Consider the following 111,168-nt stretch of genomic DNA (forward strand, 5'->3'; position numbering starts at 1 on the left):
GCGAGACGAAAGAGACCTACCAGCACAATCTCGACTTCCTGCAGCGCGTCTACGACGAGGGCCTGATGGTCCGTCGGGTGAACATCCGGCAAGTGATGGCCTTCGCGGGCACCGAAATGTCGGAGACAGGGTCGGCAATCGCGAAGGACCACAAGAAATTGTTCAAGAAGTACAAAAAGCAGGTGCGCGAGGAGATCGACAACCCGATGCTAAAACGAGTCGCGCCGGCGGGAACTATTCTCCCCCACGTCCACCTCGAATACCACAAGGACGGCAAGACGTTCGGCCGTCAACTCGGAACCTACCCGCTGCTCGTCGCGGTTCCCGGCGAGCGGGAACTCGGGCGGACCGTAGACATCGTCGTGACCGACCACGGCTATCGCTCGATTTCCGGCGTCCCACACCCCCTCGACGTGAACGAGGCGACCATGGACGAACTGATGGCCATTCCCGGCCTCGGTCGAGGGCGGGCGGGAGACATCATCGTCAACCGACCGTACACGACGCCCGACCAGCTCAAATCGCAAGTGGGCGCGGACGTGGGACCGTTCATCGACACCCTTCTTCCCGGGCAGTCGAAATAACAGTTTTTTCGACTGGTCTTCGCAGTGAGAGCAGGCCAGAAGTGCTTTAGGAGTCGGTGGACGAAACTCCGGTAATGAGCCAAGACGTTGAAGTGAGCGTGGTTCTCCCCGCCTACAACGAGGAGAAAACCATCGAGCACACGGTGAAAACCACGCTCGACACGCTCGCGACGTTCCTCCCCCCAGGCTCGTTCGAAGTCATCGTCGCCGAAGACGGGTGTGACGACCGTACCCCTGAAATCGCAGACGAGATGGAAGCGGAGTTCCCCGCCGTCCGCCACTTCCACAGCGATGAACGACTCGGCCGCGGTGGCGCGTTAGAACGGGCATTCGAAGCCTCCCACGGTCGCACGCTGGTCTACTTCGATACGGACCTTGCGACGGACATGAAGCACCTGGAAGAACTCGTAGAGAGCGTTCGCTCCGGCGAGTACGACATCGCGACCGGGTCGCGGTGGATGCCAGGCAAAGAGATAGACCGCCCCGCAAAGCGCGGAATTCCGAGCAAGGGCTTCAACGGCCTCACGCGGTTTTTCCTGCGCTCTGACTTGCTCGACCACCAGTGTGGGTTCAAAGCGTTCGACCGCGAGGCGTTGTTCGACATCATGGACGACGTCGAGGACAACCACTGGTTCTGGGACACGGAGGTTCTCGTTCGCGCCCAGAAGAAGGGCTACCGCATCAACGAGTTCGCCGTCGAATGGACGCCCATGGAGGACACGAAAGTGGACCTCGTCCGCGACGTGTTCGGGATGGGCAGCCAGATTCTGCGGGTCTGGTACGAGTTCTCCGTCAGCCCGAAAATCAACCGCAAGACGACGCTCGGCGCGGGGACGCTGCTGACCATCGTCGCCCTCCTCCTCATGACCCAGTACATCGACTTCAGTCAGGTCATCACGGAGATGCAGGGCGCAGACCCCGTTCTCATCGGCGTCGCCGCGGTCATTTACCTCGTCTCGTGGCCGCTCCGCGGCGCGCGGTACAAGGACATCTTGAACAAACTCGGCTTCCGCGAAAAGACCGGCTTCCTGACCGGTGCCATCTTCATCAGTCAGACCGGGAACCTCGTGTTCCCCGCCCGTGCCGGTGACGCGGTGCGTGCCTACGTGGTGAAGACCCGCCGGAAAGTGCCGTACCCCTCCGGGTTCGCGTCGCTTACCGTCGAGCGTGTCTTCGACCTGCTCACCATCACGGTGCTCGCGGGCGCGGTGTTCATCCTGCTCGCACTGACCGGGTTTACGAGCGTCGAAGGCCTGAGCCAGGCCATCACGCAGATTAGCGGCGAGCGCGGACAGAGCGGCCGGTACGCCCTCTACCTCGCCGGATTCGTCGGCGTGGCCGCCATCTCCGCGACGGCGCTCATCGTCGCCTCCGCGCGGACGGAGAGCAACCACATCCGGAGTTTCGTCACCCGCATCAGCAACGACTCCTACGCCGACTACGTCGCGGGCGTCTTAGAACGGTTCGCCGGAGACGTGCAGGTCGTGGCGAGCGACAAGCGCGCCTTCGCCCGCGTCGGCGCGAGCAGCCTGCTCATCTGGACGCTCGACGTGCTGACCGCAGTCGTCGTGTTCGCCGCCTTCGGCGTGGATCTCCCGTTCACCACGCTGCTCGCCGTTGGGTTCTTCGCAGTGAGCGTCGGGAACCTGGCGAAGGTTCTCCCCCTCTCGCCCGGCGGCGTCGGCCTCTACGAGGGGGCCTTTTCGCTGCTCGTGGTGGCGCTGCTCCCCGTCTCGTGGGAAGTCGCACTCGGCGCGGCCATCGTCGACCACGCCGTGAAGAACATCGTGACGGTGCTCGGCGGCGTCGCCTCGATGCTGCTGCTCAACGTCTCGCTCACGACGGCAGTAAAAGAGAGCCGCGACGTACCTGACGTCGAAGCCGTCGAGAACTAGTACAGGTCGGTGACGAAGGGGCCGAGCGCCCCCGCTACAGCCTGCGTCAATGCCGCTTCGCGGTCCACGATACCGGCCGTGAGCGCCCCTGCTGCACCCTGTTTTTTCGCCACGTTGTTCATATCGAGTACGTCGTCCATCACGGGGCCGAGTTCCTCGCCCACCTCGATTCGTGCGGCGATATCTTCGGGGAGCGCGAGACTCGGTCCCGCGCCGCGCCCGACGCGCTCACCGTCCGTGACGGCCGCCCACATCACGAGGTAGAGACGGTCGTCGACCGTCGCGACGCCACCCTCGATGCCGATACCGAGGTCGAACTCACCCGCGTCGAGCACGGCTCGCGCCCGGTTTTCGGCTCCCGAGATGGTCTCCTGAAGACCGCGCGGCTGTTCTGACACGCCCGATTCGACGGCGACGGGTTCGACCGTCGCGTCCAACACGTTCGCGAGTGCCTGTTCGGTGGCCCTGACTTTGACCGGATTCTGACTGCCGACGCCGACGCGCATGGCAGTGAGAAGCCGCGTCGGTCACTTGGGAATTACCATCCGCGGCTCGACGCATGACAATATATAACATTTGTGCCGGCAGAACCTGAAACGGCCATTTGTTCCTGTTTCGCGGCGATACCGTAGCGTAAACCAAAACCCTTAAATGACTTTCGTCCGAAGCCCGGGCCACGGACAGCCATCCGGGATTTCTCCAGATACGCTTCCCGGATAGCCCCCGCCAGCGCTACACCCATGAGAGAACACACCCGCACGCGAACCCGAGCACAAACAGAAGAGAGCGAGAACGAACAGGAATCGAGCAACAACAAGCTCAACTGCCCAGAATGTGGCTCCGGCAAACTCGTCGGCGACTCCACCCACGGCGAGACGGTCTGTCAGGACTGTGGTCTCGTCGTAGACGAGAAAGAAATCGACCGCGGCCCAGAGTGGCGCGCCTTCGACTCCCGAGAGAAGGATAAAAAATCGCGCGTCGGCGCCCCGACGACCAACACGATGCACGACAAGGGGCTCTCGACCAACATCGACTGGCGCGACAAGGACGCCTACGGGAAGTCCCTCGGCAGCCGCCAGCGCGCGAAGATGCAGCGCCTTCGCAAGTGGAACGAACGATTCCGCACCCGCGACAGCAAAGAGCGCAACCTCAAACAGGCACTTGGGGAAATCGACCGCATGGCCTCGGCCCTCGGCCTCCCGAACAACGTCCGGGAAACCGCCTCGGTCATCTACCGCCGCGCGCTCTCCGAGAACCTCCTTCCCGGCCGCTCCATCGAAGGCGTCGCAACCTCGGCGGTCTACGCCGCCGCCCGCCAGGCGAGCATGCCGCGCAGTCTCGACGAAATTGCGGAGGTCTCCCGTGTCGAGAAGAGCGAGATTGCCCGCACGTACCGCTACGTCGTCCGCGAACTCGGCCTCGAAGTGCGCCCCGCGGACCCAGAGAGCTACGTGCCGCGCTTTGCCTCCTCGCTCGACCTCTCCGAGGAAGCAGAACACCGCGCCCGCCAGCTCCTGCGCAACGCCAAGGAGCAGGGCGTCCACAGCGGCAAGTCGCCGGTCGGCCTCGCCGCCGCCGCCGTCTACGCCGCCGCGCTGCTCACCAACGAGAAGACGACGCAGGCCGCCGTGAGCGAAGTCGCAGACATCAGCGAGGTCACCATCCGCAACCGCTACCACGAACTGCTCGAAGCCGAGCAGGACGTGCCGATGGCGTAACTCCTGCCACCCGTTTTCCGTTTTCCGTTTTCCACCCGCCGACGAGTCATGAGACCGCAAGAAACGTACCCCCGGCCCGCGACTGACCGTCCATGCAGACCGAACACGTCATCTACGCGTCCGACGCCCGCGAGATGACATACGTAGACGACGGGACGGTCGACCTCGTCGTCACATCCCCGCCCTACCCCATGATAGAGATGTGGGACGGTCTCTTCACGTCGCTCGACGCGACCATCGACGAGTACCTCGACTCAGGGGCCGGCGACGCCGCCTTCGAGGCCATGCACGAGGCGCTTGCCCCCTGCTGGGACGAACTCGCCCGCGTGTTGCGCCCCGGCGGCATCGCGTGCATCAACGTCGGCGACGCCACCCGTTCTATCGGCGGCGATTTCCAGTTGTTCCCGAACCACGTCGCCGTCGTCGACGCGATGCGCGACCGCGGCTTTTCGGTGCTCCCGGACATTCTCTGGCGAAAGCCGTCGAACCGCCTGACGAAGTTCATGGGCTCTGGAATGCTCCCGACGAACGCCTACGCGACACTCGAACACGAGTACATCCTCGTGTTTCGCAAGGGTGGCACCCGCGAATTTGACCCCGGCTGTGCGGAACGCTACGAGAGCGCCTTCTTCTGGGAGGAGCGAAACGAGTGGTTCTCAGACCTCTGGACCGACGTGCGCGGAACCGGGCAACTGCTCTCCGATGCGAATCGCGACCGCTCTGGGGCGTTCCCCCTCGAAATCCCACTCCGGCTGATTCGAATGTTCTCCGTCTACGACGACACCGTCTTAGACCCCTTCTGGGGAACCGGAACGACGACGCTCGCGGCGATGCTCGCCGGGCGAAACTCACTCGGCTACGAACTCGACGCGGACCTCGTCGCCCAGTTCGACGAGCGAGTAGAAGGTGCGCCGGAACTCTCTCGCAAGCGCACGAGGGCGCGACTCGACGCTCATCGAGACTTCGTCGCCGCCCGAAAAGCCGACGCAGACCCGCCCGACTACGAAGCCACCCACTACGATTTCCCGGTCGTCACTCGTCAAGAACGCGAAATTCGGTTCTACGTCGTCGCCGGGGTCGAACCGGATGAAGACGGCTATCTGGTTACCCACGAACCCCATTCCTCGTAGGGGTATGCTTTTTTTACAGGGGCGTGTATCCCCTGCCATGGATTTCGACGAGTTCGTCCTCGCCGCGAGTACCGCGGTGCTGGACGACGAGCCGGATGCCCGGCCCCACGCCGACGCCGTCGAATTCCGGATGGACCTCGCCGCCGACCCGCTCGCGGCACTCCGGAACTACGGCGGCACCCTCCCCATCATCGCGACCAACCGCGTGAACTGGGAAGGCGGCCAGGCTGAGGACGACGCCACTCGGCTCGATACGCTCTGTGCGGCCGCCGCCGAAACCGCCGTGGAGGCGGTAGACATCGAACTCGCCGCGATACTGAACGGGGACGGGGCGCGGGTGGTAGACGCCGCCCGCGAGTCGGACACGAAGGTCATCGTCTCGGTCCACGACTTCGAGGAGACCCCTCGCATCGCCGAACTGCGCCACCTGCTCAAGGAGGCGACCGACCACGGCGACGTGGGCAAACTCGCGTGCACGGCGACGAGCGTCGACGACGTCCTCGACCTCCTGTTCGCGACGCGGACGTTTTCGATGAACGGTCGCCCGGTGGCGACGATGGCGATGGGGAAACTCGGCCGTCACTCCCGGGTCGTCGCGCCGCTGTACGGGTCGTGTCTCGGTTTCGCGCCCATCAGACCGGAAGATGCGACGGCTCCGGGCCAGTACGACCTCGGGACGTTACGCCAGCTGCTAACCCAGCTGCAGGGCGATGGCTAAAACGGGGTCGTTCGGAAGTTTAACAAACAGTGACAACCGAGACGGAGGAAGTGATGGGGCAGACTATGCGTAAGCGCCCGTGGCTCGCTGCACTCCTCGCGTTCATCTACCCTGGCCTCGGCCACGTCTACATTCGGGAGTGGCTCAGAGCTCTCCTCTGGTTCGGGTTGATGATTGCGACGGCGTCGTTCGTCATCCCCGAGCAGGCCGTCCAGACGGCGGACCTCTCGCTCTCTGCGCTCTCCCGCGCGAGCGAGCAGTTGCCGCTGGAAGCGGCCCTCTCGGTGCTGTTCATTACGGCATTGAGCATGATCGACGCCTACCGACTCGCAGCGACGAAAAATCAGGAAGTGAAAGCCGTCGTAGAAGGGACGCGCTGTCCGAACTGCGGGCGCGACGTCGACCCCGAACTCGGCTTCTGTCACTGGTGTACGACGGAACTCCCACAGACGACCGCGCCGGAAAACCAGTAAGTCCGCCGGTTACTTCTCGATGATGCTCTCTTCTACAGCCTCGCCGAAGTGGCGAGCCGTGTCCTCATAGTAGATTTTCACCTCGTCGCCGACCGCGAGGTCCGTGACCGCCTTGCGGCCTTCGGCGGTGGCGACCTTGATGGTCTCTGCGTTCTGCAGGAGCGTCTCGATGCGGTCGCCGTTTTCTGTCTCGGCTTCGACCCGGAACATCGGGCGCTTCTCGATTTTCGCCCGGCCGACGATGGCCTCGCGGGTGTGTCCCGCCGTATCGACGACCTGCACCTCGTCGCCGCTTTTGAGTTCCGCGAGGTACTTCGTGCCGCCGTCTGGCGTCCGGACGTAGGCGTGGACCGCCCCAGCGTTCACGCGGAACGGGCGAGAGGCGACGTACGGCGACTCTGCGGTCTCCGCGTGGACGAAAAAGAGGCCGCGGCTCATGCTGCCGACCAACATCCCCTCGTCGTGTTCGAACAGCGACCCCGTGTCGACGCAGACGCGGTCTGCGGACCCCGTCTGTTCGATGGCGGTGACGGTCGCCCACTGGAGGTCGAGCGACTCACGGGCGGCGTCGTCGCGCACTTCGACCGTGCGACGAATCTCGTCGGGGTCGTCGGTGTCGAGCAACACGGCGTCTGCGCCGAGTTCGAGCGTCTCGAAGGCCGTCTTCGCCTCTGCGGCTGTTTGGACGCCCGCGACGAGTTCCGTCTCCTCGCCGATGCGGGCGATGAGGTTTTCGAGCGGGATGATGGTCCAGTCCTCGCCGATGACGATGGTGTAGTCTGCGTCCTGGGCGGCGGCCTCGGCGAACGACTCGTAGTCCTTGTTCAGAATGCGGACGTACGCACCGTGAGCGCGGTCGTCGCTGCGCCGCAGTGTAGAGAGGTCAGCAGACCCGGAGAAGTCGTTTGGCAGGTCGACGGTTCCGTCACCTTCGCCTTCCTTGCCGACGATGGTCGCGTCGGGTAGGTCCTCGATGCCTTCGGGTTCTGCGTCCATGACGTGGACGTCGCCGTTTGTGAACGCCGCGACGTTCACCTGGCCGAGTTCGCGAACCTTCGCGACGTCTTCGCTGTCTACGAGTACCCAGTCGACGCCGGCCTCGAGCCCAGCGGTGATTCGTTTCCGGCGCGCCTCCCAGTCGCCGACGGTGTCGTCGGCTTTGAGCCAAACGGAGCGTGTCATACTCTGACGCTCGCGGCGGGGATTCTTGAACGTGGCGGAAGTGGCCACTGTCTCCCCGCCGGCCGGTTTCGTGGCCGTCGCTGGAGAAGGCTGGAGACGTGATGAAACACCGCTTCGTCAGGCTTTAACGGCGAGGCCGGCGCGTTCGAGCGCGTCCGCGGCGGGTGCGTCGTTGTGTACCACGTCCGCGACGGCGCGGGCGATGGCCTCTGGGTTCTCGTGCTGGAAGATAGACCGACCCATTGAGACGCCGGCCGCGCCGCCGTCCATCGCGCCGCGGACCATCTCGATGGTTTCTAAATCAGTTCCTCTGGAGCCGCCGGCGATGACGACGGGGAGGCGGGTCGATTCGGTGACGTGACGGAAGCTTTCGGGGTCGCCCGAGTAGGCCGTCTTGATGATGTCCGCGCCGAGTTCTTCGCCGAAGCGGACGGCGTGGCCGAGGGCTTCTGCGTCGTGTTCGTCGATGCCGGGGCCGCGTGCGTAGGTCATCGCAAGGACAGGGATGCCGAGTCGGTCAGCCTCGGAGGTGACCCGTGCGAGGTCTTCCATCTGTTTCGGTTCGTGGTCTGACCCGACGTTGATGTGCAACGAGACGGCGTCAGCGCCGGCGCGAACTGCGTCTTCGACGGTGCTCGTCATGCGTTTGTCGTTTTCGTCGGGACCGATTGTCGTAGAAGCGTTGAGGTGGACGACGTAGCCTTTGTCGTTCTTGTTCGCGTGGACGCGGGGGGCGATTCCCTTCTGGGTGAGGACGCAATCTGCGCCGCCGCGTGTCACCGCGTCGATGGTCGATTCGATGTCTTTGAGGCCCTGTACGGCCCCGAGTGTAATGCCGTGGTCCATAGGGACGATGACGTATCGACCCCGTGTGCCGATTCGCTCGAGACGAGCTGTTTTTCCGATACTCATTGGTATGTTAGTGTGTAGCAAGCGTTATTTAAGTGCGTTCCGGTCGCGGCACACGTTGGGAGTATCCCGTCCGTGCGCCCTCGGCCAGTTCTGCCGCCTTCTGTTCCAGTTTCGTCGCCACTTCGTCCCCAGCGGCAATGAGGTCAACGAAGACGCTTCCGGCGACGACGCCGTCCGCGCCCGCGGCGACGATTTCGCGAGCGTGGTGACGCTCGCTCACCCCGAAGCCGACCGCCTTCGGCACGTCGTAGTCCGCGAGGCGGCCGAGACTGTCGTGGGTCTGCGAACTCACGTCCGCCTGCGCCCCGGTGGTCCCGAGGCGCGCCTGGACGTAGACGAATCCGGAGACCTGTTCCATCACCCGGTCGAGTCGGTCGCCCCGGGTCGTCGGCGCGACGATGAAGATGAGGTCGAGGCCGAACTCGTCGCAGGCCGCCCGCAGGACGCCCGACTCCTCGACCGGGAGGTCCGGAACGATGAGGCCAGCGATGCCAGCCGCGGCGGCCGCCTCGACGAACGCGCGGACGGGCTCGTCGCCGAACTGGTAGATGAGGTTGTAGTAGGTCATGCAGACGATGGGCACGTCCACGTCGAGGTCGGCCACCAGGTCGAGGTACGACCGCGGCGTCATCCCCGCATCCAGCGACCGCTGGATAGCGTTTTGAATCGTCGGGCCGTCCGCGATTGGCTCCGAGAAGGGCAGGCCGAGTTCGATGACATCCGCCCCACCGCGGGCGAGCGCGCGGACCTGTTCTTTGGTCGCCGCCGCGTCCGGGTCGCCGGCGGTGATGTACGGCACGAGCCCGGGCCCCTCGCGGAAGGCGTCGCCAATCTCGCTCATTCGAACACCCCCATCTCCGGGGCGTTCGCAAGGTCACGCTGGGCAGTCTCCTCTAACACCGATTCTAAGTCCTTGTCGCCCCGGCCTGAGACGTTCACGATGACCGAGTCACCGAGGTCGTCTGCCGTTTCGAGGTAGGCGATGGCGTGGGCGGTTTCGAGGGCCGGAATGACGCCCTCCTCCTGGGAGAAGCGGTGGAACGCTTCGAGGGCGGCGTCGTCGGGGACCGTCACCGGCGTCACACGCCCGCTGTCGACGAGGTAGGCGAGTTCCGGGCCGACGCCGGCGTAGTCGAGGCCCGAACTGATGCTGTGGGATTCGAGAATCTGGCCGTCGCGCGACTGGAGCAGGCGAGTGCACGCGCCGTGGAGCACGCCGACAGACCCCGTCGAGAGCGACGCGGAGTTCGGGGCGACGCCTGCCTCTTCGTCCACGTCGAGGCTGGAGCCACCGGCTTCGACGGCGTAGAGGGATACGTTCTCGTCGGGGACGAAGTTGTGGAACGCGCCCATCGTGTTCGACCCGCCGCCAGCGCAGGCGACGACGCTGTCGGGCAGGCCACCGGTTTTCTCGCGAATTTGCTCGCGCGCCTCTTCGCTGATGACCGACTGGAAGTCACGGACCATCCGCGGGAAGGGGTGGGGACCGACCACCGAGCCGATGACGTAGTGGGTGTCTTCGACGTTGGTCGCCCAGTCGCGCATCGTTTCGTTGATGGCCTCCTTCAGGGTTCCGCGCCCCACGTCCACGGGGTTGACCGCGGAACCGTTGATTCGCATGCGGAACACGTTCGGCCGCTGGCGGGTGATGTCTCGGCGGCCCATGTAGACTTCACAGTCCATGCCGAGGTGGGCCGCAGCCATCGCCGTCGCCGTGCCGTGCTGGCCGGCCCCAGTTTCGGCGACGATGCGCTCTTTGCCCATGTATTTGGCCAGCAGTACCTGTCCGAGCGCGTTGTTCAGTTTGTGCGCCCCGCCGTGGACGAGGTCCTCGCGTTTGAGGTAGACGTCGGTTCCGTACCGCTCGCTGAGTTGCGCTGCGTGCTGGAGCGGGGTCGGCCGGCCGCCGAAGTCGCGCAATCGGGCACGAAAGTCGTCCATGAAGCCGTCTTCGTTGTCGAGCACGTACCGTTCGTACGCGTCGGTCAGTTCCTCGATGGCGGGCATCAGCACTTCCGGGACGTACTGGCCGCCGTATTCGCCGAATTTTGCGGGTGCGTCACTCATAGCTGAGAGAGTCGTCGGGTGTTTTCGGTCACGTCGCCGTCCATGATGGCGGTTCCGATGAGGAGGCCGTCCGCGCCGGCCTCGCGCATGCGGGCCACGTCTTCGGGCGTCGAAACGCCGCTTTCCGCGATGCAAAGTACGTCGTCTGGAACCTTCGGAGCCAGTCGCTCGAAGGTGCCGAGGTCCACCGACAGTGAGGTCAGGTCGCGGTTGTTGATGCCGATGATGTCGGCTCCCGCATCAAGGGCCGCTTCGAGTTCGGCTTCGGTGTGAACTTCCACGAGCACCTGAAACCCCCGCTCGCGGGCGGCCGTGAGCAGGCCGTCGAGGTCAGAGACGAACCGAACGATGAGCAAGATGACGTCCGCCTCCACCCCGTCGAGTTGCTCCTCGCGGAGGATGAAGTCCTTCCTGAGTACGGGCACGTCGACCGCCTCGCGGACCGCCCGGAGGTTGTCGAGCGACCCGCCGAAGTGGTCCGGTTCCGTGAGCACGGAGATGGCGCTCGCCCCGCCCGCAACCATCTCGCGGGCGAGTTCCGCAGGGTCATCCGCTCGGATTCCCTCGGTGGTCGGGCTCGTCGGTTTCACCTCGGAAAGTATCGGGACCCGTCCCTCGGCCGCCGCGGCGTCGAACGCCGACCTGAGCGACCGCGGTTCGACCGACACCCGCTCTGTTGCCCGTTGCCTGCGGCGGGCGGCGGCGAGGATGGCGGCCACCTCGGGGGCGACCTCGTCTCTAACTACCATTGTTGTTCAATGATGAACTGATTTGTACATAAGGCTTGCGCAGTCGAGAGAGCCGAATGTTGAAGTTCGAGACGGTCCACGTACAGGTATGGACGAGTCTGCTGGTATCTACGCCCGCGAATCCGACTACTTAGACCGGTTCGTACAAATCGGCGTCGCGAGCGGCCGAGTCATCTCGGTTTCGTTCCCCGATAAAGCGCCAGCGGACGCGAACCCCGACCACCCGGTCCTCGACCGTATCTTCGCCTACCTCGAAGGCGTCCAGGAGTCGTTCGACACCGTCGACGTGGCGCTTACGGTCCCTACCGCCCACCGGCGCGTGCTCGACACGGTCCGACAGATTCCCTACGGCCAACAGTACACCGTCGAGCGAATCGCTCGAATGACCCCCAAACTGGACCCACAGGACGACGCCGACCTGACGCTCGTCAGAACCGCCCTCGACGAAAATCCGACACCCATCCTGATTCCGGACCACCGGGTGCGCGACGGGCCGAGTGCTGCACCACCGGAAATCGAGCAGAAGCTTCGCTCGCTCGAAGGGCTGTAGGGGTCAATGGTCAACTACGAAACGATTTTTCTCGGCGTCGAACCCCCAGAGGCAGCAGAACGCATCTCCAACATTGTCAAACACCTGCGCCAGTCACAGTCCGGCAAGGAGTACGAGTACCGGACGAACGCCGGCATTCATCTCGCCACGCTCTCGCCGGTCCGCGACCGGTCCGGAAAACGGAAGTCAAAGCTCCGGTATCGCACTTCCATCATCGGCGCACACCTGTTTCACGCCCACAACAAGGGAAAAGAGATACGCGCGGCTGTCGAGTCGGTGCGGGTACGATAAAAATACTGGGTGGAACTTCAGTCGTCGGCGGGTGCGCTCTTCCGCGTCGGCGTCATCGGCTCGCTCAGTTTCCCGACCGGCGAGGAGCCGCCAGCCAGGATGGACGCGGAGACGAGCAGTGCAGCGGAGAGCACCACGAAATCACCGCTCGCCGCGCGGCCGGCGAGTTCGGCACCCATCGTCACGACGAACACCGTGACGTAGAAGCCGATGATCGCGAGGATAATCATGACGAGGAACGCGACGACGTTCTCGACTAAGTCTCCGAGTGCGTTGGTTACTTTACCCATAGTGTAACACCAGTAACGTGTTGCCACAGCAACTATTTATACTTATGTTAGACACATGTCTGACGCGTAATTTAGTGTGTGGATGATGGAACCGCTTTGCTGGACTCGAATTTCCGGCGGCGATGGGACTATCCAGACACATCACATACCAGTAACCAATCGATCGAAACCATGTCACCACACATCGCCCCGGAAACCCACGTCGGCCGCGTCGCCCTTCGCGTAAACGACCTCGACCGAGTCGTCGAGTTCTACAGCGACGTCGTCGGCCTCGCCGTCCTCACAGAATCCGAAACGGCGGCGACCCTCGGCGCGGGAGGCCGACCGTTCCTCGAACTCACCACAGCCCCGGACCTCCCTGAGCGCGGACGAACCGAAACCGGCCTGTTTCACACAGCGTTTCGTGTGCCGACTCGCGAGGCACTCGGCGACGCACTCCACCGCGTGGAAAACCAGTGGCGACTCTCAGGAGCCTCGGACCACCTCGTGAGCGAAGCACTCTACCTCAACGACCCGGAGGGCAACGGCATCGAAATCTACACCGACCGCCCGCGCGAGACGTGGGAGCGCGACGAGGACGGCGAACTCCTGATGGATACGCTGCCACTCGACCTTGGTGAGTTGCGCGAGCTGGGAGACACCGACAGCACCGTCCCCGACGGTACCGACGTGGGCCACATTCACCTCGAAGTCTCCTCGATTCCGGCGACTCGGGAGTTCTACGAGGACGCGGTCGGACTCGATTCGCCCGTCGCGCTGCCCGCACCCTACGGCGGGTCGTCGCTGTTCGTCTCCGCCGGGGGCTACCACCATCACATCGGCGCGAACACCTGGAACGGGCGCACCGACCCGCCCAGCGGCCGCGGACTCGACTGGTTCGAACTCGTCGTCCCCGACGAGGCGGCGCTCGCGGCGGTTCGCGACCAGTTCGACACCGCAGGCGTGGACGTTGCCGAGGCTGACGGCGAACTTCACGTCCACGACCCGAACGGCATCGAACTCAGAATTCGCACCGAATAATCAGGCGACGCCCTCGTGAATCACGAATTCGAGGGCGTTTACGACGTAGTGGGCGACCACTACCACGACGAGGCTCCCCGTCGCGACGAACGCGGCGGCGAGGACGAGGCCGAGCGCCCACGTGACCACGATGCCAGCGACGCCCTGTGCGCCGTGGCCCAGCGCGAATGCGAGTGACGAGAGCACAGCCAGCACCCACGGTGAGACGCCGTAGCCCGCACTCAGCGCACCGACGAGCGCTGCTCTGAACAGGAGTTCCTCGAAACCCGCGATGATGGGCAAGACGCCCACGAGCAACAGCAGCCAGCCGCGTCGCGTCTTCGGGGCGAGCAGTTCGCGCAACTCGTCGCCGTGGTCGAAGCCGAGCCGACGCATCGACCACGCGCCGAGGCGATTGGTCCCGTAGAGCAACGCCCCGAGCACGAGGCCGATGGCGACGGTGGCGGCCGTCGGCAGGTGAACGCCAAGAGCAGGCCACGGAATCTGTGTGACCCACGCCGCGAGCAACAGAAACACGCCGAGAAAGCCCTGCGAGAACGCGACGTTCGCGAGCAGCATTCCCGTCGTTAGCCCGTGGGGCTGTGCGTGAGCTGGGTCAGGTGGAGCCGCCTCGCTCACGACGGAACGCGAGGCGTAGGAGAGTGAAAGCAAGAGGAGTAAAATGAGGGCGACGAGTCCCGTGAACGTCGCCCACTGGGCCACGGCTTAGTTCGGACTCGGGCTGCCGTGTCCCGTGCGGCTCCCCGACTTCTCGAGGGCCTGCCCGGTGATGCTCTTCAAGCGGTCGACGAGCGAATCCTTCTCGGGTTCGCCCGCGAGCGCGACTTCGAGCACTTCGCTGATGTGGCTGACCGGGATGATCTCGATCTGCTCTTTGTACTCGTCTTCGATCATGACGTCCTGCTCGTTCGCAGCCGGGATGATGACCTTCTTGAGACCGGCCTTCGCGGCCGCCTCGATTTTGTGGGTCACCCCACCGACTGGGAGCACGTCGCCACGGACCGACAGCGAGCCCGTCATCGCGAGGTTCTGTTCGACGGGGATGTCCTCCAGCGCGGAGATGACGGCCGCCGCGACCGTAATCGAAGCAGAGTCACCGTCGACCCCGCCCTGTCCGGTCTGGACGAACTGGATGTGGATGTCCTTCTCGGAGATGTCCTCGTCGGAGAACTTCTTGATGATGGCGCTCACGTTCTGGACGGCCTCCTCTGCGATGTCCTGGAGCTGGCCGGTCGCGATGACCTGCCCCGGCCCCTGGGACGGCGTGACTTCCGCCATCACGGGGAGGACGATACCGGAGTCCTCTCCCATGACCGCAAGCCCGTTGACGCGGCCCGTGACCGCGCCTTCGTTGACAGTGAGGTCGTAGTCCTTGCGGCGCTCGATGTACTGGTCTGCCAGTTGCTGCTCGATGGAGCGCGAGCGCTGCTTTGCCTGCAGGACGTGTTCGCGCGTCGTGTTCGGTGCGTCCTCGGCGCGGGCGATGTCACCCGCGACGCGGACGAGGCCACCGAGGTCACGGAAGCGCAGCGTCAGGTGACCCTTGCGGCCCGCACGGCGGCGGGCTTCGAGGATGACCTCGCTGATGGCTTCGTCCGTGAAGTGTGGCAGGCGGCCGTCTTTCGCGACTTCCTGTGCGACGAACCGGGCGTACCGGCGGCGCATCTCGGGGGAGTCGCGGATGGAGTCGTCCATGTACACCTCGTACCCGTACCCTTTGATACGGGACCGGAGTGCTGGGTGCATGTTCTCCATCGCGTCTAAGTTCCCTGCTGCGACCATGACGAAGTCCGTCGGGACGGGTTCGGTCTGGACCATCGCGCCCGAGGAACGCTCGGACTGGCCCGTAATCGCGAACCGACCCTCCTGAATCGCCGTCATGAGGTGCTGCTGGGAGCGAATGTCGAGGGTGTTGATTTCGTCGATGAACAACACGCCCTTGTTCGCCTTGTGGATGGCACCGGCCTCGACGCGGTCGTGGCTCGGCGTCTCCATCCCACCGGACTGGAACGGGTCGTGGCGCACGTCGCCGAGGAGTGCCCCGGCGTGTGCACCGGTCGCGTCCTCGAACGGCGCGCTCTTCGTGTCGCCGTTGTTGACCAGCAGGTTTGGAATCATCGAATCGCTCGACCGGCTTCCGTACCGGAACGCGAGGTAGACGACACCCGCTGCGAGGATGCCGAGCAGAATCTGCTGGGCGACGAGCAGCGAGTAGCCAATCACGATGGCGATGATGATCCACATGAGGAACGAGCGCATCTGATTGCGCTTTCTCGCTTCCTCTTTGTGTGCTTCGATAATCTGTTCACCTTTGCCCGCGGGGACGGTACGGACCTTTGGCTCGTTGCCGTCGTCCGGGTTGTGGTAGACGAGGACGTCCTGTAATTCCTCTTTGGGCAGGAGTTCACTCATCGCCTTTGCGAGCATCGATTTGCCCGTACCCGGTGAGCCAATCATCATGACGTGACGCCGCTGTTTTGCGGCCTTCATGATGACGTCTCGGGCGTGGTCCTGGCCGATGACCTGGTCGACCAGCCTGTCGGGGATTTCGATATCCTCAGTGGAGGATATCTGCAGGCCACCAAGCAAGCTGTCTTCGTCCGCTTCGACAACTGCTGACTCGGCCCCGACCTCGACATCGCTGCCGAGTTCGTCTTTGGATTCGTCTCGGTCGGCCTCGGGAGAAGCCTCTTCTTCCGCTTCCGACGAGACGTTGTCAGTCTCCATGTCGTTACTCATAGAACTACGGTTTCCGCTATCTGATTTCAGGGGCTATCATTTGATATACTTTCTCCCCGAATGTCTCGCTCAGACACTACCGAAACCCCCGGACATCGGCTGGTTCCGGCGGAATTTGCCGCCCGGCTCGGACGACCCGACGGATTTTATAAACCGGGCCTGTAACTGCGGATATGACTCGCGGGTTCTTCATCGGCCGCTTCCAGCCGTTTCACAACGGGCACTACGCGATGGTCGAACGCATCGCAGAAGAGGTAGACGAACTCGTTCTCGGCATCGGGAGCGCCGGTGACAGCCACACCACCAACGACCCCTTCACCGCGGGCGAGCGCATCATGATGATAACGAAGGCGCTCACCGACATGGACCTCGTCACCTACGCCGTGCCCATCGAGGACTTAGACCGCAACTCCGTCTGGGTGAGCCACGTCCAGAGCATGAGTCCGACCTTCGACGTCGCCTACTCGAACAACCCACTCGTCGTCCGCCTGTTCAAAGAAGCGGGCGTCGAAGTGCGCCAGTCGCCGATGTTCAACCGCGCCGTCTTCGAGGGCACGGAAGTCCGTGCACGGATGATAGAGGGCAAAAACTGGGAGGAACTCGTCCCAGAGGCGGTGACTGAGGTCGTCGAAGAAATCGACGGCATCGACCGCATTCAGCACGTAAGCGACACGGACGCAAACGACGAATGATTACGCTGAGTTCAGACTTCGGTTCGCCGTATCCCGCCGCGATGAAGGGCGTCATCCTCCAGCAGACGGACACCCGGCTGGTAGACGTTTCCCACGAGTTTCCGCGACAGGATGTCCGCGCTGCCGCGTTCTGGTTGCGCGAAGTGCTGCCCTACTTCCCGCCCGCCGTCCACCTCGTCGTCGTCGACCCCGGCGTCGGCACCGACCGGAAGGCCATCGCCGTCCGCGCGGGCGACCACCTCCTCGTCGGCCCCGACAACGGCGTCCTGCTCCCGGTCGCCCGACGACTGGCAGCAGACTTCTCCGTGTTCGAACTCGACGCAGGACGACCGAAGAGTACGACGTTCCACGGTCGAGACGTGTTCGCGCCCTGGGCGGCGAAACTCCACGATGTCGGCGTCGAATCAATCGACGACCTCCCGGGCGTGACGCGAACTGACGCGTACGTCAACGAACGCTTCCCCGAACCGACGATAACCGACGACGGTGCGACGGGCGAAGTACTCGTCGTGGACGACTTTGGCAACGTGATTACGAACATCCCCGGGCACGTCCTCGACGGCCGCAAGATGGTCACGGTGAACGACCAGCCCATCCCGATTGGCGAGACGTTCGCCGCCGTCGGCATGGGCGCGAAGGTCGTCACCGTCGGCAGCCACGAGAACGTCGAACTGGCCGTCAATCAGGGACGTGGCGACGAGGCGTTCGCGCTCGGCCCGGGCGACGACGTAACCCTTTCCTGGTGATGCTCTCTGCGTTCGCGGTGATGAACGTCGTCGGCCTGCTCGCGTTCGCCGTGACCGGGTCGCTCAAAGCAATCGACGAGCAACTGGACGTGCTCGGCGTCTTCGTCCTCGGGACAATGATCGCCCTCGGCGGCGGAATGACCCGCGACGTCCTCGTCGGCGCGGTTCCGAACGCGCTGCAATCGACCGACGACGTGACCATCGCGCTCGCAGGCGTGGTACTCGCAATTTTCCTCTCGCGCACTCGCAGGAACTGGGTTCAACACTCGGCGATTCTCGTCCCCGACGCCATTGGCCTCGCCGCCTTCGCCGCGACGGGGGCACTCGTCGGCGCAGAGGCGGGCGTCTCCGGATTCGGTGTCGTCCTGCTCGCGACGCTCACAGGCGTCGGTGGCGGCCTCATCTCCGACGTGTTGCTCCAGCGCGTTCCTGGCGTCCTCAAAGAGGATTTCTACGCCACCTGCGCCGTCGCCGGCGGCGTCGTGTTCTGGGCCGTCTCGGAAGGTGGGGCCGGCCCCGATGTCGCCGCGGCGGCCTGCGCCGCGACGGTGCTCGCGCTCCGGTTGTTGGCACTCAGGTTCGACTGGTCGCTCCCCCGCGTGAGCGTCTCCTGACGGTTTTGTTCCGATAAGGACGACGGCGAGAAAGAGATGATTCCGCGATTACTTCGCGGCGATGACGTCGTCGATGCGGACGATCATGGTCGCGGCTTCGGTCGCTGATTCGACCGCCCCGTGCTTGACGGCCGCCGGGTCGATAATACCGTAGTCGAGCGGGTCGCCGATGACGCCCGTCTGGCCCTCGGCGATGATGCCGGCGCGGCCGTCGGCCTCGAAGCGCGAGCGGAGGTCGACGATTGCATCGATTGGGTCCATCCCGGTGTTCTCTGCGAGAGTTCGTGGAAGCATGTCGACGGCGTCGGCGAAGGCCATGACCGCGAGTTGCTTGCGACCCTCGATACCCGCGGACTTGGTGCGGATGTAGTCGGCGATGGCGATTTCGGTCGCCCCCGCGCCGGGGACGACGCCACCCTTGTCGAGGGAGGCAGTCACCACGTCCAGGGCGTCCTCTAAGGCGCGTTCGAGTTCGTCGACGACGTGCTCGGTTCCGCCGCGGACGAAGACGGTGACGGACTTCGCGGCCGCGCCACCCTCGATGAAGGTGAGTTCGTCCTCGCCAAAGCGCTGGACGTGAATGAGGTCGGCGTGACCGAAGTCGTCTTTGGAGACGTCTTCGAGCGTGCCGATGCGGGTCGCGCCCGTCGCGCGAGCGATGGCAGTCGCGTCCTTCTTGTTGACGCTCTTGAAGGCGAGAATGCCGGCTTTCGCGAGGTATGAGGCGACGCGGTCGTCGATGCCGTCGGTGACGAAGACGACGTCCACGCCAGCGTCTTTGAGCGCGGCGGCGTAGCCGCGCAGCTCACCCTCTTCTGCGTCGAGCGCGGCGTTCAGCTGCTCGATGGAGGTGATGTTGTACTCGGCGTCGACGTGGCTCTTTCGCACGTCGAGTTCCATGTCGAGGATGGCGATGGTCGCGTCTTCGACCTTCCGAGGCATGTTGTCGTGGACGGGTTCCTTGTCGAGAATGACTCCCTCTACGAGCTCCGTCGCCGAGGAGGACGACCCAACTTTCGTCTGGATGCGGACGTCGTCGCGTTCGACGCGCTTTTCGCCCTGAACGTGGCGGATGGCTTTCACCACGGTCTTTGCGAGGGCGTCTGCGGTGACGCCACCGGTCCCCTTACCGGTCATCGAGGATTCGGCGACTTTCTCTAAGAGTTCGTCGTCGAGTTCGTCGTCCATGACCTGTGCGTCGATGGCCTCGTGAGCGAGGCGAGCGGCCTCGTGGTAGCCCTCGACGATGGTCGTGGGGTGGACGTCGTCTTCGAGCAGGTCCTCTGCCTTCGCGAGGAGTTCGCCCGCGAGAACCGCCGCTGTCGTCGTCCCGTCGCCGACTTCGTCCTCCTGGCTCTGGGAGACCTCGACGATCATCTGGGCCGCCGGGTGCTCGATGTCCATCTTGTTGAGGATGGTCGCACCGTCGTTGGTGATGACGACGTCACCCGACGACGAAACGAGCATCTTGTCCATCCCGCGTGGGCCAAGCGTCGTGCGGACCGCGCCGCTTACCGCTTTCCCCGCGGCGATGTTCGAACCCTGGGCGTCGCGGCCTCGGGTTCGTCGCGTTCCCTCGCTCAGAATGAAAAGGGGCTGACCCCCGGCGTAGAATGCTTGTGCCATAACTGAAACCTCGGTATCTGAATGTTTATAATTCTATATAAATCTTTCTCAAATGACGAGAAAACCGCAAGCAAGCGAAGGCGTGTCGTAGCACAGTTCGCTGAGAGGGTCGTTCAGAAAAGTGATAATTTCACGAGAGAGATGCCTGATTCTGGGACGGTTCGCCGGGTTGCGGGCGGTGGGAGACGACCCACGCTGTCCGCAGAAATTCAGACAATCCGACACGAATCGGTACGACCATATTCCGGCCCGTCGATTCCTTTCGAAATGCTGGAACTGGAACACAGATTCCGCGTCGTAGACGTCCACGCCCGGCTCAGCACGGACGAGGGAGGTGTCAGTACACGAGGCCGAGCCATCGGGCCGGAGAACTTAGAACGGGAACTCCACCAGGCGGGCGTCGTGAAAGCCGTCGTCTACCCGGACGCCGGCGAGGGAGCCTACCTCCGGGCGAACAACGCCGTCGCCCGTATGAGCGTCGAGCGTCCGTTCGTCGCCTTCGCCAGACTCACCGGCACACTCGACGCCGAGGCGAACATCGGCGCGCGATTCCGGAATCTCGCCGCGCGCCGAAAAGACTGGCACACGTCGCCCGAGGACGTCGAACGCTACGCCTACGACGACCGGTTCGAAGGGTTCGTCGTGGACCCGACAGCAGACGGCCTCCTCGACGGTGAGGTTGTTGCCCAACTCGCCGACGTTTCGCTCCCCGTCCTCGTGCGCGGAGGGGTGTCCTTCCCACCCGCTGCCGTCGCAGAAGCGTTCCTCGACTGGGACATCCCGCTCATCCTCGCGCATTTCGGCGGCCACCCGCTCGACCGAGCGTTGATGGACGAGGCGATTTCGCTGCTCGATTCCCACGACACGCTCTACCTCGACACGAGTTTCGTCCGCTATCGCGGGCTGTTAGAACGAGCCATCCGCGAGCACCCGGACCGCGTGCTGTTCGGCAGCGGTGCCCCCGACACGCACCCGAACGTCTCGGTGATGGAGATTCTGACCCTCGACGTTCCAGAAGATGCGATGGCACGAGTGTTCTCGAAAAATCCGTCGCGGGTCGTCCCCGCGCTCGCGCCCTAACGCCAGGTGTACACTTCGACGGCGCGGTCTGCTCGCGACGACATCCCGTTCGGGTTGCGCCGTCCACTCTTGTCCTTTCGCCGCGAGAAAATCCCGTCTGCTGTTCCACGAGCCATGCCGCGGAGGACGTCGCGGCCGCTTCCGACCCAACTAGAGGGCGTCGCGTTGCCACGGGCGACGTCGCGCAGCGTGTCCAGTGCGTCCGCGCCGCCGTGGCTGAGCGTCCGGCGGGCGACGGTCGGGCGAATGCCGTAGTTTTTCACGAGGCGATAAGTGAGCGCGCGATACTTCCACGCCCAGTCGCGCTCGCGGCGGCCGCCGTCGGCTTCGAGGCCGCGGTGGACGCACATCTTGCCCGCCCAGCCCACCTGATAGTCGTTCGACGCGAGGCGGTGGGAGAGGTCGCGTGCGCCCCCGGTCTGGAGGTACTCGTCGAAGCCGTCGAGCGCCTCGAACACGTCGCGGTGAAACGCCGCGTTCGAGCCGTTTACGTAGGTAACCTCACGGCCGGCGATGGACCGCGATTCGAGAACTTCGGAGGCAAGTCCCGTCGTGAGTTCACGGTGGGTCGGCCCCGTGACCGCATCCGCGTCTTCGAGCCCGGCGATGACGGCTTCGAACCAACCGGCTTCGATGGCCCGGTCAGAAGAGATGAAGGCGATGGCGTCGCCGTCGGCACGGACCGCCCCGGCGTTTCGGGCCACGTTCAGGTTCCTGTCGGCGAGTTCGATGAGTCTGGTGACGTCGTCTCGCTCGCGTATCATGCCCGTCGTCCCGTCCGTCGAGGGGCCGTTTACGACGATTCGCTCTGCGTCGGGGGCGTGTTCGCTGAGCGAGTCGAGCGTGCGAGCGAGGCGCTCTCGGTCGTTGAGCGTGGGAATGACCACCGAGAGCTTCATAGTACTCGATAGAAGCACGGATAGGTAAAAATACCCGGTGTTCGCTGTCGGCTACCTGTCAGTTTTTGTGAGCCTTCCAGTAGGAGACGGAGGCGAGATTGCCGAGGGCAGTGTCGCCGAGTGAGGTGTCGAGGCGACGGGCGGTGGAGGCGATGCCGTTCGGAATGCTGCGATAGAAGCCGTAGGGCAGGAGGAAGTCGTGTTCGACGTGCTTGAGCGTCAGATCCGTCTCGTGGAACAGCGAGGACACCTCGTCTTCGGTGTAGAGACGTGACCCCATCGGGAGGAGCCAATTGTAGACCGAGCGCGCACTCGGCGCGTTGAAGGTGTCGAAGAAGACTACGTCGTTCGAGACGCGGCGCATCTCGGAGAGAAACGACGCAGGGGTGTCCGCGAGGTGGAAAAAGCGCATCGCGAACACGATGTCGAAGTGGTCGTCGGGGAACGGCAGTCGTGCGGCGTCCCCGCGCATGAATTCGATGTGGTCTGCCACGCCTGCGGCACCCGCCTTGTGGCGGCCCTGCTGGAGCATCGCCTTCGAGATGTCGAGGCCGATGATGTCCGCGCCACGTTCTGCGAGCATCACGGTGAACCGACCGGTCCCGCAGGCGATTTCGAGGACGTCTTTGCCCTCGATGTCGCCAACTGCGTCGAGCAACGCCTGTTTTTCCCGACGGTCGATGAGGCGGCCGCCCCGAGAGAATCGTTTCGTGTCGTACTCTTCGGCCACCTCGTCCGCCTGGTACCACTCCTGCCCTTTCACGCTACCACCACTTCTCTGTCGAGGGGATAAAACGATACTGGAACAGTCCCACGGCGAGGTGAGGCCGCCACAATTATGCTGATTGCTACCAAAGTACATGGTAGGAATGACGACCTGTAGCCATTGCGGCAACGAATACACCGCAGACCAGCTCATCCGCCACGAGCGCCCGCGCCTCGTGGTCATCCACTGTCCAGGGTGCAACGCGCCACTCGGCCAGTACCGTCGTCACGGCGACGACCCGCACGTAGACCTGGCGAAAGGTGCCTGAGCGCCGATTTCGCCCCGGTCGTTGAACCTGGTACAAACCAGTCAACTTTCTATGTTTTAAGGATGATTATATGCACTTATGCATCCCTATTATTTGGAGGTGTTTAGAGACAACATTTACCAATGACCTCCCGAGAGCAGGTGGTATGAGCACGACCACCAAGGAACGTACTCGCACGGCCGAAGACTCACCGTTGGCAGACCCCGACTTCCGCGAGCGGCTTCGTGAACTCCCACCGAGCGCGAAACTCGTCGCGAAAGTCCTCGAAGGACAGGCACCACTCTCGCAGGGACAACTCGCCGACGAATCACTGCTTCCGGACCGCACCGTCCGCTACGCGCTGAATCGACTCGAAGAGGTCGACCTCGTGAACTCGCGGTACTCCTTCCACGACGCGCGCAAGCAAGTCTACACGCTGAAGAACTGAACCCAGTCTTTTCGTCATCCACACCGTTTTTGGGGTATGGACCCCGTCGCCCGAATTCCAGTGAGCGTCGCAACCTACGCCTCGGAAGGCGCGACCAACGCCTACGTCGTCGGCACGAACGGCGCGATTCTCGTCGATCCGGCCGCCCGAAGCGACGACCTCGACCGTGAAGTTGCGAAGCGACGCGTCAAACACGTCCTCGTGACTCACACCCATCCCGACCACGTCGGCGCGGTGGCCGCCTACGCCGAGGAGTGCGGCGCGACGGTCTGGGCACGCCGTGGGCGTGAAGCCGCCTTCGAGCAGGCGACGGGTATCGACCCCGACCGCACCTTCGTTGAGGGGACGACGCTCACCACGCAGAGTCGAGACGAAGTGACTGTCCTCGACACGCCCGGCCACGCCCGTGACCACGTCGCCCTCGCCACCGACCACGGCATCTTCTCCGGCGACCTCGCAGTTCAGGAGGGGAGCGTCGTCGTCGCGGCAGGCGAGGGCGACGTTCGCGCCTACCTCACGGCGTTGCGGCGACTCGCCGCCCGCAATCCTCCACGACTCTATCCCGGCCACGGGCTGATCATCGAGAACGTCAGGGAGACGTGCGAACGCCTCATCCGCCACCGGCTCGACCGCGAAAAGCGCGTGCTCGCGGCGGTCCGTGAAGGGGCGACCTCCCTCGACGCCATCACCGACGCCGCCTACGACAAGGACATCTCTGCGGTGCGGTCGCTCGCGGAGGGCACGGTCGCCGCGCACCTCGAAAAACTCGATGTTGAGCACAAGCTCTCGTGGGACGGCACGCGGGCCACCCCGCGCTGACGACGCGCTTTTCAGCGCCGGGGCGGTAGCAAGCGTGTGCAAAGTCTCGAAGCCGAACTCGAAGATGCGCGAGCACTCTCCATTTCCGAGCTAGCCGACGCCATCGAGTCAATCGGCTTCGAGTGTACGCGGTGTGGTGCCTGCTGTAAAGCCGACGACGCGGACCCCCACACCGCGACGATTTTTCCCGACGAAGTGCGCGACATCCAGCAGACCCACGAATACGACTGGCGCGACGTGGCCCGCCCGATGCCCTACGGTTTAGACGAAGCGGGCGCGGGCGAGACGTTCGAGTGGGCCATCCAGACCACCGGGTGTGGCGACTGCTCGTTTTACGTCGAGGAGGACGGCGTCGGAGCCTGCTCAATCCACGACGACCGCCCGCTCATCTGCCAGACCTACCCGTTCAGCGTCGCGCTCGGCGGAACCAGCCAGCCGATGGGCGAAGCCGTAGACCAGCAGGGAATGGTCCGCGCCCACGAATGCGAGGGGCTCGGCCGCGACATCTCGCGAGCGGAGGCAGAAGAACTGGCCGCGGCGCTCAAAGAACGCGCCATCCGTGAACTCGAAGAGGCAGTCGGTGTCCGCGACAACTACGCCGTCACGAATCCTGCTGACGAAGACGTTGTCGTCCACGATTCAGAGGGCGCAAAGCGAGCGGACGGGACGCCAATCGAGGAGTAGCGGTGAGTCGCAGGCGGTGGCGGTGAATCGGTTCAGGGTCCAGTCGCGCTCTTGGGAAGGCGCGCAACCGCGGCGATGCCACAGGCCGCCACCAACCCGGCGACGACGAATGCCGTCGTCCACGAGAGCGTCTCGACGAGCCAACCAGCGGCGACGGGTGCGACCAGCGACCCGGTGATGGACAGCGTCATGAGCACCGAGAGACTCGTCCCCGCCGACTCGGTGGGGGCGACCTCCTCGACGAAGACGTAGAAGACGCCCGTGCCGAGTTGGGACCCGATACCGGCGAGTAACAGCGCGGCCGCGAAGCCGACCACCGACGTGGAAAGCCCCGCACCGACGAGTGCCGGCACGACGAGCAAGAACGCCGCGACGATCACTGGCCGGCGACGACCGCCAAGCCGGTCAGAGAGCCAGCCGCCGCCCGGCCGAGCGACCAGCCCCATCGCGGGAACCAGCGCGGTGAGCGCGCCGGCGACCGCGATGTCTACGCCGACGACTTCGGTGGCGTAGGTCGGCATCCACGAATTCAGAAACACGAACAGCGAGTAAGCACAGAAACTACTGAGTGCGATAGCCAGCACGCGACGGTTCCCCAGCGCAGCGACGAAGTTCCCCGCCGAGAGTGCCGACTCGTTTCTGACTGGCTGGTCGAGCGCCCAGACGAACAGTGGGAGCCCACAGAGGGTGACGACGCCGTACACCGCCACGACGCCTTGCCAGCCGAGAAACGGCACGAGCGTCGGCCCGGCGGCCTGCGCGAGGGTGACCCCGGCGGGCGCGCTCGCGACGAACAGACTCGTTCCGAGAGCGCGACGTTGCGGGGGAAACGACTGGCTGACGATGTTGGCGTTCGCCGTCCAGAGGAACACGGCCGCGATGCCGCCGACGAATCGCGTCGCGAGAAACGCGGGATACGTCGTCGTAACGAGACTCGCTGCCGAGACGCCGAGGAACAGAACTGCCCCGGCCAACACGAGTCTGCGGTTGTCGTACCGGTCCATCAGGAAGCCACTCGGAATCTGGAACAGCGCCCACGCAAGAAAGACGACGCTGATTGCGAGTCCCGCGGCGGGTTTGTCGATGGCGAAGGCGGTGACGAACGAGGGAAGAATGCTCGCCGGGGCGAACAGATACGCGTTGAATCCAATGGAAACGATAGCACACCCCGCGAGCGCCAGCCACGGACGCCGAGCGGATGCCGTGGAAGTCATGGCGAATCAACTGTCGGTGACGACAAAACCTCGGGGGTTGCGGCACCTTTGTCGGAACACACTCGACGACCGTCACTGACAGGTGAACAACACCTTTACCCGTCACCCGAGATGGGAGCGTATGCGCGGCCCGCTCCACGCCCTCTGGAACACCCGTCTGATTGGGACGTATCTCAAATTCAGAGTCGGCATCGTCCTCGCAGCCTTGCTTGCGATGGGAGCGGGCGTCGTGGCCCTCGGAATCGGTGGCGTCGCTGGAACGGTCGCCCTCTTTGGCCTTGTCCTGCTCGCCTTTCTTACCCTCTGGTTCGTCGTTCTGACGAGGTGACAGTACGTCTCGATTGCTGAGATTGCAACTCCTCGCGCGCCCCGAGACGTTCTGCACCGATTCGAGACAGGTCGGCTTAATAGGTCAAATCCGTGGGTCGTGGGATGCTAACGAAGAATTTGGCCGTCCTCTCTCAGCTTGGGGAAGAGCCAATGCACTCGAACATAGAGGCAATTCCAGTCGAAGTGGAGACAGAGGAGATGATTCTCCACGAGATGCACCTCGGTGAGATGAACGTCGGCTACGAGATTTTCAACGCGCACGTCACCACCGACGAAATGTTCGCGGACCTGCCAGACGGTCGCTGCCAGTCGCCACACTACGGCTACGTCATCGAGGGTCAGCTGACCCTCAGGTACGCAGACGAGGAGGAGACGGTCGCCGCTGGCGAAGTCTATTACATCAGACCCGGACACAACGTGACGCTCGAAGCCGGCACGAAACTCGTGGAGTTCAGCCCGCTCGGCGAAAGCTACGAACAGACGCTCGAAGCTGCCGGTGAGGGCGTAAAGAAGATGGAAGCCTCAGACTGAGGCTGATTTTTGGGCGATAGCAACCCTGATTAGCGTTTGCGGTGCGGCGCGGTCGCGGTGCGGTGGCTCACAGGTTTGCATCCGAGAGCGATTTATCGCTCTCGGCCTTTTTCGCGCACGTTTTTGCGATGAGTGGTGCGCTCCGCGCACCCGAATCGGAAAAAGGTGCGGTCAGAGGACGTCGTCGTCGATGATTTCGCCGACGGCGAAGTTCGACTTGACTTCCGACACTTCGATTTTGACGCGTTCGCCGACCTCGGCACCCGGAACGATGATGACGTAGCCGCGCTCGACGCGCGCGATGCCGTCACCCTGTTTGCCGATGTCTTCGATTTCGACGTAGCGAATCTCACCAATTTCGACCGGTGGCTGGGGCTCAGACGAGACCGTAGACCCGGACGACGCAGATTCACCGGCGTCGCTGCTGGAACTCTCCTCCGCTTCGTGGCGGGAGATGAGTGCGACGCGATAGGTTTCGCCGGCTTCGATGGAGCCGGTTTCAATTTCACGACGTGGGATCTCGACGACGTACTTGTCGTCGGTGACCGTCACGTCCGCGCTGAACAGACACAAGAGCTTATCAGAAATCTCCAAGGGTAAACCTCCGTCGTGAGGTATTGTATGCAACTGATAAAGAAGTACCGCCGCCGTTTCAGCCGACTAACACGTACGACACGGTGAATCTCGGGTGAAAGTGGACGTTAACCTGCTGTACCAACGGACACGCGAGGTGAGAGTCGAATGTGCACCGACGGGGATGAAACCGCACGACTGCGGCGTGTTAACCGGTCGTACCAAACCGGCTAAAGTACCGTCTGTCGTAGGAATTGGTATGAGCACGAGCGCGGCAGCAGCAATCGACCTCTCTGAAAAACAACGGCGCATCCTTCAGTACCTCCGCGAACGCGGGCAAACGAAGACCTACTTCAAATCGCGACTCATCGGCAAGGACCTCGGCATGTCAGCCAAAGAGGTCGGGACGAACATGACCGCAATCGAGAACGGTGAGTTCGACATTCACGTCGAGAAGTGGGGCTACTCGTCGTCTACGACCTGGAAAGTCACCGTTTAGGGTCGTAGCGAATCAGCGATGCCGCGTCCGCAGCGAAGGCAGCGGCCTGCTCGTCGAAGGAGTTCGCGTAGCGGACAAGGAGCGTGAGCAGGGTTTCTGGTTTTTCGAGCGCGTAGCCGTCGGCCCGCGAGAGGACGCCTGCGCGTTCCAGTTCGGCGGCGTACTTGCTCACGGTTGGGCGCGAAACGTCGAGAGAATCTGCGAGCGAGCTCGCGGAGATTTCTGGGTCGCGCAGGAGCGCGATGAGCATCCCTCGGGGCGTGTCCCGACGGAGGTAGCCGAGGGCGACTTGCTCGAAGTCCGAAAACTGGTTCGCGGGGAAAAAGCGCTTGTAATCGCCGTCGCGACGACTCTCGACGGCCCCGGCTTCGAGCAGTCGCCGGAGGTGGTGTTGGGTCTCGCCAGTGCCGAGTTTCAGGTCGTCTCGAATCTTCGAGAAGTGCGCGCCCGGAGTCGCCGCGAGGTAGCCAGCGATGGCTTCGCGGGCGTCGCTGTCGCCCGTGTCCCGGCCGGAATCGACGAGGCGGGCGAGCGGACTCGCCGCACCGAGCGCAGCGAACCGTTTGAGGGTCGCTCGCTTGCTCTCGTCGACGTTCTGGCCTCCAGACATATGCACAGGCATTAGGCGCTCTGCGATAAAACGCCTTCGCTTGTGTGAGACTCACTCACTGCCGGCTTCTGGTTCCTTCTCCACCGACTCGTCGGATTCGAGTTTCGATTTGTCCTTGTCGAGGTCCTTGTCGAGTTTCGAGTCCATCTCTTCGATTGCCTTGTCGATACTCTGCATATCGGCGGAACCGGCTTTGACCGCCTGGGCAGCCTCTTCCATCGCTTCGATATCGACTTCGGCTTCCTGGTCGATTTCACCGAGAATCTGCTCGATGTCGTCTAAGCCGAGCATCTCGCGGGTCTCGTCGTCGAAGTCGAGACTGGAGAGTTGGTCTGCGCTGACCTGAACGTCGCTGCCAGTGAGGTGTTTGCCGTACCGGGAGAACAGGGAGGTGAGTTCCTGGGGCAGGACGAAGGTAGTCGATTCGCTCTGACCGATGGCTTCGAGCGTTTCGAGGCCCTTGTCGATGACGGCGCGCTCGCCCATCGATTCTGCGGCTTTTGCCCGCAGGACGGTCGAAATCGCGTCACCCTGTGCTTCGAGAATCTGACTCTGTTTTGCACCTTGCGCGCGGATGATGTTCGACTGCTTGTCACCCTCTGCGCGCTCGATGGCGCTGCGACGTTCACCCTGTGCTTCGAGAATCATCGCACGACGGCGACGCTCGGCGGAGGTCTGTTGCTCCATCGCTTGCTGGACGTCGGCGCTCGGATTGACCTCACGCACCTCGACGCTCTCGACGCGAATCCCCCACTCGTCGGTGGGTTCGTCGAGTTCGCGGCGGATGCGCGCGTTGATTTCCTGACGCTTGTTCAGCGTCTCGTCGAGTTCCATGTCACCCAGCACGGCGCGGAGGGTGGTCTGGGCGAGGTTGGAAACGGCGGTTTTGTAGTCTTCGACTTCGAGGAACGCCTTCTTCGCGTCCATCACCTTGATGTAGACGACGGCGTCCGCGGTCACAGGCGAGTTGTCGCGCGTGATGGCTTCCTGACGCGGGACGTCGAGCGTCTGGGTACGCATGTCGAAAGAGTAGGTCCGCGAGACGAACGGCGGAATGAACGAGATACCGGGTTCGAGCAGGCGGCGGTACTCACCGAACACCGTCAGCGCGCGTTTTTCGTACGCGTTGACGATTTCCACCATCTGGTAGACGATGATGATGGCGAGTAAGAGCGCCACGATGGCTCCAATCGAGAGCCCGATGCTCGGTCCCAGTCCTTGGAGGGGGGTTACAGGGAGCATATGTGAATCTCTAGAAGGGTAGGTTAAAAAGGGTTCCTCCGAAAATTGCCCGCGACTACCGTATTTTTCGCCGTTTCGCGCTCAAATTGCGTCCGATTCTGACTCTTTTTCGACGCGTTCTGCTTCTTGTCGTCCTTTCGCGAGTTCGCGGTCGATGTCGTCTTCGATGACTTCGAGCGATTCGACGGTGATGACGTTGCCGCCGCCGGGGTCTACGACCATAATTTCAGTTCCCTCTGGAATCGTCCCGTGGACCGAACGAGCGGCGTAGAAGGGATTGAAGCCGCCGGCGTCGAGTTTCACCTCGCCCGAGGTGTTCGTCACCGTCTCCGTCACGCGGCCGGTCTGGCCCTTGAGCGACATCGAATCGCTCGTCTGGCCAGTCCCCTTGCCGCCGTAGATATCGAGGTTCCGGTACGCCCAGAGGGCGGCCCCGCCGGTACCGAGGACGAGCGCGGCGAGGACGAACGGCATGAGGGCGGGGGCGACGACCGACCCGAGGGCGAGGCCGATGAGCCCAGACACGAGCAGAGCGACCCCGAGGACGATGAAGTGGGCACCCGGAGCCAGCGCTTCTGCGACGACGAGAATCGTGCCCGCGACGACGAGCAACAGCGAGAGGGACTGGTCGAGCAGCTCTACCATACCCCATCTTGGCGGGCGTTGTGGATTAACGTTTGGCCTACAGGACCAACCGAGAGAGGGCGAACAGCGCGAGCAACGCACCGAGGACGACGAATGCGATGTGTTCTGGCTTCGGGGATCCTGGGGTCAAATCCTCCACTGCAGTCTCCCCGTCGTCTTCCAGATCTTCGAGTTCGTATTTCCAGTCGCCATCAGACATATACCCTCAACTAGTGGCCCCCGCCTCAAAAGGGCTCCCGTCGCGGCCCGCGCAGGACGTTGCCCTCGTAGACGACGCCGCGTTCCGCATCGAGGGTGACTGTCGTCCCGTCGGCGACGGCGAGTTCCGCGTCACTCACCATCGGCACGTCCAGTTCACGCGCAACGAGCGCCGGGTAACCTGTCAATCCCGGCTGTTTCGCGACGATACCACCAATGACCGAAAGGTCGCCGTCGAACTGGTCGTCGAATTCGTCGGGAAGCACGACGATGGAACCCGGTTTCACCGACGAGAGGTCGCCCGAAGACAGCGTGACCGCAGGACCGACCGCCCGGCCGACGTGAACGCTGCGACCCGTCGCAATCGGTTCGGCGGCGACGTGGACCTTGAGCATGTTCGTCGAGCGGCCTTCGAGTTCGCTCATCATGCCGGACACCACGACCACGGTGTCTCCGCTTTCGGCGACGCCTGCATCGAGGGCGGCCTGTGCGGCGCGGTCGATGATGGTTCCGACGCCTTCGCTCGCGCCCAAATCGACGTACTGCGGGATGACGCCCGCAGAGAGCGCGAGCTGGCGGCGAACCACGTCGTTCGGCGTCGCGGCCACGACGGGTACCTCTGGACGGAACTTCGCCGTCTTGAGCGCGGTGTACCCGGATTCGGAGGCCACGACCACCGCGCTCGCGCCGACGTCGCGGGCGAGGTAGCGAGCGGAGCGCGAGAGGGCTTCGGCGCGAGATTCTCCAGCCTTCGGGATGCGCTGTTCGCGTCCCTCCACGTAGTCGTCGCTCGATTCGGCCTCGCGGATGATACGGTCCATCGTTTCGACCACGCGCACGGGATGGTCGCCGACGGCGGTTTCGGCGGAGAGCATGACGGCGTCCGTCCCGTCGAGGACGGCGTTCGCCACGTCGGAGGCTTCGGCGCGGGTTGGCCGCCGGGAGTGAATCATCGAATCGAGCATCTCCGTGGCCGTGATGACGGGCACGCCCGCCTCACGGCAGGTGCGGATGATGCGCTTCTGGATGATTGGCACGTCCTCCATCGGGCACTCGACGCCTAAATCGCCGCGGGCGACCATGATGCCGTAGGCGGCTTCGACGATTTCTTCGAGGTTGTCCACCGCGTCTGCGCGTTCGATTTTCGCGATGACGGGGATGGCCGCTCCGCGGTTTTCGAGTTCCTCGCGGACGGTGTAGATGTCCGCTGCGTTCCCGACGAAACTCGCGGCGACGAAGTCGACGCCCGCCTCGACAGCGAGGTCGAGTTCGCGGCGGTCGTCCTCGGTGAGCGCGTCGAGGCCTAAATCGACGCCGGGAACGTTCACGCCCTTGCGGCCTTTGAGTTCGCCGCCACTTTCGACGCGGGCGGTGACGGTATCTTCGCCCACCGACTGGACGACCGTCTCGATGCGCCCGTCGTCGAGGAGAACGCGGTCGCCCGCAGAGACACCCTCGATACTCACAGAGAGGCCGACGCGCTCGGGAGTGGCGTCGTCGGCCTCGTAGAACTCGATGGTAGACCCAGTTTCGAGGAAGATAGGGTCGTCGAGGGGTGCGGTGCGGACCTCCGGCCCGGCGAGGTCGAGGAGCGCGGAGACGGGTTCCGCGGTCGCTTCGTCCACCTGCTGGACGGTCTGTATCAGGTCCTTTCGCACGTCGGTCGAACCGTGGCTCGTGTTCAAACGGGCGACGGACATCCCCGCGTCGGCGAGGTCACGGATGACGCCGGGGTCAGAAGAGGCGGGCCCGAGCGTGCAGACGATTTTCGCATTGCGCATTACTCGAAGCGAGGAGACGACGAACGAAAAAATTTGGGAGAGTCACCACAGGTTCGTGTAGGCGTTGTGGATGAGCGCGATACAGATGCAGATGGTGCCGAGGGCGAGGCCCACGTCGGTAATCGGGAGCGTCGCGGCAGATTCGACCTGCATCCCGAGTCCCACGGCTGAGAGGATGATAGCGACGAAACATGCAACGATGATGAGCCGGGGAAAGGCAATCGCTTGGCGGATGGACATACGCGAACTATCCCATCAACCAACAAATAGGTGCTGACGCGAGTCGCGAGTTACGCGATTTTCGTGCCCGGTTTCGCGTCGCCGAGCGTGGTCAGCAGGTCGGCCTGGTCGCCTGCGGCAAGTAGCATGCCGTTGGATTCGACGCCGAACAGTTCGGCCTTTTCTAAGTTGGCGACGATGATGACACGCTCGCCCACGAGGTCGTCCACGTCGTGCAGTTCCTTGATGCCCGCGACGATTTGGCGGGTTTCGAGGCCGATGTCCACTTCGAGACGGACGAGTTTGTCGGAGCCCTCGATTGGCTCTGCGAGTTCGATTTCCCCGACGCGGAGGTCGAGGGCGAGGAAGTCGTCGAAACTGATGCGGTCGTCTGCGATGGGTTCGAGTTCGGTCATTTCGGAATCGTCGTCTTCGTCTGGGTCGTCTGCGGTCGCTTCTGCGATGCGCTGGTCGAGTTTCGCGTTCAGGTCTTCGACGCGCTCGTCCGGAATCTTCTCGAAGAGTTCGCTCGGCGCGTCGAAGTCGGCCTGCGGCGCGTCGAGGGCGGCGTCGAGGCCCACGTCGTGAACCGAGCCATCTTCGCCGAGTTGGCTCCAGAGGTTCTCCGCCTTCTCCGGGAGGGCGGGTGCGAGGAGCACGGCGAGCGCCTTCGAAAGCTGGACACAGTCGTAGATGACCTGTGCGGCTTTTTCGGGGTCGTCGTCGGTGAGTTTCCACGGTTCGTTGCGCTGGATGTACTCGTTGCCGAACTGGGCGAGGCGCACGCCCGCGGTGGTCGCCTGCCGGATGGAGTAGTCGTTCAGCCCCTCGCTGAACTCGGTGATGGCCTGCTCGATACGCGCTCGGACTTCCTCGGAGAGGTCAGCCTCCGGCGTGCCCTCGTAGTTGCGGTGGGCGAACAGCAGCGAGCGGTAGAGGAAGTTCCCGACCGTGCCCACGAGTTCCGAATTGACGCGCTCCTGGAAGCGCTCCCACGAGAAGTTGATGTCCTGCTGGAAGCGGCTGCCCGTGGCGATGTAGAATCGCAGCAAGTCTGGGTGGAAGCCCTCTGCGAGGTACTCGTCGGCCCAGACGGCCCGGCCACGCGAGGTCGAGAAGCCCTTGCCGTCCAAGTTCACGAAGCCACTCGCCATGACGGCGCGCGGTTCGTTGTAGCCTGCGCCGTGGAGCATCGCCGGCCAGAAGATGGTGTGGTGCTGGATGATGTCGCGGCCAATGACGTGGACGATTTCGCCGTTCTCTTTCCACGTCTCCTCCCAGTCGTACTCGTCCGTGCCGACACGCTCGCTGTACTGCTTCGTCGAGGCGATGTACTCGATTGGTGCGTCCACCCAGACGTAGAGAACGAGGTCCTCGGCCCCTTCTCCTGGGTAGTCGATACCCCAGTCCATATCGCGGGTGATACACCAGTCCTGGAGTTCGCCCTCGATCCACTCGCGTGGCTGGTTGCGGGCGTTGTCGGTGCCTTCTAAGCGGTCGATGAATCCCTGAAGGTACTCCTGCAGTTCGTTCAGGTTGAAGAACTTGTGCGGCCGGGAGCGGTACTCCGCCGGGTTCCCGGTGATGATGCTCGTTGGGTTCTCGATTTCACCCGGCTCCAGATGGCGGCCACAGCCCTCGTCACACTCGTCGCCGCGGGCGGTTTCCCCACAGTAGGGACACGTCCCCGTGACGTAGCGGTCGGGCAGCGCCTGGTCTTCCTCTGGGTCCCACGCGACCATAATCTCCTTCTCGTAGATGTAGCCCTCCTCGTCCAGTTTGCGGACGATTTCCTGGGTGAGTTCCGTGTTGGTCTCGTCGTGGGTGTGGCCGTAGTTGTCGAAGGCGATGTTGAACTTCGGGAACGTCGTCTCGTACTTCTCGTGGAAGCGCAGCGCGAACTCCTCGGGGGTGACGCCCTCCTTCCAGGCGTTTACGGCGACGGGCGTCCCGTGCATGTCGGAGCCGGAGACGAACGCCGTCTGTTGGCCGAGTTTGCGCAGGCCCCGCGAGTAGATGTCGCCGCCCACGTAGGTTCGCAGGTGGCCGATGTGCAGGTCGCCGTTGGCGTAGGGCAACCCGCAGGTCACCACGGCCTGGTTGTCCGTCGGGAACGAATCGTGACTCATATGCAATCCTCACTCTCGTGGCGGTGTAAAACCCGCCGATTTCGGTCGTATGTCATGTGTCGGTGTTGGGTACTGGTCGCTCGGCGATTCGAATATGAAGACTCGGGTTTCTGCCACGCATTCGCCGTATGAGGGCGCTCGGCGTGACGTCCTCCCGAAGACGGCTCCGAGACGGAGCGCGGGCTACATGCGCATCGAAAATCGGAACGGAACCGTCTGGGTCACACCACCTCGTAGTCCGCAATCGAATAAAAAGGTTCGCCGTTCAATCGGTAATTTCTATGCCGCCAAATGCAACAAATCCGGTGACGACGAGGTCCGGCGTTTCCCGATCTTCGGCCACCGGGTGGCGCATGCGCGAGTCTTCGACCGCCCCGAGGACGGGAAGCACTTCGAGGCGCACGTCCCACTCCGGGGGAACACGGAACTCTGCGCCCCCGAACAGCGTGGTGACGTTGAGCGTCGCAGGCCCGGCGAGTTGCGCGTCCCGCAGGTCGATGTCAGCGCCACCGAACACGGTCATCACGTCGCCGCCGATGAATGCAGGTGAGGCGAGGCGACGTTCGACGCCACCGAATAGCACCATCGCGTCGAGTCGGTTCAACCGTTCGACGGGGATGTTCCGGCGGCGATACCGACTCACCACGATACCTCCACCGATGAGGATGAGGCCGAGGGGCCACCACTGCCCGATGACGGCCTCCGAGAGAACGTCGAGGACCAGCAATTGGACGGTTCCCGCGACGACGATGAGGACGAGCGGCCCGACGAGGTTTCGGAGGCGACTGCGGACGATTGCCCACAGGCCGATGAGGACGAACACCGACGGGACGAACTGCCAGATGCGGCCCGTGTCGTACAGCCCCGTGGTCTGGACGAGTAACAGGAGGCCGATGACGATGAGTACCCCACCCGTGAGCAATTGCCCTGACAATCTGCGGCGACTGGCTGCCATGCTCTAGAACTTGGTCGCCACGGAGCCTAAGCGTGCCTCTCAGGTAACCGACGTGAACGCGCCGATGACTCCAAGGGTGAATAGGAGGCGTCCAACGCTGCCCGCGAACGTAGCGACGGCGAACTTCACGTAGTCCTCTTCGAGCACGGTGAAAGCGTAAATCGAGAGGGTGTCGGGGAAGCCCGGCACCGAAAGTGCGAGGGCGAGGCCGACGAAGCCAAATCGCTTCGCGAGTTCGACGATTCGCCGCTCCGACCACGCGACGATATTGATGCCGGAGCGTTCGAGTGCCCGGATGATGGGGCCTGACTGTTTTGCCTGGTGCCCGATGTGGAACGCGAAGACGCTCCCTGCGGCCTTGCCGAGCCCGCTCGCGACGATGATGAGCGCGAGTTCAGCACTGTCTGGCAGGCCCAGTTTGAGCGGTGCGCCGAGGACGATTTCGCTCGGGAGCGGTAACACGACGGCGATGAGAAACGAGTAAATCGCGATGATGAGGAGGCCAAGCGGCCCAGTCGCGGTTTCGACAGCTTGCTCTAACGCTTCGAAGAAGCCACCCACGAACGCGACGTGTTCTACGAGCGCGGCCAACGCGACGAACGACACACCTGTCACTCAGCACCCATCGTACCTAAGTCTTGAGGCAACGGCGAGACGAAAATAGTGGTATCGTCTGTCATATTTCGAGTTGTCTTGACCATTGCCGAGGCTGGTGCTGGCACGTCGATTATGCCGCACCCGAAACCCACGACGGTTTCTCGACGGTCGAGTCGTTTTCGAGGAGTTGGTAGTCGATTTGCATCGTCTGTGTCGAGCCGGCGAGCGCGTAGTCCATCGTGGCGGACATCGCGTGGACGCGGCCCGTCTCGTCGACGATGATGGTCCCCTCGAACTGGCTCACGTCGGACGCGCCGCGAACGAGTTTCGTCACGTTCTCGGGAGCCGTCTGCGAGGTGAGCGTCGTGTAGGTGTGGCCGTCTTTCTCCTCTGTCTTCTCGACGGTGTAGCTGTCGTCGACAAACGTGTCGATGAACGAGGCGCTCGCGAGACTCTGCGGTTGTTGTGGCTGGCCGCGCTGGTACTGGACGTTGCCGCCGTTCTGGATGCGGACGAACTGTGCCGTGTCGTTCGCCCAGACGTCGAACTTCACCGACGACGACCCGACCGACTCCGTCACCCGGTACTGATACGGCGAGAAGCCTTCCTCGACCAGCACCTGCTGGCGACGGGTGAACTCGACTGCCTGGTCGTTCTGGACGATGCTGCCGTCGATGGTGATGTCCGTCTCGTAGGACTGTTCGGACAGGGCCTGCGTGTGCGCCGAGACGAGCGCCGTCTCGTTTTGAACGCCGCCGTCTGCGATGCCCGGTGGGGACGCAGAACCGCCCGTAAAGGGGAGCGAACACCCCGAGAGAACGAGCAGCGCGGCGACCGCGAGTGCTGTCGCAATCCGTTGCATGCGCTCACGTCGTGGGGGTGCGTGAAAAAAGACTCCGTTGTCTATCGGACGGAATCGAGGATGAGTTGCTGTTCGACGCGCTTGACTTCGTGCTGGACGTCGCGGACGGCGTCGATATTGGCCGAGATAGAACTTACGCCCTTGTTGACGAGGAACCGAACCATCTGGGGCTTCGAGCCAGCCTGCCCACAGATGCTCGTCTTCACACCGTATTCACGGCACGTCTCGATGGTCTCGCCGATGAGTTTGAGCACGGCCGGGTGCAGTTCGTCGAACCGGTCTGCGACGCGCTCGTTGTTCCGGTCGACGGCGAGGGTGTACTGGGTCAGGTCGTTCGTCCCGAAGGAGGCGAACTTGATGCCCGCCTGGGCGAGTTCCTCGATGGAGAGAGCACTGGCTGGCGTCTCGATCATCACACCCCACGAGCGTTTGCGGGGGTCGATGCCGGCGTGCTCCATGAGCGATTTCGCCTGCACGACGTCCTCGGCGTCGTTTACGAGCGGGAACATGATTTCGACGTTGTCGTAGCCCATCTCGTAGAGTCGGCGGAACGCTTCGAGTTCGTGTTCGAACACGTCAGGTCGGTCGAGGCTGCGGCGGATGCCACGGTAGCCGAGCATCGGGTTGTGCTCGCGTGGCTCGTCTTCGCCACCCTGGAGCTGGCGGAACTCGTCGGTCGGCGCGTCGAGCGTGCGGACGCGGACTGGGCGCGGGTAGAACTCGTCTGCGACGCCGCGGACGCCCTCGACGATTTCCTCGATGTACTCGTCTTCGCCGTGGTCCTTGATGTAGCGCTCCGGGGTCTTACCCGTCGAGAGAATCATGTGCTCGAGACGGAGCAGGCCGACGCCGTCTGCACCCGTCGCGGCGGCCCGGGGGGCAGCCTCGGGGATGGAGACGTTGACCTTCACCTCGGTCGCGGTCATCGGCTTGACCGGAGTCTTCGGGCGGGCTTCCTCGATTGGGTCGCGCTCGGTTGCCTTGTCGGCTGCGCCACCCTCGCGGATGGTGCCCTTGTCGCCGTCCAAGGTGACGACCTGGTCGTCCGTGAGTTCGCGGGAGGCGCTGCCCGTGCCGACGACGGCCGGGACGCCGAGTTCGCGCGAGACGATCGCTGCGTGGCTCGTCATGCCACCTTCGTCGGTGATGATGCCGGCGGCGCGCTTCATCGCGGGCACCATGTCCGGCGTGGTCATCTCGGCGACGATGATGTCGCCTTCACCGACCTTGTCGAGCTGGTCGAGTTTCTTCACGATGCGGACCTTCCCGCTCGCGATGCCTGGGCTGGCTCCGAGTCCGCTCAGGATGACGTCGTCTTTGTGTTTCTGTTTAGCCGAGCCGTTGCCGTCCGTGCTCGCCTTCGCCGCCTCTTTCGAGATGGTGGTGATGGGCCGCGACTGGAGCATGAACGCCTCGCCATCGATGATGGCCCACTCGACGTCCTGTGGGGTGTCGTAGTGTTCTTCGACGATTTCACCGAGTTCGACGAGGCGGGCGATTTCATCGTCGTTGAGGACGCGCTTGTTGCGCAGTTCGTCCTCGACTTCTTTCTCTACGGTCTTGCCCGTCTCCGGGTCTTTGATGCACTGAATCTTCTTGTCGGCGATGGTCACCTCTTCGACCTCGCCGGATTTGCGGTCGACGACGTAGTTGTCCGGAGAGACGGACCCGGAGACGACAGCCTCACCGAGCCCCCACGCGGCCTCGATGATGACGCGGGGTTCGCCCGTCGAGGGGTGGCTCGTAAAGAGGACGCCACTCTTCTTCGAATCGACCATCTGCTGGACGACGACGGCGATGTTCACTTTGTGGTGCTCGAATCCCTGCTGCTGGCGGTAGTAAATCGCGCGCTGGGTGAACAGCGACGCCCAGCACTCGCGAACCTTTTCGAGGAGTTCGTCCTCACGGATGTTGAGGAACGTCTCCTGTTGGCCCGCGAAACTCGCGTCCGGGAGGTCCTCTGCGGTCGCAGAGGAGCGGACTGCGACGAACGCCTCTCCGTCGCCGAGGTTGCGATACGCTTTGAGGATTTCCTCGCGGAGTTCCTCGGGCAGTTCGGTTTCGAGGATGAGTTCGCTCGCGCGCTCGGCCGCCGCGGCGAGCGCCTTCGAGTCGTCGGCATCGACGTCGACGGCTTCGAACAGCTCCTCGTCGATACCGGTTTCTTCGATGAACGTTCGGTACGTACCCGCCGTGACCACGAATCCCGGGGGTACGGGGAGGCCCGCGTTCGTGAGTTCGCCGAGGGACGCACCCTTGCCACCCACGGATTCGAGGTCATCAGCCCTGATTTCGTCCAGCCAGAGTACAGGCATTATCTTCACCCATATGCTGACTAAGTGCGATAAAGAAGGTTCCGGCTCTCGTGACAGACATAGCATAGCACAACCGGACGGTTCGGGCGAAAACTGCGGGCGACGCACGGACTCGGAAATCGTACCCGTTTGACACGAAAGCGGCCGTCAGGCTTCGAGAATCTCGTCTTCGTCGAGCGCGGGAACTACGAGCGACCCGTCGAAAACCGTGATGGCACGCCCACCAACTCGAATCTGGTCTCCCACCCGCACGCGGACTCCGCCAGGCCGCTCGACGAAGTGGCCCTGCTCGAACACCATCTCGTCGGGCATGGAGTCGAACGCGCCGAAGTGCCGGAGGTACGCTCCCGTCGCGCCGCTCGCCGTGCCGGTCACGGGGTCTTCGGGAACGCCTGCTCGCGGGGCGAACATCCGCCCGTGGAGCGTCGAGTGGGCGTCCAGCGCGTCGAAGGTGAACGCGTAGATGCCAGCAGTATCGACCCTCTCGCTCAGTTCTTCGATTTTCGCCATGTCCGGCTCCGCGTTGCTGAGGTGTTCTAAGAAGGTGACGGGGACGACGAGGAATGGAAGCCCGGTGGTGGCGCGGGCGAGTGGTAGTTCGTCCTCGATGTCCGTGAGCCCCGCCGGGTCGATGCCGAGCGCCTCCGCTACCGTCTCGTAGTCGACGTCTACCTCGCGAATCTCCGGCTGACTCTGGGTCATCCAGATGGTCCCGTCTTCCTCCACGTCGATGTCGAGGACGCCGACGTTCGTTTCGAGCGTGTGGGTTCCCGGGTCGATGGCACCAGCCTCGTGGAGGAAGGCGTGGCTCGCGATGGTCGCGTGGCCACAGAGGTCCACCTCCTGGCGGGGCGTGAAGTAGCGAATCCGCCGGTCTGCACTCCCGGTCGAGAGCAAGAAGGCGGTTTCGCTCGCGTTGAATTCGCGGGCGACCGCTTGCATCTGGGCCGCGGAGAGACCGTCGGCGTCGGGCACGAGGCCCGCCGCGTTGCCCGAAAGCGGTTCGTCTGTGAACGCATCCACCAGCAGCGCACGACGTGTCTCCATAGCCCATCCGTCGGCCCCCCGGGGTATCAAGTCTGCGCCGCGGACAGTCCAAAAAAACGGCCATTTTATTTATTAGATATTAGTCCAGAAATTTACCGAGGACAGCCGTATGAGCCTCACAGACAAAATAAAAGGCCTCGTCCCGAGCGGCGAGGAGAAAGTCTACAGTTACCGGTGTCTCGAATGCGAAACGGAGTTCGAATCGCCGGAAGCGCACATGGCGAAGGTCGAATGCCCCAACTGTCACGCTCGGGGCGGCCGGTCCATCGTCTGAAGCCGCCACCGACACGCTCCCGTGGTGGCGGGAGACGTGGCGTCGAACCTGGCGGTACACGTCCCCGTTTTTCGAGCTGGCACGCAGACAGTGCGCCTCGCGCTGATTCATACCACTTAATTGTGCGCGACCCGTCTGCGGCGGTGGTGAACATCTAGTATGGGCGACCTGCCGGACGAATTCAAGTGCACCATCACGAATTGGGAGTACATCTACTCGCTGTGCCGAGAAGTGAGCGACGAGGTCAAAGCGGCGCAGTTCGAACCCGACGTGGTCGTGGCACTCGCCCGCGGTGGCTGGTTCGCGGGTCGTTGTATCTGTGACTTCCTCGGGCTCGACGACCTCACGAGTTTGAAGATGGAACACTACGTGGGCACGGCCCAGAAATCGGGCACGCCAGAGGTGCGCTACCCGATGCCCGAAGGCTCCGTCGAGGGCAAAGACGTGCTCATCATCGACGACATCGCCGACACCGGCGGTTCCATCAAGCGGGCAGACGAGTACGTCCGCGAACGCAACCCCGGCGAAGTCCGCACCGCGACGCTCCAGTTACTCGGCACGAGCGAGTTCGAACCGGATTACGTCGGCGAAAAACTCGAAGAGTGGGCCTGGGTCGTCTATCCGTGGAACTTCATCGAGGACATAATCGACCTCACGAGCGGCGTCATGGTCAAAGCCGGTCAGGACAGCTACACGGCAGAGGACGTCCGCCACTTCCTGAAAGAATATCACGAGGTAGACCGCATCGAGATGGAAATCGCCCAGCCGAATCGACTGCCCGAAGTGCTCTCGGAGATGGAGCGTCGCGGCGTCGTCGAAGCCACGAGCGCCGGCAAGTGGCGACTCGCGGACCACGAAGACGCTGGTGTCTAGGTGAATGAGTTCGCCTGCGCTATCCGCGAAGTCGAGCTGGAGAACTGATAGCGGCGGCGCGTCGTGCAGCGCAGGGCGAGGGAGACGGGGTGTGTGACCGATGAGTCTGCTCTCCATTTTCGCGACGGCCATCTTGCCCATCGTCTCGCTCGCGGGCCTCGGATTCCTCCTCGGCAGAGTCAAGGACGTCGACACCGGTCCGCTCAACACCGTCGTCGTCTACATTCTCGCGCCGGCACTCGTGTTTCACAGTCTCGCGACCACGACGCTCGGCGGCGACACCCTCGTCCGCGTGGTCGGCGGTGTCGCCGTCTACCTCGTCGCGATGGTCGTCATCGGCGAAGCCGTCGGTCGCCTGTTCGGCCGGTCGGAACCGCTCCTCTCCGCGCTCGTCCTCGTGAGCGCCTTTCCAAACTCCGGGAACTACGGCATTCCCGTCGCCGAGTTCGCCTTCGGCGCGACCGGTCGGAGTACGGCCGTCCTCTTTCTCGCCGCCCAGAGCGTCCTCATCTACACGGTTGGCGTCTACATCGCCTCGCGAAGCGGCGGGAAAGACGGCTTCGCGGGCGTGAAACGCGTGTTGCGCATTCCACTCGTCTACGCTGTCATTGCCGCGCTCGCCGTCCGGTATCTCGGCGTCGTCCCGCCCGCAGAGACCACGGCGATGACGACGCTCAAACTCGTCGGCGACTCTTCGATTCCGCTCATGTTGCTCATCCTCGGCATCCAACTCGCGAGAACGAACTACGGGGCCGCGCTCCGGCGGGCCGGGACGGCGAACGTCCTCAAGATGGTCGTCGCCCCCGTCGTCGGCCTCGGCGTGGCCTTCGGGCTTGGCTTCACCGACCCGACGGTGGCGAAGGTGTTCGTCCTCGAATGTGCGATGCCCGCGGCGGTGACCCCGCTCATCCTCATCTCCGAGTTCGCGAGCGACCAGCAGATTGGCAACATCGCCGTCGCGGAGTACGTGAGTACGGTGGTGCTCACGACCACGCTGGTGAGCGTCCCGCTGCTCACCCTCTACATCGCGCTGCTCGAAACGGGCGTCCTGTTCTGACCGCGGCCGTATTCGAGGGCCGGGAGAGGCGAGAAAGCGGATACTTTAGGTAAAACGCCTCCGTGGGTGCGAATATGATTGGCTTCATCGGCGGCAGCGGAATCTACGAAGCGCTCCCGCTCGAAAATACCCGCGAAGAGGTCGTAGAGACGCCCTATGGCGAACCGAGTGCACCCGTCACCATCGGCGAGTTCGGCGACACCGGACGCGAGGTCGCGTTCCTGCCCCGCCACGGGTCGAAGCACGGTCGCTCCCCGACGCACCTGCCCTACCGCGCCAACATCTACGCCTTCAAGAAACTCGGCGTGAAGTACATCCTCGCGAGCAACGCCGTCGGGAGCCTGAAATCCAGTCTCCACCCCGGCACGCTCGTCGTCCCAACCCAGATTTTCGACCGGACGAAACACCGCAAATCCACCTTCTTCGGCGACGGTATCGTCGTCCATCAGCCAATCACCGAACCGTACAGCCCCGAACTCGTGAGCCACCTCGCCGACGCCGCGAAGTCGGTCACCAAGGCCAAGGTCAAAGAAGGCGGCACCTACGTCTGCATCGAGGGTCCGCAGTACTCCACTCGCGCCGAATCCGAGTTCTACCGCGCCCAGGGCTGGGACATCGTCGGCATGACTTCGATTCCGGAGGCGAAACTCGCCCGCGAGGCGGAAATCGCCTACGCCACCGTCGCTGGCGTCACGGACTACGACGTCTGGAAGAAGGACCACGAGGTCACGCTCGCGGAAGTGCTCGAAAACGCGGAGAAGAATCAGGCGGCGATAAAAGAGACCGTCGAGGAAGCCATCCGCACGCTCCCCGAAGACTTCGAGTGCGAAGCGCACACGGCGCTCGAAGGAACGATTAACACGCCGGCAGACGCGATTCCAGAGGAGACCCGCGACCGCGTCGAACTGCTCGTCTCGGACTACCTGTAGAGCAATCGCTCACGCGGTTTGTTATCCGGCCCGCGAGCCGTGCTCACCGGCCCTTGTCACGGACGTACTTGAGCGCCCGAAGGAACTCGTCGTGGTCGACCCTGCCCTCTGTCTCCTTGAGTCGCTCCTGAAGTTTGGCTGGCGTCATGCTACACAATAACTTACACGGTTTTCCATTATAATTGTGTCGCCGCTAGCAGGATTCACACCCAACCGCAGGCTACATCTCGAAGAAGAGTTGGATATCGTCCAGGACGGCCCCGCCTGCGGCGTCGTCTGGAACCGAAGAAATCCATCGCAAATCCCACGCTCCCGCTTCGTCGACCTGTGTGGCCTCCGTTATTGTCTCGCCCGCGAGTGATGACGCTCGCATCACGACGTCGTACCCGACAGTCTGGCGCGAACCGTCGCCCTCCGGCGCATAGTGCTTCTTGCGAACGCGTGCGACACCGTCGATGACGACTGCACAGTCTGTGAGTTCTTCGACGCGCCGTGTGGCCACTGCGACCCAGTCTTCACCGGACTCAACGCTGTCGTATGGGAGCGTCATGTGCGGCCCCTCTCGATGGATGAGCAGCAGCACCTCTCCTTCGTCGTTCGTGATGCCGACGATCACCATCCCCTGTATCGGTTCGTACGCGTCGAAGTGGTGTTGATGCTCGACGCAGGGCTTCTCGGTGTACTCTACGTCTGCACGAGTTTGCAACGAAGCAGGGTCAGAAAGCGCGTCCATGCCATTCGACGAACACGAACGGGTCGGATAAATCCTCGGCTCAGTCCGTCTCGGCCACCGCGTCGCTCGCACTCGCGACTGCCGGCGGGTTCTGAATCCAGAGGTCGCCGAAGATGTCCTCCTGTTCCAGCACGATGCGCCCACGGTGGGCCATGAACAACAACGCGAGGAACGTCGTGACCCGAGAGCCACCGGCGGTCGAAACCTCCTCGAACAGCACCTCGGTGCGCCCGTGGTCGTACTGTTCTTTCAGCATCACCCACACGTCGTCGATGACCTCCTCGATGTGTTCGGTGTGGGCCGTGCCGGTGACTTCCTCTTCGGTGGGTTCGTCGTCCATGCGGAAGTCGTCCGCAGAGCGGTAATCGAGCGTCTGGGTTCCGCGGCGGAAGCCCTTCGGCGAATTCGACGTGTCGTACTGGCGGCGTTCTTTCCACCACGAGCCGCGCTCTGCCTCTCGGAGTTCCCGGACGAGCTGGTCGAGCGTCTGAGGCGTCCCGCGAACCGACTTGCGGTCGAGGCGGCGCTCCATCTCGGCTTCGAGGCCGGCGATGGGGTCCGGACCGTCGAACTCAGGTTCCTGACCGGGTGGCGCTTCCCACGGCTCCATCCACTCCTCTTCTTCGGGTTCCGGGTCGTCCAGTTCGAGCAGCGCGTCGGATTTCATCCGCAACAGGACGCTCGCGTAGAACAGCGCCCGCCCCGAGGTGCGCAGGTCCGCCTCGTCGAGGGCGGCGAGGAACTTGTCCGTGACGTCCACGATGTCGATGTCCCACGGCTCGATTTCACCCTCCTCTGCGAGTTGGACGAGCAGTTCGACCGGTTCGACCTCGTCTTCGGCCTCGACGAGCGGTTTGGGTTCGATTTCAGTCATCTGCGGGCACCTCCTGTGAACTCAGGTCGATGCCAGTCACGACGCTCACGTTGTCGTCGTGCATGGTGACACCGATGGCCCGCTCAGAGCGTTCGAGCATCGCAGACCGGTGGGAGACGACGACGAACTGGGCATCACCAGCGAGTTCGTCCACCATCTCGCCGACGAGGTCCGCGTTCACCGCGTCGAGGAAGGCGTCCACCTCGTCAAGTGCGTAGAACGGCGCGGGGTTGTACCGCTGGAGCGCGAAGATGAACGCCAGTGCGGTAAGCGACTTCTCCCCGCCGGACATCGCATCGAGGCGCTGAATCGGCTTGTCGCCGGGTTGGGCTTTCATCGTGAGGCCACCGTCGAACGGGTCGGCCTCGTTTTCGAGATGGAGCGTCCCCGAGCCACGCGAGAGACTCGCGAAGATGTCCTCGAAGTTGTCGTTGATGTCGGTGAAGGCGTCCATGAACGTCTCCTTTTTCAGCGACTCGTAGGAGTCGATGCGGTCGTTGATGGCCTCGCGTTCGTCCACGAGCGTGCCCTTCTTCTCGGTCAGGTCGTCGAGGCCGTCTTTGACCTCGTCGTACTCGTCGATGGCGAGCATGTTGACCGGTTCGAGCGCCTCCATCTTCCGCTCCAGACGGCCGATGGTTCGCTTCACCTCGTCGTGGTCGGGAATCTCCTCGGGGTCGTAGTCGCCGACCTGTCCGGCGAGTTCGTCGACCTCCCATTCGAGGCGGTCTGCGGCGCTCTCTGCGCTTTCGAGTTTCGACTGCACGCCGGACACCTTCTCGCGGGCGCTGTCGCGCGTCTGCTTTGCGTCCTTGAGGTCGCCCTTCAGCTCCTCGCGTTCTGCTTTGAGGTCTGCGAGTTCGTCCTCTAAGTCCTCGACTTGCTCCGCTTTGGCTTCGAGCACCGCCTGCTGGTCTTCGATTTTGCCCTCCAACTCGGCGATGCGCTCTTGCTGGGCGGCCTTCTTGTTCTGGGCAGATTCGATTTCGCCGTGGAGGTCCTCGATGGACTCCTCTGCGTACTGCTTTTCGAGGCCAAGTTCGTTGAGGCGGGCGTCGAAGGTGTCGAGTTGGGATTCGTGGTCCTCCTTTTCGGCCCGAATCTCGTCCATCTCCGCGGTGAGTTCCGGAATCTTCGAATCGGCGAGTTCCGACTCCAGTTCGTCGATGTCGGCCTCGATGTCCGCGATGCGCTCGTCGTGGGCGGACAGTTTCTCCTCTAGGGCCTGCATCTGCTCGTTGACCTCTTCACGTTCTGCGTCGAGGTCGGCGATGTCCGCTTCGAGCGCTTCGATGCGCTCGTCGGTGCTGTCGAGTTGCCCCCGAACGCGTTCGAGGTCGGATTCGATGTCCCGCACCTGGTCTGCGCTGTCCGCCTTTCGGTCACGAGCGTCGTCCAGACGCTCCTCTACGTCGCGAATCTCCTCGTTCAGTTCGCGACGCTCGTCTTCGAGACTGGCGATTTTCTCGGCCACGCGTTCGAGTTGGCCCTTGCCAGACTTCGAGAACGAGTAGCGCGACCCACTCGACGACCCGCCGGTCATCGCTCCGCTCTTCTCTACGAGTTCGCCAGAGAGCGTGACGAGGCGGAAGTCACCCATCAGGTCGCGGGCCGTCTCGATGCTGTCCACGACGAGCGTGTCGCCGAGGACGTACGAGAAGATGCCCGCGTACTGCTTGTCGAAGTCCACGAGGTTGTACGCGAAGTCCACGACACCGTCGTGGTTCGGCACGCTCGGCAGGCGGCGGGTGTGCATCTTGTTGATGGGCAGGAACGTGGCGCGACCCGCGTTCCGCCGTTTCAGGTACTCGATGCACTGCTGGCCGACGCCGTCGTCGTTGACCACGACGTGAGCAAGCCGGCCACCGGCGGCGGTCTCACACGCCGTCGCGTACTCTTGGGAGACGCCACCGAGTTGGCTAACGGTTCCGTGGACGCCATCGAGGTTGCCGTTGAGGATGGTCGTCACAGCGCGGCCGTAGGAGGTGTCGCCCGACTCGTCGGCGCGAGCATTGAGTTCCGCGTACTCCTGCTGGTGGGCGCGCAGGTCTTGCTCTATGTCGTCGAGTTCCGCCTGCAACTCGCGTTTTTGCTGTTTCAGGTTGTCGACGACCTGCGAGATGTTGTCCCGGTTCTTCCGGGCCTTCTCGAGTTCGTCTTCGAGATCTCTCGCCGTCGCCTTGAGTTCGGGAATCTCTTCGCGAACCTCCTCGATTTTTGCTTCCTTCTCCGCCTTCTCGTTCGAGCGCCGGCGCGCCTCGTCGAGCAGGCGGTCTTGTTCGCGCTGGGTGGCGTTCTTCTCCGTCTTCGCCGCCTCCAGCGCCTCGCGTTTTTCGTTGAGTTCGGCCTTCACCTCGTCGTACTCGGTGTCTACGGCGTCGATTTCCGCCTGAAGGTCTGCGAGTTTCGCCTGCTTTTCCTGTATCTCCGCGACGACGGAGGATTTCGCGACCTTCGTCTCGCGTATCTCGCTTTCCAGGTCGTCTACCGTCTCCTGTTTGCGGTCGATCTGGATGAACGCCTCGCGGCGGCGCTGTTCTGCCTCCTGAATCCGTTCTTCTGCGGCGTCGATGGCGTCTTCGAGGCGGGCGATTTCGCCTTTGACCTCCTCGATTTCGCGTTTGATGCGCAGTTGCTCGTCTTCGCCTTTCGTCTCGATTTCGGTGTTGAGGGCGTCGAGTTCGTCTTCGAGACGGACGACGCGACCCTGTTTCTCGTCGAGGTCGCGTTGCAGCGATTCCACTTTCTGCCGGTGGCGCTCGATGCGTTTCTCGGTCTTCGCCAGGTCTGCGCGCTTGTCTTCGAGTTCCGCGGCTTTCAGATAGCCTTCGTACTCCTCTTTCTCCTCGCGATGCCCTTTATATTCGAGGGCAGTTTCGCGTTCGTCGCTTAGCTGGTCGAGGCGGGCCTGTTTCTCCTCGATGCGCAGTTCGGCCTCCGAGATGCGGTCTTTGACGACTTCGAGTTCCTCGAAGGCGGCCTCCTTTTTCGCGTCGAATTCAGCGACGCCAGCGATTTCGTCGATGATGCCCCGGCGCTCGTACGGCGTCATCTGGATAATCCCGGTCACGTCGCCCTGCATCACGACGTTGTACCCTTCTGGGGTGATGCCCGCCTGCGCGAGCAGGCCTTGAATGTCCGAGAGGTTCACGGAGCGCCCGTTCAAATAGTAATACGAGTAGTAGTTCTCGGGCGTCTCCTTTACCCGGCGGCGAATCGAGATGTCGTCTACCTCGCCGACGTTCTCCGTGCCGGCGGCGTTCACGACCTGTGCGCGAGAAAGCGTGGCGTCGCTGTTGTCGAGAACCACTTCGACGCTGGCCTCGCGGGTTTCCTCCCCGCTCGGGTCACCGTCGTTGCCGGGGTTGTAGATGAGGTCGGTCAGTTTCTCGGCGCGGATACCGCGCGTTCGAGCGAGTCCGAGGGCGAACAGCACGCTGTCGATGATGTTCGACTTCCCCGACCCGTTCGGGCCGGAGACCGTGGTGAAGTCCTCGTAGAACGGGATTCGCGTCTTGCGCCCGAAGCTTTTGAAGTTGTCAAGGACGATTTCTTTGATATGCATAGTCGGCGAGATGTCGCGCAGGAGTGGCGCGCGACGCGGCCAGGAATCGAGTGCGAAGCGACGTTACGCGACGATGATGTCGTCGGTTTTGGTCGATTCCTCGTCGGTGTTATCTACATCCTCGCTCTCCTGCCCTTTAGGGGCTTCGGAGGCGTCCTCTGCCTCGGTTTTTCGCGTGAGTTTCCGGTCGAGAAGATCCTCTGGTTCGACCTCTTCTTCGAGCGCCTTGACACGCTCTTTCGTTTCGATGAGTTCGTCGGTGAGTCCGGAGACAGAGGCCTGGAGTTCTTTGACGCGCTTTTCGAGTTCCTCGACGCGGTTGCCGCGAGTCATACTCCTACACGCCGCTTCTACACCCATAAACATACGTCAGACATTGTGACGAAACATGACAGGTTCACAGAGAGTTAGTGGCGCGGGGAGTTCCGTCCCGTTACGCTTTAGCGGGCGGGCGCGGAATTACGGCTAATGACCGCACAAGCCGCCGAGACGCGGGACCTCGCCGTCGTTATCGGGCTCGAGGTCCACGTCCAGCTAGAGACTGCCACCAAAATCTTCTGTGGGTGTTCTACTGCCAACGCGGACGCGGAACCGAACTCCCGCACCTGCCCCGTCTGTCTCGGGCTTCCGGGGGCACTGCCCGTCTTGAACGAGGGGGCCGTGGAAGCTGCCGTTAAAATCGGGAAGGCACTCAAGGCGACCATCCCCGAGGAGACCACGTTCCACCGGAAGAACTACTTCTACCCAGACCTGCCGAAGGACTTCCAGATTACCCAGTACGACGCCCCCATCTGCCAGGATGGCCAGTTGGAGGTGAACGTCAAGGGACAGTCGCGCGTCATCGGCATCGAGCGCGCCCACTTGGAGGAAGACCCCGGCAGCCTCCAGCATGTCGGTGGCTCCATCGACACCGCGGAGTACGTCCTCGTGAACTACAACCGCGCCGGGACGCCACTCATGGAAATCGTGACAAAGCCGGACTTCCGCTCGCCGAGCGAGGTGCGTGCCTTCCTCAAGAAACTCGAAGAAGTACTCGACTACCTCGGCGTCTTCGACTCGACGCGCGATGGGTCGCTGCGCATCGACGCCAACATCTCGCTCGTTCCCGGCGAGGAGGTCGAGGAAGACGGCTCCATCGGCGACGAGGCACTCGCCGCGGCGAACCGCACCGAGGTGAAGAACATCTCCAGTCACAAGGGCGCAGAGAAGGCCCTCGCTTACGAGGTCACCCGCCAGAAAAACGCCGTCATGCGCGGCCGTGAGGTCGAACAGGAGACTCGCCACTGGGACGAGTCCCGCGGCATCACCGTCTCCATGCGGTCGAAAGAGGAGGAAAAGGACTACCGCTACTTCGGCGAGGCCGACCTCCCGCCCCTGCAGGTGTCCCACTGGAAGGAAGAAATCGACATCCCAGAGCTGCCACACGCCCGCCGCGAGCGGTTCCAGGAGGAGTACGGACTTTCCGCCGAGGCCGCCTCGAAACTCACGTCGACTAAGCAGGTGGCCGACTTCTACGAGCGCGTCGCCACGGAGTTCGACCCGGACCTCGCAGCGACGTGGGTCGCGGACAACCTGCTCGGCGAACTCAACTACCGCGACATGCAGATTACGGACGTCGCAGACCGATTAGACGAGTTCGTCCGTCTCATCGAACTCGTCGCCGACGAGAAAATCACGGTCAAACACGCCCAGGAGACGGTCATGCGGACGATGCTCGACGAGGGAATCGACCCGGACACCATCGTCGAGCAAGAAGGCCTCAGCAAGGCAGACACGGGCGAAGTCGAACAGGCAGTCGCGGCGGCCATCGACGAGAACCCAGAGGCGGTCGAAGACTACCACAGCGGTGAGGGAAGCGCACTCAACTTCCTCGTCGGACAGGTCATGCAGAAAACCGGCGGCAGTGCGGACCCTGGAACCGTCAACGAGCTGCTTCGCGAGCGTCTCGACAGCTAACGCAGACGTTCACGATTCTAGATGGGTGGCAATGGGGCTTAATATGTCTCCGTGTCGTATCCCAAACAATGTCAGGGTTGATGCCCTCCGACAGCGACGCTCTCTCGAACCAGGAGGGCGAGCTGCGAACGCTCTGGCTGGACAACGAAGACGCAGGTGACCTGCTGTCTTCACTGGCGTCCGAGACGGCACGGGCGATTCTCACCGAGTTACACAAACAGCCACAGGCCGCCTCCGAACTGGCCGACTCCGTGGGAACCTCGCTGCAGAACGTACGCCACCATCTCACGAATCTCGACGAGGCAGGACTGATACGCGTCGCGGACACGCGCTACTCGCCGAAGGGCCGTGAGATGAACGTCTATGCTCCAGCACAGGAACCGCTCGTGGTCTTTGTCGGACGCGAAGAGAAGAAGGATGGATTCGTCGATTCGTTGAAGCGACTGTTCGCTGCCGTCGGCATTCTCGCCGTCGCGAGCCTGCTCGTCCAGGCGCTCGTCCAGACCACCGTCGTCGGCGTCGGCGGTCCGGGGTCGCTGCCGCGGGTGCCCGATTCGGTTGGGTCCACTGGTGGCGTGCTGTCGCTGCTCGATGCCGTGCCGCCAGGCGCGCTGTTTTTCGCAGGCGGCGCACTCGTGTTGGCGCTCGTAGCGGGCTACCTGTACCGAAACGAGCGTCGCACGCCCAGACGACAAAGAATTTAACGATTAATCGCCCTTTTGTAGACATGTGGGTTCGTGGGGAGCGGTTTGCCGTCTTCGCGCTCGTCTTCGCGACGGTTGCGGTGGCCGTCGCTCCGGGTGCGATTTTCTCAGGAGGTGACCAGTTCGACGGCCCGAGCCCCGAGCGCATCGCCCAGCTCGAAGACCAGTTTCGCCCCTACGAAGACCAGTTCGACCAGCAGATAGACCGCGACGCACAGGTCGTGGTGCTGTTGAAGCAGGGTGCGCCCGTCCCGGAGGGCCACGGGCTGCAGATAGAACGCGTGGAGGTACGAGAAGGCAGTCACTATCTCCACGGGTCGATTCCCTATTCGAAGATCACGACGCTTTCTGCTGACCCCCGCACCGAAACGATTCTCATCGAACATAGACCACGCCTCCCGGCAATCGAAAATCGCGTCGCGACGGGCGTTGTAACCATCGGCGCGACCGACCTCCACGACCAGGGCGTGCGCGGTGACAACGTCACCGTCGGCATCGTCGGTCGCGGGTTCAGAGTGAGCAGTCCGGAAATCGCCGACTACGTTGGGGCGTACCGAACCTTCTCGACTGAGGATTCGGCCCCCGCCGCGGACGCGCACGGAACGGCGGTCGCGAGCATCGTCGCGGACACCGCTCCGAATGCGACGCTCTACCTCGCGGACGTCGGAACCGAGACGACCGCGAGCGAGTACGACCGCGCCATCACCTGGCTGCTCGACTCGGAGGTAGACATCGTCCTCGACGCGGGGAGTTACTTCGACGAGGGCACAGCGGAGTCGAGCATCAACGACATCGCCAACCGAGCGAGCGAAGAGGTCGTGTTCGTCACCTCTGCCGGGAACTACGCAGAGCGCCACTGGCAGGGCAACCAGTCCGCAGCAGACGGGTCGTGGGTGTCGTTCGCAGACGGCGTCGAGGGGAACGCACTGGCCGGCGGTGCGCCGATTACGGGTGAGGTTCACCTGACGCTCTCCTGGAACACGAGCGACGACTACGACCTCTACTTGCTCCGAGAAACCGGCGCACAGGACACCGTCGTCGCGAAATCGACGAGTCGCCAGACCGAGGGCGCTTCGAGCGTCGAACGCCTTTCGGTGATGGTTCCCCAGGGCCAGTACTACGTGGGAATTTACGGACACCAGACTACGGGGAACACCTCACTCGACCTCTTTTCGAGCAAGCGTAATCTCACCTACGCGACTCCAGAGGGGAGTCTCGCCGCACCTGCCACTGCCCCCTCGGTGCTGACGGTCGGGTCGTCTGACGGGCGCGACGTGGCGGCGTTCAGTTCTCGCGGGCCGACCGCAGACGGGAGAAACGGCGTGGACCTCGTCGCGCCCGGCGGCGTCGGCGGCGTCGACATCGCGGGCGTTTCGGCCGGGACGTCGGTCTCTGCGTCCTACGCCGCCGGGTCGGCGGCACTGCTCAAGTCCGCGTACCCGGGACTGTCGGCAGCCGAAATCACCGCGCTGCTCACCGACTCGGCGACGGACCTCGGCGAGGAAGGGGTCGATTCGGAAAGCGGCTACGGCGAGGTGAACGTCTCTGCGGCCTACGAGCGGGCGAAGGAGAAATACGAACCGCGGGAGACGGGCATCGCAACTGGCCCTTAGCTGAAAGGTAGGGTGCTAAGCCCCCTTCCTCAAGGAGCGAACGGAGTGAGCGAGTAGGGAGGGGAGACAGCACCCGCACAAGTTTCAAACACCCTACTCAATACCATTAATACACCCTGTTTCGTACAGTTTTATACATCGTATGGAGTATAGTCCACGCTTCCGATTGTTGCCCAACGAGGAGCAACGCGACACACTGGACTGGACGCGAAACACTGTGCGACAAGTGTACAATCACGGCCTCTACCGATTCAACCAACTCGACGAATCCGAGGGAACCGTGAAACAACGAGTCCGGCAAGTCCGCAACGAGCTACCCGAACTCAAAACATGGTGGACTGACTTGCAAGACGTGTACTCGAAGGTCTTACAGACGCACATCGAGCGCATCGCTCGTAACATCACTAACCTCGGGAAACGCAAAGCGAAAGGCTACAACGTCGGCTCGTTGAACTGGAAGAAACCACGAGAGTTCAGGAGTTTCACGTACAACCAATCGGGCTTCAAACTCGACACCAAGAGTGGCCCAAACGGACGTGGCAAACTTCGACTCTCGAAAATCGGCTGGATTCCAATCCGTCTCCACCGCGACATCCTCGAAGACGCCGAAATCAAAGAGGTAACGGTGAAGAAAGAACCGACTGGTGCGTGGTACGCCTCGTTCTGTATTGAAGTCGAAAAACCTGCGAAGCCCTCAGTCGAATCTCTCACCGTTGACGATTGTGTTGGCATTGACCTTGGCGTTCTCAACTTCATCCACGACTCGAACGGTCTTTCCGTTGGACGCCTCGACTTGTCCGACGACCGAGACCGACTTGAACGCGAACAACGAGCATTGTCTCGGAAAGAGTACGAGTCGAAAAATTGGGACAGACAGCGTCGGAGAGTAGCAAAAATCCACGCTCGGATGAACGAGAAGAAGTGGGACTTCAAGAACAAGCTCGCGCACTACTACACGACGCACTACAAAGCCGTGTTTTTCGAAGACTTGAACGTAAAGGGGATGCTCAAAGGCCCACAGAACGCACGAAACAAAGCCGAAGTCGGATGGCGAGACCTAATCTCCATCTTCAAGCATCACGGTCGAAAGAACGGGTGCTACGTGGTCACGGTCAAGTCAGAACGAACGACGCTCAATTGTGTTTCATGCGAAACGAGTGTGTACAAACCGTTGTGGGTTCGTGAACACTCATGTCCGACGTGCGGATTCAAGACTGACCGAGATTGGAATGCAGCACTCAACGTCCTCTCACGAGGACTGAAGAAACTAGGAGTGGTTCACTCCGAATTAATGCCTGTGGAGACTGCGACCGCTGTGTCTACTGACGGTGGCGAGTCATCGTCAATCGTCGTGGATGCAAGTCGCGTCTCAGAAGCAGGAAGCCCCGCCCTCAACGAAGCCGCGAAGCGGCTGAGTAGGGCGGGGTAGTTCACAACAACGAGAGGTCGCCGGTCACCTTGTCGATCAGATTGTCCGGTCCTGGGCCGACGGCGAGCGTGGTGACCGTCCCCGGTTCAAGTTGGGTGTGTCCGGCGTCGCGGATGATGGCGTAGGGGAGGCCTTCGGCGCGGGCCTTGTCGGCGAGTTCGAACAGCTCTGACTCGCTGCTCGCTTTCAGAACGACCTTCTTCTGTCCCTCGCCCTTCCATTCGGTGCGCGTTGGTGTGTCTGCGTCCTCGTAGGCGGAGAGCGAGGCGTGGGCCACTTGCGCGGCGAGTTTGCCCGTGCCCATCCCGATGTCCGTGCGGGCGACGATGGCCTGTTTCATACACGAGGCGAATCGCCCGTGGCGTATAGGTGTGGCTACTCGCCACGGGAGAAAGTACTTAGCAAGTTGTCGAGAAGTCGCCACAATGTTCGTCAAAACCCTCCTGTTCGACCCCGGGACGTTCTTCGAGGAGAACCCGTGGGCCGACGACCTCGCGGCCGCGACGGGTGCGGTCGTCCTTGCCGCCCTCGTCACTGTCGTCAACCTCCTGCTCATGGGGCTGATTTTCGCCCAGAAGATAGACGCGATGGTCACACACAATGGCCAGCAGGTCTCCGCGGACTCGGTTCTCTGGGACGTGTTCCTCGGTCAGTTGCCAGTCGTCTTCATCGCTGCCATCATCGGTTGGGTCCTCGTTACTGTCGTCCTCCACATCGGTATCAAACTCGCAGACGGCGAGGGAACGTTCGGCGACTCGCTTCGGATTACTGGCTGGGCGACGATTCCCACCATCTTCACTGCGTTTCTCGTGACTGGCTCCGTGTACCTCACGCTACGTGGACAACCCGTCTCGTCGTCCCCCGAGCAGTTCGTCGCCCTCGTCCAGCGAATGCAGGGCGGTGCGGGCATCCTCGGAATTCTCATCTCGCTCGTTTCGGTAGGCTGGCAGGGTTATATCTGGGCGTTCGGGATGAAGGAGTTCCACGAACTCGAACCAGACACCGCCCTGCTCATCGCGGGCATCGTCGCCTTCCTGTTGTTCATCACGTCTGCGGTCTGATTCGAGAGGCAAGCAACCAGCGCATTTTACGACCCCGGGAGGACGATAGAGTTGTATGATACTTTCAGACGCGGACATCCGCGAGCGCCTCACGGACGGCGACCTCGTGGTCGAACCGCTCGCAGACCCCGAACTGCAGATTCAACCGGCCAGCATCGACCTCCGACTCGGCCCCGAGTTTCTCGAATTTCAGCGGGCCAACATCCCGTGTATCCACCCCAACCGCGACGACGAGGTCGGGAAATACGTCAAAGAGACGGTCGTGGAGGAAGATGGGGAGTTCATCCTGCACCCGGGCGACTTCGTCCTCGGGACGACCATCGAGCGCGTCGAGATTCCGGCTGACCTGCTCGCCCACGTCGAGGGTCGCTCCTCGCTTGGGCGTCTCGCCATCGTCGTCCACGCGACGGCGGGCGTCGTGGACCCGGGCTACCGGGGCCAGATAACGCTCGAACTCTCGAATCTCGGCACCGCGCCAGTCGCGCTCACGCCGGGCATGCGCATCTCTCAGCTCATCTTCACGGAACTCAAGACCCGCTCGGAGCGACCCTACGGTTCCGAACGCGGTTCGAAGTACCAGGACCAGGTCGGCCCCCAAGCCTCACGGATTGGGGGTGACCGGGAGTTCGGTGGCGACCAGTGAGATTCGTCGAAGAAATCGTCGTCGACGAGTTCCTCCCCACGTTTCGGTCGATGCTCGCAGAGGCGCTTCGTGACCGCGGCCTGACTCAGAGTGAAGTCGCCGCGGTGCTCGGCATCAGCCAGAGCGCCGTCTCGAAGTACGCCCACGGTGAGGTAACGCGCAACCAGCAGGTACTCGAAGACGAGCGCGTCGTGAACCTCGTCACGCGCCTCGCAGACGGCCTCGCGGAAGGCGACATGACGCCCGTACAGGGCCTCATCGAGACGGAGGTGCTCATCCGCCAACTCGAACGCGGCGACCTCCTCGCTCAATTGCACGAAGCCGAGATGCCGGCGCTCGCCCGCTACGACGGCCCGCTCTCGATTCACGACCCGGAAAGCGGCCTCAGAGCCTCAGAGCGCGTCCTCTCGTCGGTACGCCGGGGCATCCGGACGCTCCAGAACACGTCCGGGTTCGCCGCGCTCATCCCGAACGTCGGGTCGAACCTCGTCGAGTGTCTGCCCGACGCGGCGACCATCGACGACGTAGTCGGCGTCCCCGGCCGCATCTTCGACGTGAAGGGAACCGCGACCGTCCCCGGCGAACCAGAATTCGGCGTGAGCGAGCACGTCGCGAGCGTCCTGCTGGCTGCCCGTCGGAACGGGTCGCCCGCTCGCGCCGCGCTCAACATCCGCTACGACGACCGTATCGCGAGTGCCCTCGACGACGCCGGGTACACCGCCGCGACGTTCGACGCCGACCTGCCTCTCGACGAGGCAATCGACGCCGCGCTGGCGGATGACCCAACTGTGGACGTGCTCTCCCAGCCCGGCGGCTTCGGCATCGAACCGATTACGTACCTGCTCGGGAGCGACGCGCAGGCCGTCGCAGAGCGCGTTCGGGACCTCGTCTGATGAGCGGCACGGCAGCCGCCCAGCAGTTCTACGGTCGATGGGCGCGTCTCTACGACGTCATCGCCACCTCCACGCCCGGCGTCGGATCGGTGCGCGACGCGGCCGTCTCGACGCTCGCACTCGAACCCGGCGACACCGTCCTCGACATGGGCTGTGGGACGGGGGCGAACTTCCCGTTCATCCGCGAGCGAATCGGCTCAGATGGGACGTTGGTGGGCGTCGATTACACGGCAGGGATGCTGGACCAGGCCCATGCGCGAGTGGAGCGTGAGGACTGGGCGAACGTCTACGTCGTCCGGGGAGACGCGAGTCGTCCCCCAGTATGCGGGCCGGTCGATGCCGTCATCTCGTCGTTCGTCGTCGGGATGCTCGGTGACCCAGAACGCACCGTTGGCGACTGGATTTCACTCCTCCGGCCCGGCGGTCGCATCGTCCTGCTCGACGCCGCCCAGAGTTCGCGCCTCGTCGGCGAACCGCTAAACGCGCTGTTTCAGGCGTTCGTCCTCGCCTCGTCGCCACCCGGAACCCGCAGTCGCCACCGCGAGGAACCGTGGAACGTCCTCGATTCGCGGGTTGCGGCGGCGCGGCGCGCGCTCGAACACGGAACCGTCGCTCGGACGCACGAAGACCGGGCGCTCGGATTCGTGCAGGTGACGGGCGGCAGGCGGCCGGAATCGAACGAGTGAGTTTCGCTCGCTGCCATCGCGGAACCGCGATAATTGATATTCTCGGACCGAGTACGGTCTAGTGTATGGTGCGAGATAACATGTCACACGCCAATTCGACCGAAAACGGGAGCAACGCTACTCCCCGTGTCGGGTTCGTCGCCCACCACGCGCTCGGCATGGTTGGACTGGTCGTCGCCCTGGTGCTCGTGGCGAGCACCTACTCACTCGTCGTTTTACTGGCGAGTGAACTGGGCGTCCTCTCCTCCGTCGCCATCGTCTTCTTCGTCTTCCTCGTGTGGTGGCTGTTCTGGCTGGCGATGGAACTCGTCTGGACCTCCCGGCGGGCGTGACTCAGTCGTCGGCCGGGGCCGCTCGCTGGCCGAGGGAGACGGGTTCTGCCTCCACGCCCAGTTCGTCGAGCGCGGCCTGCGCCGCCTTCTTCCCCGAGAGTAACATCGCACCGAAGGTCGGTCCCATGCGCGGGAGTCCGTAGGTCGTCGCCGTCGCCATGCCGGTGACGATGACCCCGTCGTGGGCGAGGCCCGTCTTCTCGACGACGGCGTCCTCGGACTTGCCGACCCACATCGAGTCGTGGCCGGGCGAGTCGTGGCCCGGTGCGCCGTACTCGCCGGACCCGGTCTTGTCCATGCCGGTGTTGTGTTCTGCGGCGTGTTCGAGGCCGGGCGCGGAGAAGACGCCGCGCTCTCTGAGTTTGCTGATGACGAGCGCGTCGTGACCCGTCCCGTCGATGACGAGGTCACTCTCGACGGCCACCGGGTCCACGCAGGTGAGTTCTCGTGGCAGGGCGTGGACCGGCGTCCAGTTCATCACGATGCCGCCGACGCGATGGTCTTCTCGCACCACGATGTCGGTGAACTCGGTCATGTTCTGAATCTTCGCCCCCGCCGCACAGGCCGACTCGATGAGCGCGGACGTGGCGTGGGGACCGTCCGCGAGGTACAGCCCTTCCGTGTCGGTGTCCTCGTACGGGACGCCGAGTTCGTCGAGCACGTGGTGAGCGGGGCTTCTGACGGTAATCTTGTTCATCAGGAACCCGCCGAGCCAGAACCCGCCGCCGAGGTAGTTGTTCTTCTCTACGACCATCGTCTTCACGCCGCGACTGGACAGCTCCTTCGCGGCGACCAACCCGGAGGGCCCACCGCCGACGATGATGACGTCGGACTCGACGTGGTCTAAGAACTCCTCGCTCCAGGACTGGGCGATTGCACTCGTTACGCTCGCTTCACTGGCCTCGCTGAATGGGTCGAACTGCGTCATACCACTCGGTAATATAACCAAGTAATACAAAGGCGTTTGGGTCAGCGTCAGTCGCGGTCAGGTGGGTGGAAATCGTCGGTGCGGTGGACGAACCGGCGGCTAACCAGTGACATTCTAGGGGCGGACGCGAGCGACCAGTTCGGACGCGCGCCCGTCACGAGGTAGAAGCCGCTTACAGCGACTGCGCCGACGAGGGCGACCGTCAGCACCACGCTCAGGGCGAGGCTCAGACGCTGGGTGTACGTCGCCGCCGCGACGGCGAGCAAGAGGGTGCCAACCACGAGCCGGAGCGTGCGGTCGGTTCCGCCGACATTCTTCTGCATCTCGCTATCTGTAGGCGACGAGACATCCTAATCTCGAAGCACAACTGGTTGGGGAGTTGCGCAGGTATTCGACCGTGACTGGCCTCAGGGGCGCAGGTTTCGGTTGAGCAGATCGAAAATCTTGCGCGTGTCGCGGGCGTCGAAGGAGATGACCTCCGTGTGGTCTGCGAAAAAGGCGACCGTCCGCGACTCGACGTCGACCAGCAGGTTCCGTGGAACCGTCGATGGCGCGAGTCGGTTCGTGACCGGGAAGGTGACGCCGCCGTGGCCGTCGTACAACCGGGAGAGCGCGTCGTAGAGTTTCCGCGTGTCGCGCTGGTCCAGTTCGAACCAGATTGGGCTGAACGTCGCCACCTTGAACCGACCGCCTTCGAGCGAGGCGAACGGCTGGCAGGTCACGAGCGGTGGGCCGAGCTGTACGGAATCGTCCATCGCTCTCTCTACGTCGCACACCGACAAAATCGTTTCAGCGCCTCAGTCGTCGCGGTCGGTGCCTTCTCGAATCGCCCGCTCTGCCGCTTCGAGGGCGGCCTCGCGGTCGAAGTCGGCGACGATGGTCTCAAGTTCCTCGCGGGACGCTCCCTTCAGGTCCCGAGCGTGGCGCGTGATGTTCGGAATCGCCCGCATCACGTTGTCGATGACCGGGACGGCGGCCATCTGCGGCGAGCGGGATTTCGGGTTCAGGTCGACGACGATTTCGGTCTTCCCCATCGCGCCGAGCGCCTCCGCGCGGTCGCCGTCTTCGAGCGGGACGAGCACCACGTCTGCGTCGAAGATGCCGTCTGCATCTACCTTGCCGCGCTCGTGGCTCAGGCCCGGAATCCGTGCGTCTGCCGTGAGCCCTTTCACGTCCGTCGCGCCGTGCTCTGCCAAGTGGTCAGCGATGGCCTGCATTCGCTCTGGCGTCCGGTTGAACAGGTTCACCTCGATGTCCGCACCGGTCACCTCGGCGAGTTCGACGATTTCGCCGGGCACGAGCGCGGCGACGTTGCCGTTCACCGAGAGGACGGCGTGGTCCGCGAGCAAGAGGTGGGCAGCGGCGGCGCGTGCGGCCTCGTCCGCGCTCGGAAGCGTCCGTTCCCCGAGCAGGTAGTCGTAGGCCTCGCCACGCCCCTCGGCGATGAGTCCCTGGAGACTGGTGATGCCCGTTCGCACCCCTTCCTCGATGCGGTGTCGCGTGAGTAGCGACTCGTAGCGGGGGTGGTCTTCGGGAACCTCGATTTCGCTCATAGCACTGCTTCGGTCGGCCGCCTGAAAAATCGCGCGTTACTCTTCAAGGGTCGCACCCGGTGGGTGGATGCGACACGAATGCGCGTCGTAGCCAGCGTCCGAGAGGCCGGTTCCGAGCGCGAACACCGTCTGGCCGAGCATCGCCATCGCGGCCTGCCCACCCGCGTCCTGGACGGCGTCGATGGCCGTCTCCACCTCCGCAGTCAGCAGGTCTGCCTCGCGGGCGAATCGCCGAGAGGCGACCATCAACCGGGTGAGCGTCGGCTCTTCCATCAGGAAGGAGAGCGCACGTTCGCCCGCCGCCGTGAGTTGCACCGTGTCTCCCGTGATGATGTCGGCCGTCGAAAGCGAGCCAAACGTGCAGTACTCGACCGGGCCGCGGGCTGGAATCCCATCCAGGGTTCCGAAGCCGGGTGCGCCAGGTTCGAGCCGGATTGGAATCCCCCCGCGTGCCTGCGCTACCACGTCGCCGAGGCCGGTGCCCGCCTGCACCTCACCCGCGTGAGCGAGGCCGACCAGCGTGTTTTCAGACCGGTGGAGGTCGAAGACAGCGTTCGCTCCGAGCGCCGTGCCGAGAGCGGTGGCCCCGGAGACGCCGAAACCCGCGCTTATCGGGAGGTCGGTCGTCGCCGTTACCGTACACGAGACGCCGAGTTCCGAGAGGACGTGGTTCACCGCGGTCATCTCTGTGGGACGGCCGTCGAGCGTGACCGTCGTCTCTGCTGCCGGCTCGACGGTGACGTGAACGCCGTCGGTCAGCGTGAGGCCCGCCCCGCGCGACCCCGCACGGAGTGGGTCGTCGTGCTGGTGGGCGCTGAAGAATCCAGTGACGTGGCCGGGAACGAACGCCTGCGCTCGCTCTCGACTCATCGGCTCTTCGCCTCCATCGCCCGGTCACCCAGCATCATCTACTCGCGACTCCGTTACCCGATTGTAAAACGTTTACAATTTATTCTCGTCGTCGAAGAAGTCGGTTCGTTTCGCGCCCTCGTCGTCGGTCCCCCACGGCGGGTCGAACTCCTCGATAGAGAGTTGGGGGAGGTGTTTCGCACAGTGGATGTACGCCTCCTCGACGTCCACCTTCACCCACACCTTCTGCCGGTCGGTTCCCGAGGGGTCGACGGCACCCGACAACTCGTCGTGCAGGGTGGCCGGCCCGTTCACGTGCAGTCCGACGGTGGTGTCCCACCAATCGACGAACGTGAGGCTGGCGTAGGGGTTCTCTTCGATGTTGCCGAGCGAGGCGTGGACGCCGTTGCCCCGGTACTCGGGGTAGGCGAGTGTCTTCTCGTCGAGGACGGTGACGAACCCGCGCGGTCCGAGTCGCGGCGAGCAGTCTGTGTGCCCGTTCGCGTCGGCGGTCGCGAGAAAGAACAGGATGCGCTCACCGATGAACCGCTGCATCACTTCGTTCAACTCCTCGTGCATGCTGTCCTCGTAGAAGCGAAGTGCCCGTTCTTTCGTCCCGAAACGCTCTTGCAGCGCGTGCTCGCCGTCGCTGCCCGGCAGCTCGTCTCCCATTGGCGGCGCTACGGAGGTCGCGGGTATGGGCGTATCGGTTGCCGACCCTCAGTCGCTCTCACTACCGAGGACGGCGGTTTCTCCGCCCGAGAGGGAGACGTTCGCGACGACGACGTAGAGACCACCCGCGAGCAAGATTGCACCGAGCCCAACGACGGCCATCGCCGGCGAGGTGGCGTCCGCGAGCGCCCCGCTCCCGAGCTTGAGCGGCACACTGGCGACGGAAACCGCCATCGAAATCGCAGACAGCACCGTCGCCCGTCCGACCGAGGGCATCCGGTCGTTTAGGTGCTGTTCGACCATCGGGAGCGCCGCGTTGAACGCCGTGTGCATGAGCAAGAACGACGGCAGGGCCACCAGCGGGACGGCGAGGATGAGCAACAGGCTCGCCCCGAGCCCGATGGTCGCTAACATGAGCCAGCGGTGGACCCCAATCTGCTCCTGAATCCAGTCGGCAGACCCGGAGGCAATCGCACCGAACACCGCGAACGTCGCGTACATGACGCCCAGCTCGCCGAAACCGAGGCCGAGACGCGTGCTCACCGGCTGAACCAGAATCTCGACGCTCCACGTCGCCGCGTAGAACAGCGCGACGAACATGACGAACGCCCGCAACGGCGGTCGAAACAACTTCCGCTGGATGACGTCCCGAACGTGGGCAATCGAGAGCGTCTCGCCCGCCCCCGACTCGATGGTTGGTTCGGGCATCGTGAGCAACACGAGCGCGCTCACCAGTCCGAGAATCGCGAACGCGACGAACGGATACCGAATGTCCACCTCCGCGAGGGCACCCGCCGCGAGCGACGAGACGGCCCCGGTGATGAGCAGGACCGAGAATCCCCGACCCCGCACGCGAGTGAACGTCGCCTCGTTGCCGAACTGTTTCAGCGTGTCGTAGAGCCACGCGCTGTCGTTCCCAGAGCGCATGGTGATGGCCACTGCCCAGATGAAATACACCACGAGGAACGTCTCGAATCGCTGGGCGACGGCGAACGCGAGCGACGACCCACTCACGATGACCGCGCTCAGGATGAGACTCGTCCGCCGCCCGATGCGGTCGCCGAGGTAGCCCGTCGGCACCTCCCCGAGCACGAGCGTTACGGCGAAGATGGCGTCTAACACCATGATTTCCGTGAAGTTCAGATTCCGCGATTCGAGCAGGACGACCCAGATTGGCGCGATGAACCCGAACGACGAGCCAGCCATGTAGAAATAGTAGCGTAAAATGATGCTCGTTTGTGTGCGCGCCATAGCTTCCCCTCCTGTTAATGGATTGAGGTGCGCCGCGGAGAAAGCCGTTCCTGAAGCGGGGTGTTGGCACTGCGCAGGTTAGTAGTCGAGAAATGAGGATAGTCGGTTGCTTCCAGAGGGTGCGTCCTGATTAGGACGTCATGTTCGCGGTCGCGTCGTCGCCTACGTCGACAGACGCTACAGACTGACGAGACTCGCTCGCGCTAGCCTCGTCGGCAGTCAGGTCTTCGTCCTACGGACTCAGACGCTGACGGTTTGGCGAGAGTCACTACCGTTCCTCTCGCTAACAGCCAAATCTTCGCCCTATGGGCTCAGACGTTGTCTGTCCCGCGGGAACAGAACAGCCTCACGAATGTTGGACAGTCCGAGCATCGTCATGACGAGACGCTCGACACCGTATGCCCAGCCGGCGTGCGGTGGCATGCCGTACTTGAACATCTTGGTGTAGTATTCGAAGGCGTCCGGGTCGAGACCCTGCTGTTTGAAGCCTTCGACGAGGTTGTCGTAGCGGTGTTCACGCTGGCCACCGGAGACGAGTTCCATGCGCGGGTGCATGAGATCGAAGCCCTTCGAGAGGTCGGGGTCCTCGTCGTAGTCTTGGATGTAGAACGGCTTGATTTCGCTCGGCCAGTCGATGATGAAGTAGTGGCCGCCGACGTCCTTGCCGAGTGCCTTCTCGCCCTCGGTCGGGAGGTCGTCGCCCCAGACGAGTTGTTCGTCCAGTTCGCCCGTCGCGTTGATGCGCTGGATGGCCTCCTCGTAGGTGAGGCGTGGGAAGTCGTCCGCTGGGACCTCGAAGTCGTCTGCGAGGCCGAGGGTTTCGAGTTCTTCCTCGCAGTTCTCGGCGACGGCCGAGTAGGCCGCCTTGAGCGTCCCCTCGCACACGTCCATCGCTTCCTGGTGGTCGATGAACGCGCTCTCGAAGTCGATCATCGTCGCTTCGTTCAGGTGGCGTGGCGTGTTGTGTTCCTCTGCGCGGAAGATTGGGCCGATTTCGAAAACGCGCTCTAAGCCGGAGCCGACCATCAGCTGCTTGAACAGTTGTGGCGACTGGTTCATGAACGCTTCCTGGCCGAAGTAGGTAATCGGGAACAGTTCCGTCCCACCCTCCGTCCCGGTGGCGACGATTTTCGGCGTGTTGATTTCCGTGCCACCGACCGAGCGGAAGTAGTCGCGGACGGCGCGGAGAATCTCGGCGCGAATCTCGAAGATGGCCTTTGTCTCGTCGCGGCGGGCGTCGAGCGTGCGGTTGTCGAGGCGGGTCGAGAGTTCAGCGTCGACCTTTCCCGACGGGTCGAGGGGGAGTTCTGGCTCTGCGGCGGCGAGTATCTCGATGGACTCGGGGACGATTTCGACGCCGGTCGGGGCGCGCGGTTCTTCCTCGGCCTTGCCGGTGACCGTCACGACGCTCTCGCGGGAGACGTTCGTGCCGGTCTCGACGAGGTCGTCGTCCATCTCGTCTTTCTCGAACTTGACCTGAATCTTCCCCGTCTTGTCCCGGACGATGAGGAAAGCAATCCCACCGAGGTCGCGCGTCTCGTGCGCCCAGCCCGCGATGGTGACCGTCTCGCCGGGCGAGACGTCTGCCGTGTGTGTGCGGTCCTGCATACCCGCGAATTTGGAGGCACCCCCTTTAAGATACTCGCTTTTCACCCTCTTACGCGAGTCAGCGCCAGGTGCGCGCGTTCCCCTCACTCTCGAATCCGACGGATTTCTGGACTGTCTGGGTTAATATATAGGATATGCTGAGTCGCCACTGCCTTCCGTACTGGAAGGTTGGATATACCGAGTTTTGGGGCGCTTATGTCCGACTTACCGATTTCGCAGTGTATGACAATCAGTAACCGAAGAGTATCATATGATAGAACATATCTGTGACACGGGACAGCTCATATTCGTGCGACGGTGACCGCTTCGAGGACCCGTGAACACGCGACAATAAACAATATTATGTTTCTGACAGTATTTATTTCGCGAATGTAGGATATGGTGGTAAAAACACGACACGGGTCGTCTCTGTCAGACGCTGCGAATCGCTCGTCAAACATCTTCAGAATCTGCAACGTTGGATTAACCTTATCTTAAGGGAGCGCATATTATGGTTTGGTTCACGGTAACCAGCATGGTGGGCGTAGGGGGCCCAAGTGGGGGAATGTGGGGAAAGGCCAGTGTATCTGTGCCTGCCAGTTCCGCTTGGCAGCTCGTACGAACATTTCGTGCTCAACGGTGATACAAATGAGTTCACTACAATCCGTCGCGCACGACGCCGACGTGGGGGGAGACGTTGAAATCAAAGCAGACCCGCTTGACAAAGACGTCATCTTCGAAATCTTGAAGAACCGCCGCCGCCGCGATGCGCTCCGCTACCTCGAACAGAACGGGGGCACAGCCCGTCTGGACGAACTTGCAGAGTACATTGCAGCGAAAGAAAACAACATCACGGTCATGGAACTGTCCTCTGACCAGCGAAAGCGAGTGTACATCGGACTGTACCAGTGCCACCTGCCGAAGATGGACAGTGCTGGCATCATCGCGTTCAACAAGAATCGCGGGACGATTCAGTTGCTCGAATCGGCTGGGCAACTCGACCCGTACCTGATGGAAACGCAGACGGAATCGCCGTCGTCAATCGGCAAGTACGTCCTCGCGATGGCCATTACCATCGGTCTCGGCGTCTCGGCTGCCCTCATCGGTATCTCGCCGTTCACGTCGATTCCCGGTCTGTGGTGGGCCGCACTCAGTACCGCGACGCTCGTCGCGGTCACCGGTGTGCAGCTTTACACCGAATACTCGCCAGAGGGGCGTGTGTTCGAACTGGTGTCTGCCCTTCGCGGACAGGCAGCCCAGCCGACCGAATAACGGCTCCGCACCGAATATCCCGCTGACCGGCCCACATTTTTTGTGACTAAAACTACATATCCTAGGAATACGTCTGAATAACAGACTATGGGGATTCTGGGGGAAAATGGAGACGGCGGAACGACCACGAGGCGCATCCTCTCGCTCCTTGGAGATAGCGTCGCCCGCGAGATTCTGCAAGCGGGAAGTGGTGGTCCGGTGACGATAGAGGACCTGACCGAACAGACCGGCGTCTCTCAATCGACCGTGTACAGACGGCTCTCTGATCTCGTAGAGAGCGGACTCGTCCGCGAGGACCACGCGAGGGTCTCTGCGCCGAACAAGCGGGCGTTCGTAACGGCCATCGACTCGCTCGCGATCGACATCACCACGGACGGCATCGCCGTACATCTCGACCAGGCTCCGTCCACAGGGGTTGCGGTTCGGGAACTTAACTTGGAGCCCCTCGACTTCGACCTCGATGAGCGAGTAATGACGGTCCGACTCGCCCTCGACGACGAGCTGATGGCGCAGTTCGAGAAGCTCTGGGAACGCACTCGCGAGTCTCCCTAGCCGGACGTTCATATCGTCAGCCCGCTAACAGGCGGTATGGTCGGTGAATTGCCACCCGAGGTGACGCGGGCAGACCACTACCGATTACCGGACGGCACGTTCGAAATCGTCTTCGCCGTCGAAGGCGGCCGCGTCCTCACGTTCCGCGAGTATCAGTCTCACGGTGAATTTCTGCGAACCGTCCGTGACGCCAACTATCTCGGGACGCACGCCGGAGTGAATGCGCTCCCGGACATCGATTCGTTTCGTAACGACGAGTGACACTCAGCGCACGCAGAGTGTTCACAGCCGAGGCACGAATCCAGTGCGTTTATCAGCTGACAGAACAAATATACGCGTGCTCAGGGCCGCGACGCACCTATGCCAGTTCGCGTGCCAGCGACTATTGTGGTTGCGGCCCAGAGCCTTTCGAGACGCTATTTCGCAGAGCTGAAAGCTCACACGCTCAAACCTGTCCCGTCCGCCCGACGACGCGTTCCTGTCTCGGGGACCGGTCCTGTTCGACTACCGCCGCGAGCTGCCCGTACGCCTTCGCGAGTCTGAGCAGGTAAAAGAGACCGAAGACGCCGAGTTTCTCCCTGATTGAAAGTGACTCCCACCCGACGACGAGCGTCCGCAACGCCCGCCGCGTCGGGGGGAGGTAGGCCGCGGGATTTACGATACCGCGAAGCGGGGTCCCGTAGCGCTCGGGATAGTAGCGGCGCAATTGACTTTTACCGCGGCCGATGCGAACCGCCTTCTTCACGAGCGCTCGCACCGACGTTCTCGCCGGGTGGCGCATCACGATGTCTGGCGCGTACACGAGTTGATAGCCTGCCCCGGCCACGCGGTTTCCGAACTCCACGTCGCCGCTCGACGTGAGGCGGTCGTCGAACGGGCCAACCGCCTCAACGAGCGCCGTCCGGACGACGAGACAGCACGTCGGCGCGAACCCGAGGCGGTGGACGAAGTACGCGACACGCAGGTCGGTCAGCCGATTGTACTTCGCCGCGAACGTCTCCCGACCCTCGGAGGACACCTCGACCGCACACCCGAGGTACGAGACGTCCTTGCCCATGCGCTCGACGACGGCTTCGAGCCACCCCGGCTCGACGGTGACGTTCGCGTCCACGAACGCGAGTAGGAAACCTCGCGCGTGTCGAATTCCTCGATTTCTCGCGGCGTAGGAACTCTGCACCGCTGTCTCGACGAGCAGCTTCACCCGTTCATCGCGCCGTGCGAAGGCCCGAGCGACCGCTCTCGTGTCGTCGGTCGAGCCGTTGTCCACGACCAGAACCTCGAAATCCGGGTCCGTTTGCGCAGAAAGCGTGGTGAGCGTTTGTTTCAATCCAACCGGGTCGTTCAAAACAGGGACGATAATCGAGACCCGGGGAGCCATCTCAGTCGCTGCCGTGGCGGGCCGCCCAGTCGCCGACGGCGGTCGAACTGTGGCGAACGGGAGGCTTCTTCTCAGTCTCCGTTTTCGCCTCGTCCACTGGCTTCCAGCGTCCGGAGGCGTAGTAGAGCGTCTTCGTCTCCTCTGCCTCCTTGCCGAGCAACGGCTGGCAAAGTGCACAATCGATGACACGCCCCCCTGGGCGGTGCGGGCATTGCTCCCCCATACTGGTGTGAAACGGCCAGCAGTCGTTTAGTTATTCGACGGCTTCGAGCGGTCATCTTCCGGCCGATTTTGGTTAAGGTTCGCTTTCATCACTACCCGAAAGCGCGAAGCGCGAGCCAACGTGTATGAAATAAAACACTTGCCCTCAGTAAAACCGGGTTGAGGCCCGCTATCCCGTCGTTAGCCGGTCTATACTCTTGCGTGTCCATTCCCTTCGAGTTTACAGGTATGTTCTCTGTCGCGTTCGTCGGCACCGGGGCGAAAACGCCGCCACCGGGCACGAAAGGATTCGCGATGGCCTACCGCCACGCGAGCGGGTACGCCAGACTCCCGCAGTGCCAGCTCGTCGCGTGCGCCGACATCGTTCGCGAGAACGCACAGGCGTTCGCCGAGGCGTTCGGCATCGACGGCGTCTACACCGACGTGTCGACGATGCTCGACGCCGCGAACCCCGACATCGTGAGCATCGCCACGCCGCCGGGAACGCACGCTGACATCGTCACCGCCTGCGCTCGCCATCCCTCGGTGCGGGCGATTCACTGTGAGAAGCCGATGGCGCTCACCTGGGGTGACGCAAAACGGATGGTCGCCGTCTGCGACGCGGCGGACGTTCAACTCACGTTCAACCACCAGTATCGCTTCGGCGAACCGTTTCGCCGGATGAAGGCCTTGCTCGATGCGGGTGAAATCGGGACGCTCGAACGCATCGAATTCGCCGACCGCGACCTCTACGACACGGGAACGCACCTGTTCGACCTTGCCGACTACATGACCGACGGCACGCCGGTCGAGTGGGTCCTCGCGCAGGTCGAATACTCCGTCGAAAATCGGTGGTTCGGGACGCACAACGAGAACCAGGGACTCGCCCAGTGGAAGTACGACTCGGGCGTCTATGGCCTCGCCGCGACGGGCTGGGGTGCGGACATGATCGGCTGTTTCCTCAGACTCGTCGGGAGCGAGGGCGTCATCGAGATTCGCCACAGCACGCCCGCACTGTTCGTCAAGACGATGGGCGACTGGCGCGCGGTCGACACCGGCGGTGAGGGCGTCTACGGACCACCGCAATCTGGTCGCATGGGCGCACTGCTCTCCCGATTCGGCCGCGAGGAACGGACGACGTACGTAGACCGGGCTATCGCCCACATCGTCGAGTGCCTCCAAACCGACCGCGAGAGCGAACTGAGCGGGAAACACGCGCTCGCGGCGACCGAACTCATCTTCGCGTGCTGGGAATCCGCCCGCCGCCGAGGACGGGTCAGCCTCCCACTCGGCGTCGAGGACAATCCGCTCGAATCGATGGTCGAGGCTGGCGACCTGCGACCCGCCACCGATTCGACCCATCCAGAAACATGACGACATTCGACACCCTGCCCGCCCGCTATCGGTCGCTCGTCGCGCGGACGACCGCGGTCACGATTCCCGAACACGAAATCCTCGCGACGGTCGTCGTGGTGCTCTATCGGACGGACCGAGCCGCCTTCGAAACGACGCTCGCCGCCCTCGACGCACAGACGGCGGACGCCTTCGACGTCATCGTCGTGGACAACGGGACGACGTGGGACGTCCCCGCGGTGCTCGCCGGGTCGCGCCGGGTCCGAACCTACGTCGAACTGACCGGAAACCACGGCGTGACGGTGGCCCGAAATCTAGGGGCGCATCTGGCTGCCGGGCCACTTCTCGTCTTTCTCGACGACGACGCGGTTCCAGACCCCCACTTCGTCGAAGAACACCTTCGCGTCCATCGAGTGAGCAACGTCATCGCCGCCCGCGGGCGGGTCGTCCCGCGCACCGACACCATCTACAACAAGATGCAGAGCCACTACGACCTCGGCCCGGCTCAGTTCCCGACGTACATCAACGTGGAGGGAAACACCTCGTTCGACCGCGACACCTTCCGCTCGCTCGGCGGCTACGACGAGTCGTTCGAGGGCCGCGCCGGTCACGAAGGCATCGAGTGGACCTACCGCGCACTCGAGGCGGGTATTCCGGCGTCGAAAATCGTCTACTACCCGGACGCCGTGGTCGCCCACGATTACGCCGACGGATTCTGGGCGTACGTCAACAAAAAGCGGTACTTCAGGCGCTATCAGGCCGCCCTCCGTGAGGACTACCCGCATCTGTTCGCCTTCACGAGCGAGTACGAGGCGAACCGACCGGGCGTCCCCGGCCGCCTCGGCTTTACTGACCGGCTCAAAATTCGTCTTATCGAATCGCTCGCGGCACCGCTGAGTGCGCTCCGCCGCTGACCCGGCGCGCTCAGAACAGGCCGATGGCGGCGACCTGTGACAGCGCGAGTTGCGCCCCGATGACGATACCGAACAGTCCTGCTGCGCCCTTTAGGTACGCGGAGAACTGCGTATCGAGGGTGTGCCCCCAGATGACCGAGACGGCGGCCATCGTCGCGATGGTGAGGACGCTGAACGCCGCGAGGAAGGTGAGCGCGCTGCCCATCGTCGGCGCGGAGGAGACGAGTGCGACGACGAGGATGCCGCTCCCGGCGAATCCGTGGAGCACGCCGACGAGGAACGAGTCGTCGTTTACGTGCTGGTGGTCGGAGCCAAATGCGGACTCGCCGACGCGCAGGTGGGTGTGGACGCCGGTGCCATGAGTATGGGCTTCGACGTCCACGCCGCCGACGGCGGAGTACAGCATCCGCGCGCCGAGGAAGATGAGGATGCCGCCGACGACGAACTCGAACAGTCTGGTTATCGACTCGGGAAGGTGGACGCCGAAGGCCACGAATAGGAGGCCGAGGACGACGATGGGGAGCGAGTGCCCGATGCCCCACGACGCGCCGACCACGCCCGACTGGTCGGTGTCGTCCTCGACGAGCGTCGCGACCGCCGCGAGGTGGTCCGATTCGAGGGCGTGGCGCACGCCCAGGACCGCGCCCGCCGTCGCCGCTGCGATGAGTGACATGGACGTAGATTATCGGTATGACAATTATACTCTTGGATTCTGGCAGTTGTGCGGGGGTTTCAGCCGGTCAGTCGTCAGCGAAGCCCGCCGTGTCCTCGCGCTCGTTGTACCACACGTCCACGTGGCGTTCCGGTTCGTAGGGTTTGCCCACGATGTCGAGGCGGCCGTCGCCGTTCAGGTCGACGACTTTCGCCTCGTGGGTGGGAATTCCCGTCGCGATGACCACCGGTTCGAACGTGCCGTCACCCTGGTTGTGGAACACGAAGTGACGGGGGTTCGGATTCTCGCCGAGGCCCATCTCGCCGACGTAGATGTCGAGGTGGCCGTCGCCGTCTACGTCCGCGACCTGCAAACTGTGCGGGCAGAACAGGTCTTCGTGGATGAAGGTCGCCTCCCACGTCGGCGGGTCGAGAATCGCGAGGCGGCCGGGGTGGGTACCGTAGGTTGGCGAGTCGCCCTCTGCCAGGATTATCTCAAGGTCTCCATCGTCGTCTATGTCCGCGACGGCGGCACGGGTGTAGTCCCACCCCGTCGAAATTTCTTCGTGGTGCCAAAGTTCGCCGGGCGTGGCAGGCTGTGAGAAGATGTGCGGGCCAGCGACGACTTCCGTCTCGCCGTCGCCGTCTACGTCCACCACGACGAGGCCCTCGACGGCCAGCCCCTCGGCAATGACGTGGAGGTTCTCCTCGGGCCAGGGCGACTGGGTGGGGTCGGCTGGAACGTCGTAGTAGAAGATGACTTTGCTCTCCTGTGAGAGGCCGACGATTTCGTTCTCGCCGTCGTCGTCCACGTCGGCGACCGCGATGTCGTGGTACTTGTCGTACTTGTCGTGGATCAGGTGTTCGGGCCACGGTTGGGTGGGGTCTGCTGGCTGTTCGAGCCAGAATAGCTTCGTCCCCCGGTAAGCTTGGCCCACGACGAGGTCGAGGCGGCCGTCGCCGTTCACGTCGCCGAGCGCGTTGCCGAAGACGTAGAGGTCGGGCGAGGTGGAGAGACGGTGGCGTCGCCACCCGGGATTCTCGTACCAGAAGATGCTCTCCTCTTTCAGACCGACCATGTCCTTCAGTCCCGCGAGGTTGGGCAGGCTGCTGTAGCGCCCCCGAATCTTCATGTTCTTTATCGCTCCCATCCCGCCGACGATGACGTCGGGGAGGCCGTTGCCGGTCAAATCCGTCGTGAGGCAGATGCCGAGGCGCGTACACGGCGGCCGCGGGTCGATGGTCTCGTGGCGGAACTTCATGGGAAAACTGACGGCCTCGGTTCGAATTGTAAGCGACCGCTTAATCGGCCCGCGCCGGTGAGGGGGAGTCGTCGCCGGGTGATTTTCCGGTAATCGCCTGCAGGACCGACACCCCGTGAGCAAGTGCGTCGAGTGCGTCCTCGGGGTGGTCGTGTTCGTAGACGACCCACTCGGTCCCGAGGCGCGCTGCGGCCGTCGCCGTGGCCGCGATGTCGAGGCCACCGGTGCCCGGTTGAACCGACCGCTGGCCGCCGCCGGGTCGCGGCGTCTCCGACTTCGCAACATCTTTCAGGTGGACGAGCGGCGAGCGACCGGCGACGTATTCGAGCACCTCAACGGGGTCGTGACCAGCAGCCACCACCGCCCCGACGTCCACTTCGAACTGCACGTACTCCGGGTCGAGAAGTGTCGCGAGCAGGCCGTACGCCGTCGGTTCAAGGGGGACCTCGGGCAGGTCGGTAAGGTATCGTTTCATGAACTGTCTGTCACCGGCGGAGCCCAGAATGCGCCACACGCGCTGGCCGAACGACTCCGTGCGCACGTCGTGGGTCTCGGGCGAAATCGACGTAAGCGCCGCTCCGAGCCACCCCGACTCGACGAGCGGGAAGAAGTCGTGGTCCTGATTGTGATAGAGGAGACTGAAGCCCTCGGCTGTGAGCTGCTCGCCGAGTCGATTGAGTCGTTCCGCGAGCTGTCGCACCCGTCGCTCAGTCAGGAAGTGTGCCTTCGAGAGGTGCGGGACGACGAGCGTATCACACCCGAGCGTCCGGTAGCGAGGGAGCAGCGTCTCGCGGTCGTATTCGAGTTGCTGTAATTCGACGTGGGCGGCGACGGGGACGACGCCGGTCTCCGCGAGCGCGCGGGCGACGGGTTCCGGGTCTTCGCGCTGGATGCGATGGGCGAACTCGACCCCTTCGATGCCGGCTTCCGACACCCGGCGGACGACGTCGGCGAGCGGTTCGTCGAGGTCTCGAATCGTGTAGAGTTGGATGGCGGAGCGAAGCATGCGAACCTGGCTGCTCAGACACGGCGTGAGGGCATTGTAAGCCGACCGTTAATGCGTCGTGTCGCTGTCCGAATCGCGTCCCCGAGGTCGGATAGCTCCCATCGCAGCGTCGATTCGGGGACGTGCCCCGCAAGTCGCGGAAGGAGATACGGGTCGCTTCCCGGTGCGACGAGGCGACCTGCCGTCGTCACGGCGAGAGCGTGAGAATCGCGAACGAGCACGACGCTCGCCGGGTCGTGGTCGCCGTAGGGGTACGAAAAGCGGTCGATTTCCACGCCGACGATGGTTTCCAGGGCGGCCTTCGCGCCGAGAATCTCCTCACGACGGGCTTCGTCGTCTCCGAGTTCAGAGAGGCGTGGGTGGCTCCGTGTGTGATTGCCCACGGTCACGAGTGGGTCCGTGGCGAGCGCCCGTAGTTGCGCCGCGGTCAACATGACCTGGTCCGCCGTCGGTTCGAGTTCGTGACGCGCTGCGAAGTGGCTCAGATTCTCGTCGCCGACGAAATCGCTCGACACGAACACGGTCGCCGGACAGTCGAACTCCCGGAGCAGGGGGAGCGTGTTCGTCTCGAAGTCGGCGAAGCCGTCGTCGAAGGTGATGGCGACCCGTTTTTTGGTCCCCGACTCCAGTACGTCGGGCAGGTCACAGACGGTGTACCGGCTTGTGAGATAGTCGAGGTCGCGGCGGAACCGCTCGACAGAGACAGTGCCAAAGCGTCCGGGCATCCCCACCGAATGGTAGACGAGAATCGCGTTTCTGCGGTCGGGGAATCGGCTGGAGAGACGGAGCCTGCGGTCGCTGCTGGCGAGTGCGTCCCACGCCCCGGTCATAGCGAAAGGAGGGTCGCCGAGTGGCTAAAGTACCCGCCGCTTAATCGACTCATCCGCGGACCACAGCTCCGATGGTGCGGATGTTTCGGCCGAGACTCCACCCAAAGCGGGTCGTGAGGACGAACACGACCGCGCCGTAGACGCCCGCCCCGACTATTACGAGCAGGACGAACTCAACCAGCGGGTTGACGGTAACGAGCAGCTGGGTCGCCCAGACCGCACCGCCCATCAGGAGGCTGGCGACGAGTGGGTAGGTAATCTCGCGGACGAACCGGCCGTAGGTCGTCTCCACGGTTCTAACGAGGAGGTAGATGTCGATGGGCACGGAGGGGACGACGTACGTCGCGACGACGGCGGCGGCGGTGCCGACGATGCCGTACTGGAGCGTCGCGGGGATGATGACGATGGCGAGGAAGACGGTGCGAAGCGCCGAAACTTTCGTCCCGTAGTCGGGGTGGCCCCGTGCCTGCCACACCGGGGCGAACGTCATCGTCATCGAGATGAGGAAGGCGTAGACGCCGATGAGTTGAATCGGGACGATGGTCGGTTCCCACGTCTCGCCGAGGAAGGCGACGACGAAGGTGGGCGCGACGGCGACGATGCCAACCGCGAGGGGGAACGAGACGGCCGTCGAGACCTGCACCGTCTGGAAGAACGCTTCCCGCAAGGCGGGGACGTCATCCTGCAATTTCGAATAGCTCGGGAAGGCCACCGAGGAGATGACGGCGGCGATTTCGGTCGCCGGGGCCATCGCGAACTGATAGGCGACCTGGTAGAAGCCGAGTGAGGTGGCGTTCAACAGCCAGCCGACCACCGCGTCGTCGCCCTGACTGTAGAGGAACGTGACGATGCCGCCCCCGGTGACCCACTTCCCGTAGGTGAACAGTTCGCGGGCCGCGCTGAGGTCGAACGACAGCCCCGGCCTGAACTCGTGGGCGAGGTAGGAGACAACGAGGCGGGCGGCGTCCGCGAGGACGTAGCCGAGGACGAGCGCCCAGACCGAGCCGTAGATGACCGCGATGGTGACCGCGACGATGAAGTTGGTGAACGACCCCGACAACTGGTAGACGAGCTGTTTGTGGAACTCCAAGTTCTTCTGGAAGTAGATGACGCCCGGATTTCTGATACCCGTCAACAGCGGCGAAATCGCCACCACTTGCAGGACGGGCAGGGCGCGCGGTTCGTGAAAGAGGTCGGCGACCAGCGGCGCGATGGCGAACGTCACTGCCGCAAGGAGCAAGCCGCGGGCGACTTCCATGCTCCAGGCGGTGTTGAGGTAGTGGTCGACGTCGTCGCCCTTCTGGTAGATGAGTGCCTGATTCAGGCCGAGATTCGAGAGTCGTCGGAGCGCCGTCGCCGTGAGCAGCGCGATACCCATCAGCCCGAAGTCGGCGGGCGCGAGCAATCGGGCGAGGATGACCAGCAACAGAAGTTGCAGGCCGCGGTCGGTGATGTTCGATATCGTCACCCAGATACCGCTCTTTATCGTCCGGTCTGCGAGCGACCCGCCGGGGAGCAACCGCCGAAAGAGACCGCCACCGGGAACTCTCATCGTACCACCACTAGCCTGCGTCCGCGTCGCAGCGACGAACCATACGGAAGAGACGGGACGCTCATTATCCTGTACCTGGGCCGTCGGCGGCAATTGTTATTTCAGAGTTAATGTCGCGTAAGCGGCGTCGTCGAATCGGAAAACTGGCAGACAGAGACGGAATTGGCTGCCAAATCCGACGCAACCACGGTGTGACAGGAACTGACTAACAATGTCCGTTCGGGGCGAAGAGCAGGTATGGGAGCAGCCGGCAAAACCCCGCTCGTGAGCGTCGTCGTCCCGACGCGCGACCGGCCTGACGCACTCACGAAGGCGATTGCGAGCATCAACGCCCAGACATACGAGTCCATCCAACTCATCGTGGTAGACGACTCCGAGAAATCGGCAGAACACGTCCTGAAAGGGCTCGAACTCGCGGCCATCGCGGAGACGCACTTCATCAGAACCGCGAACCCGCAGGGGGCGGCCGCCGCACGAAACCGCGGCCTCGCCGCCGCTGACGGCACGTACGTCGCCTTTCTCGACGACGACGACCAGTGGGAACCCGAAAAACTCGAAAAGCAAATCGCCCGTTTTGCGGCCGCAGACGACGACGTCGGCGTGGTGTACACCGGCCAACGCTACGTCGATACGAGGGGACGCACGACCACGATTCGGACGCCGACGACGCGAGGCTGGGTGGCTCGCGACCTGCTCCGAGGCGAACCGCTAGCCCCGTTCTCGACGGTGCTCGTTCGGAAAACCGCGCTCGACGCGGCCGGGACGCTCGACGACCGCTTCCCCGTCTGGGAGGATCGCGAGTGGTACCTCCGACTCGCGACTGTGTGTGCGTTCGACATCGTCCCCGAACCGCTCGTCGTCCGCCGGATGGGCGCGGGTGACCAACTCTCGGGGGAGTTCGAGCGCATTCGGGATACCGCGTACCCGCTTTTGCTCGAAACCCACCGCCCGCTCGCGGCGTCCTACGGCATGGTTCCCGAGTTCGAGGCCGCGACCGCTCGGATGCTCGCGGTGGCCGCACTGGATGCTGGCGCCTATCGCGACGCTCGCCGGGCGTCGATTCGGGCGCTGCGAGCGACCCCGACGGATTCCGCGTCGTGGGCGTATCTCGCACTCTCGCTCGGCGGGCGGCTTACCTACGGCCTCGCCCGGACGCTAAAGCGCCGCGTCTCCCGAACTCAGGCCTCGAACAACACGTTGCCGTAGAGCCGAATTGGGCTCTCGTCGCTGATGTCGTCGATGTTGATGACCGACCGGTCGAGCCCGTTTACGAAGGGTTGGGCTGCCGTCACGATACACGGGGTCGGCGTATCGGTCGTATGTTCGTAGAGGAGGGGTGCGTCGGCGGTTTCGACCGACGAGAGCGTCGGGGCTGACCCGAGTTTCAGGAGACACCGGTCGTCTGCGAGGCCGCCGTACTCGACGCGAATCGGGTGGCGGGCGGTGGTTATCGACCCGCCGTCGACGAGGCAGTCGGTTGAATCGACCAGTCGGATGCCGTCGCGTCCCGCGCCGGACTGTTCGATGCGGCAGTTTCTGAAGACCGATTCCGGACCTTCCTCGATGCGGATGGCCTCGCCGCCGCTCGCAGAGCCGAGGATGGTGACGTTTTCGACGGTAATCCAATGTGGCTTCGGCGGCACCTGCTGGGAGGGTCGCCACGGGAGTTCGCCCGGCCGCGCCCGGCGAATCGCGGGCGTGTCGTCGATGTCGCAAACGATGACCGAATCTTTCAGCACCATCGTCTGGCCCTGTGGCGAGAGTTCGACGAGCGACTGGGACTTCGGCGAGTTGCGAGCGATGACCCGGCAGTTTCGAATCTCTGCCCCTGGTTCGATGCCGGGCACGTCGAGTTGCACGCCGGTTTCGACCACGATGGCGCGCGTGTTGAAGCCAGTCGAGATGTTTTCGAGCGGTGGACCAGTGTATTTCTCCAGGTCGATTTCGACCGTGCAGTTTTCTGCGAAACTGCCCTTTCCGCCGAGGCGGATGCTCGAAGCGTTGTTGTTGAGGAAGTACGAATCGACGATTTGTACCTTCCCGGGCGTCCGGGAGGTGTAACAGGCGTTGTTTCCGAACTCGCGGAAATCACACTTCTCGATGCGGATAGTTCCCTTGTGTTCCCACCCCGCCCAGACGGCGATGCGTCCGTTTCCGTTGAGATAGCCGTCGATGCGCGCGCCTTCCTTTGCGACGACCCGCCTGAGCGTCCCGAGGCCATCCGGGTCGGTGATGGCGAGCAGGAACGCGCTCGCTTGCTCGCGGAACTCGGTCAGACCGCGACCCACGTACTCCAGGTCCTGGACGTGAAACTTCGTCCGCGTCAGGAGGCGGATGCCGGCGGACGTCTGTGGGTGGGTAATGTCGATATCGACGTTTTCGAGCAGAATCTCGTCGACGTCGACTTCGTTGGTGTCGAAGACGAGGTCGTGGAACCCCACCGACGGGACGATACGCACGTCACCAATTCCGAGGAGGCCAACCGTGTTCGCCTCGAAGTTGTACGTCTCGTTCAGCAGATAGCGACCCGCCGGCAGGACGACGAGGGTTCCGGCCGTCGCCGCCATCGCCAGCAGGTCGTCGATTGGTTCTGACCCAGTCGGGTCTGCGCCGAAATCAGCCACGAGGTCGACCGACCGTATGAACTGGATGCCGTGGCGCAACAGGTTCGGTGGTTCCGCCGTCGGGGTTTCGGGCGGCGTGGGCGGCGGCGTAGGCGTCGGTCGGGGAACGAACTGACACCCGGCGAGGCCGCCGCCCAGTGCGGCGGCTCCTATCGCCGCGAGATATCGCCGTCTGGACGGGCGCGTGCCCATTACTTCGACGGAGACGACGGGAGCGTATCGTTATTCTGCGCTTACGGACAGTGTGTCACAGCAAACCGACCGCCGACGGACGGGCACTGTCGCTCACCGTACGAGAGCGGGGGAGAATGGCAGCGAGCGGACTGGCTTAGCCGTCCAGGTCTTCGAAGGTTATCGCGGCAGACCCGCGAACCTTGAACTTGGTCACGTCGCCGTCGAAGCGGTAGGCGTCGGTCCCTTCCGCGACCACGCCGGTGACGGTTCCGTTCTTTACGGTGTCGTCTAAGCGGTCCCACGTCGTCGCGTCCTCGGGGGCGGAACTGAGCGCGTCACTGCGCACGAGTTCGCCGTCGACCGACACCATGTAGCCGGTGACGTCGTCGCTCGCGTCGCCGTCGAGGATGAGCAGGTTCGGCAGTTCTGGAAGCCGTTCGAGTGCCTCCTCTGGCCGAACCTTGATGCCGTCTACGTAGATGTCTGCCGGGCCGTCCACCGAGATGTCGGTGATTTCACCGGAGTACTGGTAGCTGTGGGCCGCTTTCGAAACCGCACCCTCGACGTTCGTCCCGAAGACGTTCTTGTTGAGGTCGAGTTTGCTGTCGGCAGCCTCCGAGACCGAACCGCTCACGTTGAACGTGTAGGTGGTCGTTCCGGTGGCCGCGCCGACGAGCGCGATAGTGTGCGTCGCTGCGTCCTTCGCGCTCGATTTGGTGGCGTCAGTCGCGCTTCCGCCGCTCGAACTACCGCTGTTCGAACCGGCATCACTCGACGCACTGGTGGTCGAATCGGCTGCCGTGACGCCCTTCTGTGGCGCGTCGTCTGCGGTCTGGGCGACCGACGACGGGTCTATGGCCTCACCGTTTACCGTGATGGTCGGGTTGCCGCCCGTCACGTCGAAGCGGGTGAACGAACCGGTGAAAGTATAACTGTCGATGCCGCCTTCGACCTGTCCGCGGGCAGTGGTCCCCGAGAGGTCGTCGTTGTCGTCTACGGTCGCGCCGTTCGCCTCGCTCTTTTGCAGGTCGCCGCTCACCGAAAAGACGTACTCGCCCGGCGATTCGACGCCGTTGATGGTGAGGACCTTCTCGTTCGAATCAGTGGCTGCGGCCTCGTTGGAGTCAGATTCCGTCTCATCGCCCGAGGATTTCGAGTCCGAAGAATCACCTTCGGCGCTTTGGGTGGATGCAGCGTCACTGTCCGAATCGGTCTGGTCGCTCGACGCACCAATCTTCGTGCTCGGAACCGGGCAGGAGCCGGATTGCTCGATGCCGGCCGTCTCGCCCGTCGAGTTCTGGTAATCGACTGCCGTTCCGCTCACGTTGATGGTCGAGTTCGTCACGTTCACGTCGTTCGAGTTGACGACGCGCACGCCGGAGCGCCCGGACCCGGTCTGCTGGATACAGCAGTCCGTGATGGAACTGCCGTCGGCGCTGTCGATGAACACCGCTTCCCGGCCGTCCGCGCTCCCCGTGATGCTGCAGTTCTCCAGGTGGAGGTAGTGGGGTTTCGGTGGAACCTGCTGGTACGGCCGCCACTGAATCGCGCCGGGTTCGCCGCGGCGGACCGCAGGCGTGTTCGGAAGGTCACACTGAATGCGCGTGTTCTTGACCGTCACGCTGCGTCCCTGCGGGGAGACGTTGATGAGGCCGACGCCCTGCGGGGCGTTGCGGCCGATAATGTCACAGTCGACGATTTCTGCGCCCGCCGGAATCGCGGGAACGTCCTGCTGGACACCCTGGTCGACGGAGATGCCGCGAATCCCGAACTCGTTCGACGTGTCGATTGGCTTCGGGCCGGTGTACTTGTCGAAGTCGATTTCGAGGACGCAGTTTTTGACGTAGCTCCCCTTGCCACTCAGGCGAATCTGAGAGGCGTTGTTGTTGAGGAAGTACGAATCGACGATCTGGACGTTGCCGGGGGTTCGGGAGGTGTAACAGGCGTTGTTCCCGAACTCGCGGAAGTCACACTCCTCTAAGCGAATGGTCCCTTTGTTCGACCAGCCAATCCAGACGCCGATGCGGCCGTTGCCGCCCTCGTAGCCGTCGAACCGGGAGCCTTTCTTGGCGACGGCTTTCTTGAGGACACCCTCGCCATCTGCGCTTTCGAGTGCGAGGAGGAACGCGCTTATCTGGCCCTGGTGGGCCGTGATGCCGCGCCCGAGGTATTCGATGTCCTCTAAATGGAACTTGGTCTGGCACTTCAGGCGGATGCCCGCCGTCGTGCTCTCGTCTCGAATGTCGATGTCGATGTTCTCGATGAGGATTTCGTCGTACCCGGACCAGCTGTCGATGAGGAGGTCTGTGTAGCCGTTCGGCGGGACGAATTTCACGTCGCCTTCGCCGAGGAATCCGAGGCGGTTGTTGCGGGGGATGTACTTGCCGCTAAATTTGTAGCTGCCTTCGGGGAATTTGATGAGGGTTCCGTCGCTCGCCGCTTGCTCGAGGGCCGAGTTCACGGGTTCGGTGCCAGTTGGGTCTGCGCCGTAGTCGTCGACGATGTTCACGACACGGTCGAAACTGATGCCGTGTCGGGTCGTCGCAGCCTTCGCACTGCCGGAGGAAACGACCGCTGCAGTACTGCCGGCCGCTGCCGCGTACGCACCCATTCTAAGATAATCGCGACGATTGAGAAGGGAGTCGTCCTCCTCTGCCGTCGCTTTTCGTTGCTGTCCGCGTGCCAGTTCGCGTGCCATTGCAGTTCGTTAAGCACAAGCTACCGACCATAAATATTGTGATTCTGACATTAGTTCGATTTGTTGAGTGTCACGCAAACATACTAATCAAATCCTGACTGTCTCCGCCGCTAACCTATTTATCAACCAGGTGATTCATGTCCGTATAACTGTTCGACCAATCGGATTAGTTCCGGATTAATCGGGCGACTGTGTAAGTTTATACGGGCCAGTACCAGGTGAACACTCTGCGCGCCGAAACGGTATCGCTGACGTGATAGTTCACACTCATGTATCGCGAAATTGGTCATTTCGAGATTCGGTACGGAGCCCGACCGTGCCGTATGCAATCGTTTCACACTGCTGAATATACTGTCAGAAATTGTGATGTATGTCCGTGGCTTTTCGAGGGTGACTTCGGGCTGGCTCGGATGGTGGATGGCCACGCCGCTGGCGACTTTGTTCGATTGGGGATTCCGTCGTTCGAACGCTTATTCTGTCGCCTGTGCTCCGACGGTGAACCGGCCGTTATCACGTTTCGCGTCTGACGCGTGCGCGCCGGGAGCCCCGCTTCAGGCAGACTCACTCCCCTCTGGGGCAGCCGCCGAATCCGGCTGGTCTGTCGCTTCGGTTGCGGGGTCTTCGGCTTTGACGACGGGTGCTGGTCGCGGTTCGTACGTCGGGTCCACCAGCCACGGGAAGACGATTCGGCCGAACTCGTAGACCACGGCGAGGATGAGTGGGCCGAGGAAGATGCCGTACCACCCGAACAGCAGGGGGCCGAAGGTGTAGGCGAGAATCACCGCCCCGATGTGGAGCGACCGTCCGCTCACGTAGGGGCGCAGCAACTGGTCTGGGATGGTGTCCACGACGACGATGGAGACGACGCTGAACACCACCGGGAACCAGAGTGCTTCGGGGGCGACGAGCGCCGCACGAGCGAACAGGAGGGCCGCGACGGGCACCCAGACGATTTTCATACCGATGACCGGGACGAGGCTGCCGACGCCGACGAGCATTCCGACGAGCACCGGTTCGGGAATGCGCACCGGGGCCGGGGCGAACAGATTGAGTACGACGTACGTGACCACCCCGAGCAGGCCGGTGGCGAGCGCGTTCAGGATGTTGCCGAAATAAATCGACCGGAGGTCGGCATCGACCGTCCTGAAGTAGTGTTCGAGCGGGCTGTCGCGCCGGAGAATCGTCTGCCGTCCCCAGGCGACGAATCGGTAGTCGTCTTTCAGGAGGAAGAAGGCGATGAGCAGGGCGATGAAGGCGTGGAAACTCACGTTCAGTAGCGTCGCGAGCGAGGCGAGCAGCACGTCCGTCACCTGCCCGAGTACGTCGCCAAGTCCCGAGTCGGCGAGTTGACTGGGGTCCGTGATGAGCAATCGAATCGTCTCCTCAGAATCCTGGAGTACGGTCGTCAGGTCGATGTACGGGGCGATGAGCGCTGTCAGCTCGGCCTGCCGCTCCGCATCGAGGTACTGCGACAGCGTGTTGATGATGATGGCGATCGCCCAGCCGACGAGGAACAGCACGGGAATCGCGACCAACGTAAGCGTCACGACGACGGCGTACAGCCGTCGCTGGATGCGTCTGTTCACCTGCTTGAACACGGGCCGCGTCACGTAGTAGATGAACAGCCCGAGGACGACGGTCCCCACGAACTGCCAGGTGACGTACGCGAGCGTGAGAAACAACACTAGCGCGACGACCCACAGCCCCGCCCGGTCGCGTCTCATCTCGCTCTGCTGTAACGCTCGCAAGATGCGCGACCGCTCGGCAGGTGTACCGGCGTCTGTGTTGGAAGTGTCTGTCATGGCTTTCGGGAGCCTACACGGCGAGTCGCAGCCCGCCGTTCCCACCCCGGCGCGACCCGTGAGAGCCTTCCCTCTAGTACCGCTTGGGCGGTATTAACCGTTGGCCGCGTTCGCCCCGGCGGCAACGCCCGCTCATTCGAGGTAGCCCAGTCCGCGCAGGCGGTCTTCGACCGCGGAATAATCTTCCTCGACGATGCCGGCAGATTGGGTTCGCCGGTAGGCGCGTGACTTGATTTCCCGTCGTGCCGTCTCGGAGTCGGGGGCGAAGATTTCTGTGAGGACGCGCCCGTCTGAATCCTTCGCAATCGGTTCGCCCGCGGCGTGGAGCACGGTCGGCGCGACGTCCACCACCCACGCCTCGGTAGGGGCGACGCCTGCCGCGACGTCCGGTCCCCACGCGAAGAAGATGCCGTCTGGTCTGTGGTACGCCGCGACGCCGGTCACGTCGCCGACGACTTCGGGGCCGAGCGACGGGTCTACGTGGTAGCCTTCGCGAGCGGTGATGACGAGGTCAGGACCGTTCGGGTCGCGAGGATTGAGCGTCGCGCCGTCGAACACCGACAGGACGGGCGCTCCCGTCTCGGGATCGGTCAGGGCTGCGAGCAGCGCGGCGAGTTCGGCCTTGATTCGAGGGCGGTCCGACGGGGAGACCGCGCCGGGCGTAAACCGCGCCGTGTCGTTGACGTAGACGCTCCCGAGGCCGTGGAGGAAGGCGGTCGTTCGTCGGTGGTCCACGTCGTACAGCTGGTGGTCGCCCGGGATGCGCGCTGCCGCCGACTTGAGGACGCCCGGCGGGAGGTACTGCACCAGTAGGCGGTCGGTGATGCCGACCCGCGAGAGGGCTGCGAGGACGCGAGTCTTGTCGAGGCCGAGTTTCGAGAGCGCTCCTCGCACCCCGGTCTGGGACCGCGGAACGAGGTAGCCCGTTTCGACGAGCAGGCGGTTCACGCTCACTACGCGGGAGACGGGGCCAAAGCCGTGGTCTGAAACCACAAACAGCGTCGCCTCGCGCGCCTCGACGTAAGCCATGACCTCACCGAGGATGTCGTCGAGCGTCCGGTAGTGGTTGAGGAGCACGTCGTCGTCCCAGACGAGGTGCTGGAGGCGGTCGGGAGCGACGTACACGAAGAAGAACAGTCGCCAGTCCTCGCGCTCCATGAGCAATTCCATGAGCTTTCGGCGGTTGGCGACGAGGCGTTCGAGGTCCGCGAGGAACGCCTCGGTCCGGTCGCCGTACTCGTGCCACTTGAGTTCGAACTGGTAGTCCGGAAGCTCGCGGCGTATCTGCGCTTCGAGCGATTTGGGGTGGGCGAACCGCGCCGAGGCCGAGGGCGTGAGCATCCCCGTCACGAGCGCCCCGTCGATTTCGGCCGGCGGGTAGGTGAGCGGGACGTTGCCCACGACTGCCGGGGTGAGTTGCTCCCAGAGCACTGGCTCGCGGATGTCGTTTCGCGAGTAGGGTCGCTGGGTGTAGTCCGCGCCCAGTTTCACGAACTCGTAGACGCCGTGGCGGTCGGGCCACGTTCCGGTGGCGATGGCTGGCCAGGCGACGGGCGTGTTCGCCGGTTTCGTGCTTTCGAGCGGGCCGGCGGCCCCCTCCGCGAACAGACGGGCGAAGTTCGGTAACTCGCCAGCGTCGCTCCAGCGCACGACCAGGTCCCACGGGACGCCGTCGAAGCCGAGGACGAACGCCCGGCCGTGGCTCTGCGTGGACATTCTGCCAGAAGATAGGCCTGCGACGGGTATTGTTACGCGGCGACTACAGCGTCACTCGACGACGAGCGGGTCAGTCTCCGTGGTTTCGCCGACTGGCTGCCCTCCCGCCAATCCCGCGTACAGTGCAGTGAGGTTGGCTGCGACCCCTTGCCAGGTGTACTCCTGTTCGACGAGTCGGCGATTCGTCTCTGCCATCTGTCGCACGGTTTCGGGGGCTGCCACGAGCGACCCGAGCGCGGCGGCGAGTTCTTCTCCGTCACCCGGCTGGACGAGAATCCCGCCCTCCGCGCCAACGAGTTCGGGGATGCTCCCCACCGGGGTCGAGATGATGGCGTTCCCACCGGCCATCGCTTCGAGGATGGCGATTGGCAACCCCTCTGCGTGCGTCGGGAGCACGTAAATCGAGCTTTCTGCGAGGAGGTCGCGTTTCGCTGCCTCGCTCACGAAGCCGCGGTAGGTCACGTCGGGCGTCGTCTCGGCGAGTGCCTCCGCGAAGTGTGAGAGCGGGCCGCGTCCGGCAATCGTCACCCGGAAGTCGAGCCCCTCACGCTTGCAGGCGGTTACGGCGTCTACGAACTCGCGCAGGCCCTTTCGGGGGACGTGATTCGAGACGAACGCGACGTGCGGGGGCGTCACGTCGAAGTGGGGGTCGTACTCGTCCGGGTCTACCGCGTTCGGGAGCACGAGCAGCGGGGTGGTTCCCGCGACCGGCCTGAGGACGTCGCGCCAGTAGGCAGAGAGGACGACGACCGCGGCGGCGGCAGCGAACACCCGAGAAAGCAGCAGACGAGACGGGCGAGAGGCCCGCTCTACGAAGTCATCGAACTCGGAGCCGTGGACGTGGAGGACGACGGGCCGCCGCCAGAGGTAGCTGGCGACGAGGACGAACCACGACGAGAGGTAAAACGACCGCCAGTGGGAGGTGTGGACGTGGACGACGTCGGGTCGTGACTGGAACGGGAACCGAACCGCGCGCAACCCTGCCCGAAACACCTCTTTTGTGAGCCACCACGCGCCGGTTCCGTCCGAGGCCGGAGCCACGTCGTAGACCCGGGTGCGAACCGTTCTCGGCAAGTACGACACCTGCGCGGCGATGTATCTGGCTATCCCACCCGTCTCCTTGCTCGCCGGCCCGACGACCAGCACCTCGACCGAACCCATGTCACTAACTGACATACGCGGGTTCGCCGGTTAGTAAGTCACAACTTATCCTATAGAACATCCGACCGATGCCCTACGTGTTCTCTCTGAACGTCCCCTCGGGGACTGGCGGGCGAGCCCCGATATCGACGTAGAACTGGTGGTACTCGCCGTTCGACTGGACGAGGTGGACGCCCCTCTCGGTGGTGATGGCGGTGAAACTCGCCCGCGAGTAGCGAAGTTCGCGGTAGGCGTCTACCTCTCGCTCTATATCCGTCTGAGTGACGACGAACCAGTGGTCGCGCCTGACGACTTCCTCTGGATGGTTCTCGTAGTACGGTCGCAATCCGGTGAGCATCGCCGATTCGGGGGCCGGCCCGCTGTGGATGGAGAAGGGTTCGTCGTAGAACGCCGCCTCGTAGCGGTCGATGCCCGTCCTCACCGCCCCGTACCAGATGGTCTTGTCCGCCGGCTGGGCGTTGAAGGAGGTCTGGTAGCCCTCCATGTGCTGGGCGGCGACGTGCTGACCGGGGAGGAAGATGTACGGCGAGGGGAACAGGCTCACCAGCGAGAGCGCGACGAGTGCGACCACCCCGAGCACGATGAGTGGCCGGACGAGCGTGCTGAGAGATCCGCTCGAAACACGCCCCGCGAGGCGTGTAATTCCCACTGCACCGAGAATCGTGGCGATGACCATGGCGAATCCGAGGTGCCGGAAGAAGTACGTCGAGATGTCGCCGATGAACTGCGCAGCGACGACCGGGAGGAACGCGAGCGACCCCCAGACGAAAAACGGCAGCAGCCCGCCGACGCGGGTTTCTACTGCCCGTCCGCGGAGCCACCCGACGATTAGCAGGGCACTCGCTGCGAGGTACACGACGCTCACCAGAAAGAGCTTCACGAACAGTTCAGCGAGGCTCACGCCGATGTCGGCCGCCGAATCGGACTGCGAACTGATGACCTGTCCTGCGGCAGCGGTTCCGAGCAACAGACCCTCGACCGCCGCGAGCGTCTGGTCTAAGGTGTTGAACGTGGACTGGTGCTGGTTCACCCAGAAGACGAAGATGACCAGCAGGACGAACACCTGTCCGTAGATGGCCCGATAGCCCGCCGCCGCGCTATTCGGTTGCAGGAGGCGGTAGAGCAACTGAACTCCGGCCATCCCCAGAACGAACAGGAGGACGTTGAGCGTCAACTGTGGGTGCAAGATGACCATGACGAACGCGACGAGCGGCAGCACGAGCGACGCCGCGGAGACGAATTGCGGCAGGCGGTCGTCGTTTGCCTCGTGGCTCATGTGCTTGACCAGCAGGTACAGAAAGAGCGGAAAGAACAGCGTCGCGAGCGTGAAGGGGTGAAAGGAAACGTGCGTCGCGAGGCTGTTGATTGGCAGGAGCAAGAACGCCGAAAACGCGGCGACGGTGGCCACTCGACTCGAAGGGAGGAGCAGTCTGGCCGTGAGCGCAACGAACAGGAAGTAGACCACGGTGAACACGAGCACGGTGAACAGCATCGCCGTCGGCATGGCGAACCCGGTCAGGCGGCCGAGCACGGCCGCGAACAGGTGGCTGCCCGGATACGGAATGCTGTAGACGGTGAACACGCCTGCGTCGAGCGACCGCGCCCAGCCGAGGTGGATGAGCGAGTCGAGCAATCCGTAGAAGTAGTAGCCCCGAATCAACGGCAGGCCGACGACCGACGTGGTCGCCGTCCCGGCGAGCAGGACGCTTCCGGCCCGCAGACTCCACGCTGCGCCGTACAGAGCTACGACGATGGCGATAAGGAACGCCGCGGCGACCCCAATCCAGAACGCGACCGGCGTGGCTTCGTAAATCGAGAGTTCGTAGCGCGTCGCCGGGGCCGCGTGTGCGACCACTACGGCGGCGAGCAGCGAGAGGTAGCCGACGGTGAGCGCGACTGTTCCACCGCGTCTTCGCGCCTCGTAGCGGTCTGCGACGCCGACGGCGTGTCGCGTAGTGCCCAGCCCATCGACGAAGCTATCCACGGCAGATTCCATTCGCTCCGGGTTCTGACTGTCGGAAGACACGACCGCTTCTTACCACTAGAAGCCCCGGCGCAGACTTTGTTATTCCAGAGTTAATGCGAGGCCTGCGTCTACGGGATGGCAGCCGACGGCTCAGGGAGACCCGGCCCGCTCTGACGTCGGTTCAAGGGCGGCTTTCGAGCGAGCGTGAGCGAACTCCGCGATGGCGTAGGCCATCCACGCTTCGGCCCACCGCATCAATACGACCCGTCTGGTGTAGAACCGACCGCAACGGAACGCGAACCGCCCGTCCCCCAGGTACAGGTTCCGAACCGTCCACTGGAGGATGCGCCCGGCGAAGTTGAGGTCACCGGCCCGCGTGAACACGAGAATGCCCTGTGCGGCCGCGTGGACGTCCCGTGGAAAGGCCCGCCGTTCGTCCCAGCGAGGTGCGCCGTCCGGGTCGAACAGGCGAGTACGGTAGAATGCGAGTCCCACGTCGAGTGCCGTCTCGAACCGGTCTGCATTGACCACGGCCGCGTAGTGCTGGAGGCACTCGATGATGAAGCCGTTGTGGTGGCCGTCCATCGAGAGGTGTGACGTTTCGCGGGGGTCACGATAGTACCACCCGCCAATCGGTTGTTGACGGGCCACGACGAACGCGAGGAGTTTCGTGGCCTTCTCGGCGTACGTCTCGTCACCAGTGTGGGCGTAGAGGTCCACGAAACAGCTTCCCGCGAGCGCGATGGCATTCAGGGTGTGGAACGTCGCCTCCTCAGCGGCGACGTAGGTGACGTACGCTTCGTCGCCTGTTTCGGTGTAGTTGAGGTCGGTCGTGAGAAACGCTGCGGCGCTCTCCGCGACCTGCGCGTACGTCGGGTCGAACGCAGCCAGTTCGAGCAGCGACCGGACGCCGTAGGTCGTCGAAACGACGTCACCCTCCGTGGGTTGTCGCTTCCCTCCCAACTCCTGCAGGACGTGTGCGTGACCGCCGCAGAAGCCGTGATAGCCGGGTCTCTGATTGGCGACGAGCCAATCTGCGAGTCCGCGCGCCTCCGCGTCGTAATCCACGTCGTCGAGACCAAGTTGGCTCGCCCGTCGATTCGCGAGAGCGAACAGGGCGCTCCCCTTGAACGATTGGCGTCGCTCGACGAGGAACAGCGGTCGCAGATTGATGGGAGCGCGCTTGATTCCCTCTTGAACGACGAAGTTCAGCCACCGATTCTCGACCGGAAGCGCGGCGAGCAGGCGGCTACTCATCCCGTCTGCGTAGTCCCAGCCGGTGTACGACCGGGCGCGAGCGTAGCGGAGGGTGGCCGCGAGCAGCTCCTCGGGTCGAACCGTCCGCTCGTCAGAGCGAGCCATCCACGTGGACAGACGGGGCGAACCCCAATTGTTAGTCACCGAGTGTACGCCTGAGACCGCGTGTAAGCAGGGCTTTCAGCCTGTCTGAGAAAATATGCACCCAAGTAGTTACGCTGGTTGCCCCCCTCTGTGGGGTCAGAGCGCCCATGCGATACCTGTTCTTCACGAACACTCCGGCGCACGTCCACCTCTACAAACACGCCGTGCGCCGGTTGCAGGCCGACGGCCACGAAGTGCTCATCCTGGGACGGGACTACGGCGTCACCGTTTCCTTGCTCGAATACTACGACCTGCCCTACCTCGTCTACGGGTCGTGCGGGCCGACGAAGGGGTCGCTGCTGCGCAACCTCCCGAGGCATTTTGCCCGCATCCTCCGACTCGCCCGCGAGTTCTCCCCGAACCTCGTCTTCGGGATGGGCTCGTACGCCGCCTTCGCCGGGGCCGTCTCCCGAGCACCGGTCGTCCTCATCCTCGACTCCGAGCCGACGAGCCTCGACCACCGGTTCTCCCGGCGCTTTGCGACGACCATCCTGACGCCCCACGCCTTCCGCAAGGACCTCGGCCAGAAGCACTTCCACTTTACCGGATTCAAAGAGACCGCCTACCTCCACCCGGACGTGTTCGTGCCCAACCCCGGCATCCGCGACCTGCTCGGCCTCGACACGGACGAGCGGTTCGCCATCGTCCGGTTCAATGCCTTTGGCTCCCACCACGACGTGGGCCACGCTGGCTTTTCGCCCGCCCAGCGCCGCGAACTCCTCACCGCCCTCGCCGAGTACGTCACCGTGTTCGTCTCCGACGAGTCAGAATCCCTCGCGTTCGACGACCTTCCCGCCCGCCGATTCGACTTGCACCCGGGACTGATGCACGACGCGCTCGCCGCCGCCGACCTGCTCGTCGCCGACACGCAGACGATGGTCACGGAGGCCGCCCTGCTCGGGACGCCCGCCATCCGGTCTAACTCCTGGGTCGGCGCGGACGACATGGGCAACTTCACCGACCTCGCCGTCCACGGCCTCATCTACAACGTCCGTGAGTTCGACACCGTCCTCACCCTCGCCCGCGACCTAGTCGCAACCCCCGACGCGAAAGCCGAGTGGGCCGAAAAGCGCGATGCCTACATCGCGGACAAAGTGAATCTCACCGACCTCATCGTGGAGGTGGCAGCACACATGGGCGCAGTCGAGGGAATCGCGCAGGTGGAGCGCGGTGCGGGCGTGCGACCTGCTCCATGACCCCTGTACTCACCCCTCAGGCGAACGCTATGCTCCGTGCGAGCGTTTTGGTTCACCATGGACGAACTCACCACCAGTATCGACATCGACGCGCCGCCGGAGACGGTCTGGCGGGTGCTCACCGACTTCGACCACTACCCCGAGTGGAACGACTTCATGCACATCGCCGGACGCCCGACCGTCGGAACGCGGTTGCACATCACGCCCGGCCCCGCGGCGGGGCGCTCGCCGTCGTTCAAACCGGAAGTCCTCAGAGCGGACGCAAACCGCGAACTGCGATGGCTCGGCCACCTCTACGTCCGGGGACTGTTCGACGGCGAACACCGCTTCGAAATCACCGACCTCGGCGACGGCACGTCACGGCTGACGCAGGCAGAGCGGTTCTCGGGGGTCCTCGTCGGCCTGTTCAATCGCTTCTTCGGCGACCAGACCGAGCGCAACTTCCACGGCGTGAACGCGGCACTCAAGGAACGAGCAGAATCGATGGCAAAAGCAGACGGCGCGGACGCGGCGGCCTAATTCACTGGTTCTGTAGTCGTGGTACTTCGTGGGTCAGCACCTCACAAATCTTCTCCGCGGCGTGTCCGTCGCCGTAGGGTGCTGGTTTCTCCGACAGCGCGAACGCCCGGGTGAGGCCCTCGCGGATGGCGTCCGGGCTGGATCCGACGAGGACGTTCCATCCTGCATCGACCGTCTCCACCCATTCGGTCTCCTCGCGGAGGGTGACGCAGGGCGTGTCGAGGAAGAAGGCCTCTTTCTGGATGCCGCCCGAATCCGTGGCAACCCGCTCAGCGCCCGCGAGTAGGCGGACGAGGTCGCGGTAGCCCACCGGCGAGACGAGTTTGAGGTTGTTGTGGGCCGTGTCGAGCAGGCCGAAGGATTCGAGGCGGGCTACCGTCCGCGGGTGGGCGGGGAACACCACCGGTAGCGGGGCGTCGCCGAGCGCCTCTACGATGCCCCGGAGCGTCTCGGGGTCGTCCGTGTTCGCGGGCCGGTGGACGGTTGCGAGAATGTACTCACCGTCGGTGAGCGAGAATCGGCCCAACACCGTCGATTCCGCCATCGCTCGGTCGGCCACCGCGAGGATGGCGTCGTACATCACGTCGCCGGTCAGGTGGACGCCCGCGGTGATACCTTCGCGTTCGAGATTCGCCACGGCGGTGTCGGTCGGCGCGAACAGGAGGTCCGCGGCGTGGTCGGTGAGCACGCGGTTCACTTCTTCTGGCATCTCGGGGTTGAAACTCCGCAGGCCCGCCTCGACGTGGGCGAGTACGCAATCGCGTTTGGCCGCGACCAGCGCGGCGGCGAGCGTTGAGTTCGTATCCCCGTAGACGAGCACCGCGTCCGGCTGTTCCTCGTCGAAGACGGCGTCCAGTTTCGCCATCATCTCGCCCGTCTGGATGGCGTGAGGCGCGGAGCCCACCCCCAGATTGTACGCCGGTTCGGGGATGTCGAGGTCAGTGAAGAACACCGCAGACATGGTTTCGTCGTAGTGCTGGCCGGTGTGGACGAGCACCTCGTCGTGGTCGGCAGCGAGCGCCCGCGAGACGGGAAACGCCTTCACGAACTGGGGGCGTGCGCCGACCACCGAACAGAGCTTCACTGGACATCACCGCGTTGCCGTCCGAACGATTCCTCGTCGGGTGACGACACCGAGACGGAGACGTGCTCCGTCGCCTGCTCGCCGACCGTTGGCTTGTGGTGGACGAGCACCACGAGGTCGGCGTTTCGTTCGACGTCGACGCTCACGGCGAGGATGAGCAGAAGCGAGGAGAGCAAGAACACGGAAAAGAGCAGGAGTCCGTCGGTCAGGCCCGCCGTCCCGGTGAGAACGCCGCTACCCACGAGGAGCGTGGCGACGACGCCGAACGCCAGGCCAAACGTGCCGATGATGTATGCAAAGATGGCCGGATGGAAGTCGTAGACGAAGAACTTCATCTTGAGCCGCCAGAGGAACGTCCGCAGGAGGATGGCAGAGAGATGCGGGACGAACGAGGCGTAGTGGATGTCGCTTATTTCCTCGCCGTAGACGGCTGGGTGTGCCACCTCAGCGAGGCGCTGGTCGTAGACGTTACACATCACGAGCAGGTCGTTTTCGAACCCGTAGCCCTCGTACAGTTGCTCGAAAGGGATGGTTTCGAGCGTCCGCCGCGAGAGCGCACAGAAGCCGTTCTGCGGGTCCACCATCTTCCAGTAGCCACTCGCCACCTTCGTCAAACCCGTGAGCACGGAGTTACCGAACAGCCGCCATCTGCTCATGTCGCGGTGATACGCCTTGTACCACAGTCGGTTGCCCTTCGAAAAGTCGGCGACGCCGTCGATGATAGGGTCGAGCAACCGCGAGAGTTGCGTCGGGTCCATCTGCCCGTCGCCGTCCATTCGCGCAACGATGTCGATGCCGTCTGCGAGCGCGAGACCGAACCCGTGTTTCACACAGCCACCGACGCCCATGTTCGCGGGGTTGTTGACGCCGACGACGCGCTCGTCGTACTCGCCCTCGCTCGCAACGCGCTGGTTTGCCACTCGTGCGGCGTGTTGGATGGCGTTCCACGTGTCGTCGGTCGAGTGGTCGTTAAAAACGTAAATCCGGTCGACGAAGGCGGGCATCGTCTCGATGACGCGCCCGATGAGTCTCACTTCGTTGTATGCGGGTACGACAACGCCGATGCGTTGCCCGCGGTACATACTACTTGCTCCCGATGGTGTAGACGCGGTGGTCGGCCGCCCGCCCGTGCAGGGTTCCGCGGCCGTCTATCACCACCACGTCCGCGAACCGGTCCCAGTCGATGGCGTCGAACTCCTCGTGTGGCGTCACGAGAATCACGCCGTCCACGTCGTAAGTCTCTGGCTGGTCGAGGTGGACGCGAACCGCGTCGAACTCGCTCGTGTCGTCCAGAATCGGGTCGACCGCGAGCACGTTCGCCCCCATCCGGCGCAGCGACTCGATGAGCGGCTTTGCGGGGGCCGCTCGCGTCTCCTTGATGGCGGGGCGGTACGTCAGGCCCAGCACGAGGATGGTCGAATCGGCGATATCTCGGCCAGCCGCGTCGAGTTCGTCGCGCATCTTGCCGGCGGTGAACTCGGGCATGCTGTCGTTTACCTCGCGAGCGGTCCGCAGCAGGGGCATGTCGCCCGAAACCCGGCGCATCACGAAGTACGGGTAGTAGGGGATGCAGTGACCCCCGACGCCCGGGCCCGGCGAGTGCAGGTGGCAGAACGGCTGGCTGTTCGCGACCTCGATGGCCTCGTTTACGTCCACGTCCAGGTCACCGGCGTGGCGAGCCAGTTCGTTCGCGAGTGCGATGTTTACGTCGCGGTAGAGTCCCTCGAACAGTTTGACCGCCTCTGCGGTGGTCGCATCCGAGACGACCAGCACGTCGTTCGTGTTGATTTCGCGGTAGATGAGTTCCGCGACCCGAGCACTCTCTGCGTCCACGCCGCCGACGACCTTGGGGTACGCCCCGCGGATGTCTTCTAGAGCGCGCCCGCTGGAGGTGCGCTCTGGACAGAACGCGACGCCGAACTCGCCGAAGTCGAGGCCGCTTTCGGCTTCGAGCAGCGGGACGACGAGGTTCTTGCTGGTTCCTGGCGGGACCGTGCACTCGATGACGACGAGGTCACCGGGCTTCAGCCCGCGGCCGATTTTCGACACCGCGTCTTCGAGAATCGAGAGGTTCGGGTCCTTCTCCTCGGTGATGGGTGTCGGCACGATGACGACGTGGATCCGCGCTTCTGCGACCGCGGTCTCCGCTTCCGTCGTGGCGCGGAGTTTGCCGTCTGCGACCAACTCGGCGACGAGTTCGTCGAGGCCGGGTTCGCGCTCGATGGGGCACTCTCCGCGGTTGATGGCTTCGACCACCGCTGCGTTCACGTCGACGCCGATGACGTTGCTCGTGGCTGCTGCGTAGCAGGCCGCGAGCGGGAGTCCCATCTTCCCGAGTCCGAAGACCGAGACGGGAACCTGCCCGGTTACGAGCGCCTGGTGCTGGTCTGCGTGCGATTCTGCTGAATTGTATAGGCCGTTCATTCCGTGAGTACCTCCGCTTTGACTTCGCTCGCCGCCGCCAGGGCGTCGATTTGTCGGGCGACTTCGATTGCGCGAAGCGCCTGTTCTGCGGTGACGAGCGGCTGTTGACCGGTCGTGACCGCGTCGATGAACGCCTTGAGTTCGCGCTTTAACGGTTCGCCAGTCTCGACGAGCGGGCGTTCGGTGACGCTCTCGAAGCGCTGGCGCATCTTCCCACTCTCGTCGGTGTACTGCGGGTGGAACTGGCGGTGGATGCGCACCGTCTGGTCGATGTAATCGACTTCGATCTGGCACTCGCGGGTGGTGACGTTGAGCGTCCGCACCTTCTTCTGGGTCAGGCGACTCGCAGAGAGGACGCCGATGACGCCGTTTTCGAACGCGAGTTGCGCGGTGGCGTGCTGGACGCCTCGGGCGCCCATCGCGGACAGCTTCCGAATGGGGCTGTCGACCAGCGACAGCAGGATGTCGATGTCGTGGATCATCAGGTCCATCACGACGCTGTCCTCGATGACGCGAGCGAGGGGTGGGCCGAGACGATGGGCCTCGATGGCGATGACGTCCATCTCACCGATGAGTTCGAGCAGGGCGGCGACCGCCGGGTTGAACCGTTCGATGTGGCCAACCTGCATGATGACGCCGTGTTCGTTCGCGAGCTCGATGAGTTCGCGTCCCTGGTCTAAGTCGTCGACGAACGGCTTCTCGATGAGGACGTGGACCTTGTTCTCGATGCACTTTTTCGCCACCTCGTAGTGGAACTGGGTGGGAACGGCGATGGAGACGAGGTCCGCCTGGTCGATGAGTTCGTCGAGCGTGAGCGCCTGCGTGCCGAAGGTCTCTGCGACCTCCTTTGCGGCCGCCTCGTTTACGTCGGTGACGCCGACGAGGTCGACCTTCGAAATCTCGGAGTAGATGCGAACGTGGTTACGTCCCATCACGCCAGTTCCGATGACGCCCGCTTTGAGCGTCCCGTTGGTGAGGCTCATAGCGACCCCTCCGAGAACTCGGTGACAGCCGCGACGATGCGGGTCAGGTCCTCTTCTGAGAGCGTCGGGTGAACCGGCAGCGAGAGCACTTCTGCGGCCGCCGCTTCGGCCTCGGGCGCGTGGAAGGTCACGTCAGCGTAGGCCGGTTGCTGGTGAATCGACTTCGGATAGTAGACCCCGGAGTCGATTCCTCGGGTGTCTAAGTGCGCCTTCAGCCCGTCGCGGTCGGGCGTTCGCACCGTGTACTGGTGGTAGACGTGCGTCCGGTCTGCCGGGACGAACGGCGTCACGAGGCTGGTGTCGGCGAGGCGCTCGGTGAGGAGCGCCGCGTTGTCTTGGCGTGTCTGGGTGAACCCGGGCAGCTTTTCGAGCTGTGCCCGGCCAATGGCGGCCCCGATGCTGGTCAAGCGGAAGTTGTGGCCGACCTCGGAGTGCTCGTAGACGCCGATGCGCCCGTGGTTGATGTACCGGGCGGCGCGCTCTGCGATGTCCGCGTCGTCGGTGAGAATCATCCCACCTTCGCCCGTGGTCATGTTCTTGGTCGGGTAGAACGAGAAGCAGGCGGCGTCGCCGAGCGAGCCAACCCGCCGTCCGTTCACCGTCGCGCCGTGCGCCTGCGCCGCGTCCTCGACGAGGACGAAGCCGTACTCGTCGCGGAGTTCGGCGAGGTGCGCCATGTCCGCGGGCAGCCCGTAGAGGTGGACCGCGAGGACCCCGTCTATCTGCTCGCCAGCGCGGAGTTGCGCTTCGAGGGCGTGGGGGTCCATGTTGTACGTCGCCGGGTCGATGTCCACGAAGCCGACGTCAGCGCCGGCCAGGCGGATGCCGTTCGCGCTCGCGATGAACGAGAACGGCGAGGTGACGACGCGCGACCCCTCACCGAGGCCAAGGCCGACGAAGGCCGCGTGGAGGGCGGTCGTGCCGTTCGAGACGGCGACGCCGTGTTTCGCGCCGCAGAAGTCTGCGAACTCGCGTTCGAAGGCCCGAACTTCGGGCCCGTCTGCGAGCTGGCCGCTTTCCATGACGGCCACGACGCGGGCGATTTCCTCCTCACCCATCTGCGGGTTCGCGAGGTGGATGCGTTTGTCGGGAATCGACATCATGCGATCTGATTCCTCCCCTGCAGCGACGCCGGCAGCGGGCGGTGGGTGGCTGGCACCCCGAGGGCGAGCGTGCGCGGTGGCACGTCCTCGATGACGAGGGCACCGGCCGCGACGAACGATTCAGCGCCGATAGTGACACCCGGCAGAATCGTCGCGTTCGCGCCGATTGACACGCCGTCTTCGAGCGTGGGTCCGACGAGGTCGAACTCCTTTCGAATCGGGTACATGTCGTTGGTCATCGTGACGCCCGGGCCGACGAACACGTCGTTGCCGATGGTCGTGTTGGTCGGGATGTAGACGTTCGTCTGGAGGCTGACCCGCGACCCGATGGTCGTCTGGCCGTCGATGACGGTGTTCGTCCCGACGAGCACGTCGTCGCCGATGGTGGTTCCTTCGCGTATGAGGGCATTGTGCCCGGTTCTGAGGTTGTCACCGATGGTGACGTTCGCGTAGATGTTGGTTCCTGCGCGGATGGCCGCGCAGTCACCGATTACCGTCGGACGTTGGTGGACGTCGTAGGCTGTCGCGAGGTGGACGTTGTCCTCGACGCGGCAGTGGTCTCCGATCTGTACTCGCTGGGTTTCCGGTTCTCCCGCATCAACCGGCCGTCTGGTTTCGTAGCTGTGACTCATAATTCCCTGCCCCCCCTGTTTCCACGTTACCCCGTGTTAGTGGTGGGCTTGTATTCTGAAAGACTCCTTTCGCGCTTTGTTATTCGGTTACTGACCATCGGAAGTATGGGATTTATTCGTGGAAGTGAATGACAAACCTCCTGTGCTGTCATGCGATTCGTTCGATTGAACGACGTTAATTTGGTCAGTCTCGCGGAGCAGAGCGATTCACCCGCTTTCGGCCCCGAAACGGCGCGCCTGGGTAGCCGTCGTACACCCAGAGGCCGAATGCGGCGAGCAGTAAGGCGAACTCAAACGCCAGGTAGGCAGTGGCTTCCGGGGTTCCGAGCAGGCCGACGTACTGGTTCAGAAAGTACACGACTGTTTCGAGCAGGCCGCCACGTGCTGGCGAGTCGACCTGAATGAGAGGCCAGAAGAACGAACTGAACTTCGGCGGGCGCCCGAACACCAGCGGGTAGAACGCGTCCGCGGGAAGGTGAAGCAGATAGCCGACGCCGAACCCCGCGCCAACGTCGCCGCGGCCACGCGCGGCGGCGATCGCCCAGACGATGACGACGAGCGGGACGGCGACGAGCACCGAGTGGGCGAGCGACGTGCCACTCGAAAGGATGGCGAACGTCCAGCCGAGTGGCTTATCGACGAGGTCCGGGAACAGCGACCCGAACCCCACCGCGAGTGCGGCGAGCGCGGACGGTTTTCGCCGCCGCGTCACGTGGACGGACAGCGAGTAGACCAGGTAGCCAACGGCGAGGTGTTCCCAGGGCCACACTTCAGGCCTCCTCCGCCACCGTCACCCAGATATAGAGTTGGCGGTACGCGTTCGATTGCGAGGGAGTTGCCGGCGGGTCGCTTTTGTAGAGCAGGTAGGCGATTCGCAGGTCGTCTCCGGCCACCGTTGGCGTCACCGTGTGCGGGAGCACCCAGCGGTCGCCGGCCTGCACCGTGCCCTCGAAGCGGTCGAGTTCGGCGGCGTTAGTGACCTGCCCTTCGGCGTTCACCCGCTGTAACTGGACGACGACGGTGTAGGTGGCTGCCTCACCCTCGAAGTTCGAGACGGCGAAGACGAGGGCAGCGGGCTGGTTGCGGGTGAGTTCGGTCGGGTAGCCCCCAGCAATCAGTTGGCCGTTTTCCTCCGTGAGCAACTGGAAGTCGGTGTACGCTTCCCCCGACTGGGGTGAGACGAGCGCGAACCCGAGCCCCGCGAGCGACCCAACGACGGCCACGACGAGGACGAGTGTGAGCGCCACGTCCACCGGCGGCGTCTCGCGTCGCCAGTTTCGAATCGCACCGTACTGTTCTCTCGGCACGACCGCGAACCGATACGGGGCGGGGACCCGAAGTCGCCGAATCGCACCGAGGACGGCGAGGGTTCCGGTCACGAGTGCGACGGCGGCGACGAGCGTCGGCAGTTCGAGGCCGAAGGCCGTCTGCGACAGCACGAAGGCGGTGGTGATGACGACCACGACGCTGAGTCCGACCGAGAGGGCGAGTCGTTCGACCGTATCGAGGCTTGGAATCGTCCGGTCGGTCGGTGCAGCGCGGTGGCTCGTTCGTCCGGGAAAAACCAGTGTCGTCAGCGCGAATCCGGGAAGAAATACGAGGGCGACGAACGCGAGGGCAACCCTGAGCGGTGCTCCCGCATCGAGCGACCCGACGGCGAGCGAAAGGGCGACGAGAAGGAGGACGAGGCCTACGTCCCACGGCAACCGACGCGCTTGCTGGCTGCCGGTTTCGGCGGCGTTCGCGAGCGCCATCAGTGTCCTCCGGTGTGGTGGCCGACCGGCGCTGCCTGCGTCGCCACCACCGGACGTTCGTGTCGTCCCATCTTGTCTGTTACACGCGCGAGACGCGCTTTGTTATTGGGAAATTACGAAAAGAAGGGGGTGTTCGAACTGTGATACACACCGACGGACGCGCGTGCCCGGTCAGTCGAGGCGAGTCTACAGGACGGCGCTGAGGTATTGGCGTTCCCACTCCCGTCGCTTCTCGATGATGTCGCGCCCGCTCGCGGTGATGTTATAGTAGTTGGTTCGGCGGTCTATCTGCCCCTTTTCGACCAGTTCCTTTTCGACCAGCGTGTCGAGATTGGGGTAAAGGCGGCCGTGGTTGATCTCACCGACGTACTGTTCCAGCTCTTCTTTGATGGTCTGCCCTGAGGGCTTTTCCTTTCCGTTTATGACGTACAGCAGGTCGCGCTGAAAGCCTGTCAGTTCGAACATCTCCATTGACATAGAGAGCAATACTGGGGCTAGGGATTTTGTTATCCACCCGTGAATGTCAGTTAGTTGCGAAACACTACCACTGTTCTATCTAGCTGCTGTCGTGTAATCTCAGCTTTCCGGGCAAATCTCGTATCATCGTGAATAAAAGTCGTATTCCGGCCGAATTCGCCCGTTCGGGCCGACAGACGGCAAATAGTCTGTGCTTGAATTCGCGAAGATTGACGGATTAGGTGTCAACTGCTACAGATGTATCATTAATTGGTGATTTCTAACGACTCTGTAACAAAGACCGTCGCTCGTCTATTGATGGGTGTTCGGGCACATGATGCACACAAGGGTGGGCAGGGATGTCCGTGGTCGCTCCCAGGAGTCGAACATGTCACAGACGACGGATACGCTCTCAAAAGACAATATATTCGAAGTATTGAGCAGTTCTCGACGTAGATACGTCATCTACTACCTCTACTCGCACGAGGGAACAGCGGAACTGAAAGAACTGGCGAGACACATCGCCGCCTGGGAAAGCGGAGCACCGCTCGAATCCATCACTGACGAGGAGACGAGACGCGTGTACATTTCGCTGTACCAGACACACCTCCCGAAGCTCGCGGAGTTCGACATCGTGCGTTACGACAGTGACGCACGCATCGCGGAGCTCACGCCACGAGCAGATCAGCTCTCACGGTACCTCGACACGAAACCGGCCCAGAGCCTCCCGTGGCCGCTGTATTACGCAGTGCTTTCGGTGATTAGTGTGTTCCTGCTGCTCGGCCTCTGGTTCCAGGTGCCCCCGTTCGACGCGATGAACGGCAACACGGTCGCCTTCCTCATCGCCATCGGCGTCATCGGCATCACGGTCGCCCACTACCTCTACAACCGCCAACGGGGCGGCAAGAACATGGCGACCATCGAATCGCTCATCGAGTGACTCACAATTACGACGCTCTTTTAGGTCGGTTGTAACTATCCGCTTCGCTCTCGTCTCCTGATTCCATGATTTCACAATGGGTGGACACTGTCCCCAAGGCCTGTGCGTACATCACGCGCGAGGTGGACGGAACGGCGCAGTTGCTCGTGTTCCACGAACCGGGCGTTACGGGCCTCCAGGTGCCGAAAGGGACGGTCGAACCGGCCGAATCACCGTTCGACGCCGTCGTCCGCGAAGTCGCGGAAGAAAGTGGCCTCACCGAATTCGCGTTGATTCGCCCGCTCGGGGCGGACACGTGGACGCGGGAGAAAGCGGATCGGCTCAAACACTACCGGCGGTACTTCTTCCACCTCGAAGTCGAGGAGCCGCGTGACTCGTGGGACCATGTCGTGACCGGGACGGGTGAAGAAGTCGGTGAGGTGTACAGTTACTCCTGGGTGCCACTGCCGACTGCCGTTCGGCTCAGTCAAAATCTACACGCCCAGTTGTCGAAGCTGTTTTGAGCCTAGTTTCGGCCAAACCGGCCGATTGTCAGTGGGTCTTCCTCGTGGGGAACGATGGAGATGTGTCCGTTGCTGTGGACGCTCACCTCGAAATTTTGGATGGCGAAGTGGATGTAGCCGGTGCCCCGCGGGCGGCCGTCAGGCTGGGCCGAAAAGAGGGCGTCGAGCGCGTCGGGATCGATGATGTCGTTCAGCGGCCCGAGTTCGCTGACCGATTTCTCGGCGATAGAAGCGACCGCATCCATGATGGTCGCGCCGACGCCGGAGTGACCCGGATCGTGGTAGATGTGATACGCGTTTGACTGCTGTTCGTGCAACGGTACCGTCCGGTTGGTGGGTTGCTGTGAGTTCATGATGGAAATGCTCGAGTTAATAAAGCCGGTATCTCGTCCGTAGCGCAGTCGTATTCAGTACACACTACAGTGCGACCAACTCGTATTTAATAATTCGGTTTTCTAATGCTATCAGAATGTGGATTGTTTCGAAAGTGGGACTATCACTGCTTTCAATATATTGTGGTTTAGGGCCTATGTCTCCCGAATAACTGGGGATGGTTCGGTGGTGTCTCACTCTATTAATCTGACGTATTGCCACATCCCAATCTGTTTTGGAAGCGCCCTTTTTAACAGAGCCGTTCTCGAGGAGTCGCCTCGCTCCGATTTGGCAGCGGAATCGACAGTAAAACAGGCCGCCGTGTTCGCCTCAGTTCGCGTCCTTCGCGCCGCGAACGGTCGCCTCGACTGCATCGACACCCTCGTCGTGGACGAGGTCGCCGACGATGACGGTGTCAGAGACCTGTGCCATCTCGTAGGCGGCGTCGTAGTCGCCAATGCCGCCGCCGTAGAACAGTGTTGCCTCGTCGAGAGCGTCGTGGGCCGCCTCGACGGTTTCCGGGTCGCCGAGCGTGCCCGAGTACTCGATGTAGACGATTTCTTGGCCGAACATCTGCTCTGCCACCTCGGCGTAGGCGGCGACGTCCTCGGGTTCGAGGTCGCAGTTCGCCTGCGTGTACTCGGCGACGGTCGAATCGGGGTTGAGGACGATGTAGGCTTCGGTGGTCGTCATCTCCCAGTCGATACCGTCGTCCATCCGCACCCACTCCTTGTGTGCGCCGGTCATCCACGTCATGTCGCCCGCGTTGAACACGACGGGGATGAAATAGCCGTCCAGATAGTCAGAGTGGACGACGGCCCCGGAGTGACTCGGTTCGATGTACAGTGGTACGTCGTACTTGCCACAGGCGTCGACGACGCGGGACATCTTCTCCTCGGTCATGCCCGTCGTGCCGCCGATTTCGATGGCGTCGGTCCCGGTGGCACAGACGTCTTCGAACGTCTCGCCGTCGACGAGCGTCTTGTCTGGGTCGAGCTTCACGATGTGGTCCCAGTCGTCCCACGAATTTCGCATACGCTTTCAAATCCAACGGCTGACTAAAACCCCTTCGGCCTCAGTCTGCTTGTGCCTGCCACTCACGCACCCGGTCTGCGCTCACGCCTTGAACCTGGTCTGCGACGTCCTCGGGGGTCGCGTTTTTGAGGTCGTCGAGGCTCTCGATGCCGGCGGCTTTGAGTTTCTCGGCAGTCTTCTTCCCGATTCCCGACAGGTCCTCGATGTCCGTCACTTCGTTTCGTGATTTGTACTCCTCGTAGTTGCAGATGGGACAGCCCAGTTCCCACGGTTCGTCGCCGTTGTGGACGACGAGCTCCGGCAGGTCGTGTTCTTCACACCGGGTTTCGGTCACCTCGATTTCACCGCGCCGCGGCAGGGGTAGCGAGTAGTCACACTCAGGATACCGGGTACAGCCGACGAGTCGCGACCCGGTTCGAAGCCGCTTGATCGCGAGTTCGCCGCCGTGTTCCTCGCCGCACTCGGGGCAGACGCCGATGACCTCGTCTTCCTCCTCGTCCGCCTCGTCTGCCTTACACTGCGGACAGCCGTGGACGAACGTCTGGCGACCCGCGAGCATCTTCACGTTCCGTAGGTCGTGGTCCTCGCACGTCTCGTCCATGATGAGCGGCTTGCCCGTAGAGGGCAGTGGCAGGGTGTACGTGCAGTCTGGATAGCCGTCACAGCCGACGAAGTAGGAGCCTCGTCGAGAGCGCCGGACCAGCAGGTCATTGCCACACTCGGGACACGGCCCGAGCGTCTTGTCCGCCTTGAGCGACTTCTGGATGTGGTCGCCGATTTCCTCGCGGGAGGCTTCGAGTTCGGCGAACACCTTCTCTAACATCTCGCGGGATTCGGTGGTCACCTCGTCCAGCGTCGCCTCGCCCTTGGCGATTTTCTGCATGTCGGCTTCGAGTTGACTCGTCATCTCTTCGGTGACGAGGTGCTCTGCGTAGTCCTCGCCTGCTTCGACGACGGCCATTGCAAGGCGAGTTGGCCGCGGTGGGTCGGATTCGACGTAGCCACGGTCGTAGAGTTTTTCGAGCGTCTCGTGGCGGGTCGCCTTGGTCCCGATGCCCATCTTCTCCATCGTCTCGATGAGGCGTGACTGCCCGTATCTGCGAGGTGGTTGGGTCTGTTTGGCGTCGTTGCGGACGTTGCTGACCGCGAGTTCCTCCCCCTTGTCCACGTCCGGGACGAAATTCTCGTTGGTCGAGAAGTACGGGTAAACGGCGTGGTAGCCGGGTTCGAGCAGGCGTTTACCGTTTGCCTTCAGGCTGAGGCCCGCCGCCTCCGCCACCACGCGCAGGTGTTCCCACTCCGCGGGGTCCGCACACGTCGCGAAGAACCGCCGGACGACGAGTTCGTACACTTCCCACTCGGAGTCGCTGAGTTCGCTCGCCGTCGGAATCTCCCCGGTCGGGTGAATCGGCGGGTGGTCGGTCGTCTCGCTGTCGCCCCGCGTCGGGACGATGTCCTCGGCTTCGAGGAGGGATTTGGCGTCTTCACCGAAGGTGCGGTGGTTCTGGAACGTTTCGAGCAGGTCGCGCACGTCCAGGTCGTTCGGGTAGACGGTGTTGTCCGTCCGGGGGTAAGTGATGAACCCGGAGGTGTAGAGGTCCTCCGCGATGCTCATCGCCTGTTTCGCGGAGTAGCCAAGCGACCCCGCCGCGCGGATGAACTGCGTGGTGTTGAACGGAGCCGGCGGGTCGTCGGTTCGCGTGCGGCGGTTGACCGACGTGACCGTCGCCGCCTCCACGTCCTTGAGCGTCTCGAACACCTCGGCCGCGGTGGCCTCGTCCCAGACGCGCTCTGCTTCCGTGCCGTCGTCCGCTTCGTAGAAGTACTGGGCTTCGAAGGCTTCTGCGTCCTTCGTCAGGTCAGCGAACAATTCCCAGTAGTCTTCGGGGTCGAACGCCTCGATCTCGCGCTCGCGGTCGACGATGAGTTTGAGCGTCGGACTCTGGACGCGGCCCACGCTGATGAAATCGTTGCCCAGTTGTCGCGCCGAGAGCGAGAGGAAACGCGTGAGTGCGGCCCCCCACACGAGGTCGATGACCTGTCGCGCCTCGCCGGAGGCGGCGAGGTTGAAGTCGAGTTCGTCCGGGTCCTCGAACGCCTTGGTCACCTCGTTGTGGGTAATCGAGGAGAAGCGCACCCGCTGGACGGGCACGTCCTCGTTTACCTCGCGGACGAGCTCGTAGGCCTCCTTCCCGATGAGTTCACCCTCGCGGTCGTAGTCTGTCGCGATGGTGACGTTGTCCGCTTTCCGCGCGTAGAGACGAAGCGTGCGGACGATGTTCTCTTTCGTCGCGTTCTTCACCACCTGTGCGTCGATGAGTTCGGACGGTTCGACGTCGCGCCAGTCCGAGTATTCGGGCGGGAAATCCACGTCGACGACGTGGCCCGAAAGCCCGACGACGCGCTTGTCCGCCCAGCGATAGACGTTCACGCCGTGTTCGCGCTCGACGCTCGCGTGCTCGCCCGAGAGAATGTCGGCAATTCGACGCGCCGCGATGTCCTTCTCCGTAATTATCAGCTCCACGAGGGGACACCCCGCGAAATTGCAGTCATTACCCCCGGTGTACGCGCAGGTCGTTTCTATACTTTTCGCCGAAAAACCGCCAGACGGAGCCCGTGCGCGTAGTGCGCTCGCGTGCGCGAGAGTGAGAATCGATTCCCTCTTAGCCCACGATGTCTACGAGTCGGGCATGGACAAGGGCACCGTGCGCGTCCTCGAATTCATCGCGGCGCAACTCGTTCTCATCTCGGCCGGCATCCACCTGTTTCTCGGCGTTCCACGGGTGCTCATCTACACACGGCCGAGTGCCGTCTCCTACTACCTGAACTCCGGGGCGTTTCCCGACCCGCGCCCATTTCTGTTCACCGTCTCCGCGATCGTCGTTCTCGCGGGTCTCTACGCGCTGTTCAACGGCCTGGTCGCCCGCAAGAAACTCTACCTCCTCGGTATTGCAATGATGGTCACCTACATCGGCAGCTGGGTGTTCTGGCACACCGTCATCAACCACGGCCAGGCGTTCCTCGCCGCGGGCGGGCACACCCACGGCGGCGGCATCCTGACGACGGTCGTCCAGCACCTCGTGGAGGTTCCGCTCGACGCGGCCTCGAAGCTCTCTGAGGCTGGCGCGACTCTCATTTTCGGACTGCTCTACTGGAAAACAGAGTGAACTACCCCGCCCTACTCGCGCTGACGCGTTCGTTGAGGACGGGGCTTCCTGCTTCTGAGACGCGACTTGCATCCACGACGATTGACGATGACTCGCCACCGTCAGTAGACACAGCAATCGCAGTCTCCACAGGCGTGTCTTCGGAGTGAACCACTCCTAGTTTCTTGAGTCCTCGTGAGAGGACGTTGAGAGCCGCATTCCAATCCCTATCGAGTTCGAACCCACAACTGGGACACGAATGCTCGCGCACCCACAACGGCTTCCACGTTGAGACACCACACGACGCGCATTCTTTGGTCGTTCCTTCGGGTCCAACGTCCACGACGTGACAGCCATTCTTCTCGCCGTGGTGTTGGAGGATGATGATGAAGTCGCGCCAGCCCACTTCCGCCTTGTTGCGAGCGTTCTCCGGGGATTCGAGCATCCCTTTGACGTTGAGATTCTCGACGAACACGGCGTCGTACGCCGTGGTGTAGTAGTGCGCGAGCTTGTGCTGGAAGTCGCGTTTCTTCGCCGTCATCCGGGCGTGGACGTTTGCAACCCTCTCCCGTTGGTTCTCCCAGTTCTTGGACTCGTATGTCTTGCGGGAGAGCGAGCGTTGCTCGCGTTCGAGCCGCTCTCGGTCGTCGGACAAGTCAAGTCGCCCTATCGAGCGCCCCTCGGAGTCGTGGATGAAGTTGAGAACCCCGAGGTCAAGCCCCACGGTGTCCTCGGGAGTTATGTCCTCAACGACGGGTTTCTTCGGCGTCTCGGTCTCGATGGCGAACGAGGCATACCACGCCCCAGTCGGCTCTTTCTTGAGCGTGACTTCCTTGAGTTGCTCGTTCTCAGGGAGGTCGCGGTGGAGGCGAACCGGGATTTCGCGGGTTTCGCCTTTGAGTTTCTTGAGTACGAGGAGTCCTCGACCGTTCGGGCCACTCTTCGTGTCGAGTTCGAAGCCCGATTGCCGGTACGTGAAACTCCTGAACTCACGCGGTTTCTTCCAGTTCAACGACCCCACGTCGTATCCCTTGGCCTTGAGTTTCCCGAGGTTCTGGATGTTATCTCGGATGCGCTCAACGGCTTTCTGGAGAACCGTCGAGTACACCAGTTTGAGGTCGGGCCACCAGTCTTTCAACGCCGGGAGCCGGTCTCGGACCATCCAGACGCGCTGTCTGAGCGTTCCAGCGTCTTCGGGTATCTGGTTGAATTCGCGGAGTGCGTGGTTGTAGGTTTGTCGCACGGTGTTTCGTTGCCAGTCCATCGCGCCGCGTTGCTCCGTGGTTGGGAGTAACCGGAAGCGCGGACTGTACATCATACGACGTGTCAATTCGTACGAAATGGGATGTATTAATGGTATTGATTAGCATGCTTGGAACTCGTGTGGGCGCTGTATCCCCTCCCTACTCGCTCGCTTCACTCGCTCCTTGAGGAAGGGGGCTTAGCGCCCTCTCTTCCAGCTAAATCGACCCGCCGTCGCTACTTCCCGTGGGCTTCTTTCTTGTGTTGTTCGAGTTCTTCCTCCGAGTGGAACACCTCACCGCACGCACAGACGAAGTGTTCGTGGCTGGAGTGGTTTGAGTGGCTTTTCGTCCCCATGTCACAGAACTATGCCGGGTGGCGACATGAGTCCGCGCCAACACCGTCGTAACCAGGTTACCTCGGGGTGGGGACGAGGTTGGTGGGCTTAAGGCGCTTGGCGAGAAGTCCCCGATATGAATCTTCACCTGCTCGGAGGGGCACGCTGATGCGAACGGCCCACCCCGTCGAGCAACTGGTCGGCATCGACCATTACGTGAGCGACGCCGAGGGCATCGGCGGAAAACTGCGGGTCGCGCCGGAGGACTTTCGGGTACGCGAACTCGAACGGTTCTCCGTCGAACCCGTGGACGCAGATACCGGGTCGTACGCCTACCTCGTGTTCCGGGCGACGCTCGACTCGTGGGACACGAACCAGTTCACGAAGGAGGTCGCGAGCCGGATGGGCGTCAGCCGCGAGCGTCTCTCGTGGGCCGGGACGAAGGACAAACACGCCGTCACGACGCAGTTGTTCAGCATCTACGACGCCGACCCCGAGGACCTGCCGGACATCCCCGACGCAGACATCGAGGTGCTCGGACGGGCCGGGCGTGGCCTCCAGTTCGGTGACCTCGCGGGCAACGAGTTCGAGATTCGAGTGCGAGACCCAGACCACCCTGAGAACGTGGCGGACATCACCGCGGACCTCGCCGAGTTCGGGGGCAGAGACGGCATCGTCGGCGTGCCGAATTTCTTCGGCCACCAGCGATTTGGAAGCAGGCGGCCGGTGAGCCACGACGTCGGCCTCGCCATCGTCCGTCGCGACTGGGAGGCCGCGGTCATGGCCTACGTCGCGAACCCCTCCGAGCGAGAGCGCGAGCAGACCCGCGAGGCCCGCCGGTTCGTCGGTGAAACCCGCGACTGGAAGGCCGCCCTCGAAGATTATCCAGGCTACCTGCACTACGAGCGGGCGATGCTCCACAAACTCGCAGAGAACGGCGGCGAGTCCCCCGAGGACTTCCGCGAAGCACTCGAAACCTTCCCGACGAACCTTCAGCGCCTGATGGTGAACGCCGCACAGTCGTACCTGTTCAACCAGATTCTCTCCGAGCGACTCGCCCGAGGAATTCCGTTCGACCGGGCCGTTGCGGGCGACGTGGTCTGTTTCGCGGATGCGGACGCCCCTGGCGACCTCGTCCTGCCCGACACCGACCGCGAGCAAGCCGTGACGGAGAAACGGGTGGACACCATCAACCGCCACTGCGAACGCGGGCGAGCGTTCGTGACAGCTCCGCTCATCGGCACGGAAACGGAGTTCGCAGACGGCGAACCCGGCGAAATTGCTCGTGAAGTGCTCGAAGCGGAGGGGCTCACCCGTGAGGACTTCGACCTGCCCGGGGAGTTCCACTCGAAGGGAACCCGACGGGCGATTCTCCTCCAAACGGGCCTCGAAACCGCGGACACGACGTTCACCTTCTCGTTGCCGAAGGGTTCGTACGCGACGGTGCTCATGCGCGAGTATCTGAAGACCGACCCGGACTCGATGTGAATCCCGTTTTTTAAACCCGATGGCGCGCCACCTTCACGCATGAACTGTCGCCAGTGCGCCTCGTCACTCGAACGCCCGGGTGACTACTGTCTGGTCTGCCAGACGCGCAACTGCGACACCGTCGTCCTCGACGTGGAACGCGACCACGCCACCCTCACCTTCCTCTACGAGGAGGAGCTCGTCGGCCACTCCGACGTGCGGACGACGCCCGAGACGGCCGAGGAACTATCGACTGTCGAGCTGCGGAACTTCGCTGGACGCATCGCCGACGACCTCCAGCGAAAACGCCCCGACGAAGTGTACGCCACTGGCGACCGAGCGGTCATTCAGGCCGTCCGTGCACAGGCCCACTACGACTTCTATCGTGTTTCGGGCGACGACCCGGTGGAGGCCGTCCTCGCCCGCCTTGGCGAACCGGCCCTGGAAGTCGTGGAGTTGGACCCGAAGGAGAAACTCGGCGGCTCGCACACCACGCTCATCGGCGAGCGAGCGGGCCAGAAGGTCATCATGCTCGTCGCCGGCCACCCGAACGTGAAGAAGATAATTCCCGGTCCCATCGACGCCGGGGGGTCCGGTTCTCGGACGGGCGTCCGGGCCAAGGCCACCCGCGCCGACGAACACGGTAACGTGCGCCTCCTGCTCCGTGATGGCTCCAGCGTCCAGGAGAACCGCGTCGTGACGACCGCAAGCGACCGCGAGATGGGCGAGCGCATCCGCGACGACCTGAACGAGGCGTTGGCCGAAGAAGGGTTTCAGTGAATCAGTCGTCTGTGAGGCTCACCGTCGTCGGGTTGAGTTCACCAGTCTGTGAATAAACGCTTCCGACAAGGAGGAGGCCCGCCACGAGCGGAATGATCGCACAAGTGGCGTACACTGGTGCGAAGCCGAGCGCATCGATGAGCGGGAGTGACACCAACGGCCCAAGTGCGCCGCCCAAGTCTCCGAGTACGTTGTTCGTCGCGGTCGCTCGCCCCATTCGTTCCGTGGGTGTGAAGTCGGCGAGAAGCGCGATGAGCGGGCCGCTCGTCCCACCCTGCCCCATGCCGATGAGCAGGCAAGCAAGTGCAAGGAGAGGGATGGTTTCTGCGAGGGCGAGCAAGGCGAACCCGACGAACGAGACGACGAGGAAGCCAAGCAAGACCGGGACGCGCGCGCCGTAGTCGTCACTCAGTTTTCCGCCACCGAAGGTGAATGCGGCCGCGGCAACGACCGTCACGGCCATTAACAGCCCGGACATCCCCTGTGGGCCGTAGCCCCAGATACTGAGATCATGGAAATCGAGAAAAAGGACGAGCGTAGAGAACAGCGCACCGAGGTACGCAAAATAAAGCCCAAAGTTAACCGCGCCAACAGTGAGTGCGGAGGCACTCACGTCAACGTCCCACAGTTTTACGCGCCGTGGCGGCCCGGAGATGTGCGTCTCAGGAATCGCGACATAGGCGATGGCACTCGCAAGCAGGGCGAACGCCGCCGCGAGGACGAACGCTGTCGTGACAGAGTAGAGGTCACTCACGACTCCACCCATGACCAGCCCAGCGGGGAAGCCAAGCGTCATCCCACCTCGGACGACGCCCATGTTCGTCCCCCGAGATTGCCCCGTACTCACGTCTGCGGCAATCGTGTATGCGGTGGCGAAGACGAGTGCGCTGCCGAAGCCCCAGCAGATGCGAGCAGCGAGGAACCATGCTTCGGGGAATCCGGCGTTCAGCGCGACGACGTAGCCGAACGTGGCGATACCCTCGACGAACAGTCCCGCAATGAACGGCTTTCGCGTTCCGATACGGTCGATAAGCGACCCAGCAGGGGTGTTGGCAATGACCCGCGTAAATCGGTTCGCACTCAAAATGAGTCCGACGACGAACGGCGAAATACCGAGCAGTGCGCCGAGGTTCGGGAGGATAGGGAACACGACGCCGCCGCCAAACCCGACGAAGAAGGTGCTCACGATAACCGCGATGATGATGGTACGCGGACGGGTCATCGAATCGGCCTGCTTTTGCGGGACGACAGAATCGAACGCATTGGGTACCGAAGATGGTTCGACAGGGGGGTTATCCCTGTCGTTCACGGGTGTCTCAACCGGCTTCTACGGTTTTTGCGAACGCGCCACACACGCCCGGAAACGCCGTCGTTGCACCCCTGACAAACCCCCGCAGAGCGCCTCCGCAACTCAAAGGCTTTATCTGTCCCCTGGGGGTATGCACACGTATTATGGCCGAGCAAAAGAAGGGTCGACGAACCGGCAGCGCCGGTCGGTTCGGCGCACGCTACGGTCGCGTTGCGCGACGCCGTG

The 111,168-nt window shown here is 63.2% G+C and carries 114 protein-coding genes (2 of these 114 only partly in view); 47 read left to right on the forward strand and 67 right to left on the reverse strand.

What is annotated here, in order from left to right; translation table 11 throughout:
* Together P1M51_RS10780 and P1M51_RS10785 are read left to right on the forward strand one after the other, a co-directional pair.
* Window positions 1-584, forward strand: the 3' end of a protein-coding gene (locus tag P1M51_RS10780; RefSeq protein ID WP_276274448.1) for a radical SAM protein. 1,144 nt of this gene lie to the left of the window's left edge; 584 of the gene's 1,728 nt are visible here — the last part of the coding sequence; its start codon lies beyond the left edge, outside the window; its stop codon occupies window positions 582-584.
* Window positions 585-658: 74 nt separating this feature from the next.
* A complete protein-coding gene (locus tag P1M51_RS10785; protein WP_276248212.1) occupies window positions 659-2,479 on the forward strand; it encodes a flippase-like domain-containing protein in 1,821 nt (606 codons plus the stop codon).
* Here P1M51_RS10785 and yjjX read toward each other — a convergent pair.
* The gene (gene yjjX, locus P1M51_RS10790; protein WP_276248213.1) at window positions 2,476-2,985 is read right to left on the reverse strand and encodes an inosine/xanthosine triphosphatase; all 510 of its coding nucleotides are present in this window, start codon (window positions 2,983-2,985) and stop codon (window positions 2,476-2,478) included. The genes P1M51_RS10785 and yjjX overlap by 4 nt on opposite strands.
* 234 nt (window positions 2,986-3,219) lie before the next feature.
* Between yjjX and P1M51_RS10795 the strand changes: the two genes are divergently transcribed.
* The 4 genes from P1M51_RS10795 to P1M51_RS10810 all read left to right on the forward strand — a co-directional run bounded on the left by P1M51_RS10795 (window position 3,220) and on the right by P1M51_RS10810 (window position 6,518).
* Entirely contained in the window at window positions 3,220-4,197 is a 978-nt protein-coding gene (locus P1M51_RS10795; protein WP_276248214.1) for a transcription initiation factor IIB family protein, read from the forward strand.
* A gap of 92 nt (window positions 4,198-4,289) precedes the next feature.
* The gene (locus P1M51_RS10800; RefSeq protein WP_276274449.1) at window positions 4,290-5,327 is read left to right on the forward strand and encodes a site-specific DNA-methyltransferase; all 1,038 of its coding nucleotides are present in this window, start codon (window positions 4,290-4,292) and stop codon (window positions 5,325-5,327) included.
* Between the two features lie 37 nt (window positions 5,328-5,364).
* On the forward strand, window positions 5,365-6,045 hold the full coding sequence (locus P1M51_RS10805) for a type I 3-dehydroquinate dehydratase (RefSeq protein ID WP_276274450.1): 681 nt from the start codon (window positions 5,365-5,367) through the stop codon (window positions 6,043-6,045).
* 29 nt (window positions 6,046-6,074) lie between these two features.
* Window positions 6,075-6,518 (forward strand): zinc ribbon domain-containing protein, encoded by a 444-nt coding sequence (locus P1M51_RS10810; RefSeq protein WP_276248217.1) that lies wholly within the window; start codon window positions 6,075-6,077, stop codon window positions 6,516-6,518.
* Window positions 6,519-6,527: 9 nt separating this feature from the next.
* Here P1M51_RS10810 and P1M51_RS10815 read toward each other — a convergent pair whose 3' ends face one another.
* From P1M51_RS10815 to trpC, 5 genes are all read right to left on the reverse strand, one after another.
* Window positions 6,528-7,700, reverse strand: a complete 1,173-nt coding sequence (locus P1M51_RS10815) for a 3-dehydroquinate synthase II (RefSeq protein ID WP_276248218.1) — start codon at window positions 7,698-7,700, stop codon at window positions 6,528-6,530.
* Between the two features lie 117 nt (window positions 7,701-7,817).
* Window positions 7,818-8,612 carry a 2-amino-3,7-dideoxy-D-threo-hept-6-ulosonate synthase gene (locus tag P1M51_RS10820; protein WP_276248219.1) on the reverse strand — a complete coding sequence of 265 codons (795 nt, stop codon included), beginning with the start codon at window positions 8,610-8,612 and terminating at the stop codon, window positions 7,818-7,820.
* Window positions 8,613-8,640: 28 nt separating this feature from the next.
* Complete coding sequence (gene trpA, locus P1M51_RS10825; RefSeq protein ID WP_276248220.1) at window positions 8,641-9,453, reverse strand: tryptophan synthase subunit alpha; 813 nt, start codon at window positions 9,451-9,453, stop codon at window positions 8,641-8,643.
* Entirely contained in the window at window positions 9,450-10,679 is a 1,230-nt protein-coding gene (trpB, locus tag P1M51_RS10830; protein ID WP_276248221.1) for a tryptophan synthase subunit beta, read from the reverse strand. Before trpB ends, trpA begins: the two co-directional genes overlap by 4 nt.
* On the reverse strand, window positions 10,676-11,428 hold the full coding sequence (trpC, locus tag P1M51_RS10835; protein WP_276248222.1) for an indole-3-glycerol phosphate synthase: 753 nt from the start codon (window positions 11,426-11,428) through the stop codon (window positions 10,676-10,678). The genes trpB and trpC overlap by 4 nt, the downstream gene beginning before the upstream one ends.
* Before the next feature lie 88 nt (window positions 11,429-11,516).
* On the opposite strand from trpC, the gene P1M51_RS10840 reads away from it, so the two are divergent.
* Both P1M51_RS10840 and P1M51_RS10845 read left to right on the forward strand, forming a co-directional pair.
* Window positions 11,517-11,978 carry an MGMT family protein gene (locus tag P1M51_RS10840; protein ID WP_276274451.1) on the forward strand — a complete coding sequence of 154 codons (462 nt, stop codon included), beginning with the start codon at window positions 11,517-11,519 and terminating at the stop codon, window positions 11,976-11,978.
* Window positions 11,979-11,984: 6 nt separating this feature from the next.
* A complete protein-coding gene (locus P1M51_RS10845; protein WP_276248224.1) occupies window positions 11,985-12,269 on the forward strand; it encodes a hypothetical protein in 285 nt (94 codons plus the stop codon).
* A 17-nt stretch (window positions 12,270-12,286) separates the two neighbouring features.
* Here P1M51_RS10845 and P1M51_RS10850 read toward each other — a convergent pair whose 3' ends face one another.
* The gene (locus tag P1M51_RS10850; RefSeq protein WP_276248225.1) at window positions 12,287-12,559 is read right to left on the reverse strand and encodes a hypothetical protein; all 273 of its coding nucleotides are present in this window, start codon (window positions 12,557-12,559) and stop codon (window positions 12,287-12,289) included.
* 171 nt (window positions 12,560-12,730) lie between these two features.
* Here P1M51_RS10850 and P1M51_RS10855 point away from each other — a divergent pair, with 171 nt between their 5' ends.
* Window positions 12,731-13,579: a VOC family protein gene (locus P1M51_RS10855; RefSeq protein WP_276248226.1), complete on the forward strand. Its 849-nt coding sequence runs from the start codon at window positions 12,731-12,733 to the stop codon at window positions 13,577-13,579.
* Here the strand turns inward: P1M51_RS10855 and P1M51_RS10860 are convergent, their stop codons facing one another.
* Together P1M51_RS10860 and lonB are read right to left on the reverse strand one after the other, a co-directional pair.
* A complete protein-coding gene (locus P1M51_RS10860; RefSeq protein WP_276274452.1) occupies window positions 13,580-14,281 on the reverse strand; it encodes a CPBP family intramembrane glutamic endopeptidase in 702 nt (233 codons plus the stop codon).
* Between the two features lie 3 nt (window positions 14,282-14,284).
* Window positions 14,285-16,318: an ATP-dependent protease LonB gene (lonB, locus tag P1M51_RS10865; RefSeq protein WP_276248228.1), complete on the reverse strand. Its 2,034-nt coding sequence runs from the start codon at window positions 16,316-16,318 to the stop codon at window positions 14,285-14,287.
* Window positions 16,319-16,491: 173 nt separating this feature from the next.
* On the opposite strand from lonB, the gene P1M51_RS10870 reads away from it, so the two are divergent.
* The 3 genes from P1M51_RS10870 to P1M51_RS10880 are packed head-to-tail and all read left to right on the forward strand — an operon-like array spanning window position 16,492 to window position 18,370.
* On the forward strand, window positions 16,492-17,010 hold the full coding sequence (locus P1M51_RS10870) for a nicotinamide-nucleotide adenylyltransferase (RefSeq protein ID WP_276248229.1): 519 nt from the start codon (window positions 16,492-16,494) through the stop codon (window positions 17,008-17,010).
* A complete protein-coding gene (locus P1M51_RS10875) occupies window positions 17,007-17,756 on the forward strand; it encodes an S-adenosyl-l-methionine hydroxide adenosyltransferase family protein (RefSeq protein WP_276248230.1) in 750 nt (249 codons plus the stop codon). Before P1M51_RS10870 ends, P1M51_RS10875 begins: the two co-directional genes overlap by 4 nt.
* On the forward strand, window positions 17,756-18,370 hold the full coding sequence (locus P1M51_RS10880; protein ID WP_276248433.1) for a trimeric intracellular cation channel family protein: 615 nt from the start codon (window positions 17,756-17,758) through the stop codon (window positions 18,368-18,370). Before P1M51_RS10875 ends, P1M51_RS10880 begins: the two co-directional genes overlap by 1 nt.
* Window positions 18,371-18,418: 48 nt before the next feature.
* Here the strand turns inward: P1M51_RS10880 and thsA are convergent, their stop codons facing one another.
* Window positions 18,419-19,996 (reverse strand): thermosome subunit alpha, encoded by a 1,578-nt coding sequence (thsA, locus tag P1M51_RS10885; protein WP_276248231.1) that lies wholly within the window; start codon window positions 19,994-19,996, stop codon window positions 18,419-18,421.
* A gap of 267 nt (window positions 19,997-20,263) precedes the next feature.
* On the opposite strand from thsA, the gene P1M51_RS10890 reads away from it, so the two are divergent.
* Entirely contained in the window at window positions 20,264-21,076 is an 813-nt protein-coding gene (locus P1M51_RS10890; RefSeq protein ID WP_276248232.1) for an amidohydrolase family protein, read from the forward strand.
* On the opposite strand, the gene P1M51_RS10895 is transcribed toward P1M51_RS10890, so the two are convergent.
* Together P1M51_RS10895 and P1M51_RS10900 are read right to left on the reverse strand one after the other, a co-directional pair.
* Entirely contained in the window at window positions 21,073-21,975 is a 903-nt protein-coding gene (locus P1M51_RS10895; protein WP_276248233.1) for a glycosyltransferase, read from the reverse strand. The genes P1M51_RS10890 and P1M51_RS10895 overlap by 4 nt on opposite strands.
* 58 nt (window positions 21,976-22,033) lie before the next feature.
* Entirely contained in the window at window positions 22,034-22,738 is a 705-nt protein-coding gene (locus tag P1M51_RS10900) for a class I SAM-dependent methyltransferase (RefSeq protein WP_276248234.1), read from the reverse strand.
* A gap of 106 nt (window positions 22,739-22,844) precedes the next feature.
* On the opposite strand from P1M51_RS10900, the gene P1M51_RS10905 reads away from it, so the two are divergent.
* The 4 genes from P1M51_RS10905 to P1M51_RS10920 all read left to right on the forward strand — a co-directional run bounded on the left by P1M51_RS10905 (window position 22,845) and on the right by P1M51_RS10920 (window position 24,939).
* Window positions 22,845-23,009, forward strand: a complete 165-nt coding sequence (locus P1M51_RS10905; RefSeq protein ID WP_276248235.1) for a hypothetical protein — start codon at window positions 22,845-22,847, stop codon at window positions 23,007-23,009.
* A 145-nt stretch (window positions 23,010-23,154) separates the two neighbouring features.
* Entirely contained in the window at window positions 23,155-23,436 is a 282-nt protein-coding gene (locus tag P1M51_RS10910) for a helix-turn-helix domain-containing protein (RefSeq protein ID WP_276248236.1), read from the forward strand.
* 36 nt (window positions 23,437-23,472) lie between these two features.
* Window positions 23,473-24,255, forward strand: a complete 783-nt coding sequence (locus P1M51_RS10915) for an MBL fold metallo-hydrolase (protein ID WP_276248237.1) — start codon at window positions 23,473-23,475, stop codon at window positions 24,253-24,255.
* A gap of 36 nt (window positions 24,256-24,291) precedes the next feature.
* Window positions 24,292-24,939 carry a YkgJ family cysteine cluster protein gene (locus P1M51_RS10920; RefSeq protein WP_276248238.1) on the forward strand — a complete coding sequence of 216 codons (648 nt, stop codon included), beginning with the start codon at window positions 24,292-24,294 and terminating at the stop codon, window positions 24,937-24,939.
* A gap of 32 nt (window positions 24,940-24,971) precedes the next feature.
* Here the strand turns inward: P1M51_RS10920 and P1M51_RS10925 are convergent, their stop codons facing one another.
* The gene (locus P1M51_RS10925) at window positions 24,972-26,153 is read right to left on the reverse strand and encodes an MFS transporter (RefSeq protein WP_276248239.1); all 1,182 of its coding nucleotides are present in this window, start codon (window positions 26,151-26,153) and stop codon (window positions 24,972-24,974) included.
* Window positions 26,154-26,274: 121 nt separating this feature from the next.
* Between P1M51_RS10925 and P1M51_RS10930 the strand changes: the two genes are divergently transcribed.
* Window positions 26,275-26,481 (forward strand): hypothetical protein, encoded by a 207-nt coding sequence (locus P1M51_RS10930; protein WP_276248240.1) that lies wholly within the window; start codon window positions 26,275-26,277, stop codon window positions 26,479-26,481.
* Window positions 26,482-26,585: 104 nt separating this feature from the next.
* Entirely contained in the window at window positions 26,586-27,014 is a 429-nt protein-coding gene (locus tag P1M51_RS10935; protein WP_276274453.1) for a hypothetical protein, read from the forward strand.
* 171 nt (window positions 27,015-27,185) lie between these two features.
* On the opposite strand, the gene P1M51_RS10940 is transcribed toward P1M51_RS10935, so the two are convergent.
* On the reverse strand, window positions 27,186-27,608 hold the full coding sequence (locus P1M51_RS10940; RefSeq protein WP_276248242.1) for a TRAM domain-containing protein: 423 nt from the start codon (window positions 27,606-27,608) through the stop codon (window positions 27,186-27,188).
* Window positions 27,609-27,846: 238 nt separating this feature from the next.
* On the opposite strand from P1M51_RS10940, the gene P1M51_RS10945 reads away from it, so the two are divergent.
* Window positions 27,847-28,086 carry a hypothetical protein gene (locus P1M51_RS10945; protein ID WP_276248243.1) on the forward strand — a complete coding sequence of 80 codons (240 nt, stop codon included), beginning with the start codon at window positions 27,847-27,849 and terminating at the stop codon, window positions 28,084-28,086.
* On the opposite strand, the gene P1M51_RS10950 is transcribed toward P1M51_RS10945, so the two are convergent.
* The 12 genes from P1M51_RS10950 to P1M51_RS11005 all read right to left on the reverse strand — a co-directional run bounded on the left by P1M51_RS10950 (window position 28,076) and on the right by P1M51_RS11005 (window position 40,686).
* The gene (locus tag P1M51_RS10950; protein ID WP_276248244.1) at window positions 28,076-28,696 is read right to left on the reverse strand and encodes a winged helix-turn-helix transcriptional regulator; all 621 of its coding nucleotides are present in this window, start codon (window positions 28,694-28,696) and stop codon (window positions 28,076-28,078) included. The genes P1M51_RS10945 and P1M51_RS10950 overlap by 11 nt on opposite strands.
* A gap of 51 nt (window positions 28,697-28,747) precedes the next feature.
* Entirely contained in the window at window positions 28,748-29,839 is a 1,092-nt protein-coding gene (locus P1M51_RS10955) for an SPFH domain-containing protein (RefSeq protein WP_369685104.1), read from the reverse strand.
* 180 nt (window positions 29,840-30,019) lie between these two features.
* Window positions 30,020-30,583: an NfeD family protein gene (locus tag P1M51_RS10960; RefSeq protein WP_276248246.1), complete on the reverse strand. Its 564-nt coding sequence runs from the start codon at window positions 30,581-30,583 to the stop codon at window positions 30,020-30,022.
* A gap of 37 nt (window positions 30,584-30,620) precedes the next feature.
* A complete protein-coding gene (locus P1M51_RS10965; protein WP_276248247.1) occupies window positions 30,621-30,782 on the reverse strand; it encodes a hypothetical protein in 162 nt (53 codons plus the stop codon).
* Between the two features lie 25 nt (window positions 30,783-30,807).
* The gene (pyk, locus tag P1M51_RS10970) at window positions 30,808-32,562 is read right to left on the reverse strand and encodes a pyruvate kinase (protein WP_276248248.1); all 1,755 of its coding nucleotides are present in this window, start codon (window positions 32,560-32,562) and stop codon (window positions 30,808-30,810) included.
* A gap of 42 nt (window positions 32,563-32,604) precedes the next feature.
* Window positions 32,605-32,802, reverse strand: a complete 198-nt coding sequence (locus P1M51_RS10975) for a hypothetical protein (protein WP_276248249.1) — start codon at window positions 32,800-32,802, stop codon at window positions 32,605-32,607.
* A 50-nt stretch (window positions 32,803-32,852) separates the two neighbouring features.
* Window positions 32,853-34,910 (reverse strand): methionine--tRNA ligase, encoded by a 2,058-nt coding sequence (metG, locus tag P1M51_RS10980; RefSeq protein ID WP_276248250.1) that lies wholly within the window; start codon window positions 34,908-34,910, stop codon window positions 32,853-32,855.
* A gap of 265 nt (window positions 34,911-35,175) precedes the next feature.
* Window positions 35,176-35,865: a hypothetical protein gene (locus P1M51_RS10985; RefSeq protein ID WP_276248251.1), complete on the reverse strand. Its 690-nt coding sequence runs from the start codon at window positions 35,863-35,865 to the stop codon at window positions 35,176-35,178.
* Between the two features lie 39 nt (window positions 35,866-35,904).
* Window positions 35,905-36,426: a YqaA family protein gene (locus tag P1M51_RS10990; RefSeq protein WP_369685105.1), complete on the reverse strand. Its 522-nt coding sequence runs from the start codon at window positions 36,424-36,426 to the stop codon at window positions 35,905-35,907.
* Between the two features lie 166 nt (window positions 36,427-36,592).
* Window positions 36,593-37,324, reverse strand: a complete 732-nt coding sequence (locus tag P1M51_RS10995; protein WP_276248252.1) for a hypothetical protein — start codon at window positions 37,322-37,324, stop codon at window positions 36,593-36,595.
* A gap of 41 nt (window positions 37,325-37,365) precedes the next feature.
* Window positions 37,366-39,639: a pyruvate, water dikinase gene (gene ppsA / locus P1M51_RS11000; RefSeq protein WP_276248253.1), complete on the reverse strand. Its 2,274-nt coding sequence runs from the start codon at window positions 39,637-39,639 to the stop codon at window positions 37,366-37,368.
* 147 nt (window positions 39,640-39,786) lie between these two features.
* Window positions 39,787-40,686, reverse strand: coding sequence for a PhzF family phenazine biosynthesis protein (locus P1M51_RS11005; RefSeq protein ID WP_276248254.1), 900 nt, complete (start codon window positions 40,684-40,686; stop codon window positions 39,787-39,789).
* Between the two features lie 109 nt (window positions 40,687-40,795).
* Between P1M51_RS11005 and P1M51_RS11010 the strand changes: the two genes are divergently transcribed.
* The 4 genes from P1M51_RS11010 (at window position 40,796) to mtnP (ending at window position 43,819) form a co-directional block, all read left to right on the forward strand.
* On the forward strand, window positions 40,796-40,960 hold the full coding sequence (locus P1M51_RS11010; protein WP_276248255.1) for a hypothetical protein: 165 nt from the start codon (window positions 40,796-40,798) through the stop codon (window positions 40,958-40,960).
* A 159-nt stretch (window positions 40,961-41,119) separates the two neighbouring features.
* Entirely contained in the window at window positions 41,120-41,833 is a 714-nt protein-coding gene (locus tag P1M51_RS11015) for a phosphoribosyltransferase (protein WP_276248256.1), read from the forward strand.
* A 100-nt stretch (window positions 41,834-41,933) separates the two neighbouring features.
* Window positions 41,934-42,890, forward strand: coding sequence for an AEC family transporter (locus tag P1M51_RS11020; RefSeq protein WP_276248257.1), 957 nt, complete (start codon window positions 41,934-41,936; stop codon window positions 42,888-42,890).
* A 74-nt stretch (window positions 42,891-42,964) separates the two neighbouring features.
* Window positions 42,965-43,819, forward strand: coding sequence for an S-methyl-5'-thioadenosine phosphorylase (mtnP, locus tag P1M51_RS11025; protein ID WP_276248258.1), 855 nt, complete (start codon window positions 42,965-42,967; stop codon window positions 43,817-43,819).
* A gap of 220 nt (window positions 43,820-44,039) precedes the next feature.
* Here mtnP and P1M51_RS11030 read toward each other — a convergent pair whose 3' ends face one another.
* The 4 genes from P1M51_RS11030 to P1M51_RS11045 form a co-directional block, all read right to left on the reverse strand.
* Window positions 44,040-44,552 (reverse strand): NUDIX domain-containing protein, encoded by a 513-nt coding sequence (locus tag P1M51_RS11030; protein ID WP_276248259.1) that lies wholly within the window; start codon window positions 44,550-44,552, stop codon window positions 44,040-44,042.
* A gap of 40 nt (window positions 44,553-44,592) precedes the next feature.
* A complete protein-coding gene (locus P1M51_RS11035) occupies window positions 44,593-45,426 on the reverse strand; it encodes a ScpA family protein (RefSeq protein ID WP_276248260.1) in 834 nt (277 codons plus the stop codon).
* Window positions 45,419-48,991 carry a chromosome segregation protein SMC gene (gene smc, locus P1M51_RS11040; RefSeq protein WP_276248261.1) on the reverse strand — a complete coding sequence of 1,191 codons (3,573 nt, stop codon included), beginning with the start codon at window positions 48,989-48,991 and terminating at the stop codon, window positions 45,419-45,421. Before smc ends, P1M51_RS11035 begins: the two co-directional genes overlap by 8 nt.
* A 63-nt stretch (window positions 48,992-49,054) precedes the next feature.
* Entirely contained in the window at window positions 49,055-49,324 is a 270-nt protein-coding gene (locus tag P1M51_RS11045; RefSeq protein WP_276248262.1) for a bZIP transcription factor, read from the reverse strand.
* 135 nt (window positions 49,325-49,459) lie between these two features.
* Between P1M51_RS11045 and gatB the strand changes: the two genes are divergently transcribed.
* From gatB to P1M51_RS11065, 4 genes are all read left to right on the forward strand, one after another.
* The gene (gatB, locus tag P1M51_RS11050; protein WP_276248263.1) at window positions 49,460-50,947 is read left to right on the forward strand and encodes an Asp-tRNA(Asn)/Glu-tRNA(Gln) amidotransferase subunit GatB; all 1,488 of its coding nucleotides are present in this window, start codon (window positions 49,460-49,462) and stop codon (window positions 50,945-50,947) included.
* Between the two features lie 68 nt (window positions 50,948-51,015).
* Window positions 51,016-51,651 carry a helix-turn-helix domain-containing protein gene (locus P1M51_RS11055; protein WP_276248264.1) on the forward strand — a complete coding sequence of 212 codons (636 nt, stop codon included), beginning with the start codon at window positions 51,016-51,018 and terminating at the stop codon, window positions 51,649-51,651.
* Between the two features lie 23 nt (window positions 51,652-51,674).
* Window positions 51,675-53,264: a S8 family serine peptidase gene (locus P1M51_RS11060; protein ID WP_276248265.1), complete on the forward strand. Its 1,590-nt coding sequence runs from the start codon at window positions 51,675-51,677 to the stop codon at window positions 53,262-53,264.
* Between the two features lie 142 nt (window positions 53,265-53,406).
* Window positions 53,407-54,693, forward strand: a complete 1,287-nt coding sequence (locus P1M51_RS11065; RefSeq protein ID WP_276274454.1) for a transposase — start codon at window positions 53,407-53,409, stop codon at window positions 54,691-54,693.
* A gap of 1 nt (window position 54,694) precedes the next feature.
* On the opposite strand, the gene pth2 is transcribed toward P1M51_RS11065, so the two are convergent.
* A complete protein-coding gene (gene pth2 / locus P1M51_RS11070) occupies window positions 54,695-55,033 on the reverse strand; it encodes a peptidyl-tRNA hydrolase Pth2 (RefSeq protein ID WP_276248267.1) in 339 nt (112 codons plus the stop codon).
* An 85-nt stretch (window positions 55,034-55,118) separates the two neighbouring features.
* Here pth2 and P1M51_RS11075 point away from each other — a divergent pair, with 85 nt between their 5' ends.
* The 5 genes from P1M51_RS11075 (at window position 55,119) to P1M51_RS11095 (ending at window position 58,308) form a co-directional block, all read left to right on the forward strand.
* Window positions 55,119-55,754, forward strand: coding sequence for a Yip1 family protein (locus P1M51_RS11075; RefSeq protein ID WP_276248268.1), 636 nt, complete (start codon window positions 55,119-55,121; stop codon window positions 55,752-55,754).
* A 55-nt stretch (window positions 55,755-55,809) separates the two neighbouring features.
* Entirely contained in the window at window positions 55,810-56,397 is a 588-nt protein-coding gene (gene dcd / locus P1M51_RS11080) for a dCTP deaminase (RefSeq protein ID WP_276248269.1), read from the forward strand.
* Window positions 56,394-57,290, forward strand: a complete 897-nt coding sequence (locus tag P1M51_RS11085; RefSeq protein ID WP_276248270.1) for a thiamine-phosphate synthase family protein — start codon at window positions 56,394-56,396, stop codon at window positions 57,288-57,290. Before dcd ends, P1M51_RS11085 begins: the two co-directional genes overlap by 4 nt.
* A complete protein-coding gene (locus tag P1M51_RS11090) occupies window positions 57,290-57,976 on the forward strand; it encodes a class I SAM-dependent methyltransferase (RefSeq protein WP_276274455.1) in 687 nt (228 codons plus the stop codon). The genes P1M51_RS11085 and P1M51_RS11090 overlap by 1 nt, the downstream gene beginning before the upstream one ends.
* 80 nt (window positions 57,977-58,056) lie before the next feature.
* Entirely contained in the window at window positions 58,057-58,308 is a 252-nt protein-coding gene (locus P1M51_RS11095; protein ID WP_276248272.1) for a hypothetical protein, read from the forward strand.
* Window position 58,309: 1 nt separating this feature from the next.
* Here P1M51_RS11095 and P1M51_RS11100 read toward each other — a convergent pair whose 3' ends face one another.
* From P1M51_RS11100 to aspS, 8 genes are all read right to left on the reverse strand, one after another.
* Entirely contained in the window at window positions 58,310-59,236 is a 927-nt protein-coding gene (locus tag P1M51_RS11100) for a sulfide-dependent adenosine diphosphate thiazole synthase (RefSeq protein WP_276248273.1), read from the reverse strand.
* A gap of 47 nt (window positions 59,237-59,283) precedes the next feature.
* On the reverse strand, window positions 59,284-59,559 hold the full coding sequence (locus P1M51_RS11105) for a DUF2892 domain-containing protein (RefSeq protein ID WP_276248274.1): 276 nt from the start codon (window positions 59,557-59,559) through the stop codon (window positions 59,284-59,286).
* Between the two features lie 84 nt (window positions 59,560-59,643).
* Entirely contained in the window at window positions 59,644-59,991 is a 348-nt protein-coding gene (locus tag P1M51_RS11110) for a hypothetical protein (RefSeq protein ID WP_276248275.1), read from the reverse strand.
* A gap of 42 nt (window positions 59,992-60,033) precedes the next feature.
* Window positions 60,034-60,789, reverse strand: coding sequence for a 4-phosphopantoate--beta-alanine ligase (locus tag P1M51_RS11115; protein WP_276248276.1), 756 nt, complete (start codon window positions 60,787-60,789; stop codon window positions 60,034-60,036).
* A 36-nt stretch (window positions 60,790-60,825) separates the two neighbouring features.
* Window positions 60,826-61,659, reverse strand: coding sequence for a pantoate kinase (locus tag P1M51_RS11120; protein ID WP_276248277.1), 834 nt, complete (start codon window positions 61,657-61,659; stop codon window positions 60,826-60,828).
* Between the two features lie 72 nt (window positions 61,660-61,731).
* Complete coding sequence (locus P1M51_RS11125; protein WP_276248278.1) at window positions 61,732-62,310, reverse strand: pyridoxamine 5'-phosphate oxidase family protein; 579 nt, start codon at window positions 62,308-62,310, stop codon at window positions 61,732-61,734.
* Window positions 62,311-62,358: 48 nt separating this feature from the next.
* A complete protein-coding gene (locus tag P1M51_RS11130) occupies window positions 62,359-63,561 on the reverse strand; it encodes an MFS transporter (protein WP_276248279.1) in 1,203 nt (400 codons plus the stop codon).
* A 303-nt stretch (window positions 63,562-63,864) separates the two neighbouring features.
* A complete protein-coding gene (gene aspS / locus P1M51_RS11135; RefSeq protein ID WP_276248280.1) occupies window positions 63,865-65,169 on the reverse strand; it encodes an aspartate--tRNA(Asn) ligase in 1,305 nt (434 codons plus the stop codon).
* A 627-nt stretch (window positions 65,170-65,796) separates the two neighbouring features.
* On the opposite strand from aspS, the gene P1M51_RS11140 reads away from it, so the two are divergent.
* The 3 genes from P1M51_RS11140 to P1M51_RS11150 all read left to right on the forward strand — a co-directional run bounded on the left by P1M51_RS11140 (window position 65,797) and on the right by P1M51_RS11150 (window position 67,233).
* Entirely contained in the window at window positions 65,797-66,420 is a 624-nt protein-coding gene (locus P1M51_RS11140) for a hypothetical protein (RefSeq protein ID WP_276248281.1), read from the forward strand.
* 87 nt (window positions 66,421-66,507) lie between these two features.
* The gene (locus P1M51_RS11145; RefSeq protein ID WP_276248282.1) at window positions 66,508-66,972 is read left to right on the forward strand and encodes a helix-turn-helix domain-containing protein; all 465 of its coding nucleotides are present in this window, start codon (window positions 66,508-66,510) and stop codon (window positions 66,970-66,972) included.
* A 36-nt stretch (window positions 66,973-67,008) separates the two neighbouring features.
* Window positions 67,009-67,233 (forward strand): hypothetical protein, encoded by a 225-nt coding sequence (locus P1M51_RS11150; RefSeq protein ID WP_276248283.1) that lies wholly within the window; start codon window positions 67,009-67,011, stop codon window positions 67,231-67,233.
* 184 nt (window positions 67,234-67,417) lie between these two features.
* On the opposite strand, the gene P1M51_RS11155 is transcribed toward P1M51_RS11150, so the two are convergent.
* Both P1M51_RS11155 and P1M51_RS11160 read right to left on the reverse strand, forming a co-directional pair.
* Window positions 67,418-68,350, reverse strand: a complete 933-nt coding sequence (locus tag P1M51_RS11155; RefSeq protein WP_276248284.1) for a glycosyltransferase family 2 protein — start codon at window positions 68,348-68,350, stop codon at window positions 67,418-67,420.
* A 1-nt stretch (window position 68,351) separates the two neighbouring features.
* Window positions 68,352-68,573 carry a hypothetical protein gene (locus tag P1M51_RS11160; protein WP_276248285.1) on the reverse strand — a complete coding sequence of 74 codons (222 nt, stop codon included), beginning with the start codon at window positions 68,571-68,573 and terminating at the stop codon, window positions 68,352-68,354.
* Between the two features lie 227 nt (window positions 68,574-68,800).
* On the opposite strand from P1M51_RS11160, the gene P1M51_RS11165 reads away from it, so the two are divergent.
* Complete coding sequence (locus tag P1M51_RS11165; RefSeq protein WP_276248286.1) at window positions 68,801-69,925, forward strand: Gfo/Idh/MocA family protein; 1,125 nt, start codon at window positions 68,801-68,803, stop codon at window positions 69,923-69,925.
* Window positions 69,922-70,818, forward strand: coding sequence for a glycosyltransferase family 2 protein (locus P1M51_RS11170; protein ID WP_276248287.1), 897 nt, complete (start codon window positions 69,922-69,924; stop codon window positions 70,816-70,818). The genes P1M51_RS11165 and P1M51_RS11170 overlap by 4 nt, the downstream gene beginning before the upstream one ends.
* Before the next feature lie 10 nt (window positions 70,819-70,828).
* Here P1M51_RS11170 and P1M51_RS11175 read toward each other — a convergent pair whose 3' ends face one another.
* The 5 genes from P1M51_RS11175 to P1M51_RS11195 all read right to left on the reverse strand — a co-directional run bounded on the left by P1M51_RS11175 (window position 70,829) and on the right by P1M51_RS11195 (window position 76,119).
* Window positions 70,829-71,491 (reverse strand): hypothetical protein, encoded by a 663-nt coding sequence (locus P1M51_RS11175; RefSeq protein ID WP_276248288.1) that lies wholly within the window; start codon window positions 71,489-71,491, stop codon window positions 70,829-70,831.
* Between the two features lie 67 nt (window positions 71,492-71,558).
* Window positions 71,559-72,731 carry a VCBS repeat-containing protein gene (locus P1M51_RS11180; protein WP_276248289.1) on the reverse strand — a complete coding sequence of 391 codons (1,173 nt, stop codon included), beginning with the start codon at window positions 72,729-72,731 and terminating at the stop codon, window positions 71,559-71,561.
* Window positions 72,732-72,771: 40 nt separating this feature from the next.
* On the reverse strand, window positions 72,772-73,737 hold the full coding sequence (locus tag P1M51_RS11185; protein WP_276248290.1) for a sugar phosphate isomerase/epimerase: 966 nt from the start codon (window positions 73,735-73,737) through the stop codon (window positions 72,772-72,774).
* 14 nt (window positions 73,738-73,751) lie between these two features.
* Window positions 73,752-74,567 carry a polysaccharide deacetylase family protein gene (locus P1M51_RS11190; protein WP_276248291.1) on the reverse strand — a complete coding sequence of 272 codons (816 nt, stop codon included), beginning with the start codon at window positions 74,565-74,567 and terminating at the stop codon, window positions 73,752-73,754.
* Window positions 74,568-74,616: 49 nt separating this feature from the next.
* A complete protein-coding gene (locus P1M51_RS11195) occupies window positions 74,617-76,119 on the reverse strand; it encodes a lipopolysaccharide biosynthesis protein (RefSeq protein WP_276248292.1) in 1,503 nt (500 codons plus the stop codon).
* Window positions 76,120-76,356: 237 nt separating this feature from the next.
* Between P1M51_RS11195 and P1M51_RS11200 the strand changes: the two genes are divergently transcribed.
* Window positions 76,357-77,325, forward strand: a complete 969-nt coding sequence (locus P1M51_RS11200; protein ID WP_276248293.1) for a glycosyltransferase family 2 protein — start codon at window positions 76,357-76,359, stop codon at window positions 77,323-77,325.
* Here the strand turns inward: P1M51_RS11200 and P1M51_RS11205 are convergent.
* The 7 genes from P1M51_RS11205 to P1M51_RS11235 all read right to left on the reverse strand — a co-directional run bounded on the left by P1M51_RS11205 (window position 77,298) and on the right by P1M51_RS11235 (window position 89,622).
* Window positions 77,298-78,935 carry a hypothetical protein gene (locus tag P1M51_RS11205; RefSeq protein WP_276248294.1) on the reverse strand — a complete coding sequence of 546 codons (1,638 nt, stop codon included), beginning with the start codon at window positions 78,933-78,935 and terminating at the stop codon, window positions 77,298-77,300. The two genes, P1M51_RS11200 and P1M51_RS11205, sit on opposite strands and share 28 nt — an antisense overlap.
* Before the next feature lie 136 nt (window positions 78,936-79,071).
* Window positions 79,072-81,615 carry a hypothetical protein gene (locus P1M51_RS11210; RefSeq protein WP_276248295.1) on the reverse strand — a complete coding sequence of 848 codons (2,544 nt, stop codon included), beginning with the start codon at window positions 81,613-81,615 and terminating at the stop codon, window positions 79,072-79,074.
* A 551-nt stretch (window positions 81,616-82,166) separates the two neighbouring features.
* Window positions 82,167-83,417 (reverse strand): AI-2E family transporter, encoded by a 1,251-nt coding sequence (locus P1M51_RS11215; protein WP_276248296.1) that lies wholly within the window; start codon window positions 83,415-83,417, stop codon window positions 82,167-82,169.
* 132 nt (window positions 83,418-83,549) lie between these two features.
* Window positions 83,550-85,133, reverse strand: coding sequence for an alkaline phosphatase family protein (locus tag P1M51_RS11220; RefSeq protein ID WP_276248297.1), 1,584 nt, complete (start codon window positions 85,131-85,133; stop codon window positions 83,550-83,552).
* 51 nt (window positions 85,134-85,184) lie between these two features.
* On the reverse strand, window positions 85,185-86,309 hold the full coding sequence (locus P1M51_RS11225; RefSeq protein ID WP_276248298.1) for a glycosyltransferase family 4 protein: 1,125 nt from the start codon (window positions 86,307-86,309) through the stop codon (window positions 85,185-85,187).
* Window positions 86,310-86,367: 58 nt separating this feature from the next.
* Window positions 86,368-88,290, reverse strand: a complete 1,923-nt coding sequence (locus P1M51_RS11230; RefSeq protein WP_276248299.1) for a hypothetical protein — start codon at window positions 88,288-88,290, stop codon at window positions 86,368-86,370.
* A gap of 120 nt (window positions 88,291-88,410) precedes the next feature.
* Window positions 88,411-89,622, reverse strand: coding sequence for an antibiotic ABC transporter permease (locus tag P1M51_RS11235; protein WP_276248300.1), 1,212 nt, complete (start codon window positions 89,620-89,622; stop codon window positions 88,411-88,413).
* A 146-nt stretch (window positions 89,623-89,768) separates the two neighbouring features.
* On the opposite strand from P1M51_RS11235, the gene P1M51_RS11240 reads away from it, so the two are divergent.
* Complete coding sequence (locus P1M51_RS11240; protein WP_276248301.1) at window positions 89,769-90,857, forward strand: DUF354 domain-containing protein; 1,089 nt, start codon at window positions 89,769-89,771, stop codon at window positions 90,855-90,857.
* Between the two features lie 57 nt (window positions 90,858-90,914).
* A complete protein-coding gene (locus P1M51_RS11245) occupies window positions 90,915-91,376 on the forward strand; it encodes an SRPBCC domain-containing protein (protein WP_276248302.1) in 462 nt (153 codons plus the stop codon).
* A 1-nt stretch (window position 91,377) separates the two neighbouring features.
* On the opposite strand, the gene wecB is transcribed toward P1M51_RS11245, so the two are convergent.
* The 9 genes from wecB to P1M51_RS11290 form a co-directional block, all read right to left on the reverse strand.
* On the reverse strand, window positions 91,378-92,460 hold the full coding sequence (gene wecB, locus P1M51_RS11250; protein ID WP_276248303.1) for a non-hydrolyzing UDP-N-acetylglucosamine 2-epimerase: 1,083 nt from the start codon (window positions 92,458-92,460) through the stop codon (window positions 91,378-91,380).
* The gene (locus P1M51_RS11255) at window positions 92,457-93,542 is read right to left on the reverse strand and encodes a glycosyltransferase family 2 protein (protein ID WP_276248304.1); all 1,086 of its coding nucleotides are present in this window, start codon (window positions 93,540-93,542) and stop codon (window positions 92,457-92,459) included. Before P1M51_RS11255 ends, wecB begins: the two co-directional genes overlap by 4 nt.
* 1 nt (window position 93,543) lies before the next feature.
* Window positions 93,544-94,884 carry a nucleotide sugar dehydrogenase gene (locus P1M51_RS11260; RefSeq protein WP_276248305.1) on the reverse strand — a complete coding sequence of 447 codons (1,341 nt, stop codon included), beginning with the start codon at window positions 94,882-94,884 and terminating at the stop codon, window positions 93,544-93,546.
* Window positions 94,881-95,867 carry a Gfo/Idh/MocA family protein gene (locus tag P1M51_RS11265; RefSeq protein ID WP_276248306.1) on the reverse strand — a complete coding sequence of 329 codons (987 nt, stop codon included), beginning with the start codon at window positions 95,865-95,867 and terminating at the stop codon, window positions 94,881-94,883. The genes P1M51_RS11260 and P1M51_RS11265 overlap by 4 nt, the downstream gene beginning before the upstream one ends.
* Entirely contained in the window at window positions 95,864-96,970 is a 1,107-nt protein-coding gene (locus P1M51_RS11270; protein ID WP_369685097.1) for a DegT/DnrJ/EryC1/StrS family aminotransferase, read from the reverse strand. The genes P1M51_RS11265 and P1M51_RS11270 overlap by 4 nt, the downstream gene beginning before the upstream one ends.
* Complete coding sequence (locus tag P1M51_RS11275) at window positions 96,967-97,602, reverse strand: acyltransferase (protein WP_276248307.1); 636 nt, start codon at window positions 97,600-97,602, stop codon at window positions 96,967-96,969. The genes P1M51_RS11270 and P1M51_RS11275 overlap by 4 nt, the downstream gene beginning before the upstream one ends.
* Window positions 97,603-97,786: 184 nt before the next feature.
* A complete protein-coding gene (locus P1M51_RS11280) occupies window positions 97,787-98,371 on the reverse strand; it encodes a metal-dependent hydrolase (protein WP_276248308.1) in 585 nt (194 codons plus the stop codon).
* A gap of 1 nt (window position 98,372) precedes the next feature.
* On the reverse strand, window positions 98,373-99,356 hold the full coding sequence (locus tag P1M51_RS11285) for a DUF1616 domain-containing protein (RefSeq protein ID WP_276248309.1): 984 nt from the start codon (window positions 99,354-99,356) through the stop codon (window positions 98,373-98,375).
* Window positions 99,357-99,542: 186 nt separating this feature from the next.
* Complete coding sequence (locus tag P1M51_RS11290) at window positions 99,543-99,821, reverse strand: PadR family transcriptional regulator (RefSeq protein ID WP_276248436.1); 279 nt, start codon at window positions 99,819-99,821, stop codon at window positions 99,543-99,545.
* Between the two features lie 379 nt (window positions 99,822-100,200).
* On the opposite strand from P1M51_RS11290, the gene P1M51_RS11295 reads away from it, so the two are divergent.
* Together P1M51_RS11295 and P1M51_RS11300 are read left to right on the forward strand one after the other, a co-directional pair.
* A complete protein-coding gene (locus tag P1M51_RS11295) occupies window positions 100,201-100,752 on the forward strand; it encodes a hypothetical protein (protein ID WP_276274456.1) in 552 nt (183 codons plus the stop codon).
* Window positions 100,753-100,817: 65 nt separating this feature from the next.
* Window positions 100,818-101,255 (forward strand): NUDIX domain-containing protein, encoded by a 438-nt coding sequence (locus P1M51_RS11300; protein ID WP_276248311.1) that lies wholly within the window; start codon window positions 100,818-100,820, stop codon window positions 101,253-101,255.
* Window positions 101,256-101,257: 2 nt separating this feature from the next.
* Here P1M51_RS11300 and P1M51_RS11305 read toward each other — a convergent pair whose 3' ends face one another.
* The 3 genes from P1M51_RS11305 to P1M51_RS11315 form a co-directional block, all read right to left on the reverse strand.
* A complete protein-coding gene (locus P1M51_RS11305) occupies window positions 101,258-101,608 on the reverse strand; it encodes a HalOD1 output domain-containing protein (RefSeq protein ID WP_276248312.1) in 351 nt (116 codons plus the stop codon).
* 349 nt (window positions 101,609-101,957) lie between these two features.
* Window positions 101,958-102,662, reverse strand: coding sequence for a phosphoglycerol geranylgeranyltransferase (locus P1M51_RS11310; RefSeq protein WP_276248313.1), 705 nt, complete (start codon window positions 102,660-102,662; stop codon window positions 101,958-101,960).
* Between the two features lie 40 nt (window positions 102,663-102,702).
* Window positions 102,703-105,186, reverse strand: coding sequence for a DNA topoisomerase I (locus P1M51_RS11315; protein ID WP_276248314.1), 2,484 nt, complete (start codon window positions 105,184-105,186; stop codon window positions 102,703-102,705).
* Between the two features lie 166 nt (window positions 105,187-105,352).
* Here P1M51_RS11315 and P1M51_RS11320 point away from each other — a divergent pair, with 166 nt between their 5' ends.
* A complete protein-coding gene (locus tag P1M51_RS11320; protein WP_276248315.1) occupies window positions 105,353-105,829 on the forward strand; it encodes a hypothetical protein in 477 nt (158 codons plus the stop codon).
* 1 nt (window position 105,830) lies between these two features.
* Here the strand turns inward: P1M51_RS11320 and P1M51_RS11325 are convergent, their stop codons facing one another.
* Entirely contained in the window at window positions 105,831-107,126 is a 1,296-nt protein-coding gene (locus P1M51_RS11325; RefSeq protein WP_276274457.1) for a transposase, read from the reverse strand.
* A gap of 429 nt (window positions 107,127-107,555) precedes the next feature.
* Between P1M51_RS11325 and truD the strand changes: the two genes are divergently transcribed.
* Window positions 107,556-108,875, forward strand: coding sequence for a tRNA pseudouridine(13) synthase TruD (truD, locus tag P1M51_RS11330; RefSeq protein ID WP_276248317.1), 1,320 nt, complete (start codon window positions 107,556-107,558; stop codon window positions 108,873-108,875).
* A gap of 39 nt (window positions 108,876-108,914) precedes the next feature.
* Entirely contained in the window at window positions 108,915-109,634 is a 720-nt protein-coding gene (locus P1M51_RS11335; RefSeq protein ID WP_276248318.1) for a DUF2103 domain-containing protein, read from the forward strand.
* A 1-nt stretch (window position 109,635) separates the two neighbouring features.
* Here P1M51_RS11335 and P1M51_RS11340 read toward each other — a convergent pair whose 3' ends face one another.
* Window positions 109,636-110,856: an MFS transporter gene (locus P1M51_RS11340; protein WP_276248319.1), complete on the reverse strand. Its 1,221-nt coding sequence runs from the start codon at window positions 110,854-110,856 to the stop codon at window positions 109,636-109,638.
* Window positions 110,857-111,086: 230 nt separating this feature from the next.
* Here P1M51_RS11340 and P1M51_RS11345 point away from each other — a divergent pair, with 230 nt between their 5' ends.
* Window positions 111,087-111,168 carry the 5' portion of a 50S ribosomal protein L37ae gene (locus P1M51_RS11345; protein ID WP_276248320.1) on the forward strand. 203 nt of this gene lie beyond the right edge of the window, so only the first 82 of its 285 coding nucleotides appear in the window; its start codon is at window positions 111,087-111,089; its stop codon lies beyond the right edge, outside the window.

The organism is Haladaptatus sp. QDMS2 (assembly GCF_029338295.1).
GTDB lineage: Archaea > Halobacteriota > Halobacteria > Halobacteriales > Halococcaceae > QDMS2.

Bases quoted from the DNA above. Each gene is read 5' to 3' on its own strand.
- P1M51_RS11190 (WP_276248291.1), bottom strand. From the start codon at position 74,567: ATGACCGGGGCGTGGGACGCACTCGCCAGCAGCGACCGCAGGCTCCGT.
- P1M51_RS11225 (WP_276248298.1), bottom strand. From the start codon at position 86,309: ATGTCAGTTAGTGACATGGGTTCGGTCGAGGTGCTGGTCGTCGGGCCG.
- P1M51_RS11175 (WP_276248288.1), bottom strand. From the start codon at position 71,491: ATGTCACTCATCGCAGCGGCGACGGCGGGCGCGGTCCTGGGCGTGCGC.
- P1M51_RS11270 (WP_369685097.1), bottom strand. From the start codon at position 96,970: ATGATGTCGATTCCCGACAAACGCATCCACCTCGCGAACCCGCAGATG.
- P1M51_RS10960 (WP_276248246.1), bottom strand. From the start codon at position 30,583: ATGGTAGAGCTGCTCGACCAGTCCCTCTCGCTGTTGCTCGTCGTCGCG.
- P1M51_RS10875 (WP_276248230.1), top strand. From the start codon at position 17,007: ATGATTACGCTGAGTTCAGACTTCGGTTCGCCGTATCCCGCCGCGATG.
- P1M51_RS10905 (WP_276248235.1), top strand. From the start codon at position 22,845: ATGACGACCTGTAGCCATTGCGGCAACGAATACACCGCAGACCAGCTC.
- P1M51_RS10820 (WP_276248219.1), bottom strand. From the start codon at position 8,612: ATGAGTATCGGAAAAACAGCTCGTCTCGAGCGAATCGGCACACGGGGT.
- P1M51_RS11230 (WP_276248299.1), bottom strand. From the start codon at position 88,290: ATGGAATCTGCCGTGGATAGCTTCGTCGATGGGCTGGGCACTACGCGA.
- P1M51_RS10800 (WP_276274449.1), top strand. From the start codon at position 4,290: ATGCAGACCGAACACGTCATCTACGCGTCCGACGCCCGCGAGATGACA.
- thsA (WP_276248231.1), bottom strand. From the start codon at position 19,996: ATGGCACAAGCATTCTACGCCGGGGGTCAGCCCCTTTTCATTCTGAGC.
- P1M51_RS10785 (WP_276248212.1), top strand. From the start codon at position 659: ATGAGCCAAGACGTTGAAGTGAGCGTGGTTCTCCCCGCCTACAACGAG.
- truD (WP_276248317.1), top strand. From the start codon at position 107,556: ATGCGAACGGCCCACCCCGTCGAGCAACTGGTCGGCATCGACCATTAC.
- P1M51_RS11065 (WP_276274454.1), top strand. From the start codon at position 53,407: ATGGAGTATAGTCCACGCTTCCGATTGTTGCCCAACGAGGAGCAACGC.
- P1M51_RS11030 (WP_276248259.1), bottom strand. From the start codon at position 44,552: ATGGACGCGCTTTCTGACCCTGCTTCGTTGCAAACTCGTGCAGACGTA.
- P1M51_RS11155 (WP_276248284.1), bottom strand. From the start codon at position 68,350: ATGGCTCCCCGGGTCTCGATTATCGTCCCTGTTTTGAACGACCCGGTT.
- P1M51_RS11125 (WP_276248278.1), bottom strand. From the start codon at position 62,310: ATGGGAGACGAGCTGCCGGGCAGCGACGGCGAGCACGCGCTGCAAGAG.
- yjjX (WP_276248213.1), bottom strand. From the start codon at position 2,985: ATGCGCGTCGGCGTCGGCAGTCAGAATCCGGTCAAAGTCAGGGCCACC.
- dcd (WP_276248269.1), top strand. From the start codon at position 55,810: ATGATACTTTCAGACGCGGACATCCGCGAGCGCCTCACGGACGGCGAC.
- P1M51_RS11335 (WP_276248318.1), top strand. From the start codon at position 108,915: ATGAACTGTCGCCAGTGCGCCTCGTCACTCGAACGCCCGGGTGACTAC.
- P1M51_RS11215 (WP_276248296.1), bottom strand. From the start codon at position 83,417: ATGACAGACACTTCCAACACAGACGCCGGTACACCTGCCGAGCGGTCG.
- ppsA (WP_276248253.1), bottom strand. From the start codon at position 39,639: ATGCCTGTACTCTGGCTGGACGAAATCAGGGCTGATGACCTCGAATCC.
- P1M51_RS11015 (WP_276248256.1), top strand. From the start codon at position 41,120: ATGGGCGACCTGCCGGACGAATTCAAGTGCACCATCACGAATTGGGAG.
- pth2 (WP_276248267.1), bottom strand. From the start codon at position 55,033: ATGAAACAGGCCATCGTCGCCCGCACGGACATCGGGATGGGCACGGGC.
- P1M51_RS11145 (WP_276248282.1), top strand. From the start codon at position 66,508: ATGGGGATTCTGGGGGAAAATGGAGACGGCGGAACGACCACGAGGCGC.
- P1M51_RS11105 (WP_276248274.1), bottom strand. From the start codon at position 59,559: ATGCAGAAGAATGTCGGCGGAACCGACCGCACGCTCCGGCTCGTGGTT.
- aspS (WP_276248280.1), bottom strand. From the start codon at position 65,169: ATGCAGGACCGCACACACACGGCAGACGTCTCGCCCGGCGAGACGGTC.
- P1M51_RS11035 (WP_276248260.1), bottom strand. From the start codon at position 45,426: ATGACTGAAATCGAACCCAAACCGCTCGTCGAGGCCGAAGACGAGGTC.
- P1M51_RS11115 (WP_276248276.1), bottom strand. From the start codon at position 60,789: ATGAGCGAAATCGAGGTTCCCGAAGACCACCCCCGCTACGAGTCGCTA.
- P1M51_RS10950 (WP_276248244.1), bottom strand. From the start codon at position 28,696: ATGTCTGGAGGCCAGAACGTCGACGAGAGCAAGCGAGCGACCCTCAAA.
- P1M51_RS11010 (WP_276248255.1), top strand. From the start codon at position 40,796: ATGAGCCTCACAGACAAAATAAAAGGCCTCGTCCCGAGCGGCGAGGAG.
- P1M51_RS10975 (WP_276248249.1), bottom strand. From the start codon at position 32,802: ATGTCCATCCGCCAAGCGATTGCCTTTCCCCGGCTCATCATCGTTGCA.
- P1M51_RS10910 (WP_276248236.1), top strand. From the start codon at position 23,155: ATGAGCACGACCACCAAGGAACGTACTCGCACGGCCGAAGACTCACCG.
- P1M51_RS10815 (WP_276248218.1), bottom strand. From the start codon at position 7,700: ATGACACGCTCCGTTTGGCTCAAAGCCGACGACACCGTCGGCGACTGG.
- P1M51_RS11045 (WP_276248262.1), bottom strand. From the start codon at position 49,324: ATGACTCGCGGCAACCGCGTCGAGGAACTCGAAAAGCGCGTCAAAGAA.
- P1M51_RS10930 (WP_276248240.1), top strand. From the start codon at position 26,275: ATGCGCGGCCCGCTCCACGCCCTCTGGAACACCCGTCTGATTGGGACG.
- P1M51_RS10845 (WP_276248224.1), top strand. From the start codon at position 11,985: ATGGTCAACTACGAAACGATTTTTCTCGGCGTCGAACCCCCAGAGGCA.
- P1M51_RS11140 (WP_276248281.1), top strand. From the start codon at position 65,797: ATGAGTTCACTACAATCCGTCGCGCACGACGCCGACGTGGGGGGAGAC.
- P1M51_RS10965 (WP_276248247.1), bottom strand. From the start codon at position 30,782: ATGTCTGATGGCGACTGGAAATACGAACTCGAAGATCTGGAAGACGAC.
- P1M51_RS11120 (WP_276248277.1), bottom strand. From the start codon at position 61,659: ATGAGTCGAGAGCGAGCGCAGGCGTTCGTTCCCGGCCACGTCACTGGA.
- P1M51_RS10890 (WP_276248232.1), top strand. From the start codon at position 20,264: ATGCTGGAACTGGAACACAGATTCCGCGTCGTAGACGTCCACGCCCGG.
- P1M51_RS11245 (WP_276248302.1), top strand. From the start codon at position 90,915: ATGGACGAACTCACCACCAGTATCGACATCGACGCGCCGCCGGAGACG.
- P1M51_RS11090 (WP_276274455.1), top strand. From the start codon at position 57,290: ATGAGCGGCACGGCAGCCGCCCAGCAGTTCTACGGTCGATGGGCGCGT.
- P1M51_RS11290 (WP_276248436.1), bottom strand. From the start codon at position 99,821: ATGTTCGAACTGACAGGCTTTCAGCGCGACCTGCTGTACGTCATAAAC.
- P1M51_RS11165 (WP_276248286.1), top strand. From the start codon at position 68,801: ATGTTCTCTGTCGCGTTCGTCGGCACCGGGGCGAAAACGCCGCCACCG.
- P1M51_RS11305 (WP_276248312.1), bottom strand. From the start codon at position 101,608: ATGAACTCACAGCAACCCACCAACCGGACGGTACCGTTGCACGAACAG.
- P1M51_RS10935 (WP_276274453.1), top strand. From the start codon at position 26,586: ATGCTAACGAAGAATTTGGCCGTCCTCTCTCAGCTTGGGGAAGAGCCA.
- smc (WP_276248261.1), bottom strand. From the start codon at position 48,991: ATGCATATCAAAGAAATCGTCCTTGACAACTTCAAAAGCTTCGGGCGC.
- P1M51_RS10805 (WP_276274450.1), top strand. From the start codon at position 5,365: ATGGATTTCGACGAGTTCGTCCTCGCCGCGAGTACCGCGGTGCTGGAC.
- P1M51_RS10945 (WP_276248243.1), top strand. From the start codon at position 27,847: ATGAGCACGAGCGCGGCAGCAGCAATCGACCTCTCTGAAAAACAACGG.
- P1M51_RS11160 (WP_276248285.1), bottom strand. From the start codon at position 68,573: ATGGGGGAGCAATGCCCGCACCGCCCAGGGGGGCGTGTCATCGATTGT.
- P1M51_RS11095 (WP_276248272.1), top strand. From the start codon at position 58,057: ATGTCACACGCCAATTCGACCGAAAACGGGAGCAACGCTACTCCCCGT.
- P1M51_RS11110 (WP_276248275.1), bottom strand. From the start codon at position 59,991: ATGGACGATTCCGTACAGCTCGGCCCACCGCTCGTGACCTGCCAGCCG.
- P1M51_RS11220 (WP_276248297.1), bottom strand. From the start codon at position 85,133: ATGTCCACGCAGAGCCACGGCCGGGCGTTCGTCCTCGGCTTCGACGGC.
- P1M51_RS11170 (WP_276248287.1), top strand. From the start codon at position 69,922: ATGACGACATTCGACACCCTGCCCGCCCGCTATCGGTCGCTCGTCGCG.
- P1M51_RS11195 (WP_276248292.1), bottom strand. From the start codon at position 76,119: ATGAGAGTTCCCGGTGGCGGTCTCTTTCGGCGGTTGCTCCCCGGCGGG.
- P1M51_RS11265 (WP_276248306.1), bottom strand. From the start codon at position 95,867: ATGAGCCTCACCAACGGGACGCTCAAAGCGGGCGTCATCGGAACTGGC.
- P1M51_RS11310 (WP_276248313.1), bottom strand. From the start codon at position 102,662: ATGCGAAATTCGTGGGACGACTGGGACCACATCGTGAAGCTCGACCCA.
- P1M51_RS11130 (WP_276248279.1), bottom strand. From the start codon at position 63,561: ATGGCGCGCACACAAACGAGCATCATTTTACGCTACTATTTCTACATG.
- P1M51_RS11295 (WP_276274456.1), top strand. From the start codon at position 100,201: ATGTCACAGACGACGGATACGCTCTCAAAAGACAATATATTCGAAGTA.
- P1M51_RS11075 (WP_276248268.1), top strand. From the start codon at position 55,119: ATGTTCGTCAAAACCCTCCTGTTCGACCCCGGGACGTTCTTCGAGGAG.
- P1M51_RS11255 (WP_276248304.1), bottom strand. From the start codon at position 93,542: ATGTACCGCGGGCAACGCATCGGCGTTGTCGTACCCGCATACAACGAA.
- P1M51_RS11210 (WP_276248295.1), bottom strand. From the start codon at position 81,615: ATGGCACGCGAACTGGCACGCGGACAGCAACGAAAAGCGACGGCAGAG.
- P1M51_RS11020 (WP_276248257.1), top strand. From the start codon at position 41,934: ATGAGTCTGCTCTCCATTTTCGCGACGGCCATCTTGCCCATCGTCTCG.
- P1M51_RS10870 (WP_276248229.1), top strand. From the start codon at position 16,492: ATGACTCGCGGGTTCTTCATCGGCCGCTTCCAGCCGTTTCACAACGGG.
- P1M51_RS10955 (WP_369685104.1), bottom strand. From the start codon at position 29,839: ATGGTGGAAATCGTCAACGCGTACGAAAAACGCGCGCTGACGGTGTTC.
- P1M51_RS11260 (WP_276248305.1), bottom strand. From the start codon at position 94,884: ATGAACGGCCTATACAATTCAGCAGAATCGCACGCAGACCAGCACCAG.
- P1M51_RS11285 (WP_276248309.1), bottom strand. From the start codon at position 99,356: ATGGCGCTCGCGAACGCCGCCGAAACCGGCAGCCAGCAAGCGCGTCGG.
- gatB (WP_276248263.1), top strand. From the start codon at position 49,460: ATGACCGCACAAGCCGCCGAGACGCGGGACCTCGCCGTCGTTATCGGG.
- P1M51_RS11205 (WP_276248294.1), bottom strand. From the start codon at position 78,935: ATGGGCACGCGCCCGTCCAGACGGCGATATCTCGCGGCGATAGGAGCC.
- mtnP (WP_276248258.1), top strand. From the start codon at position 42,965: ATGATTGGCTTCATCGGCGGCAGCGGAATCTACGAAGCGCTCCCGCTC.
- metG (WP_276248250.1), bottom strand. From the start codon at position 34,910: ATGAGTCACGATTCGTTCCCGACGGACAACCAGGCCGTGGTGACCTGC.
- P1M51_RS11180 (WP_276248289.1), bottom strand. From the start codon at position 72,731: ATGAAGTTCCGCCACGAGACCATCGACCCGCGGCCGCCGTGTACGCGC.
- P1M51_RS10855 (WP_276248226.1), top strand. From the start codon at position 12,731: ATGTCACCACACATCGCCCCGGAAACCCACGTCGGCCGCGTCGCCCTT.
- P1M51_RS11060 (WP_276248265.1), top strand. From the start codon at position 51,675: ATGTGGGTTCGTGGGGAGCGGTTTGCCGTCTTCGCGCTCGTCTTCGCG.
- P1M51_RS10915 (WP_276248237.1), top strand. From the start codon at position 23,473: ATGGACCCCGTCGCCCGAATTCCAGTGAGCGTCGCAACCTACGCCTCG.
- trpA (WP_276248220.1), bottom strand. From the start codon at position 9,453: ATGAGCGAGATTGGCGACGCCTTCCGCGAGGGGCCCGGGCTCGTGCCG.
- P1M51_RS11185 (WP_276248290.1), bottom strand. From the start codon at position 73,737: ATGCTTCGCTCCGCCATCCAACTCTACACGATTCGAGACCTCGACGAA.
- P1M51_RS11325 (WP_276274457.1), bottom strand. From the start codon at position 107,126: ATGATGTACAGTCCGCGCTTCCGGTTACTCCCAACCACGGAGCAACGC.
- P1M51_RS10850 (WP_276248225.1), bottom strand. From the start codon at position 12,559: ATGGGTAAAGTAACCAACGCACTCGGAGACTTAGTCGAGAACGTCGTC.
- lonB (WP_276248228.1), bottom strand. From the start codon at position 16,318: ATGAGTAACGACATGGAGACTGACAACGTCTCGTCGGAAGCGGAAGAA.
- P1M51_RS10925 (WP_276248239.1), bottom strand. From the start codon at position 26,153: ATGACTTCCACGGCATCCGCTCGGCGTCCGTGGCTGGCGCTCGCGGGG.
- pyk (WP_276248248.1), bottom strand. From the start codon at position 32,562: ATGCGCAATGCGAAAATCGTCTGCACGCTCGGGCCCGCCTCTTCTGAC.
- P1M51_RS11320 (WP_276248315.1), top strand. From the start codon at position 105,353: ATGGACAAGGGCACCGTGCGCGTCCTCGAATTCATCGCGGCGCAACTC.
- P1M51_RS10895 (WP_276248233.1), bottom strand. From the start codon at position 21,975: ATGAAGCTCTCGGTGGTCATTCCCACGCTCAACGACCGAGAGCGCCTC.
- P1M51_RS10995 (WP_276248252.1), bottom strand. From the start codon at position 37,324: ATGCAACGGATTGCGACAGCACTCGCGGTCGCCGCGCTGCTCGTTCTC.
- P1M51_RS11055 (WP_276248264.1), top strand. From the start codon at position 51,016: ATGTCAGGGTTGATGCCCTCCGACAGCGACGCTCTCTCGAACCAGGAG.
- P1M51_RS11240 (WP_276248301.1), top strand. From the start codon at position 89,769: ATGCGATACCTGTTCTTCACGAACACTCCGGCGCACGTCCACCTCTAC.
- trpC (WP_276248222.1), bottom strand. From the start codon at position 11,428: ATGGTAGTTAGAGACGAGGTCGCCCCCGAGGTGGCCGCCATCCTCGCC.
- P1M51_RS11005 (WP_276248254.1), bottom strand. From the start codon at position 40,686: ATGGAGACACGTCGTGCGCTGCTGGTGGATGCGTTCACAGACGAACCG.
- P1M51_RS11235 (WP_276248300.1), bottom strand. From the start codon at position 89,622: ATGGCTCGCTCTGACGAGCGGACGGTTCGACCCGAGGAGCTGCTCGCG.
- P1M51_RS10985 (WP_276248251.1), bottom strand. From the start codon at position 35,865: ATGGCAGCCAGTCGCCGCAGATTGTCAGGGCAATTGCTCACGGGTGGG.
- P1M51_RS10840 (WP_276274451.1), top strand. From the start codon at position 11,517: ATGGACGAGTCTGCTGGTATCTACGCCCGCGAATCCGACTACTTAGAC.
- P1M51_RS10795 (WP_276248214.1), top strand. From the start codon at position 3,220: ATGAGAGAACACACCCGCACGCGAACCCGAGCACAAACAGAAGAGAGC.
- P1M51_RS11300 (WP_276248311.1), top strand. From the start codon at position 100,818: ATGATTTCACAATGGGTGGACACTGTCCCCAAGGCCTGTGCGTACATC.
- P1M51_RS10880 (WP_276248433.1), top strand. From the start codon at position 17,756: ATGCTCTCTGCGTTCGCGGTGATGAACGTCGTCGGCCTGCTCGCGTTC.
- trpB (WP_276248221.1), bottom strand. From the start codon at position 10,679: ATGAGTGACGCACCCGCAAAATTCGGCGAATACGGCGGCCAGTACGTC.
- P1M51_RS11100 (WP_276248273.1), bottom strand. From the start codon at position 59,236: ATGACGCAGTTCGACCCATTCAGCGAGGCCAGTGAAGCGAGCGTAACG.
- P1M51_RS11150 (WP_276248283.1), top strand. From the start codon at position 67,009: ATGGTCGGTGAATTGCCACCCGAGGTGACGCGGGCAGACCACTACCGA.
- P1M51_RS11200 (WP_276248293.1), top strand. From the start codon at position 76,357: ATGGGAGCAGCCGGCAAAACCCCGCTCGTGAGCGTCGTCGTCCCGACG.
- P1M51_RS11340 (WP_276248319.1), bottom strand. From the start codon at position 110,856: ATGACCCGTCCGCGTACCATCATCATCGCGGTTATCGTGAGCACCTTC.
- P1M51_RS11275 (WP_276248307.1), bottom strand. From the start codon at position 97,602: ATGAGTCACAGCTACGAAACCAGACGGCCGGTTGATGCGGGAGAACCG.